91 protein-coding genes and 3 pseudogenes (2 of these 94 only partly in view) are annotated in these 115,343 nt (G+C 42.4%); 54 read left to right on the forward strand and 40 right to left on the reverse strand.

The window, feature by feature from the left end:
- Positions 1-743: the 3' portion of an FG-GAP repeat domain-containing protein gene (locus tag AHMF7605_RS09665; RefSeq protein ID WP_106928729.1), read on the forward strand. It extends 421 nt beyond the left edge of the window; only the last 743 of its 1,164 coding nucleotides appear in the window; the start codon falls outside the window, past its left edge; it ends in the stop codon at positions 741-743.
- A 551-nt stretch (positions 744-1,294) separates the two neighbouring features.
- On the opposite strand, the gene AHMF7605_RS09670 is transcribed toward AHMF7605_RS09665, so the two are convergent.
- The 4 genes and pseudogenes from AHMF7605_RS09670 to AHMF7605_RS29460 form a co-directional block, all read right to left on the reverse strand.
- The gene (locus AHMF7605_RS09670; RefSeq protein ID WP_106928731.1) at positions 1,295-1,654 is read right to left on the reverse strand and encodes a putative quinol monooxygenase; all 360 of its coding nucleotides are present in this window, start codon (positions 1,652-1,654) and stop codon (positions 1,295-1,297) included.
- 942 nt (positions 1,655-2,596) lie between these two features.
- A pseudogene (locus AHMF7605_RS09675) lies at positions 2,597-3,421 on the reverse strand (Rpn family recombination-promoting nuclease/putative transposase).
- 276 nt (positions 3,422-3,697) lie between these two features.
- Positions 3,698-3,934 carry a type II toxin-antitoxin system death-on-curing family toxin gene (locus tag AHMF7605_RS30480; RefSeq protein WP_262512383.1) on the reverse strand — a complete coding sequence of 79 codons (237 nt, stop codon included), beginning with the start codon at positions 3,932-3,934 and terminating at the stop codon, positions 3,698-3,700.
- 22 nt (positions 3,935-3,956) lie between these two features.
- On the reverse strand, positions 3,957-4,145 hold the full coding sequence (locus tag AHMF7605_RS29460) for a hypothetical protein (RefSeq protein ID WP_146153557.1): 189 nt from the start codon (positions 4,143-4,145) through the stop codon (positions 3,957-3,959).
- A gap of 357 nt (positions 4,146-4,502) precedes the next feature.
- Here AHMF7605_RS29460 and AHMF7605_RS09690 point away from each other — a divergent pair, with 357 nt between their 5' ends.
- Complete coding sequence (locus AHMF7605_RS09690) at positions 4,503-5,798, forward strand: DNA methyltransferase (RefSeq protein WP_106928734.1); 1,296 nt, start codon at positions 4,503-4,505, stop codon at positions 5,796-5,798.
- Between the two features lie 6 nt (positions 5,799-5,804).
- On the opposite strand, the gene AHMF7605_RS09695 is transcribed toward AHMF7605_RS09690, so the two are convergent.
- From AHMF7605_RS09695 to AHMF7605_RS29675, 8 genes are all read right to left on the reverse strand, one after another.
- Positions 5,805-6,731 carry a hypothetical protein gene (locus AHMF7605_RS09695; RefSeq protein WP_106928736.1) on the reverse strand — a complete coding sequence of 309 codons (927 nt, stop codon included), beginning with the start codon at positions 6,729-6,731 and terminating at the stop codon, positions 5,805-5,807.
- A gap of 29 nt (positions 6,732-6,760) precedes the next feature.
- Positions 6,761-7,573: a hypothetical protein gene (locus AHMF7605_RS09700; RefSeq protein WP_106925413.1), complete on the reverse strand. Its 813-nt coding sequence runs from the start codon at positions 7,571-7,573 to the stop codon at positions 6,761-6,763.
- A gap of 68 nt (positions 7,574-7,641) precedes the next feature.
- Positions 7,642-8,160: an NADAR family protein gene (locus AHMF7605_RS09705; protein WP_233218997.1), complete on the reverse strand. Its 519-nt coding sequence runs from the start codon at positions 8,158-8,160 to the stop codon at positions 7,642-7,644.
- On the reverse strand, positions 8,132-9,664 hold the full coding sequence (locus AHMF7605_RS09710) for an IS1182 family transposase (RefSeq protein ID WP_106925799.1): 1,533 nt from the start codon (positions 9,662-9,664) through the stop codon (positions 8,132-8,134). Before AHMF7605_RS09710 ends, AHMF7605_RS09705 begins: the two co-directional genes overlap by 29 nt.
- Before the next feature lie 40 nt (positions 9,665-9,704).
- Entirely contained in the window at positions 9,705-9,899 is a 195-nt protein-coding gene (locus tag AHMF7605_RS09715; RefSeq protein ID WP_199200216.1) for an NADAR family protein, read from the reverse strand.
- 239 nt (positions 9,900-10,138) lie between these two features.
- Positions 10,139-11,029, reverse strand: coding sequence for a diacylglycerol/lipid kinase family protein (locus AHMF7605_RS09720; RefSeq protein ID WP_106928739.1), 891 nt, complete (start codon positions 11,027-11,029; stop codon positions 10,139-10,141).
- Between the two features lie 99 nt (positions 11,030-11,128).
- On the reverse strand, positions 11,129-12,025 hold the full coding sequence (locus AHMF7605_RS09725; RefSeq protein ID WP_106928741.1) for a universal stress protein: 897 nt from the start codon (positions 12,023-12,025) through the stop codon (positions 11,129-11,131).
- Between the two features lie 207 nt (positions 12,026-12,232).
- The gene (locus tag AHMF7605_RS29675; protein WP_158267483.1) at positions 12,233-12,388 is read right to left on the reverse strand and encodes a hypothetical protein; all 156 of its coding nucleotides are present in this window, start codon (positions 12,386-12,388) and stop codon (positions 12,233-12,235) included.
- A 561-nt stretch (positions 12,389-12,949) separates the two neighbouring features.
- Between AHMF7605_RS29675 and AHMF7605_RS09730 the strand changes: the two genes are divergently transcribed.
- From AHMF7605_RS09730 to AHMF7605_RS09750, 5 genes are all read left to right on the forward strand, one after another.
- On the forward strand, positions 12,950-13,633 hold the full coding sequence (locus AHMF7605_RS09730) for a hypothetical protein (protein ID WP_106928744.1): 684 nt from the start codon (positions 12,950-12,952) through the stop codon (positions 13,631-13,633).
- A 743-nt stretch (positions 13,634-14,376) separates the two neighbouring features.
- The gene (locus AHMF7605_RS09735; protein ID WP_106928746.1) at positions 14,377-16,122 is read left to right on the forward strand and encodes a M14 family metallopeptidase; all 1,746 of its coding nucleotides are present in this window, start codon (positions 14,377-14,379) and stop codon (positions 16,120-16,122) included.
- Between the two features lie 68 nt (positions 16,123-16,190).
- Positions 16,191-16,505 (forward strand): DUF1330 domain-containing protein, encoded by a 315-nt coding sequence (locus tag AHMF7605_RS09740; RefSeq protein WP_106928748.1) that lies wholly within the window; start codon positions 16,191-16,193, stop codon positions 16,503-16,505.
- Between the two features lie 38 nt (positions 16,506-16,543).
- On the forward strand, positions 16,544-17,443 hold the full coding sequence (locus tag AHMF7605_RS09745; protein WP_106928750.1) for an ABC transporter ATP-binding protein: 900 nt from the start codon (positions 16,544-16,546) through the stop codon (positions 17,441-17,443).
- A complete protein-coding gene (locus tag AHMF7605_RS09750; RefSeq protein WP_106928752.1) occupies positions 17,440-18,213 on the forward strand; it encodes an ABC transporter permease subunit in 774 nt (257 codons plus the stop codon). The genes AHMF7605_RS09745 and AHMF7605_RS09750 overlap by 4 nt, the downstream gene beginning before the upstream one ends.
- A gap of 256 nt (positions 18,214-18,469) precedes the next feature.
- On the opposite strand, the pseudogene AHMF7605_RS09755 reads toward AHMF7605_RS09750, so the two are convergent.
- The 5 genes and pseudogenes from AHMF7605_RS09755 to AHMF7605_RS30935 form a co-directional block, all read right to left on the reverse strand.
- Positions 18,470-18,628: pseudogene (locus tag AHMF7605_RS09755) on the reverse strand (Hsp20 family protein); the annotation flags it as partial.
- 566 nt (positions 18,629-19,194) lie between these two features.
- A complete protein-coding gene (locus tag AHMF7605_RS09760) occupies positions 19,195-19,440 on the reverse strand; it encodes a hypothetical protein (protein ID WP_106928756.1) in 246 nt (81 codons plus the stop codon).
- Between the two features lie 744 nt (positions 19,441-20,184).
- A complete protein-coding gene (locus tag AHMF7605_RS30925) occupies positions 20,185-20,754 on the reverse strand; it encodes a cytochrome d ubiquinol oxidase subunit II (RefSeq protein ID WP_317046514.1) in 570 nt (189 codons plus the stop codon).
- Positions 20,755-21,063, reverse strand: a pseudogene (locus tag AHMF7605_RS30930) (cytochrome ubiquinol oxidase subunit I).
- Between the two features lie 18 nt (positions 21,064-21,081).
- Positions 21,082-21,198: a cytochrome ubiquinol oxidase subunit I gene (locus AHMF7605_RS30935; protein ID WP_233218998.1), complete on the reverse strand. Its 117-nt coding sequence runs from the start codon at positions 21,196-21,198 to the stop codon at positions 21,082-21,084.
- Positions 21,199-21,595: 397 nt separating this feature from the next.
- On the opposite strand from AHMF7605_RS30935, the gene AHMF7605_RS09770 reads away from it, so the two are divergent.
- The 5 genes from AHMF7605_RS09770 to AHMF7605_RS09790 all read left to right on the forward strand — a co-directional run bounded on the left by AHMF7605_RS09770 (position 21,596) and on the right by AHMF7605_RS09790 (position 29,208).
- Entirely contained in the window at positions 21,596-22,282 is a 687-nt protein-coding gene (locus tag AHMF7605_RS09770) for a TetR/AcrR family transcriptional regulator (RefSeq protein WP_106928757.1), read from the forward strand.
- 11 nt (positions 22,283-22,293) lie between these two features.
- A complete protein-coding gene (locus tag AHMF7605_RS09775) occupies positions 22,294-24,480 on the forward strand; it encodes a peptidase domain-containing ABC transporter (protein WP_106928759.1) in 2,187 nt (728 codons plus the stop codon).
- A gap of 2 nt (positions 24,481-24,482) precedes the next feature.
- Complete coding sequence (locus tag AHMF7605_RS09780) at positions 24,483-25,874, forward strand: HlyD family secretion protein (RefSeq protein ID WP_106928761.1); 1,392 nt, start codon at positions 24,483-24,485, stop codon at positions 25,872-25,874.
- Entirely contained in the window at positions 25,864-27,372 is a 1,509-nt protein-coding gene (locus AHMF7605_RS09785; RefSeq protein ID WP_106928762.1) for a TolC family protein, read from the forward strand. The genes AHMF7605_RS09780 and AHMF7605_RS09785 overlap by 11 nt, the downstream gene beginning before the upstream one ends.
- 456 nt (positions 27,373-27,828) lie before the next feature.
- Positions 27,829-29,208 (forward strand): sigma-54-dependent transcriptional regulator, encoded by a 1,380-nt coding sequence (locus tag AHMF7605_RS09790; protein WP_233218999.1) that lies wholly within the window; start codon positions 27,829-27,831, stop codon positions 29,206-29,208.
- An 85-nt stretch (positions 29,209-29,293) separates the two neighbouring features.
- On the opposite strand, the gene AHMF7605_RS09795 is transcribed toward AHMF7605_RS09790, so the two are convergent.
- Positions 29,294-29,482 (reverse strand): hypothetical protein, encoded by a 189-nt coding sequence (locus tag AHMF7605_RS09795; RefSeq protein WP_106928766.1) that lies wholly within the window; start codon positions 29,480-29,482, stop codon positions 29,294-29,296.
- Between the two features lie 249 nt (positions 29,483-29,731).
- Between AHMF7605_RS09795 and AHMF7605_RS09800 the strand changes: the two genes are divergently transcribed.
- From AHMF7605_RS09800 to AHMF7605_RS09875, 15 genes are all read left to right on the forward strand, one after another.
- Positions 29,732-33,478 carry an nSTAND3 domain-containing NTPase gene (locus AHMF7605_RS09800; protein ID WP_106928768.1) on the forward strand — a complete coding sequence of 1,249 codons (3,747 nt, stop codon included), beginning with the start codon at positions 29,732-29,734 and terminating at the stop codon, positions 33,476-33,478.
- Positions 33,479-33,780: 302 nt separating this feature from the next.
- Positions 33,781-33,858, forward strand: coding sequence for a K(+)-transporting ATPase subunit F (gene kdpF / locus AHMF7605_RS31095; RefSeq protein ID WP_106933414.1), 78 nt, complete (start codon positions 33,781-33,783; stop codon positions 33,856-33,858).
- A gap of 18 nt (positions 33,859-33,876) precedes the next feature.
- Complete coding sequence (gene kdpA / locus AHMF7605_RS09810) at positions 33,877-35,592, forward strand: potassium-transporting ATPase subunit KdpA (RefSeq protein WP_106928771.1); 1,716 nt, start codon at positions 33,877-33,879, stop codon at positions 35,590-35,592.
- 237 nt (positions 35,593-35,829) lie between these two features.
- Entirely contained in the window at positions 35,830-37,872 is a 2,043-nt protein-coding gene (gene kdpB / locus AHMF7605_RS09815) for a potassium-transporting ATPase subunit KdpB (RefSeq protein WP_106928773.1), read from the forward strand.
- Positions 37,873-38,158: 286 nt separating this feature from the next.
- Positions 38,159-38,731 carry a K(+)-transporting ATPase subunit C gene (locus tag AHMF7605_RS09820; RefSeq protein ID WP_106928775.1) on the forward strand — a complete coding sequence of 191 codons (573 nt, stop codon included), beginning with the start codon at positions 38,159-38,161 and terminating at the stop codon, positions 38,729-38,731.
- Positions 38,732-39,574: 843 nt separating this feature from the next.
- Positions 39,575-40,669: a porin gene (locus AHMF7605_RS09830; RefSeq protein ID WP_106928780.1), complete on the forward strand. Its 1,095-nt coding sequence runs from the start codon at positions 39,575-39,577 to the stop codon at positions 40,667-40,669.
- Positions 40,670-40,822: 153 nt separating this feature from the next.
- Positions 40,823-41,944, forward strand: coding sequence for a sensor protein KdpD (locus tag AHMF7605_RS09835; protein WP_106928782.1), 1,122 nt, complete (start codon positions 40,823-40,825; stop codon positions 41,942-41,944).
- Complete coding sequence (locus AHMF7605_RS09840; protein WP_106928784.1) at positions 41,944-43,701, forward strand: HAMP domain-containing sensor histidine kinase; 1,758 nt, start codon at positions 41,944-41,946, stop codon at positions 43,699-43,701. Before AHMF7605_RS09835 ends, AHMF7605_RS09840 begins: the two co-directional genes overlap by 1 nt.
- Positions 43,702-43,832: 131 nt before the next feature.
- Positions 43,833-44,387, forward strand: a complete 555-nt coding sequence (locus AHMF7605_RS09845) for an MCP four helix bundle domain-containing protein (RefSeq protein WP_106928786.1) — start codon at positions 43,833-43,835, stop codon at positions 44,385-44,387.
- 413 nt (positions 44,388-44,800) lie between these two features.
- Positions 44,801-46,573 carry an APC family permease gene (locus AHMF7605_RS09850; RefSeq protein ID WP_106928789.1) on the forward strand — a complete coding sequence of 591 codons (1,773 nt, stop codon included), beginning with the start codon at positions 44,801-44,803 and terminating at the stop codon, positions 46,571-46,573.
- Between the two features lie 269 nt (positions 46,574-46,842).
- Positions 46,843-48,795 (forward strand): KUP/HAK/KT family potassium transporter, encoded by a 1,953-nt coding sequence (locus AHMF7605_RS09855; protein ID WP_106928791.1) that lies wholly within the window; start codon positions 46,843-46,845, stop codon positions 48,793-48,795.
- A gap of 560 nt (positions 48,796-49,355) precedes the next feature.
- A complete protein-coding gene (locus tag AHMF7605_RS09860; protein ID WP_106928793.1) occupies positions 49,356-50,021 on the forward strand; it encodes a hypothetical protein in 666 nt (221 codons plus the stop codon).
- A gap of 351 nt (positions 50,022-50,372) precedes the next feature.
- Positions 50,373-52,439: a tetratricopeptide repeat protein gene (locus AHMF7605_RS09865; RefSeq protein WP_106928795.1), complete on the forward strand. Its 2,067-nt coding sequence runs from the start codon at positions 50,373-50,375 to the stop codon at positions 52,437-52,439.
- Between the two features lie 6 nt (positions 52,440-52,445).
- A complete protein-coding gene (locus tag AHMF7605_RS09870; protein WP_106928797.1) occupies positions 52,446-53,195 on the forward strand; it encodes a LytR/AlgR family response regulator transcription factor in 750 nt (249 codons plus the stop codon).
- A 445-nt stretch (positions 53,196-53,640) separates the two neighbouring features.
- Positions 53,641-54,150, forward strand: coding sequence for a VOC family protein (locus AHMF7605_RS09875; RefSeq protein ID WP_106928799.1), 510 nt, complete (start codon positions 53,641-53,643; stop codon positions 54,148-54,150).
- Between the two features lie 66 nt (positions 54,151-54,216).
- Here the strand turns inward: AHMF7605_RS09875 and AHMF7605_RS09880 are convergent, their stop codons facing one another.
- From AHMF7605_RS09880 to AHMF7605_RS09925, 10 genes are all read right to left on the reverse strand, one after another.
- Complete coding sequence (locus tag AHMF7605_RS09880) at positions 54,217-55,386, reverse strand: glycoside hydrolase family 5 protein (RefSeq protein ID WP_199200217.1); 1,170 nt, start codon at positions 55,384-55,386, stop codon at positions 54,217-54,219.
- Positions 55,387-55,673: 287 nt separating this feature from the next.
- Complete coding sequence (locus AHMF7605_RS09885; protein ID WP_106928801.1) at positions 55,674-57,311, reverse strand: alpha-amylase; 1,638 nt, start codon at positions 57,309-57,311, stop codon at positions 55,674-55,676.
- A gap of 268 nt (positions 57,312-57,579) precedes the next feature.
- Positions 57,580-58,092 carry a hypothetical protein gene (locus tag AHMF7605_RS09890; protein WP_106928803.1) on the reverse strand — a complete coding sequence of 171 codons (513 nt, stop codon included), beginning with the start codon at positions 58,090-58,092 and terminating at the stop codon, positions 57,580-57,582.
- A gap of 12 nt (positions 58,093-58,104) precedes the next feature.
- Complete coding sequence (locus AHMF7605_RS09895) at positions 58,105-59,259, reverse strand: zinc-dependent alcohol dehydrogenase (RefSeq protein WP_106928805.1); 1,155 nt, start codon at positions 59,257-59,259, stop codon at positions 58,105-58,107.
- Between the two features lie 991 nt (positions 59,260-60,250).
- Positions 60,251-61,732 carry a glutamate synthase subunit beta gene (locus AHMF7605_RS09900; RefSeq protein ID WP_106928807.1) on the reverse strand — a complete coding sequence of 494 codons (1,482 nt, stop codon included), beginning with the start codon at positions 61,730-61,732 and terminating at the stop codon, positions 60,251-60,253.
- Complete coding sequence (gene gltB, locus AHMF7605_RS09905; RefSeq protein ID WP_106928809.1) at positions 61,725-66,278, reverse strand: glutamate synthase large subunit; 4,554 nt, start codon at positions 66,276-66,278, stop codon at positions 61,725-61,727. The genes AHMF7605_RS09900 and gltB overlap by 8 nt, the downstream gene beginning before the upstream one ends.
- Positions 66,279-66,883: 605 nt before the next feature.
- Positions 66,884-67,711, reverse strand: coding sequence for a purine-nucleoside phosphorylase (locus AHMF7605_RS09910; protein WP_106928811.1), 828 nt, complete (start codon positions 67,709-67,711; stop codon positions 66,884-66,886).
- An 82-nt stretch (positions 67,712-67,793) separates the two neighbouring features.
- Complete coding sequence (locus AHMF7605_RS09915) at positions 67,794-68,672, reverse strand: restriction endonuclease (RefSeq protein ID WP_106928813.1); 879 nt, start codon at positions 68,670-68,672, stop codon at positions 67,794-67,796.
- 48 nt (positions 68,673-68,720) lie between these two features.
- Complete coding sequence (sppA, locus tag AHMF7605_RS09920; RefSeq protein WP_106928816.1) at positions 68,721-70,484, reverse strand: signal peptide peptidase SppA; 1,764 nt, start codon at positions 70,482-70,484, stop codon at positions 68,721-68,723.
- A 146-nt stretch (positions 70,485-70,630) separates the two neighbouring features.
- The gene (locus tag AHMF7605_RS09925) at positions 70,631-71,902 is read right to left on the reverse strand and encodes a replication-associated recombination protein A (protein WP_199200218.1); all 1,272 of its coding nucleotides are present in this window, start codon (positions 71,900-71,902) and stop codon (positions 70,631-70,633) included.
- 344 nt (positions 71,903-72,246) lie between these two features.
- On the opposite strand from AHMF7605_RS09925, the gene AHMF7605_RS09930 reads away from it, so the two are divergent.
- From AHMF7605_RS09930 to AHMF7605_RS09950, 5 genes are all read left to right on the forward strand, one after another.
- The gene (locus tag AHMF7605_RS09930) at positions 72,247-73,494 is read left to right on the forward strand and encodes an exo-beta-N-acetylmuramidase NamZ family protein (protein ID WP_106928819.1); all 1,248 of its coding nucleotides are present in this window, start codon (positions 72,247-72,249) and stop codon (positions 73,492-73,494) included.
- Between the two features lie 47 nt (positions 73,495-73,541).
- The gene (locus tag AHMF7605_RS09935; protein ID WP_106933417.1) at positions 73,542-75,590 is read left to right on the forward strand and encodes a M13 family metallopeptidase; all 2,049 of its coding nucleotides are present in this window, start codon (positions 73,542-73,544) and stop codon (positions 75,588-75,590) included.
- Positions 75,591-75,645: 55 nt separating this feature from the next.
- Positions 75,646-76,035, forward strand: coding sequence for a hypothetical protein (locus AHMF7605_RS09940; protein WP_106928822.1), 390 nt, complete (start codon positions 75,646-75,648; stop codon positions 76,033-76,035).
- 29 nt (positions 76,036-76,064) lie between these two features.
- A complete protein-coding gene (locus tag AHMF7605_RS09945) occupies positions 76,065-76,718 on the forward strand; it encodes a YdcF family protein (protein ID WP_106928824.1) in 654 nt (217 codons plus the stop codon).
- Between the two features lie 397 nt (positions 76,719-77,115).
- Complete coding sequence (locus tag AHMF7605_RS09950; RefSeq protein WP_233219000.1) at positions 77,116-77,556, forward strand: DUF2147 domain-containing protein; 441 nt, start codon at positions 77,116-77,118, stop codon at positions 77,554-77,556.
- Positions 77,557-77,859: 303 nt separating this feature from the next.
- Here AHMF7605_RS09950 and AHMF7605_RS09955 read toward each other — a convergent pair whose 3' ends face one another.
- Positions 77,860-78,330: a hypothetical protein gene (locus tag AHMF7605_RS09955; RefSeq protein WP_106928827.1), complete on the reverse strand. Its 471-nt coding sequence runs from the start codon at positions 78,328-78,330 to the stop codon at positions 77,860-77,862.
- 340 nt (positions 78,331-78,670) lie between these two features.
- Here AHMF7605_RS09955 and AHMF7605_RS09960 point away from each other — a divergent pair, with 340 nt between their 5' ends.
- A complete protein-coding gene (locus AHMF7605_RS09960) occupies positions 78,671-79,270 on the forward strand; it encodes a hypothetical protein (RefSeq protein WP_106928829.1) in 600 nt (199 codons plus the stop codon).
- Positions 79,271-79,386: 116 nt separating this feature from the next.
- The gene (locus tag AHMF7605_RS09965; protein ID WP_106928831.1) at positions 79,387-81,570 is read left to right on the forward strand and encodes a gliding motility-associated C-terminal domain-containing protein; all 2,184 of its coding nucleotides are present in this window, start codon (positions 79,387-79,389) and stop codon (positions 81,568-81,570) included.
- A 125-nt stretch (positions 81,571-81,695) separates the two neighbouring features.
- On the opposite strand, the gene AHMF7605_RS09970 is transcribed toward AHMF7605_RS09965, so the two are convergent.
- A complete protein-coding gene (locus AHMF7605_RS09970; RefSeq protein ID WP_106928834.1) occupies positions 81,696-82,325 on the reverse strand; it encodes a cytochrome c oxidase subunit 3 in 630 nt (209 codons plus the stop codon).
- Positions 82,326-82,896: 571 nt separating this feature from the next.
- On the opposite strand from AHMF7605_RS09970, the gene AHMF7605_RS29680 reads away from it, so the two are divergent.
- From AHMF7605_RS29680 to AHMF7605_RS09990, 5 genes are all read left to right on the forward strand, one after another.
- On the forward strand, positions 82,897-83,073 hold the full coding sequence (locus AHMF7605_RS29680; protein WP_158267484.1) for a hypothetical protein: 177 nt from the start codon (positions 82,897-82,899) through the stop codon (positions 83,071-83,073).
- Between the two features lie 373 nt (positions 83,074-83,446).
- Entirely contained in the window at positions 83,447-83,938 is a 492-nt protein-coding gene (locus tag AHMF7605_RS09975) for a DUF4920 domain-containing protein (protein WP_146153558.1), read from the forward strand.
- 128 nt (positions 83,939-84,066) lie between these two features.
- A complete protein-coding gene (ligA, locus tag AHMF7605_RS09980) occupies positions 84,067-86,076 on the forward strand; it encodes an NAD-dependent DNA ligase LigA (RefSeq protein WP_106928839.1) in 2,010 nt (669 codons plus the stop codon).
- 197 nt (positions 86,077-86,273) lie between these two features.
- Positions 86,274-87,137 carry a 4-hydroxy-tetrahydrodipicolinate synthase gene (dapA, locus tag AHMF7605_RS09985; protein WP_106928842.1) on the forward strand — a complete coding sequence of 288 codons (864 nt, stop codon included), beginning with the start codon at positions 86,274-86,276 and terminating at the stop codon, positions 87,135-87,137.
- A 346-nt stretch (positions 87,138-87,483) separates the two neighbouring features.
- Positions 87,484-88,539 (forward strand): IS110 family transposase, encoded by a 1,056-nt coding sequence (locus AHMF7605_RS09990; RefSeq protein WP_106925418.1) that lies wholly within the window; start codon positions 87,484-87,486, stop codon positions 88,537-88,539.
- Positions 88,540-88,630: 91 nt separating this feature from the next.
- On the opposite strand, the gene AHMF7605_RS09995 is transcribed toward AHMF7605_RS09990, so the two are convergent.
- From AHMF7605_RS09995 to AHMF7605_RS10005, 3 genes are all read right to left on the reverse strand, one after another.
- Positions 88,631-88,846, reverse strand: a complete 216-nt coding sequence (locus tag AHMF7605_RS09995) for a hypothetical protein (protein WP_106928844.1) — start codon at positions 88,844-88,846, stop codon at positions 88,631-88,633.
- Between the two features lie 160 nt (positions 88,847-89,006).
- The gene (locus AHMF7605_RS10000) at positions 89,007-89,744 is read right to left on the reverse strand and encodes a (Fe-S)-binding protein (protein WP_106928847.1); all 738 of its coding nucleotides are present in this window, start codon (positions 89,742-89,744) and stop codon (positions 89,007-89,009) included.
- Positions 89,745-89,747: 3 nt separating this feature from the next.
- Positions 89,748-90,596: a hydroxymethylglutaryl-CoA lyase gene (locus AHMF7605_RS10005; protein WP_106928850.1), complete on the reverse strand. Its 849-nt coding sequence runs from the start codon at positions 90,594-90,596 to the stop codon at positions 89,748-89,750.
- A gap of 272 nt (positions 90,597-90,868) precedes the next feature.
- Between AHMF7605_RS10005 and AHMF7605_RS10010 the strand changes: the two genes are divergently transcribed.
- A complete protein-coding gene (locus tag AHMF7605_RS10010) occupies positions 90,869-91,756 on the forward strand; it encodes a Ppx/GppA phosphatase family protein (RefSeq protein WP_106928852.1) in 888 nt (295 codons plus the stop codon).
- Between the two features lie 112 nt (positions 91,757-91,868).
- Positions 91,869-92,585 (forward strand): IS1 family transposase, encoded by a 717-nt coding sequence (locus AHMF7605_RS10015; RefSeq protein WP_106925291.1) that lies wholly within the window; start codon positions 91,869-91,871, stop codon positions 92,583-92,585.
- Positions 92,586-92,688: 103 nt separating this feature from the next.
- Here the strand turns inward: AHMF7605_RS10015 and ppk1 are convergent, their stop codons facing one another.
- Both ppk1 and gyrB read right to left on the reverse strand, forming a co-directional pair.
- Entirely contained in the window at positions 92,689-94,983 is a 2,295-nt protein-coding gene (ppk1, locus tag AHMF7605_RS10020; protein ID WP_106928855.1) for a polyphosphate kinase 1, read from the reverse strand.
- Positions 94,984-95,242: 259 nt separating this feature from the next.
- Complete coding sequence (gyrB, locus tag AHMF7605_RS10025; protein WP_106928857.1) at positions 95,243-97,198, reverse strand: DNA topoisomerase (ATP-hydrolyzing) subunit B; 1,956 nt, start codon at positions 97,196-97,198, stop codon at positions 95,243-95,245.
- 790 nt (positions 97,199-97,988) lie between these two features.
- Here gyrB and AHMF7605_RS10030 point away from each other — a divergent pair.
- From AHMF7605_RS10030 to AHMF7605_RS10045, 4 genes are all read left to right on the forward strand, one after another.
- Positions 97,989-99,233: an ammonium transporter gene (locus AHMF7605_RS10030; RefSeq protein WP_106933419.1), complete on the forward strand. Its 1,245-nt coding sequence runs from the start codon at positions 97,989-97,991 to the stop codon at positions 99,231-99,233.
- Positions 99,234-99,653: 420 nt separating this feature from the next.
- Positions 99,654-100,868, forward strand: a complete 1,215-nt coding sequence (locus AHMF7605_RS10035; protein ID WP_106928860.1) for an alpha/beta hydrolase family protein — start codon at positions 99,654-99,656, stop codon at positions 100,866-100,868.
- 147 nt (positions 100,869-101,015) lie between these two features.
- Positions 101,016-101,303 (forward strand): hypothetical protein, encoded by a 288-nt coding sequence (locus tag AHMF7605_RS10040; RefSeq protein WP_146153559.1) that lies wholly within the window; start codon positions 101,016-101,018, stop codon positions 101,301-101,303.
- 47 nt (positions 101,304-101,350) lie between these two features.
- The gene (locus AHMF7605_RS10045; RefSeq protein ID WP_106928865.1) at positions 101,351-102,493 is read left to right on the forward strand and encodes a glycoside hydrolase family 26 protein; all 1,143 of its coding nucleotides are present in this window, start codon (positions 101,351-101,353) and stop codon (positions 102,491-102,493) included.
- Between the two features lie 435 nt (positions 102,494-102,928).
- Here AHMF7605_RS10045 and AHMF7605_RS10050 read toward each other — a convergent pair whose 3' ends face one another.
- The gene (locus AHMF7605_RS10050) at positions 102,929-103,321 is read right to left on the reverse strand and encodes a winged helix-turn-helix transcriptional regulator (RefSeq protein ID WP_106928867.1); all 393 of its coding nucleotides are present in this window, start codon (positions 103,319-103,321) and stop codon (positions 102,929-102,931) included.
- Positions 103,322-103,491: 170 nt separating this feature from the next.
- Here AHMF7605_RS10050 and AHMF7605_RS10055 point away from each other — a divergent pair, with 170 nt between their 5' ends.
- The 8 genes from AHMF7605_RS10055 (at position 103,492) to msrA (ending at position 110,180) form a co-directional block, all read left to right on the forward strand.
- Positions 103,492-104,151, forward strand: a complete 660-nt coding sequence (locus tag AHMF7605_RS10055; RefSeq protein WP_106928869.1) for an NADPH-dependent F420 reductase — start codon at positions 103,492-103,494, stop codon at positions 104,149-104,151.
- A gap of 137 nt (positions 104,152-104,288) precedes the next feature.
- Positions 104,289-104,615, forward strand: a complete 327-nt coding sequence (locus AHMF7605_RS10060; protein WP_106928871.1) for an antibiotic biosynthesis monooxygenase family protein — start codon at positions 104,289-104,291, stop codon at positions 104,613-104,615.
- Positions 104,616-104,746: 131 nt separating this feature from the next.
- Positions 104,747-106,051, forward strand: coding sequence for a flavin monoamine oxidase family protein (locus AHMF7605_RS10065; RefSeq protein ID WP_106928873.1), 1,305 nt, complete (start codon positions 104,747-104,749; stop codon positions 106,049-106,051).
- Positions 106,052-106,265: 214 nt separating this feature from the next.
- Complete coding sequence (locus tag AHMF7605_RS10070; RefSeq protein ID WP_146153560.1) at positions 106,266-106,508, forward strand: hypothetical protein; 243 nt, start codon at positions 106,266-106,268, stop codon at positions 106,506-106,508.
- A gap of 59 nt (positions 106,509-106,567) precedes the next feature.
- Entirely contained in the window at positions 106,568-107,212 is a 645-nt protein-coding gene (locus AHMF7605_RS10075) for a response regulator transcription factor (protein ID WP_106928877.1), read from the forward strand.
- 355 nt (positions 107,213-107,567) lie between these two features.
- A complete protein-coding gene (locus tag AHMF7605_RS10080) occupies positions 107,568-107,978 on the forward strand; it encodes an acyl-CoA thioesterase (protein WP_106928879.1) in 411 nt (136 codons plus the stop codon).
- A gap of 131 nt (positions 107,979-108,109) precedes the next feature.
- Positions 108,110-109,243, forward strand: coding sequence for a glycoside hydrolase family 43 protein (locus AHMF7605_RS10085; protein WP_233219001.1), 1,134 nt, complete (start codon positions 108,110-108,112; stop codon positions 109,241-109,243).
- A gap of 373 nt (positions 109,244-109,616) precedes the next feature.
- Positions 109,617-110,180: a peptide-methionine (S)-S-oxide reductase MsrA gene (msrA, locus tag AHMF7605_RS10090; RefSeq protein ID WP_233219002.1), complete on the forward strand. Its 564-nt coding sequence runs from the start codon at positions 109,617-109,619 to the stop codon at positions 110,178-110,180.
- Between the two features lie 85 nt (positions 110,181-110,265).
- On the opposite strand, the gene AHMF7605_RS10095 is transcribed toward msrA, so the two are convergent.
- The 3 genes from AHMF7605_RS10095 to AHMF7605_RS10105 form a co-directional block, all read right to left on the reverse strand.
- Positions 110,266-111,102, reverse strand: coding sequence for a universal stress protein (locus tag AHMF7605_RS10095; RefSeq protein WP_106928882.1), 837 nt, complete (start codon positions 111,100-111,102; stop codon positions 110,266-110,268).
- A 208-nt stretch (positions 111,103-111,310) separates the two neighbouring features.
- A complete protein-coding gene (locus tag AHMF7605_RS10100; RefSeq protein WP_106928884.1) occupies positions 111,311-112,363 on the reverse strand; it encodes a DUF6687 family protein in 1,053 nt (350 codons plus the stop codon).
- Positions 112,364-112,542: 179 nt separating this feature from the next.
- Positions 112,543-112,836: an HNH endonuclease gene (locus AHMF7605_RS10105; RefSeq protein WP_106933422.1), complete on the reverse strand. Its 294-nt coding sequence runs from the start codon at positions 112,834-112,836 to the stop codon at positions 112,543-112,545.
- 115 nt (positions 112,837-112,951) lie between these two features.
- Between AHMF7605_RS10105 and AHMF7605_RS10110 the strand changes: the two genes are divergently transcribed.
- Positions 112,952-114,274, forward strand: coding sequence for an MFS transporter (locus AHMF7605_RS10110; protein WP_106928886.1), 1,323 nt, complete (start codon positions 112,952-112,954; stop codon positions 114,272-114,274).
- Between the two features lie 194 nt (positions 114,275-114,468).
- On the opposite strand, the gene AHMF7605_RS10115 is transcribed toward AHMF7605_RS10110, so the two are convergent.
- A protein-coding gene (locus tag AHMF7605_RS10115; protein WP_146153561.1) for an alpha/beta hydrolase family protein crosses the window boundary here: on the reverse strand, positions 114,469-115,343 show its 3' portion. Its footprint extends 343 nt past the window's final position; only the last 875 of its 1,218 coding nucleotides appear in the window; its start codon lies off the right edge, out of view; it ends in the stop codon at positions 114,469-114,471.

The raw sequence follows: 115,343 nt of genomic DNA on the forward strand, positions 1-115,343 counted from the left end.
CCGTACACCGGATGCGCTGGGTAAAAGCTGCTAATGGGGCTGCGTACTTGGTGGTAGTTCCGTTGCATGGCCGTGGTAATAAAAACGGCGAGGGCAAAGGCGTAAAAATTCAGGCCTACCAGCTGCCAACCAATCCGCGCCAAACCTGGCCAATTTTTATAGTTGATGATAATTTGCACTTAACTCATAACCTGGAGGTGGCCGAAACGAAAAACGCTTCCCGTACCGACCTGTATGTGGCCAGTAAAGAAGGAATTCGCTTACTTACCGGCCTCAATCCCCAACAAGCTACAAGCCAAACTGTAAAAATAACGGGGGTAGAGCAAGCCGCGGGGGAAGTGCGCTTAGGCAAAGGCAAGGGCAATCAAAAATTTCTGGCTACTATAGAACCCATGCACGGCACCACGCTCGCGGTACATTTACTGGGTAACACTCCTACCCGGCAGGTGTTAGATGAAAATTTAAAAGAAGGTCATGCCTTGGCTACCGCCGATGTATTAGGTTTAGGCTACGACCAGGTAGTAGCCGGCTGGCGAATTCCGAACGCAGAAAACAACGTAGGCGTTAAACTTTACGTGCCCGGTAATCAACCAAGTAAACCCTGGCAGTCCTTTTGGATTGATGAAAACGGCATGGCCACGGAAGACCTCCAGGTACATGATTTAAATGCCGATGGCAAACCGGATATCATTGCGGCGGGTCGGGCAACTAAAAATTTAAAAATTTACTGGAACAAGTCTTAAACGGAAACTAACCATTCTTATGCTTTTAAAAGGCTATCCGGCTAAATCTTATTTTATCCGTGAATATTCCGCTTATGAAGAAAACCGTTCAACCTTCCCAAATTTCTTCGGGTTAGGCAATTTGCCAGTTGGGATTTCACTTAATTACCTTTAAAAGCAACTTTCGGATTGTCCGGCCAAAGAAAGGCCTGCCAAATGGTTAGACGTAAGCGAAACGTGCTCGCCCCAACTTTCGCCTTTGAAGTTATGACTTCCGGCCCATGTTTCTTAAATACCTGGTTAGGGTCAGTATTATTGCTTTTCGTACCAACTCAGAATATCCCCGGCGACTAATTCCCAACTTGGTTCTCCGTGAATGAGCAGGATGGATTTGGATAGGGCCATACTATTTTAGATTAAGTAAAATCGGAGTCTTATTACCCCGTAAAGATTAGAGGAAAGAAACGCGCCTAAGACGGAAGGAAGAGATACCTGGCGGGGAATTTACGTGAGCCCCAATCCTATATTTGCTCCGCATTATTCCTTCACTTGCCTTTTGTTTTCGCGGAAAGCTATTCCCGGATAAAGCCGGCATGGTAGGGTAAAATAGTAGCCCCTAAAGCTTTTACCGCCTCTTCGGCCTCTTTGGATAGGTTGCCGAATACTTCGAAACGGGTAATGGGAGCAATGGCCAGGAGTTCGGGTAGCATCGGCCCGACATTGGCAAAATGGGCGAGAACCGCCTCTGAATGTTGAAACCATTCCACTAAGTACGCCTTACTTTCCGCCTCATTCAAGTAAATTTGAAAAGCATTGGTATCGGGTTCCTGGCTTTGAATAGCTTCCAGGAAGGATTGCATCATTTTTCTGAACTCCTCTATTTTGCCCGGAGCAATAGTAAGCTCGACGGTGTATTGCACTTGCTTGGTCATACCGGATTTTTGTGGGTGAACAATAAATTTGTCTTTTTGGGGGAATGCTACTATTTCATTACTTGCCAGGATGGAATTAAAGGTGGCTGCACCTGGAGGGAAGGAGCCGCCCCATTCTTCTAGGGATACTCACATGTATTAAGGTTTGGCCGTCATTCCTTCTACTCCTCTCCCAATGCGGGCGCATGTTACTACTTACGGCTTAAATCTGCAATACTGATTTTTCAGTATTTTTAGCCTTAGATAATAGCAGCAGAATCCCTTTATTTCCGGTAATAGAAGCTAAACGTATTCTTAAAGAGCCTCCTTCAGGGGTATTTGGGCCTTCTTATCTGTTTACACGTATAAAAATGATGAGCGTTTTAAAGATGCGTTTAGATTCCTTTTCCATACGTTTACTTCTAAAACTATTTTAAGGGTTAACCGGTCAAAAAAAAGGAGAGTAGTTACACCTTCGGGTACAGTTTTAAAGAAAGGAGAAGTTCTGTCGGCAGGTTTTAAAGCCAATCTACACCTTTCCTTATCCTGTTCTATTAATCTTACGCTTAACCGGACTTTTCCACGATGGTATCTTAACTTTTAGTCTGGAGCTAGGTTTTGCTGAAATATTTCGGGAAGGTACTGGGAATAAGCTCATCCACCGCGCCGGTCTGAGTCCTCCAGGTGAATGTTGCCCTAAATAAAATTAAGGAAGCCCGGCATCAGACCACGAATAAATCAGATGCTTCCCCATTATATGCCGGATGAACCGAAAAGGTTCGAGAGAGAATAAAGTCTTCTACTGATAAGGTAAAAAATGGGTTGTAAAAAACTAACTCTACAGACTAATTGAAGCATTTTCTCGGATAACAATTGCTACGTTAGAAACTATTTCAGGCTTTTGTCCGATAAATAAATTTTATAACGTACTGGCTTTGCGGCGTAGCTGCCGTATAGGTGTGGTTATCCTTCGTTTGTTTTCATCTGTTCAATAGATTGTCTACTTAAACCAGTTAGTTCAATAATGTCATCAACTGATAAGCCCATTTTTAAGGCTCTTTTAGCTATTTCTATTGCTTTTTCTTCCTTGGCTGTATCTAATGAATTCTTTAAGTCTCGGTAATACTTTAAGCTATCCTCATAGGAGCGGACCTGGTCGGGCGTGAATTTGGCTATCTCGGCTGTTTCAAACAATTTTTCAAATACCCGCTCTCTCAACTTATCTGGTACTTTGTCCAGCCGATTTAGATTTCTTATCACGTACAGCCATTTGTCAAACCTAGTCTCCAATTCTTCCCCCGTTTTGTTGAACTTGGGCATTTTTAGGTATATAAAAGTGGGTTTATCGTAGAATACCTCTTTAGTTTCGGTATCTGTTAATTTAATGTCGTAGCGGAACTTACTAGGTGCATTCTTATCTTCCGCAAATACAAAGTCCAGTAGGGCTATGGTATAAACCGCCTTTAGCTTATAGTTCCAGTCGGCTCGTTTGGCTTGTTCCCTGATTGGGAAAGTGGAATAATAAACGGTTCTATCCTTGAAGAAGTTTTGTTTAGTTTTTTGTAATTCTACAATAAACTTCTCGCCTCTTTCATTCTCACAGTATAGGTCGAAGATAGCCTTTCTGTCCAGTTCACTAGTACCTAAATGTTCACTTTAAAGGTAAGTTAAATCTTTTATCTCGCCTTGTTCTTCTTTTAACAAAACACTTAAAAAGTCAAGTAGCAGGTCTTTATTAGGCTCTTCCCCGAATAGCTTTTTGAAGCCGTAATCGGTAAAAGGGTTTATCTATTTTTCTGTAAATTCAGCCATTATCAAGAATATACTTTATCCAAAGATAGATATTTTCAGCCAGACTGCTTTTGTATTTTAAAATGACGAGTAATGTACTTGGCTATGCAAGGGCCTCCGTGTAGCAAGGCTTTTGTATATACTAGCCGTTAGGGCACGTTTTTATTTTTGTAATTTTCTCTCAATCCACTCCTTTATTCCGTCAAAAGCTAATTTTCCAGTAGCTATTAAGATAACAAATTCGTACTTTTATTCTTGTTCTGCCTGAATGCCTTACGCTGATTGTAAAAGTAAAAGACGCATTAATACATAACCAGTTCGTTTATTACCGTCCAGGAACGGGTGGTTAATCAAGATGCTTTCAATAATGGCGGCTGCTTTGTCGACTGGATTGGGATAAAGTTCTTGTTGGTCGAATGTGGCAAATGGTCGATTTATAGCGGCATCTAACGCTCCTAAATCTCTTATCCCTTTTGCTCCTCCAAATTCTTCTATTAACAGATTATGTATTTGCTCAACTTTTTTTTACTAATCATTGAGCAAGTTTCTTAAGAAGTTCTCTGTCTTCCGTTAATATTTTTTTCAGATGTTGAGAGTTACTAAATTCAGATGCACTTCTTTTCTGTACTTCTTGTAAGTAGGAAAGAACCTCCTCTAGATGATTCTCGGGAACTTTGTCCAGAACTTTCTGAATTTCTATTTTAAGCTCTTTAGCTGTCATCTTGATTGTTCTTTCTGATAAATTTACGAATTTATTCCCACTTTCGTTTTTTCTTAAATGCGCCCTAACGGTCGAGTATTTGCGAAGGCAGGGAATTCGTTGTTCGTCCAGCCAGGCACAAATGCTCATTTGAAAATATGTTGTTGAAGTTATGAACTGAAGCTGAAAATTGAACATCGAGCCCGAACCGCTGATGATGCCTGCATATAGCTGATGTTACAATGTCCAGCCTTGCTTTTGCAAATACTTTTGTTGCACGCCGTTTTTCTCGGTCAGCTAAAAATGTGCATAAAAACTTGATGTCACATTTGATTACTTGTTAAAATAAGTTAATTTGCGTCATAAATACAGATAGCTATGAGTAATTTTTTAACTGTTGATGAGGTAGCCCAAACCTTAAAAGTTACAAGGCAAACAGTTGCAAAGTATATTCAAAGAAAGGAATTAAACGCTGTTAAGATAAATAAGAGTTATCGTGTTTCTTATTCAGAGTTTGAAAACTTTCTTTCTTCCAATTCAGTTGTGTCGGAACCAGAAGCTATATATTTTAAAAAATCAAGAAATTGTTTTTTAGACTATCAAGGTAAAAGTGAAGAAAAAGAGATTCTAACTTCAAGGCATTTAGGGACAATTAAGCCTATTGAACTTAATCACAAAGACGATTTTAATAAGTTCATTTTTGGCGATAATTTCTTTGTATTAAAAAATCTTCTTTCAGACCTAAGGGGGAAAATTGATCTTATTTATATTGACCCTCCCTACGGGACAGGTCAAGATTTTTCTAACCTTGACAATGACCATGCTTATTCTGATAAGTTATTGCATGGCGACTTTTTGGAGTTCCTAAGAAGGAGACTTTTTTTGCTTAGGGAGCTGCTTTCTGAAAATGGAAGCATCTATTTGCATATTGATAAAAAGATTGGGCATTATGTAAAAATTATTATGGATGAAGTGTTTGGCTATAATAATTTTATAAATGATATAACACGGATTAAATGCAACCCTAAAAATTTTGCAAGAAATGCATATGGCAATTACTCAGATATTATTTTGTTTTATGCAAAGGAAAGAGACAAAAATATTTGGAATGAGGTAAAAGAAGAACTAACAAAAGAAGAAGAGAATATTTTTTTTCCTAAAATCCATCCCAAATATGGTCGATATACTACTAATCCATTACATGCTCCAGGTGAGACAATTGATGGCGATACCGGAAAGGAATGGAATGGATTAATGCCTCCTAAAGGAAGGCATTGGCGATATAGTAGGGAAGAACTTACACGACTTGATATGCAAGGATTAATTGAATGGTCTGAAACCGGAAATCCAAGAAAAATGATTTTTGCTAAGGAACACAAAGGGAAAAAGGTTCAAGATGTTTGGGAATTCAAGGATAAAGGATTGTCTTACGTTGATTACCCAACACAAAAAAATCATGAAATGCTCCGTAGAATTATTTCAAATTCCTCTAATGAAGATTCTGTTGTACTTGATTGCTTTGCTGGAAGTGGCTCAACTTTATTCGTTGCCAATGAGCTAAAAAGAAAGTGGATTGGAATTGATAATTCTACCCAATCCTTATCTGTTGTGAAAAGCAATTTCAAAAAGGAAAAAATTAAGTGTAACTTCTTTGAATATATATCACTTGATTAATTCAAATTATAGAAAACCTTGTAAATACGTTTGTAAAAGCAGAGCACTTACTATGTCATATTCCGATTCTTGAATATTAACTGCCTCTTTATTATTTACAAGCCTATGATTTACCGTAAAAATAGACCAAGGGAATCCATCAACAATGCCAATTCGAATTACATTTCCTCGCTGGTGTCTGCAAAAGTTTAAAACTTCTTGTACTTGTTTTTCCTGATTTCCGCCCGGTTGCCCGACCCATTTAGCTTCACCAATAATAATCTGTCTGTTAACTTTTACAATTAAATCAGGACGTTTTGCAAGATTTTGATGTAATGTGTCATTAATGAATTCTTTTCCAACTTCTTCGCTGGTGTCTAGTATGCAAATTCCTGCAGTTGATCTTTGAAAGGCATCTAATCCTAATGGATTAAAATTCCGTCTTAACCAACCATTGAACATTGGACCCATTTGCGTATTAAGTTTCGGTGCTGCTTCTAGCCTTACAACGGTTTCCTCCGCTGTCATAGAATACAAAGAATCAGCAATCCTTTGTATTTGCCTTGGATTGTTGTCAATACAACCTTCTATATTTTTAAGCAAATACCAAATAGGGTCTTCGTAAGGGAATTTGGTTAACCGCCTTAAAAGCGCAATTAATTCTTCTGTTCTTCTTGCCTGATGAGCAGCGATAATTCTGCGTCTAATTCCTGCCTCTAATCTTTCCGGTACTGCAATTTGAAATGGATACACTTCCAAAATTTGATCAAGGTAATTTGAATTTCTAAAGAGATCTAAACTTTGTCTGACCCAAGGATTAAGGGCTTCAGGATTATTATCGATGTTTATTGTCCTTTCCATTGTTAGTTTTGATGTCGCAATATATGGTAAAATGCTAGGTATTAAAACTTGCCCATAACGGGCCTCGTGCATGCCTAGATCATAGCGAAGCATGGTTTTGGTATACACGGTGTTGGCAGAAGTTATTTTATTTTTTTGAGTTCATAAATTATATCTTCTGCTACACCTCTATCAAAGTCTCCATCCTTATCATAAATCTGTCTTACATTTCTAAGTTTTAGAATCTCACCATCATATTCCCAGTTTAATTGTTTTAATAATTCCCCTTTCTTGTCAAATAAGTTTATAAGGTCCATTTGTGGAACCATTTCCCAAAAATCAATTACTAATTCATAGGTTGCTGCATTATCAATACCAACTACTTCAAACTTATCAGTAAATCTCACTTTACTTTGTTCATTTTTATAAGCACCTGCCAAAATGAACTTGTTAAAGTAAATGGCTAAATTTTGAATCTCCTTAACAGATTTAGCGAACTGAAAAAGCCTTGGGTCTGCTTTGTGAGCATAAGATTTATCCATATACTCTTGAAATTGAAGAGACGAAAAGTCATTATTAAAAGTAATTTCCCAATGCTGTATGGTGTCTCCTGCCCAAAAAATAGTATCGCTTCTTTTTATAAGTGGCATCATTGTCTCTTCATGATAACCTTTAAAAAAGATACTGTCAGGATTGCTGCTATCATATGAAATCATGTAGGCAAAGCTTGCACAGGATTGAGAATATTTGAAGATGGATTTATTTATGATTGTTGAATCTGTATAAGGCAGAAAATACCATTTCCCTGTGGATATTTTATTACTATAGCTAATATTAGGCCTTTGTACCTTATTTCTTTTTTCTGCTTCCTTTTTGTTTATTTTCTTATTTTTTACTTCTTGGTTACAAGAGACTAGTAAACTGAATAAAAGAAATAAGGTTAAAAATTGTTTCATTGTTTTTAAATAATTGCTGCCAACGGTCTTGTGTAAACGTCGGCGAGGCCGTCGGCCGAAGCTGAGGTTTACACGTGGTTAGGGGGCAGTTGTTTTAAGTTATTGTTCAGAATATCCCTTGTCTCCATCAGAGCGAATCCTAATAGATTAAGACCTTCCCAATGTTCGGGATTTTCGGCTTTTTTGTCGTCGACTGATAACCCAATTCCCCAGATATTATCAACAGGACTTGCCTCTACAAGTATTCTATCTTTAGTATTTATTAAGAATTCTTGCAAGTCTTGATGCTGTCCGAATTTTTGGAGGCTTCCATTGACCACAATTTCAAAGCGTTGTTCTTCCCAAACAGAATCATCGAAGTTTTTGACCTCACGTCCGATGGCTTTGGCTTCACCAGGTGTTCTTGCTTTTACTATTTTATCAAAAGCATCACTGTCACCAAACAGGTGTGCTTTCTGAGCCATCATCCAATGCTCTGCGGTGGCTGTTGCACAACTCCCTTTTGAGCCGCGTCCTATTTCCCTATCTGAACTCAATGCTGCTCCTAATAGTGCTCTCTTAGTGGAAAAACAGCTTAGTAAAAGCAAAAGAATAGCTGCTAAAAGCAGATTCTTGATTCTTTTGAAGTGCCAAAGCTTGGCTGACCGCTTTCACCGGTTTAAACTTCAGATATTTCTTCAAGTTAAAAGCAGTGGTGGCCAGCAGCATCACCTTGTGAGCCCCGGCTTTACCCCGCACTCCTATTTTCCGGAGACCATAGTAATGAATTAAGCTGCCGAAGACCGGCTCTACCGTGCTTTGTCGAACTCGCTTCATCCGTTTACCTTTTCTACTTTGCTGTCTTTCTAATGCTCGTCGATATTCCGAATCGTATGCAGTACGGGTGATTTGGCGGCATTGGCTTTTGGGAACGCAAGAAGATTTGAGCGGGCAATGTTTACAGTCCTGGTAGGTAGCCCGGTAGATTTTTAGCAAACCTCCCTCCGCATTGGTGTCATAGGTCTTAAAGGCGAGTATCTTCCCGGTCGGACAGGTGAAATAGTCAGCTTGTTGGTCATAAGGAAAACCTTCTATCTCGGACTTGTACTGGCCAAATACGGGTATCCAGCCCGTTATCTTTCTTTGCTCTAAAAAGGCGTAGTTGCTACCGTTAGAATAGCCACCATCCGCTAGCAGTTCCTTTAGACGTAGTTCATTATCTAGTAGCCGTCGCTGCAATCTCAGCGTGATAGCCGGCAAATATTGGCTGTCCCGCCCATCAGCCAAATCCGCTTGAACATGGCTGATAACGCCTTTGGCTGTATCCACCGCCAGGCTGCAATAATAGTTAAGTTGTCTGGCTTTGCCCGGTTTGACCGATATGCGGGCATCCGGATCGGTGGAACTGTAGTGCGTTTTATTGCTGACCAGGCGGGCCTTCTCGTGCTTACCGCCTAAGCCTTTGGGAGATGCTTTCAGCTGATCTTGGTGCTTTTCCAGTTTTCTTAACTGGTACTCCGGAGCCGAGAGGAACTGTTCTGGCTTTCCCTCTTTATTCTGGTTGGACTTCTTTACTACCGCTTCATTCTCGAGGATAACCTTCGTTAAGTGCTTTTTCACCGACTCGGGTGATTGTTTTAAAAGCAGGCTATCCATCGAAGCATTGGCCTTAATGGGGGCGGAGTCAATCGCCTGCCGATGACCGGCTACCATGCCTTTCTCGACACATAAGCGAAAGACTCTATCAAACAGTAGCTCAAACAACTTCTCCGGGTAAAGCTGCCGAGTACGAGAAACCGTGGAGTGCCAGGGCAAGGGCTCATCTATTTGGTAGTCTAAAAAGTAAAGCAGATCTAGTCGGAGGCTACAGTGCTCGATCAGTTGGCGGTCGGAAACAATATTCTCCAGGTAACCCACCAAGCAGAGCTTAAAGAAGACTACCGGATCGATCGACTGCTGACCACATCGTCCGTAGTAAGGTTGGGTAAGCTCGTAGAGAAAATCCAAATTCAACTGCTGTTTCAAGCGGCGATAGAAGTTGTGTTCTGGTACATGTGCCGAGAGCGAAAAAAGCAACGCCTTTTCATCTTCCAAAACCTTTCTGCCTTGCATAACCTTAAAAAATAGTCCTATCCTTCTTCAACGATTAACTTCAATCAAGGGGTTGTGCAACAGCCACTGCGGTTTTATAAACTACATTATCAACCGTAAAAGGGGCAACCCACCACTGGCTAAAACAAGAGGCTGTAATTTCTTTTTTATTTGACTGGTGACCCCAGAAGTAGAGATATTTAAATCTTTTTCCTTCTTCCAAGTTTCTTTTAAGCCATTCAATACTGTAATTCATTTTTCTTTCAATTGCCCCTAACTACCGGATATACGGAGTTATTCCATATATCCGCCCAAAAATAACCGATAACCGGAACTGCAAGCTCAAATATACCACATATAATATATAATCTTATAAATATTTATCCTACTCCTTTGACTAAACTATTTCGTATAACAGGGGGATAAAGCTAACCGCCGAATAAGCTGCTACTCATAAAAAACTTTACCGCCTTTTGCATTAAACCAGCTACTTAACTACTTGCCTTTCGGGTGAATAACTTTTAAGGATAAAGGATTAATACTCACCTTAAATTCAGTTGCTTCGCCTACGTATTCCCCATCCGCGTGAAATTTGAAAGGCTGTTCGCTGGTTACGTCGACAGCAGTAGTGGTAAAATATTCAGCGGAGCTGCCGGCGGCAATACGTTTGGTGAGCATTCCTAAGCTTAAATGAATAGCTTTCCGGAAATCCAGTTCCCGGATCAGGCAAACATCCAGCAAACCGTCGCGAATATCGGCTTTAGGGGCAATGTGGGCATTATTACCGTATTGGGTGGCATTAGCAAAGGCCACCACAAAAACCTGGGTAGTCAGGGGCTGCCCGTTTAAGTGTAAAACGGCTTCCTGAGGTTTAAACTGGATAAACTCCTGCAGTACCAACCGGATATACGTCTGCAAACCGCGTTTCCTGCTGGTAGCAAAAACCGAACTGATATAGGCATCGAACCCGATACCGGCGGTACAAAAAAAGGGATGGTCGTTAATAGTGCCGGTATCAATGGCAGAGTAATGGTATTCGTTTATAATCCGGATAGCGTGGCGTAAATTTAAGGGAATACCTAGATGGCGCGCCAAGCCGTTGCCGGAACCCTTCGGTAGAATAGCTAAAATAGCACCCGAATCTAATAATCCGGAAGCTACCTCGTTAACGGTACCGTCGCCCCCAATGGCTCCCACTATTTTAAAACCTTCCCGGGCAGCCTGCCGGGCCAGTTCCGTAGCGTGCCCCGCGTACTCGGTAAATACTAGTTTAGGGGTAAATTGAGAAGCATCCAGGTAGCGGCTGAGCAAGTCGGGAACGTTTACCTGGCTGGCACGTCCGGATTTGGGATTAAGAATAAAAAGAATATTTGTTTTTGCCGCCATGAAACAAATTACCAACGGCCTTACTGGCCGCCTTAAATCAAATAAAAAATAAAATTACGCTTTAATCAACTATAAAATAACGCGTTGTAAATAACAAAATTAGGAAGAAGTGGTTGGCCAATGAAACGTAAGCACCGGAATAGATGCATGGTTCACCACGCTTTCGGCCACGCTCTTATGAAACAAATGCGCCAGGCCCGTGCGGCCGTGGGTAGGCATTAAAATTAAATCGGGCGTTACGGTATTTACTACTTCCAAAATACCCTCGCTGGCCGAAGAATTAGGTTGAATAAGAAAATGTACTTCGGTTAAGTGATGAGCCTGTACAAAAGCTTGCATTCGATCATGTAATTCCTGCTCGCTGCTGGAATCGTTCTTCGTCCGGACGTACAATAAATTTAACCTTGCCCCAAAAAATTGCTGGAAAAAAGTAAGAATAGGTACAATGGCAGTTGTTTCAGGAGCAAAATCCGACGGAAATAAAATTTGTTGCACCTCAAAGTTACCGGAAGTAGGCTGTTTAATCGTAAGCACGGGGCACGGACAATGACGGACAACTTCTTCGGCATCCGAACCAATTAAAAATTCTTCCAGACCTTCTGCCCCAGCGGAGCCAATTACTACCAGATCTACCTGCTCTTCGGTAACTACATTTACAATCTTATTTACCGCCAGGTCAGTTACTACTTCCGACTCAATAATTACACCTTGCGCGGCACCCATTTCCACTAACTTATTCATTTGCTGTTTCGATTGCTCAAGTAGTTCCGGCAGCATAAAATCATAACTTTGGTACGCCCCTACCGGATTCATTTCGATACCGGCGTAAGAAGTTCCGTAGCCAGATGTTAAAGGCAATTCGATAATGTGCAGCAACTTTATCATGGCTCCGCTTTTCCGGGCTAGTTGCAACGCTACCTGATAGGCTTGTTGCGATAGATCCGAAAAATCAATGGGTACTACAATCTTCCGGATACCAGGTTGTGGATTATTCATAGCTTTAGATTTACGTGAGGTGCCGGCAATATACTCAGGATTTCAACTTAAAAAATGCTTTATAAATAGAAATAACCGCTGGAAAATTAAGTTCTTCTAAATATTACCAGCCGATTCCGTAATCTTCGCCGTAGTTGCTGGAACCACCCCAAAAACTAGTGTGCTTCCAATCAAAGTATATGGGGTTAATGGGTCCACTGGTTCTCGCTAAAAAGCCATCGTTCCGACCGTAGCGGCTAATGATTTACCGGTAATCGCCATCCAGTTCTTGCCGTCCAATACCGGTTTTTGAACAGATGGAATACTAGTTGGAACAATGGAAAGGAGCAGGAAAAATAAAAGAAATAGTACCCGGTTTCTCATATTAACAGATTTAAGCGCCCAGAAAATCTAATTTGTTTTCAGCCATACTAACTGCTTCTTTAACAGTACTTCCTTAATGGTAGAAAATAACTTTAGAATATTTTAGGTAGAATTAATCAACAAGAATTAATTAGTAATAATAATCTTTTATGAAAATAAGCCTTTAAAAAATGGCATCTATTCAAAAAAATAACATTAATTTTAAATTTACCCTTTAAATTTGATACGTATCTATATGAATAATATACAATTTAAATAAATTGTATATTATTTTTAATATATTACGCTTTACTATTCTTAAACGAAACACTTCATTGAAATTTTAAAATATTTTTAGTTAAAAAAGGATAATTATACCCTACTTAGCTTCTATTTTATTAAAATTCTATTATTAGAACTGGCTTATCCTTAATATTTTTTTAGTTAAGTCCCTCTGTCTTACCGTCTCCAAAATAAATAAATAGAAAAAGTACTACTTTTACGTATACAGATCAGCATCTTAGCATCGTTTAGCATGCCCTTATAATTAAATGTATTTTCCTAATCTTTTATCATAGAGCCATGTTGCGGAAACTGCTTTATTTTTGGCGCATTTTAATTTTTCTGGCACTTGCCGGATTCTCCCCTACTACCTTAGCCCAAAATTTAAACAAACACGAATGGGCGAAGGGGAAGATAGTGCTAACTACCGGAGAAACTTTATTTGGACCTTTAAGCTATTACTACAATAAAGAAATTATTCAGGTAAAAGGAACTGACGGTTTTATCCGGACTTTTTCACCGGTGAATGTGGCTTATTTCCAAGGTTTTAACGAGCAGAAACAGATTTTCCAAACATTTAAGCCGTTCTTGTATTCGCCTAACCCAGATGTACCGGCCTTTCAAACCCCAACCTTTTTTGAAGTTGTAACCGAAGGAAAATACACCCTGGTGAAGCGAACGGCTTTTGTAATCCGGAATTTAGATCCGATACCTAGGTATACCTCCCTGGGCCGGTATTACGAACCTTATTCCTCTACAGAAACGGCTCGCGCGGGCAATAACTACCAAATTGCGCAATTACATTCCTATTACCTGCTTACTCCCCAAAACCAGATTATTAGCTTGCGCCATCCTAAAAAAGACTTAGAAGATCTTTACGAGGATAAAGCTGCGCCGATGAAGGCCTATATTCGCGGGAAAAAATTATCGTACAAAAATCCGGTAGCCTTAACCCACGTGGTGCAATACTTCAACCATTTGTAGCCTGATTAAGCCTCACATCAATCTTTATGCACCCTTAACTACCTTTTAGCCCGAGCAACTCTGCTGCCGTCATAATGGGCTTTCATCCGGTATGGCTTAGTTCATACGTTCTAATAAACTCTGCTTATAGGAATTCCAATCGCTAACTTTATACCTGGTTTATTTAGGATTGCAAAGGCGCATCTTTCAAGTTGGTAGTAAGTTGGCCAAGAATAAACGACACCAGTTTGGCTCTTTCGGACCTTTAAGGATTCGGTGCCGAGGAACGAGGCATTTCGACGCAGGAGAAAAGAAGACTTACCCGTCCGAAAGAGCCAAACGAGGCCCGCCGGCCACGAGGCAAACTGGTTACCGTGCCACAGCAATAGCACCTTAGAATGGAGACGGGAACCGGCTCCAAAGATAAACAGCCCTTAGTATGTCTTTAAAACTTCAATCTTGCAAGTAAAAGGACAAAATAAACTATATAAGGGGTGTTTAAAAATCAACTACCCCTGCCTCTCCTAAGCTTAAGAGGGAAGTTTTTAACTTAGTACTTGTTACAAATAAGCATATTTCATTTTGGCCAGGTACTTATTACCTCTAAACTATTTTTTCACAAGATTCTTTTTCATTTAAAAAGGTAAAGCCCTTGATAAACTACCTGCCAACGTATTGCTACGACAACTCCAGCCATTCCGCTTTTCTTTCCCCAGCATTTATCCGTAACATTACGCTTGTAACCGTAAGATAAACGTTTGAGCATGCTAGTAACTTTACTTTCTTTAATTCTTCAAATAAATCCGATTACACCACCACCGGGCAACTGGCTTACTCCTTACGAAAAAAGCTACGGTAAAAAAACCGCTACGTATAAAGAATGTATCTCCTACTACCAAGCGTTAGATAACGCTTTCGAGGAATTAAAATTAATAGAATACGGCGCAACAGACTCGGGCAAACCCTTGCACGTGGCAGTAGTATCGATGGATAAAGATTTTAATCCTACTTCCGTCCGCAGAAAAAATAAACGGGTAATATTAATTCAAAACGGGATTCATCCCGGGGAGCCCGAGGGCATTGATGCCAGCATGATGCTGGCCCGCGACTACCTGCAAAAGAAAGAAGGACGGGCGCTTTTAAAAGAGGTGGTACTAGTATTTATTCCCATTTATAACGTAGATGGAGCTTTAAACCGCAATAGCTACAGCCGGGCCAACCAGGATGGACCGGAAAGCTTCGGTTTCCGGGGAAATGCCCGTAACCTGGATTTAAACCGCGATTACATTAAAAACGATTCGCGCAATGCGCAAACGTTTACGGTGCTTTTTCAAGAATGGCAACCTGATATTTTTGTGGATACCCATACTTCTAACGGAGCCGATTACCAACACACCATGACTTTAATTGCCACCCAGAAAGATAAGTTACAGGCGCCGCTCAGGGAGTATTTAACTAGCCAACTTTTGCCCCAGCTTTACGGGAACATGCAAAAACAACAATTGCCTATGTGCCCCTACGTAGATTCGAAAGGTGAAACGCCCGATTCCGGTTTAATTGGTTTTTTAGAAACGCCCCGCTACTCCACGGGTTACACCACATTATTTAATACAATTGGCTTTGTCACCGAAACGCACATGCTTAAGCCTTTCGCTAACCGCGTACAGGCGCAATACCATTTTCTGGATGTCCTTATCCGGATAGTACAAAAAGATGCGGCAAAAATTGCTGCCGCCCGCCAGCAGTCCGTTAAGGAAATGCTTTCCCAAAAACAATTTCCTTTAACCTGGCAATTAGATACAACGGTGGTGGACACCCTTACTTTTTTAGGTTACGAAGCCAAGCACAAACCCAGCGAAGTAAGCGGCTTAAGCCGTTTGTACTACGACCGCCAAGCCCCTTTTTCTAAAAAAATTAATTATTACAATACGTATCGGGCTACCCTAAGTGTCGCTAAACCGGTTGCCTACGTGGTGCCGCAGGCCTGGGAAGAAGTAATTGACCGTTTACGCTTAAATCGCGTGAAAATGCGTCAACTACGCCGGGATACCAGCCTTACCGCCGAAGTGTATTATATTACCGATTATAAAACCAGCACCCGATCTTACGAAGGCCATTACCTGCACTCCGGCGGGCAAGTGCGCTCCGAAAAACAACGTTTAAATTATTTTGCCGGCGATTATATTGTTCCTACTAATCAACCGGCGGCTCGTTTTCTAGTGGAAACCCTGGAACCGCAAGCCACTGACTCTTACTTTAACTGGGGCTTTTTCGATGAAATTCTGCAGCAGAAAGAGTATTTTTCCAATTACGTTTTTGAGGATATTGCGGCGCAACTTTTACAACAAGACGCAAACCTGAAAAAGCAATTACAGGAATTTATCACCAAAAATCCGGAAGCCGCTAAAAACGCTCAGGCCCAACTTGATTTTGTTTACCGCCACTCGCCGTATTACGAAAAATCACACTTGCGCTACCCGGTTACCCGGATTGTAAACAAAACTTTTTGATTTCTTTAACCATGGGTAAACCTCAGCTTTTTTAAAGATGAAAGTCTTAATTTAAATTTTTCCACGAAATGGCAGATTCTAAATTATACCTTACTTTGTTCTTGTATCTTCACGAAGGTGAGGAAGCAACTTTTCTGGAGTACGAAGACCAGGTATTACCCATGCTGGCCAAGTATAAGGGCGAGTTGATTTACCGTATCCGGCCGGAAATTACTAATTTTGTGCAGCCTTCAGCCGAGTATCCTTACGAAATTCATCTAATTTCTTTTTCTTCTGCGCAGGATTTCGAAAATTTCCGCCAGGATAAAGAACGGCTCGCTCTTTTTCCTTTGTTTCAAAAGTCTGTCCGGAAAGTTTTGCTGTTGCCCAGCCCGGAAGTATAATATGAAAGCTAAAAAATTTATTCCTTAATCCTTATTCCTTGGTTCCCATTCTGCAAATAAATAATTTATCTAAAAGGTACGGTTCGGTGCAAGCCTTGAACCAGGTCAGCTTTAACGTAGAAGCAGGCAGTGTGTACGGTTTACTGGGTCCAAATGGCAGCGGCAAAACTACCACGTTGGGTATTGTATTGGATGTATTGCACGCTAGTTCCGGCACTTTCCAGTGGTTTGGTGAGCCGCTTAGCCACCAAACCAAACGCCGCATTGGCGCTATCCTAGAAACACCTAATTTTTACCCGTACTTATCGGCTTACCAGAATTTGCAGGTGGCAGCCGACGTAAAAGGAGTCCCGCACCAAGCTATTGAGCCGATTTTAGAAATGGTAGGACTGCTTAACCGGAAAAATTCCGCTTTTAAAGGATTTTCGCTCGGCATGAAACAACGTTTAGCGCTGGCTTCTGCCCTATTAAACAATCCCGAAGTATTAGTGCTCGATGAACCTACCAACGGCCTGGACCCGCAGGGTATCGCCGAAGTACGGGAATTAATTTTAAGCATTGCCCGACAGGGTAAAACCATACTTATTGCCAGCCATTTGCTCGACGAAGTGGAAAAAGTATGCACCCACGTAGCCGTATTACAAACCGGGGAACTAAGAGCGGCGGGGCCGGTAGCGAGTATTCTGGCAAAAGATGACCAGGTAATTATTCAGGTGGCCGGCGACGAACAAAAAGTACAAGCCTTATTGCAAAAACTACCGGTTACCCTTATTAAAACCGACCGGGAACAGCTTATTTTAGCTCTGCAACCGGGTTTTACCAGCGCGGATTTAAATAAAGCCTTTTTCGAGAACGGATTAGTTTTGAGCCAATTAACCATAAAAAAGAAAAGCTTGGAAACGCAGTTTTTACAACTTACTAATAATCGTAACGGATGAGTCGTCTGCTAATAACTGAATTACGCAAATTATTTCCTTATCGTACTTTCTGGACCATCTTGCTCTTATTTACCGGGTTGTTATTCCTGTTTGTGTATCTGGGCAGTAAAATTGAGCTGAATGGTCAGGCGGCGGGACCTAAATTGTATAGTTTCCCCGATATTTGGTTAAAACTCGCTTATATTGCCAGCTATTTTAATCTCTTATTAGGCATTCTTATTATCATCATCATTACCGACGAATACAGTTTCCGGACGCTGCGGCAACAGGTTATTGATGGCTGGTTTAAGCGCGATATTGTTTTGGCCAAGCTGCTGGTTATTTTAGTAATGGCGGCTTTCGGCACTTGCGTATTATTGGGTTTAGGATTATTCTTTGGTCTTTCTTATTCGCCAGTTACGCCGGGCAGCCAAGTTGTTCAGGATCTCCGGCATTTAATTTTTTACTTTGTGCAAGCCGTAGGTTATATGAGCTTGGCCATGTTGTTTGCTTTCCTGATTCGTAAAAACGGATTAGCCATTATTGCTTTTTTGGTGTACGCTAAAATTATAGAACCTATTATTCATTCCCGTTTCCCCGACGAAGTAGACCAGTATTTTCCCATGAAAGTGCTTTCGAGCCTGACCCCGATGCCCGGCCGCGATATACTGGAGTCCCTCACCGGACCCGCACTGGCGCTTACTCCTACCGCTGCTTTGCTTCCGGCTATTGGCTACATAGGGGTATTTTCTATTCTAGCTTATCTTATTTTAAAATACCGCGATTTATAAAATAAATCCTGAGAAATTTAAGCTCCTTTTTACCTCCAGTAAATGGCTGGTATAAAAAAACTAGTGCTTGGCTAAATTAAAAATTAGAAATTACGCATTATAAATAAGGCCAGAATACCTTTACGGCTTACTTTATCACTAAGATTTATTCTATAAATTAAAAGAGCGAAGCACTAGATGTACTTTATCTTGCAGCAGAAAGTTAAAAACCCACGCGAACAGTGGCTTTCCGTTACTTTATTTTTAAATTTTTTGATTAAGAAATATTGCTGGAACGTTGCGTATTTACCGGCGTTTGTTGCCGCTTAGATACTGTTATCAAATGAACACCATCCTGGTAATTGGCCGATATTTGTTCGGGTTCGGTACCTTCGGGCAAAGCGAAAGAACATTGAAAAGAAGTATAACTAAATTCCTGTCGGGTGTACCGCTACGGTTGATTTTGCGCCGCACTTTGCACCGCCGTAAACTGCCTCTAAGAGGGCGGAGATAGCCCGGCAATTTGGTTAGATTCTGCCTCGCTGGTATTTGTTTGTCCGGTAGTTTGATTTTCTGATGAAGCAGCAGCAGTGGAACCCTTGCGCAACAACCTGATTTTGTTGATTGAATTCAAAAGTGTTCCGGCTTTCTGTTTGTGCTGAAACAGTTAAAATATTTTTTTCCAGGACTAATTAAAAATCTTCTTTCCGCAAAACTGGAGCGGCTACTTCCACCTGAAAACTATCTGGCGATTCCTTCCTGTTTGCGGCAACCCGGATAAAAAACATCAAACGGAATAAAAGCTGGGAAAAGAATGCCTGTAATCCTTAGAAAAATTAGTAGTCTAACGCTTATCTACCACCGGATCTTTAGCAAACGAGTACTTCCGGAAAAGCTAAAACGAATTAAATCTATTTTCTTCAAAGAAGGAAATAGAAGATTAATTAATAAAAAAAGTACACCCAATTAGGTGTACTTCTACAACAAACCTAACTACATATTTTATTGACCTTCGCTGCCAGAACCAGAATTATCTTTCTTTTTTCTACCCCGGTATCCACCCCGTTTTTTAACGGTAAGTTTTCCTTCTTTGGCTTTGGTAACTAAGGTTTCTAATTCTTCTAAACCTTTCTTTTGCTGTTCTACATAGCGTTCCAGGCTGGTAGTTAAAGCGCCTAAGAGCTCCTTGTTTTGCTGTGCATCTTGGAGCGTCTGCATAATTTCGGTAATATTTGGTTCTTTTGCCATTAGGTAATTTTAATAAATAAGTTTATAATAAATTGAGCGGGCTAAGTTATTTATTTTTAATCAAATAATAATAATCATTTCAAAAAGTTGATAACATACCATCACCTTAATGTAGCGTTAGCAATGGCATAAAGGTCTTAAAATAAAACTAGATTTTGATGATTAGAAGAGGAGTAATCCGACTGGTGAGTAGCTCATATTAAGGCAAAAAGAAATAAAAGTTGAAATTTTTTGTTTTTAGTTTAACGCCGCCACAAATAAGGCAAAATTCAAAAATCCGCGTTATTATAAGGCAAAACCGTCATTTTTTGATTCGTTTCCGCTTCTTTTAAGCGCATTCACAATCGGCTTAGAATTTATTTAGCCTGCTTCGCGAATGTGCTCAACATAAAACAAAAAGTAAACGCACAAATTCAGGAATTAAGCGGTGGCTGATTGCTCTGCTTCAATACTTTAAACAAAAAATAAAAAGCGGGCAGTACCAATAATAAACCAACAAACAAAGCATTTAGTAGCTGAAAGAGCGTAGCGGAAGGTGCTTGAGTGTTATAAAATGTAAGATGGTGGTTGTTTTTTTCGTAAACTAAAACCGGAAATTGAATAGCAAACCAACCCAGTATAATTAAAGCAACTTGTACGCTGATAGCGGTCCGTAATTAAAAAATATTGGGGTGATTAAACAAGTAAAGAATGGCGGGTATTAACAAAATTACTCCGCTGAACACTGCAATACTTACCGGGAAATTAAAAATTTTGATGGAATAAAGGATGATTAGACCATTCAGCCGCTACGAAAACCAATATTCCTAAGGCAAAAGTCAGAAACAATAATATTTTTGATAAGCGGCTATACCGTTGTTGTTCAATGGGATAATTTGCCTCGCCAATTAAAAATACGGCCGCTATATAGCCAAAAAGAGCAGTAGAAAATAAACCCACTGCTAAACAAAAAACGTTGCACCAAGGCCGGATAAATTGCTGATAAAAACTGCCGGTAGTAGTTACCCTAATTTCTCCCAAAATCATGGCGCCCAAGGTAATTCCTAAAAAAAAAGGGGTTACAAAACTCGAAATTTTGAAAAATAAAGTGTAATAGGCATGGGTTCGGTCGTGGGTAATACCATAATGCCGGAAAGGAAAAGAAGAACCGCGTAAAACAATGCCCACCAGCACAATTAGGAGCGGAATGGGCAAAGCTAAACTAATCGTAGCATACACCCGCGGAAACCCGGTAAACAGAATAACAATTGCCGCTACCGGATCAATATTCCAAGCTTGGCCGTTCTCCCAGGTAAAACCGGCCGGACTGTTCATTCAGGCATTGGCCGATACCACAAAAATGCCGGATAAAACCCCGGCAATACCTACTACCACCCCGTACCACCAATGCGTCCAAGGATGCAACTTGCCCCAGCCGTACAAAAAAATACCCAAGGCAATGGCTTCCACAAAATAAGCCGTTTCTTACCAAAAAAAAGGCATCCCGATAATTGGTCCGGCATGTCGCATAAACTCCGGGAAAAGTAAACCCAACTCAAACGGCAAAACAGTACCGGAAACAGCTCCCACCGCGAAAAAGATGGCTACTCCTTTTGACCAGACTTTGGCGACATCCAGGTACACCTGTTTTTTGGTTTTTAATTATTTCCATTCGCTGTAAGCCATTAAAACCGGCATGGTCATGCCAATACAAGCGAACACAATATGCCAGCCTAACGAAACGGCCATTTGCAAACGGGCAGCTACTAAATTGTCCATGCGAATAATAGCAAGGGTGAATAAAAGATAAAGGCTTAACAATTAAGCTAATGCTTGGCCAATTAAAAATTAGAAATGATGAAGTAGAAAGGAGAGCTAAATACTTTCCCAATTTCTTTATCCCCGAGTCTTCATCTACCAGCTAATAGGTAAGAGCGCTTGAAATAAAGTTAACGCCTCGACTTGCCGGAAAAAAGGTATCCACTTCAGCAAACAGCCAGGTAAAAGAAATCAATTATTTCTTCTCCCATAAAACTACCGGTAAATTTTTTGAGAAAAATAAAACAATTTTTTATTTATGATAGTTTTACTATCATAAATAATATAAAAGCTATAAATTTGCAAAGTAATTATACTATACATAAAAGTAGAATTAAAAACATAAGAAAAAAGAGGAATGAATGCTACCGTTAAAATTAATTTAAATCATAAATCCTATCTCCGGAACCCCGAAGAAACCATCTTGGGCCAAAAGATTGTAAGCGAGAGCATTCGGCTCATTGACCAATTGGGCTTTGAAGAATTTACGTTTAAGAAACTAGCCCACGAAATTAGTTCTACAGAAGCCTCGGTGTACCGGTATTTTGAAAATAAGCACAAGTTGCTGGTTTACCTGGTTTCGTGGTATTGGGTCTGGCTCGATTACCAAATTACTTTTCAAACGAATAACATTAGCGATGCCGCGCAGCGCCTGCGCATCATCATCCGGATTTTGGCGGAAGCTTCCTTAAATAATTTACAAACTTCTTACATGGATGAGGCCGCCCTGCACCGGATTGTAATTGCCGATGCCGCCAAAGCTTACCTAACCAAGGGAGTCGACGCAGATAACAAAGACCAACTGTTCCGGGAATACAAAACCTTGTGCAAAAAAATTGCCGCTATTCTTTTAGAATTAGCCCCGGGGTATCCGTATCCGCATGCGCTTATTAGTACGGTAATGGAGGCTACGCACCAACAAACCTATTTTGTCCAGCATTTGCCTTCGCTCACCGATATTAAGTCAGGGGAAAATGTTACCGGCAAAGTAGCTGATTTTCTGGAGCAATTAGTTTTTGCCGCCATTACCAATTATAAAATTTAAATTTTTAAAAGATGAATCTGAATCTTTTACCGGCTATAAACCAATTAATCCGCCAATTACATGGCCTAACGGCGGCTCCCCATCTGGCAGAAGAGCCTTTACTTTCTGCGGCAGATAAGGGCATTACTGTACCTTCGTTTTTAGCTTATTTACAAGAAGCGGGTAGTAAACAAAAATTATTTTATGTCCTCTCGGAGCCTACCTTCACTGAACTGCCGGTCATTCTGGCCCGCAGTAAAACGCCGGTAGTGGTTTGCCAGTTTATAGAAGATCAGGTGGTACCCGTTGTTATTCAGCGGCGGGAGAAACAATACGAGGTTTACCGTTTTACCGGGCCTAAACCCCAAAAATTAGTACTGGCATCGGTAGAAGAAATAATGAATAGCTGTTACCAGATACCTGATCAAACCGAAAATCAAACGTACCTGTTAACCAGCCTGGTGCACCAGCCGACCGAATCTATCGCGTCGAAAGAAGGTAAAAAGCCCTCCCATTTAGGTCGGCTATTCGACTTTTTGGCCGTGGAAAAAACGCAGATCGGGTATATTTATGTCTACGCCGCTATTGCCGGTATTATAAGTTTATCGCTACCGCTGGGCATCCAAAGTATTATTGGTTTTGTTTCGGGCGGCCAGATGTCTACCTCCATTGTCGTGCTGATTGGCTTTATTGTAGTCGGGATTTTGGCCGTAGGGGGCTTACAATTAATGCAGGTGTGGCTGGTGGAGCATTTACAACAACGCCTCTTTAGTCGCTTATCCTTTGATTTTGCTTACCGGATACCCCGGCTGCAGCTCGAAAGTTTACAAGACCAGCAGCCCGTCGAATTGATGAACCGCTTTTTCGAAACCCTTACTTTACAAAAAGGAATCGCCAAAATTTTACTCGAATTTAATGCGGCCATTCTGCAAATAGTATTTGGGTTATTGCTGCTATCCTTATACCATTCCTCGTTTATCTTCTTTGGCATTTTCCTGGCGGCTACCCTTACCCTTATTATTTATGCGACTGGTAGCAAGGGCATTCAAACCAGTTTAGTCGAATCAAAATACAAATACCAGTTGGTTAGCTGGCTCGAAAGTATGGCCCGGGCGCTCTATACCTTTAAACTGGCGGGTTACTCGAACCTGGGCATGCAAAAAACCGATTACGTTACCAGTCAATACATTTTAGCCCGCCGGCAGCACTTTAGCGTCCTCATGACGCAGTATTGGAGCTTTATTTTCTTCAAATCTCTAATTACGGCGGGTTTACTCATTTTAGGTTGTTACCTGGTATTGCAGCAGCAAATAAATATCGGGCAGTTTGTCGCGTCCGAAATTATCATTATTCTGATTATGAACTCGGTGGAAAAAATAATTTTAAAACTGGATGTGGTGTACGATGTATTAACCGGTCTGAAGAAAATAACCGCCGTAACCGAATTACCTTTAGAAGAAGCGCAAGGTTTGAAAATAACGGATACCGGAACCGGCCCCGGTTTAAGCATCCAAGCCGCTCAATTGGCTTACCATAGTCCTTCCGAAGCGCAAATTCAACTGCACGACATTCATTTTAAAATTAAGGCCTCCGAAAAAATTGCCTTAACGGGTATTAGCGATGCCGGAAAGTTTACTTTAGCGCAAATTTTATTAGGGCTGGCCCCTGGCTACGAAGGACGGCTGGCGTATAACAACTTATCTTTCCGCGATTTAGACGCAGTAAATTTACGGAGCCAGCTGGCGACTGTAATTGCCTCCGACCAGATTTTTGAAGGCACCTTGCTCCAGAATATTACTTGCGGAGAAAGCGGCATTAGCGCCCAAGAAGTACTCGATGCTTTGGAAATTTGTCAGCTTACAGCTTACGTCCAAAATCTATCCAAAGGCTTACACACCGTTTTAACCGGCACCGAATGGCAATTGCCGCGCAGCATTGTTTCTAAAATTATGCTGGCTCGTTGCCTGGTACGCAAACCAAAACTTGTTATCCTGGACAACAATTTATTAGCCATTAACCGGTCCGAGAAATTACCCATGTTACAGGCTCTACACCAACGCTTAAACTGCACCTTCATTATTATTTCGCACGATAAGAAAATAATGCAGTTCTGCGACCGGGTGCTGCTGATGCAGGAAGGAACCATTACCCACCAGGGCACCTACGCCGCTATTCAGGCTCATTTACCCTTACCCGTTTTAACTGAAACAACTGTATAACTATGGCACCTGCTGTTAAAAATAAAAAATACGCGCCCGTAACCCAACCGCATTACACTACCGCCGATTTATTGAAAACAGCCCCAACCGGTCGTACTTTGGCGTATTGGTGCGGTGGTATATTTTTGCTACTCTGCCTGGCGCTTTTTCTTCCCTGGACCCAAAATATCCGGTCGAACGGTACTCTTACCGCCTTAAATCCGGCCGGGCGGCCTCAAACCTTGCAGAGCGTTATATCGGGCCGGATTGAAAAATGGCACGTGCAAGAAGGGCAACTGGTACAAAAAGGCGATACATTGATCAGCATTTCGGAAGTAAAAGATAAATATTTCGATCCGCAGCTTTTACAACGTCTCCGCGAACAAACAGAAGCTAAAAGACTGAGCTTACAGGCCACGCAGCAAAAAGCAAGAGCCCTGGAAAATCAGATTGTTAATCTTAAAAGCGGCTTAACCTTTAGTTTGAACAAAGCCCGCAACAAAGTAAACCAGGTAAAATTTAAACTGCAAAGCGACAGCGCCGAATTCGTAGCGGCCCAAACCGATTATAAGATTGCCCAGGTACAATTAGAACGCCAGGAAGCCTTGTATAAACAAGGCCTTAAATCGCTGACGGAATTAGAAAGCCGTCGTTTAAAATTTCAGGAAGTGCGGGCAAAACTACAAGGCTACGAGAATAAAGTGGCCAGCACCCGCAACGAGCTGCAAAATGCCCGCCTTGAATTAAACTCTTTAACGGCGGAATACGGCGAAAAAATAGCGAAGGCTGCATCCGAATTAAGCGCTACCCGCAGTTACGCTTATACTACCGACGGAGAACTGGCCAAAATAAAAAACGAATACGCCAATACTAAAATCCGCTCGGCTTTTTACCACTTAACGGCCCCGCAAAATGGTTTCGTGGTAAAAGCCATGAAAGAAGGTATTGGCGAAACCATTAAAGAAGGAGAAGCCATTGCTACTATCTTACCGCGCCAAGCGCAGCTCGCCGTGGAGTTATTTGTTAAGCCTATGGACTTTCCGCTGCTCCGCAAAGGTCAACCCATTCGTTTGCAATTTGACGGCTGGCCGGCTTTGGTTTTTTCGGGTTGGCCTAATACCAGTTTTGGCACTTTCGGCGGAAAAATCGCCGTAATTGATAACGTCGCGACTAATGGTAATTACCGCATCCTGGTAGTACCGGATCCTTCATCCCAACCGTGGCCCGAAGCGTTGCGCATTGGCTCCGGGGTGTATGGTTGGGCCTTACTAAAAGATGTGCCCATTTGGTATGAATTATGGCGCCAATTAAATGGTTTTCCGGCGGATTATCCGGCGAAAGAAAAGGATGCTGCCATTTCCCTCAAAGATAAGAAAAAAGCAACTACTATAACCGATAACAGCCATGATGAATAACTATTTTATCCAGCGCGCTCAATTGGTTTTTTCACTGGTAAACTTTTTGAAACCCCGGCGAGCCTTTATGAATAAAATGGATCGACGTTCCTTATTGACGGGGCTGGTGTTTATTTTTATTTGTATAACTGCTACGGGCAAAGCTGATTCGCTGAAAGTAGTAACCTTAGCGGCCTTTTACGACCAGATAAAAGCGCACCACCCGGTAGCTCGCCAGGCCGCTTTGCTGCCCGCGCAGGCGCAACAGGAGCTACGCATGGCCCGGGGCAACTTCGATCCGCAAGCTAGTAGTTATTACGACCGCAAAACTTTTAAAAACCAGTTGTATTACGAAAATTGGAATAGCCTCGTTAAAATACCCCTGTGGTTTGGCGCCGATTTAAAAGCCGGCTTTGAACAAAACCAGGGAATAAACGTGAACCCCGAAGAAAAAACCCCGGCGGCGGGCTTAACTTACGCCGGTATTTCGCTGCCCCTTGGCCAGGGTTGGCTCATCGATCAACGGCGGGCTACGCTGCGGCAAGCGCAACTCCTCACCCACGCCGCCGAAGCCGATAAAATTAAAAACATAAACAAGTTGCTTTTAGAGGCAGCGAAAGATTACTGGGACTGGGTATTGGCTTACCAACGCTGGCAATTATACCAAACCGCCTTCGACTTATCGCAGGTGCGCTACCGCGGCGTAACCGAGCGGGCCCGGTACGGCGATTTAGCCGCCATTGATACCGTGGAAGCCCGGCTCGACTTAATTAACCGCCAGCAACTCTTGGAGCAATCTTTCACGGAATTCCAGAACAGCCGCCTACTCGTTTCCAACTACCTCTGGACCCCGGACCAAACACCGATAGAGTTAGTTTCTGGCGCGGTTCCCACATTCAACGAAGCCGACCTAAATCTGATTCCGGCGGATACCTTGCAGCAACTTTTACGGGTGGCCCAGGAAAGCCACCCCGAACTAAGAAAACTAGAGGCAAAGTATAAACAGTTGCAAATAGACCGAAAATTAGCGGCCGATAAATTTAAGCCGAAACTCAACCTGGAATATAATTTCTTGCGGCAAAACTTTGGTTTACCCTTCGAAAATTTGGGGGCTAGCTATCTGTTAAATAACTACAAATTGGGCCTGAGTTTCCATTATCCTTTGCTGCTCCGCGCCGAACGCGGCAAATGGCAGCTCACCCGGTTCAAACTTACCGAAACCAACTTGGCTCTCATTCAAACCCAACGCGACATATCTACTGCCCTGCAAACCACCTACAACGAACTACAGATGCTATCCTCTCAAATAAAAACCCAAGAAATGCTAATTGCGCAGGCCGAGATTTTACGCCACGGCGAACAAACCCGGTTTGAAAACGGGGAAAGTTCTTTATTTTTAGTAAATACCCGGGAAATGAACCTGATCAACCAACGTTTAAAATTGTGGGAGCTAAAAACGAAATACACCAAAAGCCAGGCGATGCTCTACTGGTCGGCGGGTAATCTAAGTAATTTATAAAATTCTGTACTCTAGGGAAGCAAATTAGTAAGTGTTAAAAACAGGATTATCCAAAACTCCAGGCTTAAAATAACAACCTCTTTCTCGCTCCCCCCTCCTTTAGTCATCCTGAAAGGATCTAATCGGTTTGGTGTAACAACCGGAGCTATCCCCAGCCCATCATTGCTGGGTTTTAGTAGGTAATAACCAGTTTAACGGCTCACGGGTACTTCTTTTCTACTGATTAGATCCTTTCAGGAGGACGGGAGAAAGAGATGGAATTAACTATTTAACCGCCACAAAAGCACGTCTTGGACAATCCTGTTCTCCAAACCTATTAAGTTTAATCCGCAGCCATTATAACAACGTATTTAAGCGATTTGGCATAGTAAGTAGAAGTACAAAACTTAGTATAAGGCTTATTTAAGTAAACAGTTGAAAGTTAGCTTTTTGATGACGCATGACCTATAAAGTAAAATGTACCACCTTCTTAATAAAGCAGAGGAAACAATTATGACCAACGGGAATATTTTAATCATTGATGACGAAGAGAAGCTGCGCGGTTTGCTGGCCCGCATTATTAGCCTGGAAGGTTATCAGGTTTTTGAAGCGCCTACGGGCAAAGCCGGCTTGCGTTTACTCGAAAAAGAAGCTATTCAATTAGTACTCAGCGATGTAAAACTACCCGACAGCAATGGCATTGAACTCACTGCCAAAATAAAAGCCCTCTATCCTACCGTAGAAATCATCGTCCTTACGGCTTATGGCACCATTACCGACGGCGTAACCGCCATGAAAAACGGTGCCTTTGATTACCTGACGAAAGGCGACGACAACGATAAAATTATTCCGCTCGTGAGCCGGGCCATGGAAAAAGCGGTTTTGCAGCAACGCGTGCAGGAACTGGAAAAGCAGGTAAGCCGTCAATATAGTTTTGATACTATTTTGGGCACCTCTGCTGCCATAAAACAAGCCAAGGATTTAGCCGCCCGGGTGGCTCCTACCGATTCTACGGTATTGCTGGAAGGCGAAACCGGGTCGGGCAAAGAGTTATTTGCCCAAGCCATTCACGGGGGTAGTAGCCGCCGCCACAAGCCGTTTGTCGCCGTTAATTGCAGCGCTTTCCCGAAAGATTTACTCGAATCCGAAATATTTGGCTACCGCAAAGGCGCTTTCTCGGGAGCCGTGAGCGATAAAAAAGGCTTGTTCGAAGAAGCGACCGGCGGCACCTTGTTTCTGGACGAAATTGGAGAACTACCCGTAGAGTTGCAAGCCAAGTTCTTGCGGGTGCTGGAAACGCAAAATTTTATTAAACTCGGCGACACCAAACCGGTGCAGGTAAACGTGCGCCTGCTAGCCGCTACTAACCGGAATTTGCAACAAGAAGCCGAAGCCGGCCATTTTCGCCTGGATTTATATTACCGCTTGTCAACTTTTAAAATTTTGGTCCCCCCGCTGCGCGCCCGCAAAACCGATATCCCGGTGATTGCCGATTTTTTTATGCGCCGGTACGCGGCAAAAATTACCCGCCGGATAACCCAAATGGATGCGGCCTTTCTGCAAAAACTACAGGAATATCCCTGGCAGGGGAACATCCGGGAATTAAAAAATATCATCGAACGCGCCGTTATTCTGGCCGACACTGATACTTTAACCGCGGATTTGTTGCCCTCCGAGTTTCAGCAATTGGTCCTCCTTCCTGCCGCCGAGGCAAGTGAAACCGCTTTGAGCACCATCGAGCGAAGCCATATTGCTAAAATACTCCAGCAAACCAAGGGCAATAAAACCGAAACCGCCCGCCTCCTACACATTGGCCTGACCACGCTTTACCGGAAAATTCAGGAATATAACTTATAACTCAGGAGCGGTTGCTTGAGAGATAAATAGATCTTTTGAGGCTTAGCGGGGTTCTATTAGCTAAGGTATCAGCTTCTTAATGCAATTATTTTAATTTTCTTCTCGAAACAGCTGTTTTATCTAAGCGTTGGCCTGGGGTTAGTGATTGGCTCACAATTAAAGTCACCGCTTGTAAACGTTCTACTACTGGTCGCGAAAGCCAATAATAAAAATCCTCATCTTCCGGTATTTCCTTCATTAATCGCGTGGTAGAAACTAGTTCGATATCCCGCATAGGTAATTTTTGATTAGTTGCTGAATGAAATCTACACAAATCAGGCGTAAAGCTGCTCTATTCCCGTGAAAGTTGTTGTGCGTAGAGTTAACGAAGTGCTCTACGCATAATGACAGGATATTTAAATGAAGACTTAAGCTTTGAAGTATTCTTATTAAATACTTTTTGTTTAATGGTCTTTTTAAGAGGTCAATAAATATTTTAATTTAAGTTATAATTATTAAATTGAATTACAAATTATTTAAATAAATGGCAAGGCTTCAGCAAATTGAAAACAGACTTAAAGATATTAATGAAGTAGTTTTCCAAGAGCTTTGTGATTGCTACCTAGCCTTAAGGAATTCATCATACAAAGCTTTTATTCGTTCAGGTAGCCAAACCGGTAAACAAAAGACAGTAAAAGGTACGCCAGATTCTTTCTTTGTACTACCTAATGGTAGATATTTATTTGTAGAAGTTACAACGGTTGGAAATACTAGAAAAGGACAACTTTTAAAAAAGCTTATTGATGATATAAAGAAGTGCTTAAATGAAGAAAAAACAGGAATCCTAAATAAGTATATTCAAGAGATTGTATTATGCTTTAATTCAAAACTAAAGACCAATGAAGTAGAAATTTTAAATAAGTTAGTCAAGGATGCAGGTGTTTATAAACTGACTTTAGTTACCTTAAATGAATTAGCTACCCAAATTCATTTAAGGTACAGACATTTAGCTAAGGAATATTTAAATCTTTCTTTAGATACAGGTCAGTTAGTGTCTCTAGAAAAATTTATTCATAATTATAATAATAAAGGACAAAGCTTAGCTACACCTCTTGATAACAAATTTGTTCATCGTGAAACTGAACTTAAGGCAGTAATTGATTCATTTGAAAGAAATGATTTAGTAATTTTAACGGGATCTCCTGGAGTTGGTAAATCTAAGCTCGCCTTAGAAGGAATTAATAGTTTTTTAAAAACAAATTTAGATTATAATGCTTATGCCGTCTTAGATAAAAATTATGATATTTTTGAGGATTTAACTCAATATTTCGAGCCTAATAGTAAAAATATTGTTTTTATAGACGATGCTAACCGTTATGATAGACTTGCTCAAATTGTAGGATTCACTAAAGGATTAGAAAATGGTAAATTAAAGGTTGTTTTAACTGTAAGAGATTATGCTTTAAACCAGCTTAAAGATTTTCCATTTGATAACTTTCCACATGTAATTTCGATTAGTGGATTTACTGATGAACAACTTACTGATATAATAAAAAACAAACCTTTTGATATCACAAACTCTAGGTATCAAAAGGAAATATTAAGAATAGCTGATGGAAATCCTCGATTAGCTATAATGACCGCGAAACTAGCTCTTGAAAAGAATAATATTTATGCACTTCAAGATGTTTCAGACTTATTTGATCAATACTTTTCTTCTTTTATAAAAGATAATAAGTATTTCGCTAAATCTGAAGTTTTGAAGGTGTTAGGTTTAATTGCTTTTTTCAATACCTTGCCCTATGATGATGATAAAGTATTAGATAGTTTGCTCCGGAAATTTAAACTTGATAAAAACTCGTTTATTGATTCTATTGATAAATTAGAGCAATTAGAATTAATTGAAATTCAATTTGAGCATGTTAAAATTTCTGAGCAGAACTTAGCTACTTATTTCTTTTATAAGGTTTTTATTAAAGATGCTTTATTATCCTTCCAGGATTTATTAATCAGCTATTTTGAAACAAATATAGGAAGATTTCGAGATACTGTAATTCCTGCAAATAATACATTTGGTTACCGCAATGTAATTGACAAAATACGTTCTCCATTAAAAATCTATTGGAATACTATTCAATCAGACGAAGACAAAGCTTTTAAGTTTTTGCATATCTTTTGGGCTTATTTACTTAACGAATCTTTGGAGTTTGTTCTTGTGGCAATAAACCCATTAGATGTTCTGCCAATAATAGAGTATAACACTCAATATAAAACCAATGATTTTACAAGTAATAAAAATAGTTATTTAGAATTATTGAGTCGGTTTTACTCAGTTCCAAACCACTTGCAGGAGGCTGTAGAATTAAGCTTTGAATATGTAAGAAGAAAACCAAAACATTTGCCTGAACTTATAAAAAATATAGATGGATATTTTGCATTTGATATTGAGGATGAAGACTTTAGTTTTATTAGGCAGCAAAACTTATTCGATTTTATTATTGGGAAAATTAATCAGGAAGATGAATTATATGTTCACGCTTTTATAGCTATTTCTCAAAATTTTTTAAGATACCAATTTAATTACACAAGGAACGGTAGGGGAAACACAATTTATATTGGCCGTTATCCCCTGCCATTAACTTCTTCTATACAAGCAATACGCACTAAGATTTGGCAAACACTAGACTATCTATTTCCTTATTATCCAAATGAGTGTTTTAAAGTTGTTTATAACTACTCACAAAGAAGCCCAGATGTAATAGAATCTATAATGGTTTATGATTTAGAATATTTTCTGATCATTATTTCCAAACATTTTTCTTCAGAATCATTTAAGCATTGTTTTCTTGTACAAGAGTATGCAAGATGGCTTAAGAGAAATGGAATAAATAATAGTCATTACATTAATTTATTGCATCAGTTTAACAATCCTGCATATCAAATGTTTACAAAGATTGATAGAAATAGATTCAGAGATAAAGATGATTATGAGCTTAATGATTATGAAGAATATGAACGCTTAAAAGAAGAAGAAATTCGGAATTACTTCTTGTTCAGTACAAGAGAACAATTTGATTCATTCGTTCAATCATTCTTACAAATTGAAGATTGGGAAGAACTTCGACACTCAGATTTTAATCAATCATTAGATTTAATTATAGATGAAAATATCAAACAAAATACAAGTATAGGACAATACATTTTGTACTATATTCTTACGCATGATAGATTAAGAAATTATCAACTATCTCAAACTATTTTATCAATTGCAACCTCAAGCATTTTAAAGGAAAAATTTTGGCATTTTATTAAAGCTATTCCTGTAAACGAGGCTATAAATTCTTGTATAATCAATTTCTTGTCCTGTTTACCAGAAGAGGAAGTTAATGAAGAATATATTTCCGATTTAGAGGATGCAATCAATAACATTGGTCCTAATCAATATATACGTATAGCAGCTTTTGATAAGTTTTTTAAATTAAGAAATAATCTTTTTGACAATATTTTAAATATTATTTTAAATAAAAATGAAAATGAAAATTTCAAAATTAAGTTAGGACGCAACTTCTTTGAATTTGCTGTAAATTATACTCAAAATATTAATCTTTTGAAAAAAGCTTATCTCCAGCAAGATTTAATTAATAACCTTTTTGATTATAAAGGTGAAGAATTATTACTAATTTTAAACAAAGACAATACTTTTCTTAAAGATTATTTAGAATTTATTTTTAAAGACCAAGTTCATGTTAAAACATCAGAATATAAATCGTTGCATATAATTTGGCAATTATCTGACTATTCAAATTTGCTTGATGAAGCAATAGGCATTATTTGTAAGAAAGACCCATATGTTGGATTTGGAGAAAATTTTGCTAATGCATTTTTTCAAAACTTATCGGAAGAAGATAAGTCCAAAGCAGATTTTTATATTCTCCATTTTATAGAAAAATATAATAATTACAGACGTAAAATGAAGATTATATTTGACGTGTTAAGACATTCAAGGAAAGAACTTTTCGATACCGCTTTTCAAAAATATATTTCTACAAATCAGAATTTAGAGAATTTTAAAAAAATATCATGGATTGGTAATGGAGGAGTGTATAATGGTGATATAATTATTGCAGATATTCATGCTGCTGAATGGATTAGAATTTTAAATCTTATCGAAAAGTCTTCTTTAGGTATAAAAGCTATTCCTTTAAAAAGATATGTACAAGAATTGATTGATGCAGAAAAGAAAAGCGCCAATTGGGAACGTAAAAACAAATTCTTAGATGATAGGGATTAAGTATTTACACCCTCTCAAAACGACAAAACCCTTCCAAAACGGAAGGGTTTTCTTTTTCTCCCCATCTAACCAAATAGTATAAAAATGCTTACTAATAATTGATTTACAGTTAGTTAAATCAATATTCTAAGTCAATTTCATTCACTGGCATACCAATTGGCAAAGAGGACGCATACCATACCAAATAAAAACAATGGATTTTCTCTTAACGCCTCTTTTACTGCTCACCGGTTTAATCTTCTTCTGGTTGTTTTTTAAAACGGTGGATTACTTCGAAACTATTTAAACACCTCACCCACATGATGATCCTCCTCTTCTTTCTGGCTTTGGCCGTGTTCGGGTACCTGGTTTACGTTTTACTCCGGCCCGAAAAATTTTAATCCGCAACGCATATTCCCATGACAACTGAATTACTCAGCGTAATAATCACCTACGGCCTCACTTTGTTACTGGCCATACCTTTCGGCAAATACATCGCCCGCGTTTTTAAAGGCGAAAAAACTTTCCTGGACTTTTTAGCCCCGCTCGAACGGGGTATTCTGCGCTTTTCCGGCGTGGATGCCCGCCGCGAAATGAATTGGAAACAACACCTGGTAGCTTTGCTCACTATCAACATGCTCTGGTTCGGGTACGCGATGGTCGTCCTGGTAACGCAAGGCAACTTGCCCCTCAACCCCGACGGTAATCCTTCGCAAACCGCCGATTTAGCTTTTAACACCGCCATTAGCTTTTTGGTGAATTGTAATTTGCAGCACTATTCCGGCGAAAGCGGGCTCACGTATTTCTCGCAGTTAGGCGTGATTACGTTTCTGCAATTTACGTCGGCGGCTACCGGTATTGCGGCCTTAATCGTGGTGTTTAATGCCTTACGCGAGAAAACCACCCAAAACCTGGGCAACTTTTTCGATATTCTGCTGAAATCTACCACCCGTATTCTGCTGCCGCTTTGCTTCATAATGGCGGTAATTTTGGTTTTCAACGGAACACCCGCCAGCTTTGCCGGCAAAGATAGCTTAACTACTCTGCAAGGCGACAGCGTACAAGTTTCCCGCGGTCCGGCCGCCGGCATGATTGCCATTAAGCACCTGGGTACCAACGGCGGCGGTTGGTTTGGCGCCAACTCCGCGCACCCGTTAGAAAACCCCAACTACCTCACCAACATGGTCGAAATGGTGGCGCAGGTACTTATTCCCTTGGCTTTAATCTTTGCCCTGGGTTTTTACCTGAACCGCAAAAAACTGGCCTGGGTCATTTACGGCGTCATGACGGCTGGCTTCCTGCTGTTATTAATCCCGACCATTATTGCGGAAACCAGCGGTAATCCGGCTATTCGCCAGCTGGGCATCGCGCAGCAACTGGGCAGCATGGAAGGCAAAGAGATTCGATTTGGCGCTACCGCTTCGGCGTATTGGAGCATTGTTACCACGGTTATTTCTACGGGCTCGGTCAACAGCATGCACGACAGCTTTATGCCCTTGTCCGGACTCATGCAACTTTTGGCCATGATGACCAACGCCTTTTACGGCGGCTGCGGGGCCGGAATTTTAAATTTTTACATCTACATCATTATTGCGGTGTTTATTTCGGGTTTAATGGTGGGCCGCACGCCGGAGTTTCTGGGTCATAAAGTAGAAGCCCGCGAAATGAAAATTGCCGTGCTGGTAGCCTTGCTGCATCCCTTCCTGATTCTGGTCGGCACCGCTTTATCGTCCTGGACCTTTGTAAACTACCCGGAAGTAGCCTGGGCCGTGAAACCGGCTAACTGGTTAAACAACCCCGGTTTTCACGGTTTCTCCGAAATGCTGTACGAGAACACTTCGTCGGCCGCCAACAACGGTTCGGGTTTCGAAGGTTTGGGCGATAACAACATTTTCTGGAACGTAACCACCGGTTTTCTTTTAATCCTGGGCCGTTACTTACCCATTATTGGCCCCGTGGCCATCGCGGGTTTGCTGGCGAATAAAAAATACATTCCGGAAAGCGCCGGTACGCTCCGCACCGATACGAGTACCTTCGGCATCATGACCTTCGCGGTTATTATGATTATTGCCGCCCTGGCGTTTTTCCCCGCTTTGGTAATCGGGCCTATCGCGGAATATTTTACGCTTTATTAATCTATAATCTAAATCATGGCGCGAGCGTCTTCGCTCGTGTCTAAAATTTGGGAGGCCTCTGGCCGGGCGAACCGATCAACCTTAGCCAGGAGGATGTAAGTTAATTTTCCACCGGCCAGAGGCCGGACGATAGTCAGTCACGAGGCTGGAGCCTCGCGCCATTGTCGAGGTAAATTACCCAGAATGGAGCAGTGCTACTCTCAACAAGATCAATACGAATAAATAATATCAATAAAAATGACTTCTAAAAATACCTCCTTATTTCAGAAAGACCTGGTGGGCGAAGCGCTCCAGCAAGCTTTCGTGAAACTGAATCCCAAGAGCATGTTCCGCAACCCGGTCATGTTTACCGTCGAAATCGGCACCTTTATCATGTTGTTGGTCAGTGGAAGTACGCTTATCTTGCCGGATAAAACCCAAGGCAGTTTTGGGTATAATTGTACCATCTTCCTGGTTTTATTTTTAACCTTGCTGTTCGCCAATTTCGCCGAAGCCATTGCCGAAGCCCGCGGCAAAGCCCAGGCCAACAGCCTACGCAAAACCCGCGAAGAAACGCCTGCCCTGGTAGTACTACCGGATGGTTCGCAAAAAACCATTTCTTCGTCGCAGTTAAAAAAAGGCGACGTGTTTCTGGTAAAAGCCGGCGAACTCATTCCCACGGACGGGGAAATTGTGGAGGGTTTAGCGACCATCGACGAAAGCGCCATTACCGGCGAAAGTGCCCCGGTTATCCGGGAAGCGGTCGGCGATAAATCCAGCGTAACGGGTGGTACTAAAGTATTGTCGGATAAAATAAAAGTTATTGTCACTACCGAACCCGGGGAAAGCTTTCTGGATAAAATGATTGCCTTGGTAGAAGGCGCCAGCCGCCAGAAAACGCCCAACGAAATTGCCTTGACCATTCTGCTGGCCGGTTTTACCTTGGTGTTCGTGATTGTGTGCGTTACCTTAAAACCCTTTGCCGATTACGCCAACACGCCCATTACCATTGCCGCGCTGATTTCTTTGTTTGTGTGTTTAATTCCCACTACCATCGGGGGCTTGTTATCGGCAATTGGTATTGCGGGCATGGACCGCGCTTTGCGGGCGAACGTGATTACCAAATCCGGGAAAGCCGTAGAAACGGCCGGCGATATTGATGTATTGCTGCTGGATAAAACCGGAACGATTACCATTGGTAACCGCAAAGCCACCAGCTTTTACGCCCGCCATTTAATCGACGAAACACATTTTATCCGGACCAGTTATTTAAGTTCGTTATCGGACAATACCCCGGAAGGTAAATCCATTGTGGAACTGGCTAACTCACGGAACGGGAGCCCGATAAACGGGATAAAATTACCGGATTCGGCTTTTGTAAAGTTCACCGCCGAAACCCGTAGCAGCGGCGTAGACCTCCCGGACGGTACCCGCATCCGCAAAGGCGCCTACGATGCCATTCGAACCCTCACCGAAAAAGCTGGTAACCCGTTTCCGGAAGATATCGCGGTGAAGGTAAAAGACATCTCCAGTAATGGCGGCACGCCGCTGGTCGTAAGTGAAAATGAAAACGTGTTGGGTGTTATTGAGTTGCAGGATATTATAAAAACGGGTATTTCGGAACGGTTCGAGCGTTTGCGCAAGATGGGCGTTAAAACCGTAATGGTAACTGGCGACAACCCTTTAACCGCCAAATTTATCGCCGAAAAAGCCGGCGTCGACGATTTTATTGCCGAAGCCAAGCCGGAAGATAAAATGAACTACATTAAAGCCGAACAAGCCCAGGGCAAACTGGTCGCCATGATGGGCGACGGCACCAACGATGCGCCCGCCTTAGCCCAGGCCGACGTAGGCGTAGCCATGAACTCCGGTACCCAGGCCGCCAAAGAAGCCGGCAACATGGTAGATTTAGACAACGACCCCACCAAACTTATCGAAATCGTAGAAATCGGCAAGCAATTACTCATGACCCGCGGTACCCTCACTACTTTTTCCATTGCCAACGACGTCGCCAAGTATTTCGCCATTGTCCCGGCTTTGTTTATCGCGGCCATTCCGGCTTTGCAAGGTTTAAACATCATGCGCCTCAGCAGCCCCGAGAGTGCTATCTTATCGGCGGTTATTTTCAACGCGATTATTATCCCGTTTCTAATTCCGCTGGCCTTAAAAGGCGTAGAATACAAACCCATTGGGGCCAGTGCCTTGCTGCGCCGAAACTTGCTTTATTACGGTTTCGGCGGCGTTATCATCCCGTTCATCGGTATTAAAGTAATTGATATGGTAGTGTCCTTGTTTATTTAAAAATTTTAAATTTTCAGGATTATAGCTGGTTAAAACTGGCGCGAGCGTCCACGCTCGTGTCTACTATCCGGTAGGCCTCTGGCCGGGCGAACCGATAAACCTTCATTCAGAAATATACCAGTTAGTTTCCCACCGGCCAGAGGCCGGACGATAATCCTCACGAGCGTGGACGCTCGCGATAGAGTAAAGTAAAATTAATTAAAAAAGTCCCCCTTCGGAGGGGGTGGGGGGAGGATGCCCAAACTACATCCTGGCTTCTGCTAAAAAAATTTAAAAATATAGTAAAATGAAAACTTATTTAATGCCTTCTTTAAAATTAACCTTCGTGCTGCTGCTTATTTGCAGTGTGATTTATCCCCTGGTGGTAGCCGGTATTGGCAAGCTGGCCCCCGGGCAAGGCGATGGGGTTAAGTTAAGCCATAATAGCCGGGTAGTGGGATACGAAAACATTGGCCAGGCTTTTACTCAACCGCAGTATTTCCAAGGCCGCCCGAGCGCGGTCGATTATAATGCCGCGGGTTCGGCCGGTTCGAATAAAGGCCCTTCCAACCCCGATTATTTAGCAGTGGTAAAAGCCCGCGTGGACACCTTTTTGCTGCAAAACCCCACCGTAAAACGCGCCGAAGTACCCAGTGAATTGGTAACCGCTTCGGGCAGCGGCTTAGACCCGGATTTATCCGTAGCAGCCGCTACCGTGCAAATTAACCGCGTGGCCACTGCCCGTAACTTGCCCAAGGAAAAAGTAGCGGCATTAGTAAAACAACACACGCAAGCACCGCTGTTGGGTTTTCTGGGTCCGGAAAAAATCAATGTTTTAAAGTTGAATATTGCCCTGGATGAGTTGAGTGCCGGTAAGTAAGAAGGTAGATGCGGGTTGCCTATTATAAACAGTACTTTCGCGGAAGTATCAAAATGTCCCCCTTTGAAGGGGGTAGGGGGATGATATATAAGTAAGAACGTTTATTTGGCGAAAATTAGATAAATGTCAATTGCCTCTTCTAAGTTCTTACTAGGATGAAATATAAGACGACGGTTTATCTTTGGAGCCGGTACCCGTCTCCAGGTGGCGGTGCTATCTGGCTTGAACCGTAACCAGTTTGCCTCCTGGCCGGCAGACCTCGTTTGGCTCACCCCTCCGCCTACGGCACCTCCCCTTGAAAAAAGGGGAGGAGTCCTGGTCTAAGCTTCCTTTCCTCGTGCCTCGGAATTCTGCTGCGCAGAACCAGAACCTTAGAAGGCCCTCCACCGCCAAACTGGTGTCGTTTATTCTTGGCTACCGGATTCTAATACTAACTGGTAAATATGTCTTATTTGCTTCAACTTGATACAAAATTGCATATTGGATTCTCTAAATAAATGCCTAAAAACCCATAAAAGCAGTAATTAGAAGAAAAGACGCTAATCGGGGCAACAAGGGCCTGCTGGTTTTCCGGTACCGTTAGGCATTCCGCCGCGGAGCGAGGAAAGGAAAAGCAGCCCGCCCGAGTGTCCCGACGGGGCCCGCCGGCCGGAGGCAAACTCAGCCAGTAGAAACCAGCTAGCACCGCCACCTGGCAAAGGGTATCGGCGTCAAAAACCTGCTGGTAAGAGTAATAAAAGCTAACTTGCTTTTAGTTAAAAGCGCCTGTTCCAAGAAGTGCAGTTAAATAAAAATTTAAAACTTCCGGTGCTAAATCCACCTGATTATATATAAGATTACCACATGAAATCTATTTATATCTTTCTATTTATAATTACTTCCCAACTTACCTACGCGCAAACAGATACCGTAAGTACTGCTCCTGATAAAGTAACCTTCAGCGGATTTGCCGATGTGTATTACGCGTATGATTTTAATAAACCGCAATCGCACGAACGGCCGGGCTTTTTGTACAACCACAACCGCCACAACGAATTTAACGTGAACCTGGCTTTTCTAAAAGCCGCATATACTTCCGATCGAGTACGCGGTAACCTGGCGATAATGGCCGGTACGTACGCCCAGTATAACTTAGCCGCCGAGCAGGATGTATTAAAAAATATTTTCGAGGCGAATGCGGGGATGCGGTTAGCGCCCAAGCTGTGGCTCGATGCCGGTATTTTTGCCTCGCACATTGGTCTGGAAAGCGCTATCTCCAAAGATAATTATACCTTAACCCGCAGCCTGGCTGCCGAAAATACGCCTTACTACGAAAGCGGGGCCAAGTTAACCTACGAGGCTGGCCGCCAATGGGTATTTACCGGATTGGTACTAAACGGTTGGCAGAATATCCGGGAACCGGAAGGGAACTCCAGCAAAGCCATTGGTACCCAAATTCAGTTTAAACCTACCGACAAAATTCTGCTTAATTCGAGTACTTTCATTGGGAACGAGAAACCGGACAGCGTGAAACAACAGCGCTATTTTCACGATTTTTACGCTACTTTTCAGATAAGCAACCAATTGAAACTAGCGGCTATTTTTGACATCGGGGCCGAGCAGCGAGCAAATACCGGAAGTGATAATACCAACCGCGATAAATATAATACCTGGTTTAACCCCACTTTATTAGTGCATTACAATTTCACGGACCAAGTAGGTTTAGGCGCGCGCGCCGAGTATTACCACGACCCCAACGGCGTTATTATCAGCAGCGGTACCCCCAACGGATTTAAAACAATGGGTTATTCCCTGAACCTGGATTACGCGCCAACCAGTAACGTATTAATGCGGGTAGAAGGCCGCGTGCTCGACAGCCAAGACGCCATTTTTACGCGCAACAGCCAAGCCGAAGATAAATCCAGCGCAATTACTACTTCTATCGCCATTTCGTTTTAAGTAAAAAACAAATAGCTATGAACTATTTCAACTTAAATTACTGCGATAACCTTTTTCTATTCAATGGTTTAACTAAATATAAGTCTAGCGTCTAGTAGCTAATAGCTAATAGCTAACATCTAACATCCAGATACTTGTGTCTATTTAACTAATATGCCGGAAAAAGAGCAATCGGTGCAACATTTCCTCGACCTCATACAGAAGTCGAAACGGGGAAAATTTAAAATTTACATTGGCATGAGCGCCGGCGTGGGTAAAACGTACCGCATGCTGCAAGAAGCCCACGCGTTGCTTAAAAATAACATCGACGTGCAAATTGGCTACATTGAAACGCATAACCGCCCGGAAACGCACCAGTTATTAGCGGGTTTACCCATTATCTCGCGGCGTAAGTTGTTTTACAAAGGCAAAGAACTGGAAGAAATGGACGTAGCCGCCATTTTAACTATTCACCCGGAAGTAGTGCTGGTAGATGAGCTGGCCCACACCAATGTTGAAGGCTCCAAAAACGAAAAACGGTGGCAGGACGTGGTTGAACTGATTAATGCCGGAGTCAATGTAATTAGCGCGGTAAACATCCAGCACCTGGAAAGTTTAAACGCCGAAATTGAAGAAATTACCGGCATCCAGATAAAAGAACGGGTGCCCGACCGGGTGCTGCGCCTGGCCGACGAAGTGGTAAACATTGATTTAACCGCCGAAGAATTAATAACCCGTTTAAAAGAAGGGAAAATCTACGACAAATCGAAGATTGAAATTGCGCTGAGTAATTTTTTTAAAACCGAGAAAATACTGCAGCTCCGCGAAATGGCTCTACGCGAAGTGGCGCACCAGGTAGAACGTAAAATAGAAGCGGAAATTCCGGCCATTAACCAGTTAAAGCCCGAACGGTTTATGGCTTGCATTAGTACCAACGATGCGTCGGCTAAAAAAATGATTCGCAAAACGGCTCGGCTGGCCTCGTATTACAGTTCGCCCTGGCTGGTGTTATACGTGCAAACGGCCCGCGAAGCCGGCGATAAAATAGGCTTAGCGGCGCAGCGGCATTTAATCAATAACATGAAATTAGCCACCCAACTGGGCGCCGAAGTAGTAAAAGTTAAAAGCGACGACGTAGCCCAGGCCATTGTAGATACAGCCGCGCAAAAGCAAATTACTACGGTTTGCATGGGTAAACCGCATTTAAGTTTAATCCAGTACGTGTTTAAGCAAAGCATTTTCAGCAAATTACTGCAGCAATTACCCCCCGAAACCGACCTTGTAATTTTAGCCTGATGAATATTAAAACCAAACTCTCACTCGGCTTAAGCTTTTTATTCGCGGTAATTTTATTGCTGGCCGGGCTAGGAGCCTACTATGCCAACCGGCTCGCCGCCGAATCGAAAGAAGTTTTAAAAGATAATTACGAATCGCTGGAGTATGGTAAAAATATGCTGCAAGCCTCCGAGGTGTTTTTATTAGCCGATACCAGTGCATATCCACTAGCTATCAAAACTTTTGAAACCAATCTGCAGCGGCAATTAAATAATCTCACGGAAGTAGGCGAGCAGGAAATTACCTTGTCGGTTAATGAAAATTTCGATGCTCTGAAAAAGGAACTAGTTCCCAAAAAAGACCAAGGTACGGTCAACTCTTTAATAGCTGCCATCCGGCAAGATGTATTTCAATTAACGGATATTAACATGCAGGCTATTGTTCGTAAAAATAATGTGGCCCAAAAAACGGCCGACCGGGTAATTATGTACCTGGTTATTATTGGTACGTTCAGCATTCTGGTTACGCTCACGTTTATTATTAATTTTCCGGGGTATATTGCCAATCCTATCCGGGAATTATCCGAAAGTATTAAGCAGATTGCTAACCGCAACTACGAGCAACGGCTGCACTTTGCGGCCAACGACGAATTTGGCGAATTAGCCGATGCTTTTAACCAAATGGCCCGCAAACTCGACGAATACGAACACAGCAACCTGGCCCGGATCATGTTCGAAAAGCGCCGCATCGAAACCATTATCAACAACATGTCGGACGCGATTATTGGACTGGATGAGAAAAACACCATTCTATTCTCGAACAACGAAGCTACTTTACTGCTGGGCTTAACCGATGCGGACCTGGTAGGAAAATACGCTCCCGACGTAGCCCTGCATAACGATTTATTACGCCATTTGCTCTCGGAAAACGGGCAAGAGCCGCTGAAGATTTTTGATGATGGCAAGGAAAGTTACTTTGCGAAAGATGTAATTGGCATTAAGTCACCCACTACGGCCACCGAAACCGAAAAAGTAATCGGTCAGGTAATTATTTTAAAAAATATTACTCAGTTCCGGGAGCTCGACCTGGCAAAAACGAATTTTATTGCCACCATTTCGCACGAATTGAAAACGCCCATTTCGTCGATTAAAATGAGCTTAAAATTGCTGCGCGACGAACGGGTCGGGTCGGTTAATCCGGAGCAGCAAAAATTATTAGAACACATTACCGAGGACAGCGACCGGCTTCTGCGCATTACCGGCGAGTTACTCAATTTAGCGCAAGTTGAAACCGGGAATATTCAGCTGCATTGCCGCCAAACGCTGCCCAAAGAAATTATTCAGTATGCCGTTCAAGCCATCCGGTTCCAAGCGGAGCAAAAGCAAGTAAAATTAGAAACGAATATTCCAAATGAATTGCCCCCGGTAAACAGCGATTTAGAGAAAACGGCCTGGGTGCTGGTAAACTTTTTATCTAATGCCATCCGGTATAGCCCGGAACAAGCCAGCATTATTATTAGTGCGGGGTACGTTACCTCTGCCAGCAACCGGTTTGTGCGCTTTTCGGTGCAGGATTTTGGCCGGGGCATCGATGCCCGCTACAAAGACCGGATTTTCGATAAATTTTTTCAGGTGCCGGACGCTGATTCGATTAAAGGGGGAACGGGCTTGGGCTTAGCTATTTCCAAAGAATTTATTACGGCCCAGGGCGGCGCTATTTGGGTGGAAAGCGAATTAGGCGAAGGTTCTGTTTTTAGTTTTAGTTTGCCGGTAGGTTAATAGTATACATTAGCATGTTTCCCGCCCGTAAATTGCTCGCAGCCTACTTTGGGTCTGTGCTTCTAATTCCTTTTTTCGGATGATGTACCTACGTTAAAAATAAAGCATAAACTTATTATTACTATCCTAAAATGAAAACACGAAATAAACTTAAATTTAGTTTTTGGCTGCTCTTCGGTTTAGTAGTTCTGGGAGGAGCGCTGTCCTTGTATTACCTGCGCCAAATCGCCCGGAGCTCAGAGATTATCCTGAAAGACAATTATAATACTTTAACCATGACTCGAGAGATGCGAAAAGTTTTGGACAATAATGACGTACCTCTATCTGAATCAGCCACCCGGAAGTTTACGGAGGAACTAGTAAAAGAAGAAAACAACATTACGGAAAAAGGTGAAGCGGAAGCGGTTGCCCGGTTACGGCAAAGTTTTACGGTAATGAGCAATAATGCCATCACCTTAGCTGCCAGGCAACAAGCCGCCCGCTCGGCCCAATCGGCGATCCACGAAATTGAGGAACTGAATATGCAAGCGGTACTTGTAAAAACTAATACCGCTCAAAAAACAATTAAGCACGCTACCATTTATTTAAGTTTGATTGGCGGCATTACGTTTCTAATTATGTTCAGTTTTATATTCAACCTGCCCGACCTGATTAATGCCAGTATTAAAGAGCAAGTAGCGCATTAAAAAATTAATCTGGCTTAATCGTAGTTATTATTAAAAATGTAAAATTTTGCTTTATTCTATCGTAATTTCCCGGCCTTACTCAAGCAGGAAAGTATTGGCTGATAGTAAATAGAAATTAAGTTTTCCCATAACACGTTATAAGCACCAGCTGTTTGTTGGAGCCTTGTAAAGGCTCCAACAAACAGCTGGGGAGAGTAGTATACACTTACTATCCAATCTTTGGAAGCTACTATTTGGTAGCTAAAAACAAGAATTATAGAGAAGCGCTCAAAAGTTTATTTTCCTGTAGATCCGCTACGCCTGCGTCAGTAAGCCAAACAGGTAGAACATCCAGCCTAAGCCCTACGTAACAGGTTTTATATTTAATTCCGCCTGGCTACAAACGAAAAGCTTGCTATTTTGAAAATATTTACATGGATAAAGGAGATTTAACGCATGCCATTGCTCCCGCGCACGCGCCTAAATTAAAAGAGCTTCCGGCAACTGCTATTTGCGGTAACGACATTACTTCTTCTTGTTTATACGTATCAGCGCTGGCTATTATTTACGCCGGGCAATATGCCTGGATCGCATTATTAATGGTAGGGGCCGTGTTGTTTTTATTCCGGAAAATTTACGGCGAAGTAGTAGGGGCTTTACCCTTAAACGGCGGCGCTTACAATGCCTTGTTAAATACTACCAGTAAACGAACCGCTTCGCTGGCCGCTTGCCTTACCTTATTGTCTTACATGGCTACCGCCGTTATTTCGGCGAGTGAAGCCATGCATTACGTGCATCACCTGTGGGAAGGCTTGCCCGTTATGTACGCCACTATTGGTTTATTGGCCATTTTTATGGGTTTAACTATTATGGGTATTGGCGAATCTTCCTTTGTGGCGGTCATTATTTTTATCACCCACATTAGTACGCTTATCTTACTCATTCTAGTGGGCGTTATTTTTCTATTTCATCACGGCTTCGATACGTTTGCGGCTAATTTCGCGCAGCCTTTGCCGGGAGGCAGCATTTGGCGGGCTTTATTTTTTGGTTTTGCCGCGGCCATGCTGGGCATTTCGGGCTTCGAGAGTTCGGCTAATTTTGTGGAGGAACAAGAGCGGGGCGTTTTCCCGAAAACCTTACGCAACATGTGGCTGGCCGTTACTATATTTAATCCGCTTACGGCTTTTCTGGTGCTGGCCATAATTCCGATGCGCGCGGTACCCGAGCATCAGGCCGCTTTACTGGCGTATATTGGCGAAGTGGCCGGCGGACAATGGTTGGCGATCTTGGTATCGGTAAATGCGGCTATGGTCCTGAGTGGAGCGGTTTTAACGTCGTACGTGGGCGTAACCGGTTTAGTGCACCGCATGACGCTGGACCGCTGTTTGCCCCAGTTTTTACTCATTACCAACCGGCGCGGCACGGCTTACTTGATTATGGTGGCCTTTTTTCTGTTGTGCGTATCTATACTTTTAATTACCAAAGGTGATTTAGGGGCTTTAGCCGGGGTTTATACCATTTCATTCTTGTCGGTAATGGCTTTGTTTGGGGTGGGCAATATACTGCTCAAACTGCGGCGCGACCAGTTGCCGCGCCCGGTACGCGCTTCGGGGTGGGCTTTGTTTGTGGCGATTGGCGCCGTAGTAGCCGCCTTGGTGGGTAATGCCATTCTAAACCCGCCGTACTTATTTGTATTTTTAAAATATTTCATTCCCACGGTGGCTCTCGTTTATTTTATGCTGTACCGCACTACTTTGCTGCGGATGTTTACTTACCTGGTAAAGCAGTTCGAAGGACCATTTTCGAAAATATTGCCTTTTACCTCGTACCGGCTGAAAAGAAAGATTACGGAAATAAACTCGCAGCAATTTGTATTTTTTACGCGGGGCGATAATATTGCCAACATTAACCAGGTAATGCGTTACATTGAAGATAACGAACACACCAACCGCATTAAAATTGTAAATGTGCTGGGCGACAACGAACAGCCGCCGAAAAAACTAATGCACGAAGTAGACGTGCTGGACCGGGCTTACCCGGATATGGACGTAGATTTTATTGTTCTCAAAGGGCATTTTGGTCCCCAATTAATTGATGAGTTATCTAAAAAGTGGAATATACCCAAAAACTTTATGTTCATTGGTTCGCCTGGTCAACGGTTTCATTATGGTTTACAAGAACTGGGTGGGGTACGATTGGTAATTTAACCGGGGATAGAAGTAGTTATGCAAACAGGCTTTTCTTATGCGCCCGTACCAGTAAAAGAAGGCTATATAAATAAATTAGTAATTACCTTTGTGCGGTATTCATGACCAAAATTATTACCTGGTTATTCATTCACCTGAACAAAGTCAGATGCTGGTTTTTCCTTCTCACCATCTTACTTTATTATTACCCTATAAATAATTACAACCTTCCATTCGCAACAAAGTTATAAAGGGAGGCAGTTAGTACGATATGTTGATTTATTGTAAAAATGTCAAAAAACCATAATCACTCGCATAACCGGCTTTCTACGGCCGGTTTACTAATTGCTCTGGGTATTATCTACGGCGATATAGGTACTTCGCCGTTGTACGTTATGAAAGCCATCATCTTGAGTGGGGGCAGTATTGTGAATCTGGAGTTAGTTTACGGCGGCGTTTCCTGCGTTTTCTGGACGATAACCTTGCAAACCACCCTGAAATACGTGGTACTTACTTTACGGGCCGATAATAACGGGGAAGGGGGTATTTTTTCGTTGTATACTCTGGTGCGGCGCAAAGCCAAATGGCTCATTATTCCGGCTATTATCGGGGGAAGCGCTTTGCTGGCCGATGGTATTATTACGCCTCCTATTTCGGTGTCGTCGGCGATAGAAGGATTACGCATTATTAATCCCGATCTGCCCACGGTACCTATTGTACTGGCTATTTTAACGGTATTATTTATTGCGCAAAGCTTCGGTACACAAATAGTAGGTAAAGCTTTCGGACCCATCATGTTTATTTGGTTTACCATGCTGGCGGTACTGGGAATCACGAATATTCTGGATCATCCGGAAGTACTAAAAGCCATTAATCCGTATCACGCCTACCGCTTGCTGGTGCTTTACCCGGGAGGCTTTTGGCTGTTAGGCGCGGTTTTTTTGTGTACCACCGGAGCCGAAGCTTTGTACTCCGACCTAGGGCATTGCGGCCGCGAAAATATCCGGATTAGCTGGATTTTTGTAAAAACTTGTTTGCTGTTAAATTACTTTGGCCAGGCCGCCTGGTTATCGCAGCACCTGAATCAAAAACTGGGGGAGAACGACAATCCCTTTTATGGTGTCATGCCCGATTGGTTTTTAATCATCGGGATTGTTATTGCTACTATTGCCGCTATTATCGCCAGTCAGGCCTTAATTACGGGTTCTTTTACTTTAATCGGCGAAGCCATCCGGCTTAATTTGTGGCCCAAAGTACGCTTAATTTACCCTACTAATGTAAAAGGACAGTTATTTGTACCCAGCGTTAATAAATTATTGTGGGCGGGTTGCGTGGCCGTGGTACTGTACTTTCAGGAATCTACTAACATGGAAGCTGCTTACGGCTTATCCATTACGGTAACCATGCTGGCTACTACTATTTTAATGAGTTATTATTTATATCTGAAGAAATTTTCTAAGCTGATCATTTATTTATTTTTAGGTATTTATTTAACGATTGAGGTGTCTTTTCTGATAGCTAATTTACTAAAATTCCCGCACGGGGGCTGGGTATCGGTAGCTATTGGTTTGCTCCTGATTACCGTGATGTATACCTGGATTCGCTCTTTTTACATTAAGCGCCGCTTAACGGAAGAGGTAAGATTAGATCGTTATATAGAACCCTTAAAAGAATTAAGCGAAGATGAATCTATTCCCAAATACTCGACGCATTTAATATACATGACCAGTGCCGAACGTAAAAGCGATATTGAATCTAAAATTATTTATTCTATTTTTCAGAAACGCCCCAAAAGGGCCGATATCTACTGGTTTCTGCACGTAAATACCACCGACGATCCGTACACGATGGAATATAAAGTGCATCATATTGCAAAAAACGATATTATCCGGGTAGATTTTAATCTAGGCTTCCGGGTAGAGCAACGCATTAACTTATACTACCGGAAAGTGGTGGAGAACCTGGTGAAAAATAAAGAAGTGGATATTACCAGTCGGTACGAATCTTTAAGTAAACAGAATGTAATCGGCGACTTCCGGTTTGTGGTACTCGAAAAGTACTTATCCGTCGAAAATGACCTGCCTTTGGATGAAAAGCTAATTATGCAAGCCTATTATTATATTAAAGATTTTACCGCTTCCGAAGACAAGTGGTTTGGCCTGGATACCAGTTCGGTTAAAATTGAAAAAGTACCCTTAGTCATTAATCCCATCCACAATGTAGATTTAAAACGCGTAGAGTAAAGCAAGCGAATAAGGGTTTCTATAAATTAATAGCAGACTAAAATAAAAAACGTATTAGAGTTTTGGTCTCTGAGGCTGGTCCCCGTCTCCAAGTTATGGTGCTGATGCGTTTCCTCAACTTAGTTTGCTTCCCGGCTGGCCGCGTTAATTGGCTCTGCTAACCTGTTACGCGGAAGAATTAATAAAATTGTTGCTTTCCTGTTTACTGATTTTGTACTTTTATAAAATACTACCTACTTCGCGGAAGAGCCCAACGGCTATTAGTGAAATAAAGCGAAGATTTAAGTTCTACCGGCTCAACTTGTTTCTCCTATCCAATGCACGAGTAACTATTGGCTAGGAGTATTGCCCCCGATTATTTTTAAACTGTTCTTTTTTTAAGGCGACGCGCTCTAAAATGAACAGTCTGCTTCTACGACCTGACGAAAACTAAAAGCCAGTTAAAAAACAAATTCCGCCGCCTGTGGAGTAAAAGCTACCAACTACGCATTACTCTTTGCTTGTTTTTACTCGTTTCCGCACCTTTCCTTTACCTTTTATCAATCCTTAATTATAAACTTATGAACCGTACAACATTTTATCTGCTACTCTTCCTGTTACTAGTAGCCTGGAGCTGCGAAAAAGAAGGGGACGATTTCCGTTCCTCCGCTCAACCCCCACCCTCTCCCGCCTTAGAAGCCGCGTCCGCTACTAGTCAGTCCGCCACTTCAACCCACATGCACGAATTGGCGCTCCAGGTAATAAATTATAACTATGATGACGCGATTTATCCTATTAACCTGGCGCAGGTAACCGGAGTAAACAAACAACAGTTTGTCAATTGGTTGAAAACCACCCGGTCGGCAACTGCCCAAGCGCAACTGTTACCGCTACTTAACCACCCGGCTACGGAATATGTCTTGCTTGAAAACGTTCAACTACGCTCTACCGGCAAGCTGGCAACAGTTGGATTAATTGGAGTACCCTCTCCGCTTGCCGGGCAATTTGCGAGGGCCGTTACAATAGTAGAACAATCCGGTAGTTATGGTAGCGTTCCCGTAAAGTTATGCATTGGTAAAAAGTGTTCCCCCTTTTACCAGTGCATTACCTGGGTAAGAGTAATCAAGGCAGGTACGGAATGTCCTGCCAATCAGTGCGAAAATAATCAGTCTTGCGTGCTCAGCGCGGCTCCTCCCGGCACGACCATTGGATTTGTAGCGTTAAAAGATGCTATCGCGCAGTTTTAAGGCCAGTACGTAGTTTTAAATTTAAGTTATACTGCGAACCAGGCAAAAAAAATAGCCGCCCAATCCCGAAATTAAATATTCGTCTCTGACTGTGGCTCTACCAAGGCTAGAGCTGAAGCTTTAGGAAGAGGTACAATAAGCAAATATTAAATCCTTATTAAAGCCGAAAAATCGCCGGTAAATTATGGCAAAAAAGCCCATGTGGCTAAAGCTTTTTTAAAGCGGTATTAGCCTAATCTCTTATCCTAATTACCTGATAATCTTTTAGTATTTTCTTCCATTAATGCTTACCTTGATGTAAGGTTACTTTGTTACGTACTTAACCGAGTGGTTACCTGTCACGGTACAGTTATGGAACCTCGTCGTTTTTTATTTTCTCTTATTTTGGTACTATGGCTACTTAACCTGCCTTTTTGTTGCTGGGTAGTAAAAGCAGTTCCAGTAAAGAAAGCTCAATCTTTGCAACAAGTATCGCCCTTGGCCCAAGCCGAGGTAGACAGCTTAAAAGCACTTTTATCTATTACAAATAAAGAAGCCGCTAAAATAGATATGTACGGGCAGCTATGCTTTACCTATGCCAGCACCATTGGTAACTTAGATTTAGCTTACCAGTATGCTGATAGTATTCAAATAGTTGCCAGCCACTTAAAAAGCAAAGCGGGTGTGGCTGCCGCGCATTATTATTACGGCATGCTGGCCCGCTTTAATGGAAAATTCACCGAAGCTATTCAGCACTTAAATCAGTACCTGAACTTTTGCCAGACAAGCCAGGATTCGGTTGGACAAGCTAATGGCTTATTTCAATTGGCAGTGGTACATCATGAATTAGGCAATTATGACAAAAGCCTGGAAATTAGCTACCGGGCTAAAAAGTTATACGAAAAGCGGGGGAATTTCTTCGGGGTGGCGCGGGTATGCATGAATATTGGCAACTTATTTACGTCCGTGAAAAAGTGGGAAGATGCCATTCTCATGTACAATCAGTCCTTAACTAACTTTAACCGCCTAAAGCCTGACCTAAACGCCAAGATGGGTAAATTAAGGGTTTTGGTAAACTTAGGAAATGCCTACACCGAAACCAAACAATATAATAGAGCCCGGAATTTTTACAAACAGTCGCTCCGAATCAGCTATGCTATTGGCTCGAAGCGCACCGCCGCCACCACACTAAGTAATATTGGCGAAGTATTTAGTGCTTTAAAACAATACGATAGCGCTTTGGTGTATCATCGCCGGGCCTTAACCATCCGGGAACAGGCCTCGCAGAAAGATAAGTTGGGGGCTAATTTAATTCTGGTGGGAGAAACGTATTTATTTTTGAAAGATTATTCACAAGCAACGCATTACCTGCAAAGGGCCTTGCAATTGGGGAACGAGTTTGGCGCTAAACCCATCTTACGAGATGCTTATTTAAAACTATCGGGACTGTATTCCGGGCAGCAAAATTTTGAGAAAGCTCTTGCCTACCACCAGCTATACGCGGCTTTAAAAGATAGCGTGTTGAACGAAGAAACCACTAAGCAACTCAGCGAATTGCAAACGAAATACGAAACCGAGGAAAAAGACAAACAAATAGCTATTCTGGCGAAAGAGAAACTGGTACAGCAAAAAGAAGCCCAACGGCAAGCGCTGCAACAAAAAGCCTTGGTAGGCGGAATAGTACTAGTTAGCGTTATTGGTTTATTACTGATTTTTCTGCTGCGGCAACGGCTGAAAAATCAAAAAATATTAATGGCCAAGAACCAGGAGATTAAAGAATCCAATTTAAAGCGCCAGATGAGTGAGCTGGAAATGAAAGCTTTGCGGGCGCAAATGAATCCGCATTTTATCTTTAATTGCATGAACTCGATTAACCGACTGATTCTGGATGGCGATGCCGATTGTGCTTCGCGCTACCTCGTGAAACTTTCAAAATTAATCCGGTTGATTCTGGAAAATTCCGAAAAAACGTCGGTATCCCTGGAAAATGAGTTAACCATGCTCGACGCTTATTTGCAATTAGAAAGCCTGCGTTTTAAAGGCCGGATTGGGTATGAGTTCCGGGTAGAAGATGCCATTGACCAGGAAAATACGTTTCTACCCCCTATGGTGCTGCAACCCTTTGTTGAAAACGCCATTTGGCACGGATTAATGCACAAAGAAAAAAACGAACCCGGTTTTATTCGCATCAGCATCGAGGAAAAAGCCGATAGGCTAACCTGCGTAATCGAAGACAATGGGGTGGGCCGGGAAATGGCCACCATTCTGGAGAAAAAATCAATTATTGGTCGTAAGTCCATGGGCTTGCAAATAACCGAAGAACGGCTAAGATTATTGAATAAAGATAAATCGGGTGAGTTAATTCACATAACGGATTTAAAAAATTCGCTTAATCAGGCTGTAGGCACCCGGGTGGACATTGACGTTCCGTTAGGCTAAAAAGGAATGATACGAGCTATTATAATTGATGATGAAGTAGACGCCCGGGAAGCTCTGAGAATGACTTTGGCAAAATATTGCCCGGACGTAACTATTCTCCGCTGCTGCGAAACTCCCCCACTAGGCTTGGAAGCTATTGAAATACTAGAACCCGATTTAGTTTTTCTGGATGTACAAATGCCCGGCATGTCGGGCTTTGACCTGCTGCAACAAATTAAGAAAATTAACTTTGCCGTTATCTTTGTTACCGCCTTCGACCGCTACGCCATTAAAGCTATCAAATTCAGCGCTTTGGATTACTTACTTAAGCCCGTGGATGTGGATGATCTTATGCAGGCGGTACAAAAAGTAAAAGCCCAAGCCTTATTATCCCGCCCTCCTTATCATTACCAATCGGCCCTGAATAATAGCCAACACACCTCCGGAAAAATTGAAAAACTGGCGGTTCCTACCCACGATGGCATTGATTTTTACCTGACAGATGATATTATTTATTGCCAGGCCGACGGAAGTTACACTACTTTGTTTTTAAAAGGCAAACCCAAGCAACTCGTCTGTAAGAAACTTATTGATTTTGAAAATTTACTCACCGAATCCGGCTTTTGCCGGGTCCACCATTCTTCTCTCATCAACTTAAAGCATATCCTCAAATACGTAAAAGGCGAAGGTGGCTACGTCATCCTGACCGATAACCACCACGTAGACATTTCCCGCCGGAAAAAAGAAGAATTCCTGCAATTACTAGATCGCCTTTAACAAGATACTAGATGTTAGATATTAGATGTTAAACCCGCTTCTATTTTATTATTGTAGGCCGGCATAGTATAGCCCTAACTTTAACCATAAATTTTTTACTAAACTTTTTACTGATACTCAATAGAAATAAGGAAGAGGTATCTTTATTATTACTTCTATTCATTACAAATCAGTTAGCCAAGAAAAATTAACATCTATTTGGGGGTGGAGGGCCCTCTAAGGTTCCGATCCCGACAGGTGTCGGAATTCCGACGTGTAGGAGCGTGCTGCGCACGTTCCATCCCGGAAAAGCCAACCGAGGTCTGCCAACCAGTAAGCAAACTAGTTAACAGAAGCTTTAGGCAAATCTCTAATTTGGCGCAAACACCCCGCTAATTGTCGTTTTTGTACTCCTGGATTATGAGCTAGTTTCTTCATCTTTGTTTAAACAAAACGCTGAAATATTATGGAAATCAACCAAAGTAACCGCCAAAAAATCACCCCTTTTTTATGGTTCGATAATCAAGCTGAAGAAGCCATGCTTTTTTACACTTCTATTTTTAAAGATTCTAAAATTAACAGTGTTGTTCGTTACGGCGACGCCGGACCGGGTCCGAAAGGTACCGTCATGACGGCTTCTTTTACCCTGGCCGGACAAGAATTTACGGCTTTAAACGGGGGACCAAGTTTTAAATTTACCGAAGCCATTTCGTTTGTAGTAAACTGCGAAACGCAGGAAAAAATCGACGATATGTGGGAAAAACTAACCGCTGGCGGCGAAGAAAGCCGTTGCGGCTGGCTGAAAGACAAATACGGGTTATCGTGGCAAATTGTACCTCCTGTTTTACTCCAGTTGCTGCAAGACGAGGACCCTCAAAAAGCAAAACGGGTAATGGAAGCCATGATGCAAATGAAAAAAATTAATATACCCGCGTTAAAACAAGCAGCAGAACAAGCTTATTCCGTAGCCGAATAAATCTAAAATGTAAATTTTTTAGAAAAGCTACCGCTCGGGCATCCCCGCCAGGCGGTAGCTTTTCCGTTATTTTTGGGCGCTTACGTCTTTACCCGTTAAAATCTGAATCATCTCGGTTTGGTAATTTTCGCCCTGGTTGTTCGTGAAGCCAAAGCCGCCCCCTTTATAATCCCAATTAGCCCAGGCAATGTTGTTTTTCTCTAAGGTCGTAACCATATCCTGGTACCAGCGCAAGCGGTCGGCTTGGGGCGTGGTATTTAGAGCGCCCCACTCTCCACAGTATAATTGTAAGCCGTGCTTACGGGCAAAATCTAAGGGTTTTTGAAAATCCTGCTGCAATTTTTCGGCGTTATATACCGTTTTCACGTGGCTCTTCTCGTAATTAGAAACTAGGCTGGCTATGTCGGCGGGTAAGGCCGCCAATTCTTCGTCGGTCACGGTGCGTCCCGGGTAATGTACTGGTCCGTTGTATTTTGCGGTTTTGGTCCAACTGGCTTGGTAGTGCGTGAGCAGAAAAGGCAGATAATAATGAAAGCTTAACAGAATATTTTTATCCTTGGCGGGTATCCGAAGCTTATCAAATTCCTCGTGCGATTGCCACCGGTTAGAGCCTACTACAATTATCCGGTTAGGCTCATTCTTCCGGATGACCTTTATTGCTTTTTCGACAATTTTATTCCAGTCTTCCGGATTATCCGCTACGGGTTCGTTCATTAATTCGTAAGCTACCTGCGTAACCGGGTATTTTTTCATTTCGGCCGAAAGGTCGCGCCAGCACTGGTAAAAACGTTCTTGCGCTGCCGCTTGGGTAAAGAGTGGCTTTTCGGTGGCATCGAAATAATGAGAACGCAAAATATGCAGGTCCACAACGGTTTTTAATTTATACTTCTGACACCATTGTAAAGCATTGTGCAAAAGAACAAATGCTTCGGGTTCTTTCTGACCCGCTTCCTTCCACATTTGCATTTCATCAATCGGCAACCGGATATGATCAAAACCCAGGGCAGCAATATTGGCTACATCTTTCTCCGTAAAAAAAGCTTTCCGCTCGGCTCCTACCCTGGTACTCTGCGACAACCAATGGCTGATATTGGTACCGCGTTTTATAGGAAATGATGTCGGGCTAGGAGTTTTCGTTTGCGCTCCCACTTCTATCGTACTAAAAATAAAAAAGCACAGCCAGGATAATAACAGGAAACTTGACTCAATATTTCGGTTATAAAGAAATTTTCTCATAAATCAGGTTTATACAATTTGAGGCATATAAGAAACTAATTTTAGGAAAGGAAAACAAGGAAATAACCAGAATCCGACAGCTCCGGAACATAAAATTAAAGTTTAAAGAGTGCATTAACTAATACCAAATAGTGTTTATTAGCAATCCTAGCAGCATCCTAAAAGGGCAGCAAACCCGGCAGGTTTTGAAAATTTGCCGGGTTTTATCCGTAGCCATTATGGCAGTTAATTAATGCGATTGGCTATATCATTAGCTTTAGCTGCCTTAACCAAAATTCCTGAAAAAATTAATCGAGTTGAGTACCTTCTTCCAGCCAAATACTCACTGAACCGCCATCGGCCGGAAAATTGCCCCAGCCTTCTGCATCCGTCCATAATTCTTGGGCTTTGTCGCCGTATTGTTCATAGCGATTATTTACCACCAGAAAGCCGCCGGGTGTCCATTTTATGGTAGCTAAGTGATAAAATTGTTTATTTGTCCGGCCAGTATTTACGTTTATGGCCTTCACTTTATTAAAACTGTTGTTGATTACCGTAACCATGGCGCCTTTTGCTCTGGGTACAAAACCCACCCGCACCCAACCCGCTACGTTGGCCTCGGCAGAATAGCGCTCCTCTCCTAAGGCAAATTGTTGCCGGAGTTTAAGTAATAATTCCAGGTAGTTTTTTCCGGAAGGTTGCCCCTGGTGATCGCCGGTGGTTACGGAGCCATAAAGATCCGGAAAAAATACGCACGGATAGCCGGCCTGCCGGAGCAAAATAAAAGCATAGCCTAGCGGTTTAAACCATTCTTTTACGTGCGAATCTACTTGGCGGCCATATTCATAATCATGGTTTTCGACAAAAGTTACCGCCATCGTGGGTTGTTCGACCATTAAGATACCGTAATTCAATTCCCGAAGATCAAAAAGTTCTCCTTTCCAACTAGCCTCCCTAAATTTAAACCGCAAGGGAAAATCGAATAAAGTAATGGTTTGCGGAAAACTATCCGGTGCTGACATGATAGAGATATATTCATGCAAGTATTTGGTTTCGCTGGCAATATATTCTGCCACGGCAAATAATTTTTTCTGCGTTTTTGCCCGTACGTGTCCGAGCCACTCCCGCACGTAATTGCCGCTAATATGTTTTACTGCGTCCAGTCTTACCCCATCCAGGTTAAGCTCTTTCACCAGCCACTCGCCCCAATACTTCATTTCTTCCCGCACATCGTAGCGGCCAAAATCTATGTCACTACTCGTCAGGTAATCGTAATTTCCTTTTTCTAAAGAAACCCATCGTTCAAAATTCTTGCAGGGAGGATCGTAGCCGGGTTCGTTACACAAATACCGGTAAATATATCCGCGGCTATCTTTTGGGAAAGAATTACCGTTCTGGCGGATTTCTACTACCGTATCTACGCTATCAAAATGTTTTACCCGCCATTTAAAAGCAGAATACTTATCGCCGCGGGTGCTGTTCTGAAATATGGTATAGGCCCGGATATCTATTTTGCCTTCTTCAAAACCATTGCCCCAGCGTTCATAAGCACGATTTTCCGGTTCTACCCGGATGGCTTCCCAGAATTCGCCATCAGCTTCGCCCCCGCTTTTATGATTTAATACCACATCGGCGTAAACCTGAATACCCGCATTATGCAGGGCGGTAATGGCTTCGAGTAGTTGCGTTTTGTCGCCGTATTTTGTAGCTATTTGGGGTCTGCCTTTTATATTAAATTCACCCAGATCAAAATGGTCGTACACATCATACCCCACGCTGTTTTTGCCTTCGGCTTTGTAAGGCGGCGGAATCCAAACAGCATAAATGCCGCTGCGACTTAAATAAGCCGCTTCATCTTTCAAAAACTCCCATAGATTCCGGCCATTGCTTTCCGGGAAAGTTTTGTCTAAAAAATAATGAAAGCCCTGAAACATCACTCCGTTCATGCTAATTGATATGGGGTAAGGAAAAGGTTAAAAGGAAAAGGTTTGCGCTGGACAAAATACTTCTACTTAAGGCAAAGTTTCTAAATACATTAAAAATACTTTTTGGGAATTTATTTTTGGCTTTCAGGCTTCAACCTTAAAAGTAGCAAATTGGCAGAGATTCTGATTTCTTTTTCTATTAAGTAGTGCCGTGATTTTTCGATTAAAATAAAAAAGTCATGGATAACGTCCATGACTTTTTTATTTCTATTTAAAAACAAGAACAAGATTAATCATCGTCCTCGTCATAATCATCTTCGTTCTTTTTGCTTAGCAACACTACTACCCCAGCTACTAAAGCCGCGGCCACGGCAAATTTGGTCAGTAAGCCTACTTTATCGTGTTTCCACTCGGCTTTATAGCCTTTTTCCTCAAAAATATTGGGTACGTGGCCGTGTTTCATGTCATCAATAATACCTTCTACTACGTTAACGCGGTCGGCCAGAATGAGAGGAAGCCAATGCAGGTAACTGTTCTCGCTGTATTTAAAAGCAAACCGGCGAATCACCCCGCTTAATCCGGAAGGCGGAGAAGCGGTACCAAAAACCGCCGATATATTAGGACGTTCTATGGAGTGGAGAATTTCTACATCCACGGGTTGTTGCGTCGGTCGCTCCCAACTGTAACCCGATTGTTCCGCATCGGTACGGTGCGGCTTCATGGGGTAAGTAGGATCGTTTTGCGGATCGGCATCTATGCCCCATCCTTTTATATGCGAATAATCTTTTTTTAAATGTTCCATAGTTATTATACTTTACATTCTGGCTGATGGTGGGATTAAAACCGGTTTAATGCAATTATCTAATTTGGCGGAGAACAAGCGGTAGCCATCGGCTACTTCTTCTAACGGAATCCGGTGGGTAATTAAGGCTTTCGGGTTTAAAATTCCGTTTTGAACGTGTTCGATCAAGCGGGGTAATAAACGTTTTACCGATGCTTGGTTCGCCCGGATAGTTAAGCCTTTATTCAGCACGTTACCAATAGGCACCAGATTATCCGTTGGGCCATAAACGCCTACAATCGAAACAATTCCGCCTTTTTTAACCGAGTTAATGGCCCAGTGCAAAGCAGTAGCCGAACCCGCCTGCATTAAAGTTTTACGCCCGGTAATGGTTTGCATGGTATTACCGGCCGCTTCGGCACCTACGGCATCAATTACGACGTCGGCGCCCATCCAATCGGTGGTCTTTTTTATAAATACTACCGGGTCTTCCATTTCTCTGAAGTTGTAGGCCTCGCATTGCGCGTAATTCCGGACAAACTCCAAACGATAATCCACATGGTCAATTACGATCACCCGGCCGGCGCCAAACAACCAGGAACATTTGGCGGCCATAATACCCACCGGACCGGCCCCAAATACCACTACCGTATCACCGGGCTGAATACCGCCCATTTCGGCGGCCTGGTAACCCGTAGGTACCACGTCGGTTAACAGAACAGCATCATCCGGGTCCATACCTTCCGGAATTACGGTGGGGCCCACGTTGGCGTAAGGCACCCGCACGTACTCTGCCTGCCCGCCATGGAATCCACCTGCCGTATGCGAATAGCCAAAAATACCGCCTACTGCCGTCGCCATTGGGTTAGATTCGTGACAGTTACCAAACAAACCTTGTTTACAAAAATGGCATCTGCCGCAGGCGATATTAAAGGGTACGAGTACATGATCGCCCACTTTCAGTTTCGTTACTTCCGAACCTATTTCTTCTACTACCCCAATAAACTCGTGACCAAAAGTAGTACCCACACGGGTGTCGGGTACGTTGCCATTGTATAAATGTAAATCTGACCCGCAAATACAAGAACGGGTAACCCGAACAATTGCATCCTCGGGGTGCTTAATTTCGGGCATTGGTTTCTGACTGACACGGACCCGCTTAGGTCCCCGGTAATCCATTGCTAGCATAAAAGTCGTTTTAATTAAATTAAATAAGACATAGTTTTTGTTCTAAAGCACTTTTTAGTAGCACTTTAGTTGTTTCCAAATCCGGAACAGCCTTCTTGATTACTTATTTAATCGTTTAAAGGTTTAGCTGGCAATAGAATAAAATATGTTGACTTGTAGAGATAACCTCCCATTTAGGTTAGTTAAAGCATACTTCTTTCTATATTATCAGACTCTAAAAAATTCAGAATTCGAGTTCGCATCCGTTGTACCCTTTAACGGTAGTTTTGTCATTATTCGGTATATATTCAGGCAACCAACCCGTTTCTCCCCAGTAAAAATTAAGAGGATTATAAGATTATAAATTGAGTAGGCAGGAAGAAAAGAAAACGAAATACTGAATTTTGGCTTATTTGTATGGGACGCAGCGAAACCAAGTCGGCAAGAAAATTAAGATCTAAAAAAGCGATTACCTTAAAAATAACTAATTACCCCTGCGCCCCGAAAAAGACCTGGATATTCTTTTGCGAAATATAGGCGATGCCCGAGTATTATTCAGGGGAAATAATTTTAATATATGGCCGTAGAAAGCAAGTGGGTAGATTCTTATAGAGTAAACCAGTTTGTAAAAGGTAGTTCCAAAGACACAGGCCGCAACAATAGCCTTACTGGAAAATTACAACACTAGCAGTACCGTGCTTACCGATGGCAGAACTGTAACGACTTTTTAGATAAGCTCTTCCTAACTTCAACACCACCGAAATGGGCATCTGGTCAGGCCTTAATCATCGAACAGAAAAAAAATTTTAACTTACACCAAATCGCCCGAATCAACTGCCATAACGTCGGCGGATAAAACCCGACAGGTTTCCAAAACAGGATTGTCTGTGGTGCATTTCGCCGGCAGTAAATACTTTTGGGTACTACTTAAAATTTGGTATAATTAGCTTAGCCCATAAAACAAAAAGGCTTTCGGTTAATCCGAAAGCCTTTTAAACAATTTTAAAATATTTTATACTAAAGTGGCCGTATTCAGCATAGAGATATCACGCGCTTCTAACTTTGTAGAACCAGTCAGGAAAATATCAATGTTACGGGCAGCTTCCCGACCTTCCGAAATTGCCCAAACTACTAAGGATTGTCCGCGGCGCATATCGCCGGCAGTAAATACTTTTGGTACGGATGTCTGAAAATTATCGGCGGCTTTTACATTTCCGCGGTCGTCGAGTTCAACGCCTAACTCCTGAATCATACCATTGTGCTGCGGATGCACGAAGCCAATCGCCAACAAAGCCAGTTCACAAGGAATAATGCGTTCTGACCCGGTTACTTCCTGGAATTTTGGTTTTTCTCCGGGAGCCGAAGTTACCCAATCCATCTGCGCCATTTTCAGGCTTACTAAGTTACCATTTTCATCCCCAATAAATTCTTTGGTGGTTAATGCCCAGTTCCGGTCACAACCTTCTTCGTGGGAAGTGGAAGTACGCAATTGCATGGGCCAGTTTGGCCACGGCGTAGAAGTATCCCGATCTTGCGGTGGCTTAGCCAACACTTCAATTTGCGTAATAGATTTAGCCCGGTGGCGATTAGAAGTTCCTACACAGTCGGAACCCGTATCACCCCCACCAATTACTACCACGTTCTTACCCGTCGCCCAAATTTCTTCTTCCGGCGCAAATTCTTTTCCGCTTATCCGGCCGTTCTGCTGAGTTAAGAACTCCATGGCAAAATGCACTCCTTTTAAGTTACGGCCCGGAATAGATAAGTCGCGGGGAACAGTGGAACCTCCGGTTAAAAGTATAGCATCGAACGAGCGCATTACATCGGCTACTTTAATGTTTTCACCTACGTTGGCGTTCGTTTTAAATACTACCCCTTCGTCTTCCATTACTTTCAAGCGGCGCTCTACTACCCATTTTTCCAGTTTAAAATCCGGAATACCATAACGCAGTAAACCACCTACTTTATCGGCTCGTTCAAAAACTGTTACCGAATGGCCGGCAGCATTCAGTTGAGCTGCGGCCGCTAATCCAGCGGGACCAGAACCAATTACAGCTACTTTTTTTCCGGTACGGACGGGCGGTTCTTTGGCACGGACGTATCCTCTTTCAAAAGCTACCTCGGCAATGTTCTTCTCAATTTCCTCAATGGCTACCGGCGGTTTATTGATGCCTAATACACAAGCGGCTTCGCAAGGGGCCGGGCAAATCCGGCCGGTGAACTCCGGAAAATTGTTCGTAGAAAATAATATTTCGGCGGCTAGTTCCCAGTTTTGCTCGTACACCGCATCGTTGAAATCCGGAATAATATTACCCAGCGGGCAACCGCTGTGGCAAAAAGGTACGCCACAATCCATGCAGCGAGCGGCCTGGGTTTGTACTTTATCTTCGCCGAAAGGCTCGTATAGCTCGTTATAATCGTTGACCCGAAGTTTAGGGTCTCTTTTTTTCGGCAGCTCTCTGCCAAATTCCATAAATCCAGTTGGCTTACCCATTTACTGCTACCTCCATATTTCCTACTTCTACTTCTTGTACTAGCTTGCGATTTTGCAGTACCAGTTTGTAGTCGGTTGGCATAACTTTAACAAATTGTTTTACAGTATTTTCCCAGTTACCCAGCAAAGCGGCGGCTACATCGCTGCCGGTAAATTGCTGGTGGTTTGAAATTAAGCGGTGTAATTCGTTTAAATCTTCTTCTTCTAAAGGTTCAAATTCCACCATTTCCATGTTGCAACGGCCGGCAAATTGTTGGTTAGGGTCGAATACATACGCCACACCGCCGCTCATACCCGCGGCAAAGTTGCGACCAGTATCGCCTAAAATAACTGCCACCCCGCCTGTCATGTATTCGCAACCGTGATCGCCTACGCCTTCCACTACGGCTTTTACCCCGGAATTACGGACGCAGAAACGCTCACCCGCTTGTCCGCGAATGTACGCTTCGCCGGCAGTAGCACCGTAGAAGGCTACGTTACCCGCAATAATATTTTCGTTGGCATTAAAACGAGCAGCTTTCGGTGGGTATAAAATTAACTGTCCCCCGGATAAACCTTTGCCGAAGTAATCGTTCGCTTCCCCTTCGAGTTCAAAGCGAATACCTGGCGCCCCAAAAGCGCCAAAACTTTGACCGGCCGAACCAATAAATTTAAAGTGAATAGTATCGGCTGGCAGACCTACGCCTTTAAACTTCTTCGAAATTTCATGCGACAGCATAGTTCCTGTGGCCCGATCCGTATTGGTAATTCTAAACTCACCGGTTACTTTATCGGCATTTTCCAAAGCTGGTTTAGCGGCTTCAATCAAGTCTACATCCAATACCGCATCCAGCATGTGTTCTTGTTCTTCTTGTTTGTAGATACCTACCTCCGGACCAACTTTCTCTTTATACAATACCCGGCTCAGGTCAATAGATTGGTGCTTCCAGTTAGTGATGTTATCGCGCATTTCCAGCACATCTACCTGACCTATCATTTCATTTACTGTCCGGAAACCTAACTCTGCCATAATTTCGCGGATCTCCTCAGCCAGGAAGTGAAATAAATTAACCACGTGTTCCGGCTTGCCGGTAAATAAAGCCCGCAATTCTTTGTTCTGAGTAGCCACTCCTACCGGACAGGTATTTAAATGGCATTTTCGCATCATAATACAGCCGGAAGTAATTAAGGCCGCTGTGGCTACCCCCCATTCTTCGGCTCCTAATAAAGCGGCAATTACTAAATCCCGACCGGTTTTCATCTGACCATCGGCTTGCAGCACAATACGACTACGTAGCTTATTCCGGACTAAAGTTTGATGCGCTTCGGCAACTCCTAATTCCCAAGGCAAACCAGCATGCTTGATAGAGGAAATAGGAGAAGCACCCGTACCACCATCAAAACCGGAAATCAATACGACGTCCGAGAAAGCTTTGGCCACTCCGGCTGCTACCGTTCCTACCCCCGCTTCCGAAACCAGTTTCACGTTAATCCGGGCTTTTGGATTCGAATTTTTCAGGTCGAAAATCAGCTGGGCTAAATCTTCGATGGAGTAAATATCGTGGTGCGGTGGCGGCGAAATTAAACCTACGCCCGGCGTAGAATGACGAACCCGACCAATCCAATCGTCCACTTTATGCCCGGGTAATTGACCCCCTTCCCCTGGTTTTGCTCCTTGGGCCATTTTAATCTGTAACTCGTCGGCGTTAGTTAAATAGTAACTGGTTACGCCAAAACGGCCGGAAGCTACTTGTTTTATAGCCGAACGTTCCCAATCGCCGTTAGGCTTCCGTTCAAAGCGGATTTCGTCTTCGCCTCCTTCGCCGCAATTGCTCTTACCGCCAATGCGGTTCATGGCAATGGCTAAAGTAGTGTGCGCCTCGTGCGAGATGGAACCAAAGGACATTGCCCCGGTAGCAAACCGTTTAAATATACTTTCAACCGGCTCTACTTCGCTTAACGGAACAGATTTACCGGTATTTTTAAATTTAATTAAACTCCGCAGCGTAGCAGCCTTTATACTTTGCTCATTTACCAGACTCGAGTACTTCTTAAATACCTGATAATCGTTGGTTTTAGTAGCGTGCTGCAGTAAATGAATGGTTTGCGGATTAAACAAATGGAACTCACCCCGGCGCTTCCATTGGTAAATACCCCCTACTTCCAGCTTTGGATTAGGAATAAATTTCTCCGGGTAAGCTAAGCGGTGTTTCACTAAAGCTTCTTTGGCAATTCCCTCCAAAGTTAAACCACCAATCCGCGAAACCGTACGCGGAAAATATTTATCAATCACTTCCTGGCTGATACCTAAAGCCTCAAATATTTGGGCGCCCTGGTACGATTGCAGCGTCGAAATACCCATTTTAGAGAAAACTTTCAACAACCCATCGCTGATAGCTTTGATGTAGTTGTAAAACATTTTATCCTGGGTTAAATCCGATTTTATTACACCATTTGCCCGCATTTGCACAATGGTTTCGAAAGCCAAATACGGGTTAACCGCCGAAGCACCGTAACTGATAAGAGTAGCAAAATGATGTACTTCCCAGGCATCGCCGGCTTCTACCACTATCCCTACCTTACCCCGTAAACCTTTTCGCATTAAATGGTGGTGTACGGCTGCAGTAGCCAGTAAAGTGGGAATGGGCGCATGGCTACTATCTAAGCTGCGGTCGGACAAAAGAATAATAGAGAAACCATCTTCCACGGCATCGGCCGCGTACTGGCAAATTCGCTTTAAAGCGCGTTCCAGCGAATCCGCTTGGCCATCGGCTTTGAAATAAGTATAAATTGTTTTCGTCTGGAAATAAGACTGATCCAGAAAACGTAATTTTTCGAGTTCGTTATTTGTTAGTACCGGCGTATGCAGTTCTACCTGACGGCAATGCAGCGGACTTTCATCCAGCAAGTTTAATCCGCCGCCCACGTACGATACCAAAGACATAACCATCCGCTCCCGGATCGGGTCGATGGGTGGGTTGGTTACCTGGGCAAATAATTGCTTGAAATAGCTCGATAAATGCTGGCTTTGATCGGATAAAATCGCTAATGGCGTATCGGTACCCATAGAGCCGAGCGGCTCTTTGCCCGTTTCGGCCATTTCGGCAATAATCGTTTGTAAATCTTCGGAAGTATATCCAAATGCCTGCTGACGCTTTAACAAGGCCTGCTGGCCCGGCTGATGAAAAGCACCGAGCGGCTCCGGCAAATCCTTGATTTTCATTTTATTTTTCAGCCATTCTTTGTATGGCTTACGCGTGCAGATATCGCGTTTTAATTCTTCATCGGAAATAATACGGCCTTGCTCTAAATCGGCGATGAACATTTTACCGGGCTGCAAACGACCTTTTTTTACTATTTTAGCCGGGTCTACTTCTAATACCCCGGCTTCCGAGGCCATAATAATTTTGTCGTCGCTGGTAACTAAATAACGCGACGGGCGCAAACCGTTACGGTCTAAGGTGGCGCCAACAATTTTACCATCCGTGAAGGAGATAGAAGCCGGACCATCCCACGGCTCCATTAAAGCCGCGTGGTATTCGTAAAAGGCCCGCTTATCTTCGTCCATGTCTTTGTTGCCGTCCCAAGCTTCCGGAATAAGCATCATCATAACGTGGGGCAGCGAACGACCCGCCAGAACAAGCAATTCCACCACGTTATCTAAATTGGCGGAGTCGGACTGGGTTGGATCACAAATAGGCAGGATCATATCCAGTTCTTCGCGGGTGAAATACTTCGACGAAAGAACTGCCTCATTCGCTCCCATCCAGTTAATATTTCCTTTTACGGTATTAATCTCGCCGTTGTGGGCGATATACCGGAACGGCTGAGCTAAACGGAAAGCCGGGAAAGTATTGGTTGAAAAACGGGAATGCACTACTGCCAGAGCAGTACACACGTTTTTATGGTGTAAATCCGGGAAATACGATCGAACCTGAGAAGTGGTAAACTGGCCTTTGTAGGCTATTGTTTTATAAGATAAGCACGCAATATGGAAGGCATTATTTACATCGGGCATTTGCACTGATTCGCGCACCAGCCGAGTGGTATAGTTTCGCAGAATAAATAATTTGCGCTCAAAGTCTTCGGGAGTGGTTACATGATCCGGGCGTTTTATGAAAACGTGCTCCATCTCTGGTTCTACCGCTAAGGCACTAGGACCAATTTCGCCGTTATACGTAGGTACTTGGCGGTAACCTAATAGCTGCATACCGAGTTTTTCGATATTGCGGTTAAAAATAGCCCGGCATTCTTCGCGTAAGCGTTCATCTTGCGGGAAAAATACCAGACCCACGCCATATTGGCCAAAAGGCGGCAATTTTATACCTAATTTCACGCATTCATCCACGAAAAACTCATGCGGGATCTGAATTAAAATACCGGCCCCATCGCCCGTATTTTTTTCGCAACCGCAAGCGCCGCGGTGTTCCATGCGGGCTAGCATGTGCAGCGCTTCTTCTACAATTTCGTGCGATTTTCTTCCTTTTAAATGAGCCACAAAGCCGATACCGCACGAGTCGTGCTCGAACTGGGGATCGTACAAACCGGTGTTATTTTGGTCAGACATGTAATACCTAATTTAAATATAGTGCAATAACTAATCTGTTTCTTGTATATTTTTTTCATTAACCCTTGGTTCCCTTGTAGTTACATACAAGATGAATTTTTCGATAATATATAGCAACTTTACTATCCGAGTGGAGTTATCTGAACAGTACATTTATGTTATTGGAACCTTAAACTAACTATAAAAATACTGAAACAAAAATTTTAAAATAATTTACTTTAAATGAAATGGGTAAATAATCGAATAATTTTCAGGAATTTTCTAAACGATTTGCAAAATTAGCTATTAAAACCGCCTTAAATTAAACAAATCGATTTTTAAGAGGATGCTTTTTGAATTTTTTTAAAATTTTCAACAATCTTGTACTTTCCCGCAGAATCCGTGGTATATTTTTACTTAATGTGAATATAATTTGCTTTAAGTAGCTGGTATGTGTTATTATTTAATACAATAGAAGTGAGTAAACAGTTTAACAATTAACCTGCATTCCAGGATTTATTATTTTCTACTGGTAGCCCTTGTAATAAGTTTTAGGTTATAGGAATTTTGACATAAAAACAGCGGAAGAGTTCCGCCTTTTTACGTCAGAAAATGTATCATCCTACTTATTCAACGGGTGGATCTTGCAATTTTATTAATTCTTTTATCAGAAGTGTCAGATTAGGTTCTGCCTGAGCGGCAGCTTCCAGAATATCTAATAGAATAACTTTTTTAATTCTGCCGGGCACGCACATATCCGTAATCACGGAAACAGCAAAACAAGGTAATCCCATGTGGCGGGCCGCAATTATTTCCGGAACCGTAGACATGCCTACCGCATCTGCCCCAATAAGTGTTAAATACCGGTATTCGGCTTTGGTCTCGAGCATCGGGCCCGGTACGCTCACGTAAACTCCGGTTTTAACGGGCAGGTTATGTACGACAGCAATTTGCCGGGCTTGTTGAACCATTACGGGATCATACACCTCACTCATATCCGGAAACCGCGGCCCTAGCGCTTCTTTATTCGGACCGATAAGTGGATTGGTGGGTTGCAGATTGATATGATCGGTAATTACCATTAAGTCGCTGGTGTTAAAATCCAGATTCAAGCCTCCGGCCGCATTCGAAACAAATAATTTTTGAATGCCCAGCATTTTCATCACCCGCACGGGAAATACCACTTGCTCCATGGTATAACCTTCGTAATAATGAAACCGGCCTTGCATGACTATTACCGGTCGATCGGCCAGTTGTCCAAAAATCAACTTACCCGAATGACTCTCCACGGTAGAAACCGGAAAATGCGGAATTTCATCGTAGGAAATGCTGTACTGGATATCAATATCGTTTACCAAGGCGCCCAATCCCGTACCTAAAATAATACCGTAAGCCGGCACAAAACTATTGGTTTGCTGAATCAGGTAATCGGTGGCATCCTGAAGTCGTTGCATGGGTTTTAGTTGGAAGGTTAAAAAGTTTTAAGGTTGGGAAGTTACAATCTTAAAGTTCATTGATACGATAAGCAAAATTTTTTTACAAATGCAAGAACCAATCATGTTGTACGTCGACATTTTCAATAAATTTTGTTTCGACTCCGAGTCTAAATTCTTTAAGTTTTTCACAAAGTAATTCGCCATCAATTAAGTCTATTGGTGGTGCTCCGTCCCGTGTAGCTTCCTTTGTTGCATCTCGGGTAAATGTTCCAGTTGTAATGAAAAGCCCTTTATCTGCTCGACCTTGCATAGCTCCTCTAAAGTCTCTAATTTGACTAGGAGTAATAGTGCCACGATAACGCTTACATTGAAAAATAACATGGAAGCTTAAAAAGCCGCTAAGCTTTACAATTCCTTTTCCATCAATCCCACCATCTCCAGATTTTCCGGTTACTTCAACCTGTACAAATCCACTTTCACGAAGAAGCCTTTGTGCCAATCTTTCAAAAGCATCTGGAGAAATGCTAAAAAGGGTATTTAATAATTCTTCCTTCCAGTTAGTTGTTTCTTCAACTTGTTCAAGTATATCGGCTTCTGTTTCAGTTTCAGGTTTTATCTTTTTTGGTTCGGCTGATTTATGTTGGTCTCTTACATTCTTTACAATCTCATTGGCATCTAATTTAGAAATATCTAACTCGCTTTTAGTTAATGCCCAAACACCTCTAGCTGAGTTTTCGATAAGTCCATATTTTTTGAGATATGTCCTTGACCAAGCCAAACGATAATCTACTTCGTTTAATAGCCCATTTTCGTTATGAAGTATTTGTAGAGCATCCTCAGAAATATTTGCTATTTGATACACGTTTTCGCTGATTTCTTCAATTGTTCCAGAACCGCCAAGTTTTTTAAGTGCTTTCAATGTTGGAATAATTAATTCATCAAATGTTGGCAAATTTTTATTCTGTCTTTTTCTTGCCATTTGTAGTTTCTATATATCAAAGGTTACAGCTTGGTATATCCTTAACATCTATTGCACTTTTAATTCGAATGGCAACCGGGCTTGAATGCCTTGCAGGCGGGATACTTTTTGCAGTTGTTCGAAATAAGGATACATCTCGCCGAGCTCCGCACGTAAGCTACGGGTTCTTACTTCTTTGTTTACGTCACCCATCCATTCATCGAGGAAGGAGCGTTGCGCCGGCAGTTTTTTAAGCCGGTAATTAGTACCCAATTTCGCGCGGGCGGCCGCAATTTTTACCGCTTCTTCTAAACCGCCCAATACATCCACCAATCCTCGTTCTTTGGCTTCTATCCCTGACCAAACCCGGCCGGAGGCAATTTTCCTTAATTCGTCTAGCGGCATATCGCGGCCTTTGGCCGCTTTGGTAGTAAAGTCGGTGTAAATTTTTTCTACTTCCCGCTGAATAATTCGTTTTTCAAAATTGGTCATTTGGCGGGTAACGGTGGGTAAATCCGAAAATTTACCGGTTTTAACGCGGTCCAGGGTAATGCCCAGTTTATCGTTCAAGAAACCCTGGAAATTAGGAATAACCCCAAAAACCCCGATGCTGCCGGTAATGGTATTAGGCTGCGCCACAATGGTATCGCAAGCCATGGCAATATAATAACCACCCGAAGCCGCATAATCCGACATAGAAGCAATGACTGGTTTTTCTTTGCGAGCCAGCATTACTTCGCGCCAGATTACATCCGAAGCCATCGCACTACCGCCCGGTGAGTTAACCCGAATAACAATCGCCTTAATTGCTTTGTCTTTCCTAGCTTTCCTGATTTCGCTGGCAAACTTGGTTCCCCCAATTGATTCGTCGTCCCCTTCACCGTTCACAATGTCGCCGGAAGCGTAGATTACCGCAATGCGGTTTTTAGAACTTCCCGATTCAGATGTTCCGGCAACTTTGCGGTATTTCTTTAAAGTTACCAAGGTCATTTTAGCATCTTCCTTTAAACCGGAACGCTTTTTCATGTAGTCCAGAGCTTCGTCGTAATAACCTACGTTGGTAATTAAACCGTACTTAAGCGCATCTTCCGGACTATGCACCAACATCGAATCCGAAATAAGTTTTAAATCCGCCACCGTTTTTTGGCGCGATTTTGCCACGTTCTGCAAATAATAGTCGTTCAGGGAATTTAAAAAAGAAGTTACCTGCAACCGGTTGGGCTCACTCATTTTATCCAGAAATAAGGGCTCTACCGCACTTTTATACTCGCCTACTTTAAAAATATTTACGTCGATATTTAGCTTTTCGAGCATGCCTTTAAAGAACATCGTTTCGGCGTTTAACCCGTTTAACTCAAAAGCACCCTGCGGATTTAAATACATTTTATCGGCTACCGAAACCAGGTAGTAAGCTTTTTCGGAGCAGATATCGTTGTAGGCCACAATAAATTTTTTAGATTGTTTAAAATCAACTAACTCTTTGCGGATTTCTTCGAGAGTAGCCATACCGGCATCTACCATCTCTACGTTCAGGAAAATTCCTCGGACTTTCTCGTCGTTTTTTGCTTTCCGGATAGCCGCCTTTATTTCATCCAGACCGTAGCTACCGGCTCCTACCCCAAACGGAATACCTAAATCATCAAAAGGATCTTTGGGTTGACGCTCGGTTATTGGTTGATCTAACTTAAGTTCCAGAACAGAATTTTTATTAATAACAACTTCTTCGGAAGAAGCGGTAGAAGCAGCAATACCAATAATAATCAGAAAAGAAATGAGGAAGAATAAAAATAAGCCAACAATAGTGGCAAGAGTAAATTTAAAAAATTGTGCCATACTTTTAACATTTAAAAACGGCGTTTTGCCGACATCAATACCGGCTCAAGCTACTAATAGTTTAAGTAAAAAGATAGTTTTGCCTAAAATATTCGTGGTTCTGTTAAACCGGCCAGGTTTCGAAAACCTGGCGCATATAGAGTAAGCTAATACCCGTACTTATCGCCCCACATGTTGTGCAGGATTTTGCGGGTTTCGTTTTCGCGGGGATTATTGCCGGGTTCGTAAAAAACTTTGCCTTTGATTTCGTCGGGTAAAAACTCCTGCGCCACAAAATTGTGGGCGTAATCGTGGGCATATTTATAGCTTTCGCCGCAGCCAATTTCTTTCATCAGTTTAGTGGGCGCATTCCGTAGATGCAGCGGCACCGGCAAAGCGCCGTTCTTCCGGACGTGCTCCTGAGCCGCCCAAATAGCCAGGTAAGTAGAATTACTTTTAGGCGAAGTAGCCAGAAAAACGGCCGTTTGCGACAAAATAAGGCTGCTCTCGGGATAACCGATAACATTAACCGCTTGAAAACAAGCGTTCGCCATTAATAAGGCATTAGGATTAGCATTACCAATATCTTCGGAAGCTAGAATAAGCATGCGCCGGGCAATAAACTTAGGGTCTTCGCCTCCTTCAATCATGCGCGCCAGCCAGTACAGCGCCGCATTCGGGTCAGAACCCCGCATGGATTTAATAAAAGCCGAAATAATATCGTAATGGTTCTCCCCGGATTTATCGTAGAGCACAATATTCTGCTGCGCAATTTCTTTAACTTTTTCGTCGGTTATAACTACCTCTTGGTTTGGAGTAGCTTCTACCACAATATCCAGCAAGTTTAGCAGTTTGCGGGCATCACCGCCCGAAATAGTTAATAAAGCCTCGTATTGCTCCACTACTATGTTTTTCTTCCGTAAGTATTCGTCTTCGTGGATGGCTTTATTCACTAAATCTACTAATTCATCTTTGCCTAGCGGTTGTAAAATATACACCTGTGTCCGCGACAATAAAGCAGAAATAACTTCAAAAGACGGATTTTCGGTAGTAGCGCCAATCAGGGTGATAATTCCTTTTTCTACGGCTCCTAATAAAGCATCCTGCTGCGATTTATTAAACCGGTGAATTTCATCGATGAACAATACCGTGCCCGCTCTTTTTTTTGCCTGATCAATTACTTCCCGAATATCTTTTACCCCCGAGTTAATCGCACTTAGCGCCACAAAAGGCTGCTTTAACTGGGCGGCAATAATATTGGCCAGGGTAGTTTTACCCACGCCGGGTGGTCCCCACAAAATCATCGACGGAATCATACCCGATTCCAGGTAGCGGCGCAATACTCCATTCGGTCCCACCAAATGCTGCTGGCCGGCAAACTGATCCAGAGAATGCGGGCGCATTCTTTCGGCTAAGGGTATTTTAGCTGTATTTATCATTTTTTAGGTAATACGTTTTAAGTGGTACGTTTTACGACTTTTAAGTAGCAGAACAGCATCCGTTATTAAAAAACGGTTTTGTTCTTCCTCCTTAAATAAAAGAAGTTACTATTTGCGTTTAAAAAATCATTATTCTGGTGACGCGAAAAACAAGATGGTTTCCCCTAATTTTAACTTTATACAAGTTAGTCCTGGATTTTCTGAAATATTTTATCCGCAACCGTAAATCTTTTTTAACCGAAAGTAAGGAACAAATTAAATCGGAAAAGCTAATAAAATATATACCTTCGTTTAATTACCGTAACTAATCTAATTGCTCCAACAACCCCCAAGTATAAGCTAAAATGAACCTTAAAAACTTATTAATTGCCAGTTTGTTTTTGTTTGTTTTTTTAATTTCTACCTATATAATCGCCTGCCGTTCGGATTCTTCTGCAAAAAGTACTACCTCTGACCCAACCGCTGCAAAACCTATTACCGGAGCCGACCAAACGGAAAAATATATTGCGTATTTACGGGGCAAGCGCATTGGATTGGTGGCAAATCCTACTTCCATTATCGGAAAACAGGCTATCGCGGATAGTTTATTAGCTTTAGGAATAAAAATTCAGAAAGTTTTTGGGCCGGAACATGGCTTTCGGGGCAATGCTAGTAATGGGGCCAAAGTGCAGGACGAGGTGGACGCGAAAACGGGTCTGCCGATTATTTCTTTATACGGCAAAACTGCCAAACCTACTAAAGAACACCTGGCCGATATTGATTTAATGATTTTTGATATCCAGGACGTGGGCTGTCGTTTTTATACTAATATCAACACCCTAGAATACGTAATGGAAGCTTGCGCCGAAAATAATAAAGAACTGCTCATCCTGGATCGGCCCAACCCCAACGGCTATTTTATTGACGGCCCCATTCTGGAAGATTCGCTCCGCTCGGGCATTGGTCGCCATCGGATTCCCATTACTCACGGATTGACCATCGGCGAATTTGCCCAGTTCTTAAACGGTGAGGGTTATTTGGCTAACAAAATTAAATGCCAATTAAAAATTATTAAAGTAGCGAATTATACCCACGATACGCCCTACGAATTACCGGTTAAACCCTCCCCCAATTTAAATACCCCCCAATCCATACTGCTTTATCCTAGTTTATGCTTGTTCGAGGGCACTATTATTAGCCAAGGCCGAGGTACGCAAATGCCATTTACGGTTTTGGGCGCTCCCGCTTTAAAAGGCAAGTATTCGTTTTCGTTTCGGCCGGTTAGTATTCCGGGTATGTCTGAAACGCCTCTGCACCAAAATAATGATTGTTACGGCCTTGATCTGCGGCAGTACGACACTAACCAGTTGCGGCAAACCAAGCAAATCAATTTAAAATGGTTAATGGAGTTATATAAAGCCTATCCGGAAAAGGAAAAGTTCTTTGATTTTAGCCAGAGTAAGCAAATGGGGAATTTTGACAAACTAGCGGGCACTACTAAATTAAAGAAACAAATTATTGCCGGCTGGTCCGAAGCAGATATTCGGAAAAGTTGGGAACCGGGCCTAAGTCAGTATAAGCAAACCCGAAAAAAATACTTATTGTATCCTTGAATAAATTAACCATCTACTTTTCGCTTTACGCCATACCGTTAACCTGTATGAAAAACTTAAATAACCTTTGCTACCTTTTCATTTTAGCAGGTTTGCTAGTAAGCGCTTGTCAGAGGAAGGACAAAGAGAAAGCCCAAACTCCGGATTTGATAAGCAGTTACCGGGATACCACCGTTGCTCCTGGCAATGATTTTTTTCAGTATGCGAACGGCGCCTGGCTGAAAAAACACCCGATTCCGGCATCGGAAAGTAATTGGAGTATTGGCAAAGAAGTACAAAATGAAATTTACGCCCGCCTGCGGAAAATAAGCGAAACCGCCTCTTTTACCGAAGGAAATGCTGGAAGCAACGAACAAAAAATCGGTGATTTTTACCATACTGGCATGGATACGGTAAGTATTGAGAAGCAAGGAATAGAGCCCTTAAAACCCGAGTTAAACCGCATTACGGCCATAAAATCGAATGCTGAAATACCAACGGTGGTGGCTCGCTTACAAATACTAGGGGTAAATGCCCTCATTGGTCCGAATGTCGAGCAAGACGCGAAGAACAGCGAGCAAATGGCCCTTTACCTCTGGCAATCGGGCTTAGGATTACCCAACCGTGATTATTATTTTAATAACGATAGCCGCACGCAAAATATCCGGAAAGAATACGGAAAGCACCTGGCCAAAATGTTTACGCTTCTGGGGCAAGACGTAGCTACCGCCAAACAAAACAGCGAACGGGTAATGCGCCTGGAAACAAGCCTGGCCAAAGCATCCCGCAAACTCGAAGACTTGCGCGACCCATACGCCAATTACCATAAAATGGCCATAAGTGAAGTAAATAAGCTCACTCTGGGTATTGATTGGCAAAAATGGCTCGGCCAAATGCAGGCTCAAAATCTGGATAGTGTCATTGTCGGTCAGCCCGAATTTTACCGGACCGTAGGCCAGTTACTTAAAACTACTCCTCTCCCCGATTGGCAGGCTTACCTGCAGTGGCACTTGGTGCACGCTTTTGCCGAACAATTGCCCAAAGCATTTGACAACGAAAATTTCCGGTTTTACGGTACCGTAATGCAGGGCCGAACGCAACAACGCGCCCGCTGGAAACGGGTACTCGACGAAGAAGAAAGCGCCATGGGCGAAGTACTGGGTAAATTATTTGTAGCCGATTATTTCTCGCCCGCTACCAAAAAACGCTACGAAACCATGGTAGATAATGTAGTAGCTGCTTTCCGGGACCATATTCAACAATTAGATTGGATGACCCCACCCACCAAAGAAAAAGCGCTGACTAAGCTAAACAAAATCAAGAAGAAAGTAGGTTACCCAGACAAATGGAAAGATTTCTCGGCTTTAAAAATTGACCGGTCTGCGTACGTGCAAAACGTAATGCGGGCCAACGAATGGTGGTACCGTTACCATTTAAATAAGTTGGGCAAACCCGTAAACCGGGACGAGTGGAGCATGACGCCCCAAACCTATAATGCTTACTATAACCCGAGTAACAACGAAATTGTACTGCCAGCCGCTATTTTTGCCATTCCCGGTTTGCGCGACGAAGATGCCGACGATGCCATTATTTACGGTTATGCCGGTGCTTCTACCATTGGGCACGAGCTTACCCACGGCTTCGACGACCAAGGCAGCCAGTTTGATGCGCAGGGAAATTTAAAAAACTGGTGGGCTCCTCAAGACCAAACTTTGTTTAAGAAAAAAGTAAACGAAATAGTTAAGCAATTTAACGGTTACGTGGTGCTCGACAGCTTGCGGGTAAATGGCAAAGCCACGGCCGGCGAAAACATTGCCGATTTAGGCGGAATTGTTATTGCGTTAGATGCTTTTAAGAAAACGGAACAATACCAAAAAGGTGAAAAAATGGGCGGACTTACTCCCACGCAGCGCTATTTCTTAGGCTACGCGTTGGGCTGGCAAGGGCACCAGCGCGCCGAACGGCTGGCGCAGCAAATTCTTACCGACGTGCATTCGCCGGCCAACCTGCGGGTAAATGGACCCTTAGCCGATGTTCCGGAATTTTACCAAGCCTTTAACGTACAACCTAACCAGCAACTTTACCGTCCTGATTCGCTACGGGTGAAAATTTGGTAATTTAGTCGATAGTCCCTGGGCGCTAGTCGATGGATATTAGTTTAGCGAATTACGAATGTTTTTTGAACTTCTTTTACTATTATGCGCCGCTATCTTTATAGGCACCGGAATGAATGGTCTTATTGAAGCCCGGGAAAGAGCAAAATCCGGATTTCATACGAACGCGGTAGTAGTTAAGCTAGTGGGGGAATGGTCGCGCAGCAATAGCAAGATCACGTACCTTTATTATCCTATTATCAAGTTTAAAGATAAGGCCGGCACAGATGTAGAGGGAAAACTTGAAGTAGGCACTTTCCCACCGTTTTACTACACGGGCCAAAAGATTACTATTATTTATTTTGAAAACCAGATTTTTCCATCCAGCCGCTTTTCCAATGCGGTTGGATGGCTGATTATTCTATTGGGATTAGGAATTTTAGCTTACGGAATAACGCAACTATATTAACATCTTTTATTCATTAAGATACTTACATTATGTCGCCGGAAACAATGGCTTTAGCGCAGCGCATTTGGGATTACCACCACGTTAACCACTCCTTACAACCCGCCGATTGCATTATGGTACTGGGCAGTCATGATTTACGGGTAGCCGAAAGAGGGGCTGAATTGTGGCTGCAAGGGTATGCGCCCTGGTTACTCTTTGCGGGCGGTTTAGGCCGATTAACTTTAGGTTTGTGGCAGGAAACGGAAGCCGAAAAATTTGCGAAAGTAGCCAGGCAAATGGGCGTACCCGAGGAAAAAATTCTGGTGGAAAGCCGTTCTACCAACACCGGCGAAAATGTAGCCTTATCTTATCAATTACTGCAACAACGCCAAATAAAAGTAGACCGGTTTATTTTAGTGCAAAAACCTTACATGGAGCGCCGTACCCTGGCCACTTTCGAGAAACAATGGCCCGGCCCTAAAACGGAAATCTTAGTTACTTCACCGCAAATAAACTTTACAGATTATCCCAACCAAGATGTTTCTATGGAAGAAGTTATTTCTATTATGCTCGGCGATTTGCAGCGCATTAAAATATACCCCGAAAAAGGATTTCAAACCTACCAACCTATCCCGGCTGATGTTCGGGAAGCGTTTGAACAGTTAGTGGCGCAAGGGTATACCGGTCATTTAATGCCAGAGTAAAGCAAGGGAAGTAATAAAACTTAAAGTTTCATTTTAGATCTTGTATTTGTCTATTTTTCTGACCAGTTAGTTTCTCCGAAAAGATTGAATTAAGCGCAATACTTATTGCGGGAGAGTTTTTAAGTTATAGCAAACCATTGGAGAAATTCACTTAATCTTTATATATCTAAACGCTTATTCTGAATTTTACTATCTCCAGGTAAAGTTGTTCTTTACTTGGTTAATTCTAAAAAGCAGTTCAAGTTATATTTAGTGCGTTCAAGTAATAACCCAATCGGCTCGCTCGTTTACATTAATAATACAGGCAAATAGAATAACCAGAAAGACCTAAAGCCTTTAGCTTGCAAGTTGATTAGCAGTTATCTATATTTCCTGCTTAATTTGGAAAACTATACGTATGAAAAACGGATTATTAGTGTTGGTTCTTTTTTTAATGATGGTTGGTAATTTGGCGCTGGCCCAAGCCACCGACAATACTCCTATTGGAACCTGGACCAACGAAGATAAAGAAGCAAAATTCGAAATATACAAGTGCGGCAATAAGCTGTGCGGCAAAATTGTCTGGCTAAAAGAACCTCTTCGCGAAGGCAAACCCAAGCTAGATAAATCTAATCCGGATAAAAATCTGCAGAACCGTCCTATTTTAGGCTTGGTTTTTATGCAAAACTTTAGTTTTGACGGCAATAATAAATGGGATGATGGCACCATTTACGATCCGAAAAGCGGTAAAACGTATTCTTGCTACATGAAAGTTTTAGGTAAAGATAAAATGGAAGTGAAAGGGTACATTGGCATTTCTTTAATCGGCCGAACGCAAAACTGGACCCGGGTAAATTAAGCAAGTAGTAGGTTTTACGTAATACGTTTTACGTTTACAAAATTTTGAATATCATTCACATAAACCGAATGCAATACTAAACCAATTTGTTTTTCTACTTAAAATTATCTGCCCGCCCGTAAACAAAAAAGGTGCGCCTGCTAACAGGCGCACCTTTTTTGTTTACGGGAAAAATAAAAGAACGAATGTATAGGTCAGGCTAATTACCTATTAGTAGTATCCGGGCAAAATTAATTTTACTACTGGTTAAATAAGGGTTAACAGTATAAGATGTATTTAGTCTGGATACTTTTATCCTTTTAATTAAAACACTTCTTCAATCCGGTATTGCTTATCCCGGAAAGTAAACGTATCACCGGCCGTTTTATCGGCCATGGCTTTAAAAATGGGCGACATAGTAGAAATGGCGTAGTATTTTTCGTTGTTTACCTGTACTTCGCCCACACTCGCCGAAACAAAATACTTTTGCAGGTTGGTGTGAACGACCGAGCCCAAGGTGATTACTTTATTTTCTTTGGTGGCTACAATTCTTTTTAAAATGGCTAAAACCGTAATAGCTTCATCCATTTGTTTGGCAAACATATCGCGCTGAATCTGGCATGCTTCCCGAAAAGACTCAAACTTATCTTCAATCCCGGCTCCCTGGTGCTCATTGGCGCTTTCCTGCGCTTCGTCCATCGCACTTTTGGCGGTTTGAATTTGAACATTCTGAATCCGAAGGCATTCGCTGAGTAAACGCTGTTTTATTTCTAAATTTTTCGACGTTACTAACATACTTTAAAATTAATTGCTCTTATATCAAATAAATCTCGTGGCCGGAAAGAAAAAAATATAGTACTAATATTAAAGATAAACGTTTCGCTGAAGCAAAAAAAGTAAACAATTTTTTCGGGCAAATTTATTATATCTGGTTCATTTTTAGTTCAACCGGTAAAATGCAATTTCTCATTGCTTTCCTTAACCGTTTTACTCTTTATGTTTAAACATTTACCTTTTTTATTAGGGTTTCTGCGGCGAAGTTTTAGACTAATGTTAAGTAAGTGTTAAACTATTTAAATCCGGAAATGTTATTTAAATTGTAAAACACCATGTTCCGTTTTTATTTACTAAATCTTTGTTACAAAATTTTAAATATCTTTTTTCTAAAAATAAAAGTTCACAACCAAGTTGTCAACGGCAGGCCGGCTTTTGCCGGGCCGACCAGGAAGCCTATGCCCATTGGCTGCAACAAAAAACGTATTTAAACTGGACGCCGGAGTTTTTTAAGGCTTACCATTACGATAAAGCCGGCATTCGGCCTTCGTACCAACTCGAACGATTAGTGCAATTAGGGAAACAAGGCGTTATTTTTTTCTTTGATGATCGGATTGGCGAGCAAAACTTTAAATTTCTGAATGAGTTTTTAAAAGATCAGGTTTTGCGGCTCGGGTATCGCCTGCATTCGGCCGATATCCGGACGAATCTGAAGAACAATTACACCGAAACCATTTATAAGTATTATTTTACCCCGCCGCCTTCTTGCGTCGACGGCAGTATTCTTTGTAACCAACTTTACGGCAATATTAGTCTGGATTTAATTCAACTTAACGCGCAGCCGGCCTTTATCCGGATAGTGGCCAATTCTTACCTAAGCTGTGCTTTCTCCCAAGCGCTTTCCTTCGACGACCTGCTTAGCCATATTTTGGCCCGACCCACCGAAACCGAAAAGCCATAACCCCAGCATTTACCCATAAATGTAAATTTTGCCCTTCTTTTTATTTACGATTTAACCGGTAGTATTGTATTGTAAATTTTAGTAGCTTAAGCCTGCATTAGCATTTTTGGGTTTACATGAAATTCCGGTTACTACTCTTATTTATCCTAGTTTGTTTTGCCCTATCGGCCAGGGCTACGCATATTGTGGGCGGCGAATTTGAATTAGAACATCGCTCCGGCTCCAATTACCGCCTTACCCTGAACATGTACTTTGATAATTTAAACGGCAATCCGGAAGCCCTAGACCGCGACTTGGTAGCCAGTATTTATGATAAGCAAACCGACGAGTTGGTGCAGCAAGTTTACATGCCCCTTACTGCCTCTACGCCGGTTGCCTATACTTCTGTTGCTTGTACGAACGCATCTTTAAGTACCAGTAAACTGGTGTATACCAGCACGCTGCAACTAAGCCCCAGTGTATATACCAGCCCATTAGGTTATTACGTTGTTTGGGAAAGATGCTGCCGTAATAATGTTATTTCTAATATACGATCCCCCGAAAGCGCCGGCCAGACTTTTTATTTAGAGTTTCCGGCCGTAGTTAAAGCTAATAAGCCATTCATTAATTCCTCGCCTAAACTTTTCCCCCCGCTCAGCGATTACGCCTGCGTAAACGAATTATTTTATTACGATTTTTCCGGTACGGATAATGACGGCGATTCTCTGGTGTATGAAATGATTACTCCGCTGAATGGCTACAGCTCTCCCGGCGATCCCTTACCTGAATTTCCTTCCAGTGGCCCTTATCCAACTGTCCGCTGGACCGCCGGTTTGGGCGTAGATAACCAGATTCCGGGCAACCCTAGTATTTCCATCGATCCATTTACCGGGCGCTTAGTCGTTCGGCCGAACCGCTTGGGTTTGTTTGTTTTTGGGGTTCGTTGCAATGAATACCGCGATAATGTAAAAATTGGCGAAACCCGTCGCGATTTCCAATTATTGGTTTTAAACTGCCCGACCAACGACAAGCCCCAGATTACCGCGCAGATGCAAGGACAAAAAACCTTTTACAAGGAAGGAGACACCTTGCGCCTGACGCCGGACGGAAACCATTGCCTCGATATTTTTATGACCGACCCGGACACCGATGAACCCCTCACGATTTCTTACCGGCCCGTTAATTTTTCCTTGACCGGCAATATTTTAAGTACCACCCAAGGCATAGTAAACCGGGGAGGAGCCAGAGATTCCTTAAAGGCCACCGTATGTTTTCCGGGCTGTCTGGACTCGAAAGGTAAAACGTATTTGTTAGACGTAATGGTAAAAGACGATGGCTGCAGTTTGCCCAAAGCAGATACCGTTCGCCTGACCATTATTGCCGAACCAGTGCCTAACGAACCGCCCGCTATCCGTACTACCGCTCCCGACACCATTTTAACGGCTAAACTGGGCGATGTTATTTCTTTCGACGCCATAGGTACCGACCCCGACAACGAAGTAGTTACGGTAAAACTGGAACCGCGTAATTTTAATTTAGCCGGCCAAAAAATTTCTTTCCCTACTACGTCCGGCACAGGGTCCGTTACGGTACCTTTCCGGTGGGAAATAGACTGTCCGGCAGCTGGTCAAAGTAGCTACCTACTCGATTTTTTGGCAACTTCAGTGGTATGTGGTCAGCCGGTTACTAAAACTACTACCGTGGAAGTACGCCTAGATAACCCGAACGCGCCCCCGCAATTAAGCACTTTACTCGAAGGAAAAACCATCACTATTCCGTATGGGGGTTCGGTAAACGACTCTATTTTTGGTTTGGACCCGGATGTAAATCCGATTGTACTCAGCGCTGCCGGCGAAGATTTTAACCTGGCGGATTACGGCATGCAGTTTACTCCTGCTTCCGGTAATGGCTCAGCCCGTACTGCCTTCTCCTGGACTCCGGATTGCCGGACATTGGATAGAGAATCCTTTAAAGTAAATTTTTCGGTGCAGGAGCAAGCCTGTAATCCCAACCCCGCTACCATTAAAAGCGTGGTTTTTCTGGTGCAGCCTCCTAAATCAGCCAGCTTTATTCCGGCTAATATTTTTACTCCTAACGGCGATGGCCGGAACGATTATTTTCAGATGCCCAATTTACCCCCTGACTATTGCGAAAGCATTTTTGCCAGCATTATTATTTTTAACCGTTGGGGCAATAAGGTTTACAGCAGTACTAACCGCGAGTTTAAGTGGGATGGCCGGAATGCTACCGATGGCGTATATTATTACCTGATTAAGTTTTCGGATAAGGAATTTAAAGGCCATGTAACCTTAGTTCATTAAAACCTAATCCTTTAACTGAAGCTAGTAGCCGTTTGCTCTTTATTTCTAGGCTACTGTACCGCTGGATTATTTACTAAATTGCCTTCAGCTTTAACCGGAGGATTATTATGGCGTTAGGTAATCTTTTAATTTAAAAACAGAAAAACCAGGTAAATAAATACCCACAAAATATCCATAAAATGCCAGTAGGTGCACAACAAATTTATTTGTTGCCGGCGATAAGGATTACGAATAAAAACTAAGGCGCGGATTGGGTTAAGGGAAGCATGCAACGTTTTAAGCAACACAAACGAAAGATAACCAAAGCCTCCCAGTAAATGAATGCTGTGCAAAGCCGAAATAAAGTAAACGTACATACCCGAGCCACTGCGAAAAGGAATACCGTGCATCGCCATATCGCGCCACCCCGCCACCTGCGACCATACAAAAGACATTCCGAAGAGTAAAGTTGCCCAAAGCATAATTTTCACTTTCAGGAGGTCGTCTTGCCGGTAAAAAGAAGGAGCCCGGCTTATGGTAAAACTACTGCATATCAGCAGGATAGTACTAATACTAAAGAATTTTGAAAAATGCCGGTTTATAGGACCTTCTTCCCACAAACGAGTCCGGATATAGGCTACGATTAAGATCAGAAACAAAACGGATATGCCTACAATAACCAGATAGAGCATCATTAAAAAAGGATGCACTTTTTCTATGCGGGAAAAAGTAGAATTATTGGATGTACCAATCGTATTTTTCTTATCAGGCTCCATAAGCACCTCGCTTCTTCCGGTAATGATAAATACACTAAGAACAGGCTTAAATTTACCTTACTCGACTTTTACCGGATAAATTATTCTATTTGCTAAAATTTTATAAAAAAGGCTAAGATATTACCAACTTATTTTACCAGTAATGCTAGTGACTGCTTCTTTTAAACGAACTGGTTACAACCGATTACGTAAACTTCGGGGTCTTATTACCTTAACGTAGGTATAACAAAAAACCGCTGGTATTGGCTCCGTTTTTTCTATCATTTTTCGTGCGTTTCCTAATTATTAAAATTAATAGAAGTTGCTTAAAAAGTAAAACAGGCTTTTTATCGACGGCGGGTAAAGTTTACCTTTATTTAAACTTAAAATTTACTTTCTCCAGAAATGAAAAAGAAGTCTCTAAGAGTAACACCTGCGATGGAAGCTGGATTAACTAAAAAGCTAATGCGTATTAAGGATATTGTACGATTAACGGATTAAATAAAAAAGAGAACTAAAACTCCCTTTTTTGTGGCTATATCTTTTTATCTTGTAATTAATTCCTATTGTCTAAATATTAAATTCAAATGCCATGAAAAAGAAAGCACTACTATTAGTTTTCTGTGTTTGTGCATTTTTCGTACTTATGGGATTGGGCACAATTTTAAAGGGAGATATTGAAAACAGAAAAGAAGCATTAATTATGGCTACCTACTTGCTATTTTTCTTATCAATTATGTTACTCATTACGCGACCAAAATTTGGCTAAAATCTCACCTAAATTCAAACTGAGACACTACCAAAAGAATATTGACTAAGGCTTCACCCATTTAATAATTTATAAAATAAATCTTCAGGATAAAGTAATCCGGGAAGATATTTGGGCCTCTTTTTAAGTTATAACTGGGCGAAGCACTAGCGTATTCTTTCTTCCTTTCTTTATCTTTTTATATTAAATTAGTAGGCCTGTAAAATAAAGTTGATACCGTAAAATTTACGCTTACAGCTACAGGACACCTAACGGTCTGTTTAAATTATTTTTACAATAAGACATTGATATTGCCTGCATTAACCTTATTAGAATACTTAATTTTAAATTTTGAAAAAGCAGCAAGTATTTATCCTCTAATCTTTGAACTCCCGTGAAACTATTCTTTTATTATTTAATGACCAGCTTTTGTATTTGGCAAGGCCAATCAAAAGCATACGCCCAAACTACTGCACCTGCTGCGGGTAAGTCTACCCAAGAAACTCATTATGGCCGACCGGTTTCAGCGGGTAAAAGTATGGAGGCTAAGGTACTGCCCCGTTTTATAGCGGGTAAAGATTCGGTACAGGTTAGAGTTTCGGGGGTGGTGCAGCAGGTATGCCAGGTAAAAGGTTGTTGGATGGATGTAAAGCTAACGGATGATACTCGGATGAAGGTCCGTTTCCGGAATTACGGTTTTTTTGTACCGAAAAATTTAAACGGTAAAAAGGTAATTCTGGAAGGAACTGCTTACCAGGAAGTAATATCCGTCGCTGATCAGCAACACTATTTAAAAGATGCTGGCAAATCAGCTGCCGAAATCCAGGCCATTCGTAAACCTAAAAAAGAAATCACCTTTGTGGCCGACGGTGTTCAGCTTTTATAAGAAATAGCTGGTCATTCTATTGAAAGTATTAAAAGCTGCTTTAAGGCAGCTTTTTTAATTTTTGGAGAATGCAGCTACCATAATAAGCGCAGTATTTGTAGTTTTACGAGCTAAACCGCACCGGCATTATGGACGAACTTCAGGCGCAGGCCCGTATTCAGGAACTTACTCAACGCATTCATTATTTAAATTACCAGTATTACCAAAACAGCATTTCGGAAGTAAGCGATTACGAATTCGACATGCTGCTCGGGGAGCTTATTCAATTAGAGAAGCAATATCCCGCGTATCGTTTACCTAACTCGCCTACTCAACGGGTGGGTGGTACCATCACCAAAACATTTAAAAGCGTTCTGCACAAATATCCCATGCTCTCCTTGAGCAATACTTACTCCGAAGAAGATTTACGGGAATTTGATAAACGAGTCCGGAAGGTATTAGAAGGTGATTTTGAATATATTTGCGAGCAAAAATTTGATGGCGTGGCCATTAGTGCCACCTACCAAAACGGCGAACTAACGCTGGGTGCGACCCGTGGCGATGGAACCCGCGGCGATGATATTACGCAGAATATCCGCACCATCCATTCGCTGCCATTGCATTTGCAGACCGGCGATTACCCGACTGAGTTTGAAGTACGCGGCGAAGCTTTTATGCCTTTTTCGGTTTTCAAGAAATTAAACGCAGAACGCGAAGAACTAGGCGAAATACGGTTGGCTAATCCGCGTAATGCTACGTCGGGCACCTTAAAGCTGCAGGATTCATCGGTAGTGGCCAAACGGAAATTAAGCTGTTTTATGTACAGTATGTTGGCCCAGCCTCTACCCTTCGATACGCATTCTGAATCGTTGGAAGCTTTGCAACGCTGGGGTTTTCCGGTATCGGATACGTACCGGAAATGTTCCACTCTGGATGAAGTGCTGGCTTACATTAACGAGTGGGAAACCAAACGTTTTACTTTACCCATTGCCACTGATGGCATTGTAATTAAAGTAAATAATTTTAATCAGCAAGAAGAACTAGGCTATACAGCCAAGAGTCCGCGTTGGGCCATTGCGTATAAATACAAAGCCCTGAGCGCTTCCTCGCGGTTACAAAGCATCCGGTACCAGGTGGGTCGTACGGGAGCGGTTACTCCCGTAGCTCTGCTCGAACCCGTGCTACTAGCCGGCACAACCGTAAAACGTGCTTCCTTGCATAACGCTAACGAAATTCTGCGTCTAGATATTCACGAGGGCGATGTATTGTTTGTAGAAAAAGGCGGCGAAATTATACCTAAAATAACGGGCGTAGATAAAAGTCAGCGCTTACCCGATAGCCAACCGGTAAAATACCGCGATACGTGCCCGGCCTGCGGCACCCCGCTGGTACGTACCGAAGGCGAAGCGCATTTTTATTGCCCCAATGATTCCGGCTGTCCGCCCCAAATTAAAGCTAAAATTGAGCATTTTATTACGCGCCGGGCCATGAACATTGAAAACCTGGGTCCGGAAACCATTGAACAACTCTACGCAGAAGGCTTGGTGCGCAACGTAGCCGACTTGTACGATCTCCAATTGGAGCAATTAATTCATTTGGAGCGGTTAGGGGAAAAATCGGTTACTAACTTATTAAACGGTATCCAAAAATCGAAGGAAGTTCCGTACGACCGGGTATTATTTGCGCTAGGCATCCGGTTTGTGGGTAGTACCGTGGCCCGCAAAATTGCCGACCGGTTTGCCAGCCTTGAAACGCTACAAGCGGCTAGTTACGAAGACCTCATTAGCGTACCGGAAATTGGCGACCGGATTGCTCTGTCTATTCTAAGTTATTTTAAAACAGAAGAACATTTACAGTTGCTCGAGCGATTAAAAGCCGCCGGTTTACAGTTTAGCCGCGAAGAAAAAATTAGTAAGATCGCCGCTACTACCCGGTTAACCGGGCTTACTTTTGTCATTTCCGGCGTGTTTGAAACGCATAGCCGCGAAGAAATTCAAGAATTAATTACTCAAAATGGCGGCAAAGTGGTTAGTTCGATTTCAAAAAAGCTATCTTACCTGGTAGCCGGCGACAAGATGGGACCGGCGAAACTGGAAAAAGCGAATGAATTAGGCATTAAAATTATTTCGGAAGCAGAATTTCTCCAAATGATCGCTTAAGTTAAAACTTAGGTTTGGTTAGTTGATTTTGAACAAGTTATCCTAATAATTTAATCGTAACTTTTCGTAAAAGATTGTACCGACTACTTTATTAAATGTTAGCAACCCGGAATTTCTACTTTGAAATATTTCAGGCTCTCTGTACTTTTGAAAGAAGAAGCTTTCAAAAAGTAGCTTTTTCTTTCAAATTTTAGCGCATGAAAAGTTTACGCGGCACCGGAGTAGCCCTTATTACCCCTTTCACCCAAGATTTAGCTGTTGATTACGATAGCTTCAAAAAGCTGCTTCATTTTACCGTACAAGGTGGAGTAGATTACTTGGTGGTGAACGGCACTACCGCCGAATCGCCAACTACTACCGACGCGGAGAAAGAACAAATTCTAGCCTTTGTGAAAGATTTTACGGGCGGTAAATTACCTATTGTTTACGGTATTGGCGGTAATTACACCCAAGGCCTCTTAGAAACCATTAAGAATACCGATTTTACCGGGGTAGCCGCTATCCTTTCGGTTAGCCCGTATTACAATAAACCTTCGCAGCAAGGCCTTTACCAGCACTATGTTCAGCTTGCAGATGCTAGCCCGGTTCCCGTAATTTTGTATAACGTACCCGGCCGGACAGCCAGCAATTTAACCGCGGAAACAACCCTTAAATTAGCAAAGCATCCTAATATAATCGGCATTAAAGAAGCCTCGGGTAATTTAGAACAGTGTCTGCAACTGGCCAAGTATAAACCCGCTGATTTCATGCTCATTAGCGGCGACGATTTACTAACCGTACCCATGATTTCGTTTGGCGCCGAAGGAGTAATATCAGTTTTAGCCAATGCGTTTCCGGAAAAGTTTAGCCAAATGGTACAACTTGCCTTGAAAAATAATTTTACGGAAGCCACTAAACTTCTACTTGATTTTATTGATATAAATCCGTTAATGTACGAGGAAAGTAATCCCGTTGGCATAAAGGCTATTTTAGAAATGCTGGGCATTGCTCAGCCGCACGTCCGTCTTCCTTTAGTGGATGCAAGTTTAGCTTTGAAATCCAGACTGCAAAAGCTGCTTTAACAGTATTTTTTAAATTTTTGTCTTTCTTTACATAAAAAATCTCGGTAAGTAAATTAACCGGGCTTTTTTATGTAAGCTCAATTCTACCTAAAGTACTTAGCTCGTATGTTAGCATTTGCTATCGAACGTAGGTTAAAAATAAATAAATTACTGACAAAACAAACCAGATAGAAGGGATAGGGTGTACTTGGCCAGACACATATAGATGATGTCGCCGCATAGAATTTCCGCCCTTCTATCCACTTTCTTAGAGCTTGAACAGTACCTAGGTCCATTTGGAGGAGACCGAATCAAAAGCGAGCAAAAGCGAAGAAGAGAGTTAGCTGGTTTGAAGAAAAATTAGCCTATGGAACCACCCGTACTAAAGCAGGCCCTCGGAATAGATGTGGCCAAAGATTCTCTTTCCCTTTGTTTGGGCACCCTGACCCAGGATTTGGAAAAGCAGTTTATAGCAGGCTCCGACGTGAGCAATGATGACAAAGGCTTCCAAAGAATGGAAAAATGGCTAGTCAAGCTCTCTGTTCACCCGCAGAAGCTAGTGGTGGTAATGGAAGCAACCGGTGTATACCATGAGGCACTAGCAGTGTACCTGCATGAGAAAGGATATACCGTCAGTGTGATGCAATCCGGCAGAGTAAAGCGCTACGCTCAAAGCCTGAGCCAGCGTTCTAAGACCGATGCTTTAGACTGTAGAATGTTGGCAATGTTGGGTTGTGAGCGGAAATTAACACCATGGTCTCCGCCGGATAAGACGTTGCGGCACCTGAAAGCCCTGAGCCGAGAGCGCTCCTTTTTACTGAAGGAAAAGAACGTAGAGAAAAACCGGCTACACGCCATAGAAACTTCTGCTTACAGCAACCCAAAGGAAGTGAAGCGCCAGGCCAAGCGGCTGAAGTTGGTGGAGGTACAATTGCAGGAGATTGAAGCGGAGATGAAGGATTTGGTAGACGGGGATGCAGCTCTGGGTAAAAAAATCCAGTACCTGGAAAGCATACCGGGAATATCTTTCCTCTCAGCGGCAACAGTGGTTGGAGAGACTTGCGGCTTTAAGGAGATCACCAGTGCTAAACAACTGGCAAGCTATGCCGGCTATGATGTAGTGCTTAAGGAATCCGGCACCTTCCGAGGCAGCACCAAAATAAGCAAGAAAGGAAATAGCCATCTCCGGAGCATACTCCATATGCCTTCCATGACGGCAGTGCGAGTCAATCCTACCTTGAAGCAGTTTTACAACCGACTCAAGCCCAACAAAGCAAAGCCTATAATAGCTCTAGTAGCCGTACAGCGAAAACTACTGCTGCTCATGTACAGTTTGTACAAGAAAAATGAGTACTATAATCCGCAGTTTGAAAAAAAACAGCAAGAGCCCAAGCCCTTGCTGCACAGGATAGAGGCAATTTAAAAATTGACATCTTCCTAAATTTGTTAAAATAAACTTGACTTTTAACACAGTACCTATGTCGCACTTTAATGTGCTTCAGGTGTAATTATAGCTAGTTATTATTTACCTGTCTGTTAAATATTCCAAGTGTCAAAAGTCCTGTTCCAAAAAGTATTGAACCTCCTACAAACGGGAAACCGGCACCAACTAAATCTTCTAAGCTTGCTGACCAAAGAAACGGAAAGCAAAATAACATTCCAAAAAGTCCTGTCAGCATTGTAATAATGGCTATAGCATTAATAATCGTTTTAATTGATTTATCAGTCATTTTTTATTTTCTAGACTATTCACAAGTGTCTAGTCCTTCATTCTATAATTAGCTATAACTACTGAATTAGATGATTAGTGTTAGTGTAAAAGAATGATGCATTACTTACCAGAATTTTGTTAGTCCAATAACAAATAACCAGCAACCAACAACTACTAAACTACCAGCCACTTGCCAGCACATCCGCAATGTGCATGGTTTTAATGGGTTTGTTGTTGCGTTGAATATAGCCATCCAGGTGCATCAGGCAACTGGTATCGGTAGATACGATGTAATTCACTCCCGTACTTAACGCATTTTCTACTTTCTGCTCGGCCATGGCCGTGGATATAGACTCAAATTTTACCGCAAAAGTGCCCCCAAAGCCGCAACAGGTATCGGTTTCGGGCATTTCCATTAGTTGCAATCCGGTAACATTCTGTAACAGCCGCCGGGGAGCCTCTTTAATGCCGCACTCCCGCAGGGCGCTGCACGAATCGTGGTAGGTAACAGAACTATCCAGGCGGGCGCCCGGCACCGTATCAATTAGTAATACATCTACCAGAAATTCAGTAAACTCAAATACCTTGCGTTCCATGTTCCGGTAATTAATGAACTTAGAGGTAGTTACGAACATGTCAGTGTATGCATTACGAATCATTCCCACGCAGGAAGCCGAAGGACTTACAATATAATCGGTTTGTTCGGCGGAGAAATCATCCAGAAATTTATGCGCTACCTGGCAGCTTTCATCTAAAAAACCGGCATTAAAAGCGGGTTGCCCGCAGCAGGTCTGGTTAGGATTATACCGCACCTCGCAACCTACTCTTTCCAATACTTTTACCATATTTAACCCGGTTTCGGGATACAACTGGTCAACAAAACAAGGAATAAAAATATCAACTACAGGTTTCGCCATTTCTCAGGAAGTAAAAACAGTTCCGGCCAGGGTCAGCGCCGTTTCAAATGCTTTTTTATTAAGTTTCAAAGGTACGCCATAATTTTCAAAATAGGTTACCAAATTTTCTGTCGCCACGTTACCCGTCAGGTTATCGCCGGCCAGGGGGCAACCGCCGAATCCTTTTAAAGCCCCATCAAACCGGGAACATCCGGCCGCTAAAGCAGCTTCTATTTTTTGCTGCCAATTTAATGGTTGCACGTGCAAATGAGCACCAAACTCCATCTGCGGAAAAGCCGGAATTAAGTGGCGAAAAAGGTATTGAATATCGGCTGGCTGCGCCACTCCAACAGTATCGGAAAGTGAAATAATTTGCACCCCTAAATTTGCTAGTTTTTGCACCAAATTAATTACTATTTCTGCGTTCCAGGGCTCTTGGTACGGATTGCCAAATCCCATGGATAAGTAAGTAATTAAAGTTTTACTTTGCCGCGTACAAATTTCCTGAATCCGGGCTAATTCAGAAAAAGCTTCGGTTATGGATTTACGGGTGTTACGCTGCTGAAAAGTTTCGGATAACGATAAGGGAAAACCTAAGTACGAAATTTTTTCCTGGGCGGCAGCTTGTTCGGCTCCGCGGATGTTCGCCACAATAGCCAGTAGTTTGGTAAAAGTATCCGCTAAATCTAAGGCTTCGAGCACCTGCGGCGTATCGGCCATTTGGGGAATAGCTTTAGCCGATACGTAACTACCAAAATCCAGGGTATGAAAGCCCACTGTAAGCAGTTGCTGCAGATACCTTATTTTTAACTCCGTCGGAATTATATTTTTTATCCCCTGCATGGCATCGCGGGGGCATTCAATTATCTTCATAAGGGGGCAGCATTCCAGTAATCAATATACTAAATTGTACTCACAAAAAGTACCGGTAAAACTTCATTCAGGCGTTTTAGTGAGAATAAGTTAACCAGATTTTTAAATATAATTATTATACAAACAACCCAAGCAGCAGGTAATGCAGCTACTCAACAGGCTTCATTTCTTCAAATTCAGGAAAAACTCCGTTTACGAAGACTTATTCTAATCAAATCAGGTGTCATTTATTATCTTTGAAGCATCTTTTACCCTCAAAATAATAGTGAAGATTGAAAATTGCCGCGATAGATATTGGTTCCAATGCCATTCGGTGCCAGATTTCCAATGTTTTTATTTATGAAGGAGGTCCTGTTTTTAAACGGCTGGAATACATTCGTTATCCTATGAAACTAGGCGAAGATGTATTTGCCACCGGTTATATTTCGGAAGCCCGCGAAACAAAATTTATTAAACTTCTTCATGCCCTTAAATTACTCATGGAAGTGCACGAAGTAGAACATTACCTAATTTGCGCTACCTCCGCCATGCGAATGGCCCAAAACGCACAGGAAATAATTAAACGGGTGTATGAGTTACTCGACATGCGGATTGAGGTAATTGACGGTTTTAGCGAGGCGGAGTACATTAACAAAGTAATTCATAATTTACTGGACGATAAAAATTACCTGCACATTGATGTGGGTGGGGGCAGCACCGAGTTTAACGTCTACGTCGATCACCAGAAAGTAGCCTCCCAGTCTTTTGAGTTAGGCTCCATCCGGCAATTACAGCGCGATGGCCGGAGTGAAATGTGGGAAGTTATGAAAGAATGGGTAAAAAATAATACGCACAAAAACCACGTTACCCGCGCCATTGGTACGGGAGGTAATATTAATAAAATTTACGAGCTAGCTGGTAAAAAAACGGGTAAACCTATCTTTAAAAAGCAGATTGAAGATATCGTGGACCAATTAGAAAATATGACCATGGAAGAACGGCAGAGCGTTTTATTGCTCAACCCCGACCGGGCGGACGTAATTGTGCCAGCGGCCCGCATCTATCTTTCAGCCATGAACTGGGCGCGGGTAGAAAGTATGCTGGTACCTACTGTAGGATTAAAAGATGGTATGCTGCAAGCTCTTTATGAAAGGCATCGAGCAGAAGTAACTCCAGTTTAAAAATCACCTAAATAATTATGATAGGAATTACCTAAGTTTTAACAAATAAAAGGTAGTGGTAAAGAAAGTATGATGGGATAAAAAGAGGCAGTGAAGTGTTTAAGATGATGGAATGTTCGAAGTTCAGATCAAAATAAACTGTCCCCACTGCCAGAGCAGCAAGGTAGTAAAAAATGGCAAGAAAAAGAATGGTTCTCAGAACCTTCTATGTCGTAATTGCCAGAAGCAATTTCAGCCAATATATCGCTATAGAGGAGCGGATCCGACTACCAAGCGGTTGATACGGCGTCTTCTGGAAAGAAATAATGGTGTTCGTGACATTGAAAAGTTGCTGGAAGTGAGTAGAAAGTGTGTGCTAAGCAACTTGTGCCGACAGGGGAATGCCCTTAAGATTCAACCAACCCAAAAGCATTATAGATCCGTACAGATCGATGAAGTCTGGAGCTTTGTCGGAAAGCGCAAGAAAGGAAAATACTGGTTGTTGTATGCTTACTGTCCCCAAACAGATGAAGTACTGGCTTATAGTTGTGGCGGCCGAAGCGCTAAAACAGTACGCCAGCTACTCAAAAAGCTAAAAGGAGTGGAAATAGAACAATATTGTACTGATCATTGGAAAGCGTTTGCTCAGGTAATCCCCCCGACAAAGCACACGATAGGAAAAGCTTACACTAAAAACATAGAAGGCGTGAATACTTGCATCAGAGCCAGAAACAGACGGTTCGTCAGAAAAACAACCTGCTTCTCCAAAAAGAAGGAAAACCATTTAGCAAGTCTAAACCTGATGTTTGACTATCGCAATAGACATAAAGCCAAACATCATACTTTGTAGTCCACAACTAAATAAAAAATCTTTAGTACTAAATACAAAGGCCCGAGTGAGATGCTCGGGCCTTGTTAATTTTAGAATTTGCCAATAATAAAAATCACATTCGTTAATTTAAATCTGCCTCGGGTTCCGGACTAGAGGCAGCTTCTATTTCTTCAATCGAAAACGAAGAATCATCCATAGAAAGCGATGCATCATCGTCCATACTTAATTCATCATCCGTTGTCAACTGCGTTTGGAGAACACTCTTCGCATCGGTAGGCTTGAACGCAGGAATAATAACGGCTTGCTGCAAATACTTTTGCAAAGAAAAGCTATCGACCAGTTTTTCGGGGGTTAACTTATAAAATTCCTGGTGCAGATTAAATACTTCGCCGACCTCCTGTTTTTTAATGTAGGCTCCATCTTCGCGCATCACGTAGGTATTCTGGTTATCTTTTAAATTATATTTCAGAATCGTGATGGCTTCTTTTTTCAGTTGATCATCTGCAATCAGAAACAAAGCTTCGATGCGGCGATCAAAACTACGCACCATGATATCGGCGCTGCCGCCCAGTACTTTCGGATCGTTGTTATTATGAAAATAGAATAAACGGGTATGCTCCAGGTACTCGCCCACAATAGACGAAACCGAAATATTTTCGCTCAACGATTTCCGGCCGGGCCGCAAACAGCAAATACCCCGGACAATTAATTTTATGGGTACCCCGGCTTTAGAGGCTTTGTACAATTCGTCAATTATTTCTTTGTCTTCCAGCGAGTTCATTTTCATCACAATGCCGCTGGGTAATCCCCGCCGGGCATTACGCGCCTCGGTGCGAATAAGTTCGGCAATCTGGTGCCGCATGTCTTTCGGAGCCGTAATTAAATACTCATAATCGTTGGGCAGCGAGTGGCCGGTAATTACGTTAAAAAACTCCGAAACGTCGTGGGCATACACCTCATTGGTGGTGAGTAAGCTAATATCGGTGTATAATTTACTCGTTTGTTCGTTGTAATTACCGCTGCCAATGTGTACGTACCGGGTTACCTTTTCTTCTTCCTTGCGGATTATCATCATCATTTTGGTGTGCGTTTTATACTTACTCACCCCATAAATAACAAAGCAGCCGGCTTTTTCCAGACGTTCACCTTCTTTAATGTTTCGTTCTTCGTCGAAACGGGCTTTTACCTCAAACAACACCGATACACTTTTGCCATTTTCGGCGGCTTTCAGTAAAGCGGCCGTTACCCGCGATTGATCGGCTAAACGGTAGATAGTTTGCTTAATTCCCAGTACGTACGGATCTTCGGCCGCTTTTTCGAGTAAATGCACTACCGGCTCAATCGAGTTGTACGGGTGATGCAGCAGCACATCGCGTTCTTTCAAATAATCAAATAAATCTTCGTTCGCATCCGGTGGCAACGAAAAAGGCGGTACCGGCGAAGGCTGCCGGAAAAGTTTATCTTTAAATTGGTTATGCTTAATTATTTGCCATAGTCCTTTCAGGTCAATGAGATTACCCGAGGTGAAAATATTGGCGTTATCTATGTCCCAGCGCTCTTTTAAAGCTTTCATTAGAAAAGGCGAAGAGTTTTTTTCTACTTCCAAGCGTACTACGCGGCCTTTCTTGCGGGTTTTTAATTTTATCTTAATTTCCTGAATAAAATCAGCATCAATATCATCGCTTTCTTCCAGGGTAAAATCACCGTTTCGGGTAATCCGGAATAAATCGACGGATACGATTTCGACGTTGCGGAAAAGTTTCTTGATGCGCCAGCGAATAATTTCCTCAATGGGCACGAATATGATTCTTTCTTTCCGCTGAATTTCGTAAAACCGCGATAAATTAGGTGGAATCTGCACGAAGGTAAGCCGTTGCTGCGATTTATTTTCGTCGTCGGTTTTGGTAATTACCCCAAAAATCAGAATCTGGTTCATGAGCAACGGAAAGCCATGATAATTATCGTACATCATGGGGGTTAAAAGCGGATAAATCGTATTTTTAAAATACTTATCCACTTTCTTTTGTTCCACTTCCGTCAGGCTTTCAATATTACAGATATCAAAGCCATTTTTTTCAAAAAGAGGTTTTAGCTCCTCGTTAAAGGTTAAGTAAGCGTCGTTTACAAACCGGTGCGCCAATTCCAGTAATTTCTTTCGGAACGGTAACTCCCGCAAACCCGAGTAATCTACCCGCTCTTTGCCGTAGTCGATGTAATTGTATAAACTACCTACCCGAATCATGAAAAATTCATCGAGGTTAGAAGAGGTAATTGCCAGAAACTTGAGCCGGTCGAAGATACTTTTAGAGGCATCTTTTACCTGGTCGAGCACCCGGTAATTAAAACGCAGCCAGCTTAAGTCGCGGCTGATGTATTTACTCTTACGGATTTGGTCGGAAATTTTATTCGGATTCATCGTGTGTTTCAACAAGTATGTGTCTGCCCTAGCGGCGTACCCTAGTATTTTATGATACGCGTTTAAAAGCCGGCGGGTTAATGGTGGTACAAAGGTGCTAATTACGAATTTATTCAAAAATTCAGGTAAATAAAAAACAAAAAAGCTTGCCGGAGCAAGCTTTTTCGCAGAACCAGTATAAATAACTAAATACCGCTAAACCCTGGTTTTAAATCAAGTTTACCGTTATAATAACGGTTGTTTTAGCATTTACCATCCATCAGGCATCGATATTGGCATACTTGGCGTTACGTTCAATAAAATCGCGGCGGGGAGCTACTTCGTCGCCCATCAGCATCGAAAATAAATGATCCGCTTCGGCCGCCGACTCAATGGTTACTTGTTTTAAACTCCGGGTCTCGGGGCGCATAGTAGTGGTCCAAAGTTGTTCCGGATTCATTTCTCCCAAACCTTTATAACGTTGTACGCCCACGCTGTCTTCTTTCCCTTTACCTAGTTCCTGAATGGCTTCTATGCGGTCTTGTTCCGTCCAGCAATAACGCTCTTCTTTTCCTTTTTTTACCAAATAAAGCGGCGGCAAGGCAATATAGATATATCCATTGTCGATTAACTCGCGCATATACCGGAAAAAGAACGTTAAAATTAAGGTCCGGATGTGGGAACCGTCAATATCCGCATCCGTCATAATAATAACGCGGTGATAACGCAGTTTCTCCATGTTCAGAGCCTTATGATCTTCGGGGGTGCCAAAAGAAACGCCTAAGGCCGTAATCATGTTCTTAATTTCTTCGTTTTCGTAAATGCGGTGTTCCTGCGCTTTTTCTACGTTTAGAATTTTACCGCGCAAGGGCAGAATAGCCTGAAATTTACGATCACGGCCTTGTTTTGCCGAGCCACCCGCTGAATCACCCTCTACCAGGTAAATTTCGCAGTTAGCGGGTTCCGAGTCGGCGCAGTCGGCCAGTTTACCAGGTAAACCAGTACCCGATAAAACGCTTTTACGCTGCACCATTTCCCGGGCTTTGCGGGCTGCGTACCGAGCTTGGGCCGCTAATACTACTTTTTGAATTATTATACGGGCCTCGCGAGGGTTTTCTTCCAGGAACTGGTTCAGCATTTCGCCTACGGCCGTATCCACAGCGCCCATTACATCGGAGTTACCCAGTTTGGTTTTCGTCTGCCCTTCAAACTGAGGTTCTTGTACTTTTACCGAAATAACGGCCGTTAAACCTTCCCGGAAGTCATCGCCCTGAATATCTACTTTTGCTTTTTCCAGCATTCCGGAACGGTCGGCATATGCTTTTAAAGTACGGGTAAGCGCCCGCCGGAAACCGGCTACGTGGGTACCCCCTTCAATGGTGTTAATGTTGTTTACGTACGAAAAAATATTCTCGGTATAAGAGGAATTATACTGTAAGGCAATCTCGATCGGAATATTATTTTTTTCGCTTTCAACGTAAATCGGTTCCGGAATCAGATTCTCGCGGGTTTCTTCTAAATAAGCCACAAACTCCCGCAGCCCACCTTCGGAGTAAAACGATTCGGCTAAGGGTTTGCCATCCGCGTCTAGCTCCCGTAAATCTTTCAGGTTAATGCGAATGCCTTTATTTAAAAAAGAAAGCTCGCGTAAGCGGCTGGCAATGGTATCGTATTTATATTCGGTAGTAGTGAAAATGCTATCGTCCGGCTTAAATTGTACGGTGGTACCATGGTCTTCGGTTTCGCCAATTTCCCGCACCTCGTACTGCGGAATACCTATTTTATAGGCTTGTTCGTATTTTTTACCGTTGCGGCAAACGGTTACTTTTAAATCCGTGGAAAGCGCATTTACGCAGGATACCCCCACCCCGTGTAAACCACCCGATACCTTGTAACTGTCTTTATCAAATTTACCACCAGCGTGCAGCACGGTCATAACCACTTCTAAAGCCGAGCGGCCTTCTTTCTGGTGAAAGTCCGTGGGAATACCCCGGCCATTGTCTGAAACAGTGATGGAATTATCGGTATTAATGGCTACATCAATGGTATCGCAGTAACCGGCCAAAGCCTCATCAATACTATTATCCACTACCTCCCAAACTAAATGATGAAGACCTTTTATACCAATATCGCCAATATACATGGCCGGCCGTTTGCGGACAGCTTCTAAACCTTCTAAAACTTGTATACTATCTGCCGAGTATTCGGAAACTTTTCTTTCTTGAACTTCACTCATATGTATGTTTTATTCAGTCTGTCTTTAATCGGTAAAGATACCTTTTTTATTTGGGTTTTACCAGAGTTAAAGCGGACGGATTTCTATAACTTTCATAATATAACAAATATTTCTTTAAAAAAATTTATATAAATCAAGGTATTACTTTATAAACCCTTCATTCTTTTTTAAATTTTTATAAATGCGTTTAAAATGGCCCCTGCTAGTTTTTTGAATCCATAATTTCTGATTCATCGGGGTAGCCAAACAGTAAAAATTTACAGCCTTGCTTATCTAATATATTTGCTTTCTTTTAAAAGCTTATTCAAATCACTACTTAATAAACGCTCCTCTTACTTCATCCGAAAAGATAATACCTGTTTTGTAGTTTTAATAAAACCATTTACTCTTCTTAATTTTTAGTTAAGCACCCGGTATAACAAAAAATTTAGCGAGCAGCTTTTTTTTTATACTACCAGATGAATATATCCTCGATTAAACACTTTTCCATTTTATTTTGATATAAAGTCTACGCCACAAACAAGCTCTTACAACAAAATTATTAAGCATACAAGCTATTTAGCTTCAAAATTTAAGCTCATATTAAAATTTATTTATAAATTCTTCTTAAAAGGCTTTCATTTTACAGATATTTCTAAAATATTTGCGTAAATACTTTCATAAACACCCAAAATTTATCATCCATTTAAATGTAATTTCCGTGAAAGAACGTTTATCTAAATTACCCTTCTTAATTTTAATAGCTATTAGCATTTTAGGACTAATTTTTTCTGAAATACCTACAAAACCGATGTCTACGGACGGAATTATTGCCGGAGATGTAGCTTGGATGTTGGGAGCAGCTGGTTTGGTTTTACTCATGACGCCCGGATTGGCTTTGTTTTACGGTGGTATGGTAAGCGCCAAAAACATGATCTCTACCATGCTGCAAAGCTTTATTTGCATGGGTATCATTAGTGTATTGTGGGTAGTGGTAGGTTTTAGTTTAGCGTTCGGCGATTCTATCGGCGGGCTTATTGGTGATCCCCGGACCTACTTTATGTTCCGCGGTATTTTGGAAAGTAAACCCTGGACTTTAGCCAGTACTATTCCGCTGGTATTATTCGCTTTTTTTCAATTGAAATTTGCGGTTATTGCGCCGGCTCTTATTACCGGCTCTTTCTCGGAACGAATTCGTTTTACTTCGTACATTCTGTTTGTTTGCTTATTCAGCATGTTTATTTACGCTCCCATTGCCCATTGGACCTGGCACCCGGATGGCATTTTGTTTAAAATGGGCGTATTAGATTTTGCGGGTGGCACGGTAGTTCATATTTCCGCGGGTTGTGCCGCATTGGCTGCGGCTCTTTACTTAGGTCAGCGTAAAACCGGGGAATTGCATACCACGCCAGCTAACATTCCTTACGTATTACTTGGTACCGGTTTGCTTTGGTTCGGTTGGTTTGGCTTTAACGCGGGTTCAGCGGTGGGAGCTAATATTCTGGCGGCCATTGCTCTGGCAACCACCAACACGGCCGCCGCTTCCGCAGGTTTTGCCTGGATATTATTTGATGCCGTAAAAGGTAAAAAACCTTCGGCTTTGGGTTTTTGCATTGGTTCGGTGGTAGGTTTAGTAGCTATTACCCCGGCGGCTGGATTTGTTACCATTCCAAACAGCATTTTTATTGGTACTGCCGCCAGTCTTATTAGCAATATGGTAGTAGCCTGGCGGGCAAAATCTTCCATCGATGATACTTTGGATGTGTTTCCTTGTCATGGCGTGGGCGCTATTGTGGGTACGCTCTTAACTGGTGTTTTTGCGCATCAAGCCATTAATCCGGCCAACACTACCGGCAACGGTTTGCTGTACGGCGAAACTAAATTATTCCTGATGCACTTAGCCGCACTAGGCATTGTGATTGGGTTCTCTTTCTTTGGCTCATTAATTCTTTTAAAAATCACTGATTTGATATCGCCACTGGGAGTAACCCGCGAAGAAGAAATGGCGGGATTAGATTTAACCCAACACGGTGAACAAGTGCTGGTGACAGTTTAATTGCAGCGGCAGTTTCTGGGCAGGCATTTGCTTATGTGCTTTCCTGTTTCACAAAATTTTAAACTACAATGGCCGGTAATCTAAATTACCGGCCATTGTAGTTTTAGCGAATTCTCTTATTCCAATTTCAAAGAAAAGATTACGTAGTTGTCGTCGGGTAATTAATTCTAGTTCCGGTTCAAAATGCCTTAATTATTTATGAAATATAAACGGGTAAAAAATTCATCGGAATACCTCCTGTAAAACCTTGCTAGTATTTGTTTTAGAAAAATTAAGAATTTAGATAATTGCTTTTTACCGCTTCTAAAACAGATTACTCGTAAGAGTAGCCGATTTTATTTTGTTTCTTATAAAAATATGTTTGCTAATGTGCGGGTGAATAAGCAATTTGAAACGTAACTGATTTCCTCTCCCAAAAACATGAAAAAGTATACAAAACTAGTAAGCTGGTGGTTCCTCATTTGCGTGTTGCTTTTGGGAAGTTGCCAGCAAGATGATTCAGACAATAACGTAACGCCCGAACCCGACGGCAGTGAGCTTTTTGTATCCGCCGATGTAAAGAGCACTATTTCTAAAACCATTTTGCAAGGCTATGCCCTTACCGCCGGATACGGTCGGTTCTTGCCGGCTATTAAGTACGACGTTACTTTTTACAAATTTACCTACAAAACTACTTACAAAGATAATCCGATAGAAGTATCGGGTTTATTGGCCATCCCGCAAAATACGCCCAATCCGCCGGCTATCGTTAGCGCCCAGCACGGCACCATGTTCGCCGATGCCGATGCGCCTTCTAATTTTCCGGCCAGTTTTACGGGCTTCGAGTTATTTGCGGCAGCGGGATACATTACGCTTATTCCGGATTTTATCGGCTACGGGGTTTCTCAAAACACGTTCCATCCTTACTACGATCAGAAGTACTCGGCCTTAACGGTGGTAGATATGTTGAAAGCGGCAAAATGGTATTTAAAAGACGCCAATATAGCGGCTAACAATAACTTATTTTTAGTGGGTTATTCCGAAGGCGGCTACGTAACTATGGCGGCCCAGAAGGAAATTGAAACGAATCCCGCGCATAAATTAACCTTAACGGCCGTAGCTGCCGGAGCCGGCGGCTACGATTTAACCGGCATGTTGTCGGGTATTGCCACCACTACCACTTACGTTAATCCGTCATTCCTGGCTTTTATTATTCAGGCTTACAATACTACTTACGACTGGAAACGACCTTTAACTGATTTTTTTCAGGAACCTTATGCTACTAATATTCCAACTTTATTCGATGGCACCAAGGAAATTGACGCCATTAACCAAGGTCTTACTACCAGTCCGGCCGCCTTATTTAATCCCACTTTTTACGCCAACTTGCAGAATCCTACCGGCGAACAAGCCTTAAAAAAAGCTTTAACCGATAACAGCTTCCTGGATTGGGTACCGAAAAGCCCGACCCGCTTGTATCACGGCACCGCCGACGAATCCGTTTTTTACTCCACTTCTGAAAGTACCTATAACCGGTTTAAAGCGGCCGGAGCCACCAATGTAGAGTTTTTCCCGATTGAAGGCGGCATGCACCGCACCAGCATCGAACCCATGATGACCAATGCGCTACCCTGGATAGAGTCGTTAAATAAGTAATTTTTTAGAATTTAATTTACCTGAGTAAAGATTTTGGAGAGTAAGCGTTTGATAACTCTGGTAAAAATCAGTTCGGTATTTTTCAGAACAGGGTTATTGTTTATTCTACTATTTTTACTGGCTTTACAAGGTGCCAACGGTCACGAAATGCGGCTAAAGGAAAGAGAGATTACCTTGATAAGTGGATTATTGTTAACGTTGTTACTTATTCAGTTTTATCCCGCCATAAAGAATGCTACTCGCAAAAAACAATTAAAAATTGTCTTAATTTGTCTGCTTTTGCTTGCTATTACCTTTTTAATTAAAATTTTAAGGGAGTTCGCAAGGGTAGATTACGAAGTTATTATTGTTGAAGGATTAGTTTTAGGTATACTAATTCTGCTTATTCTTGCCGGATTAATTTTAATTTACGGTTTGATTAAGCTTTATACTTAGATCAAAGAACCCTAGTATCTTACCCGTTCATAAATTTGTGAAAGAGAATGTTGAAGAATTTTTTGTTAGCTATCATTTTAGTTTTATCCACTTTTCAGTTAGTTCAGGCACAAAAGAATAAACCTATTGATAAGGCAGCAACCCGGCAAACCAAAGCTTTATACAAAAATCTGCAGAAACTTTCGAAAAAACATACTTTATTTGGTCACCAGCACGCCACCGAATACGGGCATGGGTGGATGGGCGAGCCTGATCGTTCGGACGTAAAATCAGTTTCGGGTTCGCATCCGGCGGTAGTTGGGGTAGACTTTAGCGGTTTTTCCGGACGACCGCCGGCGGTTATTCAAACGGCCAAAGAGCGGGTTAGAAAAACCGTTGTAGATACCTATAACCGGGGAGGCGTTATTACAGCGGCCTGGCATTTTTCCAATCCAGTGTCGCCGGGAGGTTTTAACTGGGTCGATACCGTATCGAAACCAGCCGTGCGGTATATTATTCCCGGCGGGGAAGCGCACGCGCAGTACAAAGAAATTCTGCGGGGGATTGGCGAGTGGGCGCACACAATAAAAGGTGCCGATGGTAAACTAGTACCCATAATTTTCCGGCCTTACCACGAGTTTGATGGCGGTTGGTTTTGGTGGGGAAAACCCCATGCTTCGCGCGAAGAATTTATTTCTTTATGGCGGTTTACCGTTTCGTATTTACGCGACAGCTTACAGGTGCATAACTTTATTTACGCTTTTTCGCCGGATAATAAATTCCGGACCGAAACCCAATACCTCGAACGCTACCCCGGGGATGAATGGGTAGATATGGTAGGCGTAGACAATTACGGCGACATGGGGCGCAACCGCTTTGCGCCGGATACGGCCGCTTTAAAGTTAAAAGTAGTATCGGATTACGCGCAGAAAGCCGGCAAATTAGCGGCCTTCACCGAAACCGGCCTGGAATCTATTCCGGATTCTACCTGGTGGACCAACATGCTCTTGAAAACCATGAAAACCTACCCCCTGCAACTCACCTACGTATTGGTTTGGCGCAACGATATGCGCAGCCCGACGCATTTTTATGCCCCGTTTCCCGGCCAGGTAAGTGTACCTAATTTTCTTAAATTTTACCGCGACCCGTATACTTTATTCGAAAAAGACTTAAAAAATATCTACCGCCGGAAGTTTTTAGGTATCTTCTAAATTGCAGTTATTAAGATAAAGGAGGTTGTGCTGCTTTGAATTTGCTTTTCGCAATTAATAAGCCGAATAGTTTTCCATAACTAAATGCGTTAAGAATCTCAACTAGTAATACTATTATCCAAAACCCAAGTTCAAACTAATCCTCTAACATTCCTTTGCCAGTCATCCTGAAAGGATCTAACCGGATCGAAGCGACAACCGCATCCATCCTTATCCAGACATTTAATTGTTTAAAGAGGTAATCACCAAATTTACTTCTCGTGGGCTTTTCTTTTCTGCCGGTTAGATCCTTTCAGGATGACGTCAGGGAATATAAAGAAAGGTAAAATAAGAGCTTAGAGGAACCGGACAATTGTAATTACTAATCCAATAGTCTGAATAATTTTATGGCTATAATCACCGGCCTAATATTTATTTTTTGGCGAGGTCTGTTTTTCATTTAGACTTTGCTTTTCGGCTTACTTGCTCCACTAATTCCCCTCTTTTTTTACCGGTTTGGCGCCCCCATTTTGCCATTGCTTCAATTACCGGGGTTAGCTCCCGGCCAAAATCAGTTAACGCGTATTCTACTTTGGGCGGCACTTGCGGGTAAACCGTACGTTCCACAATTCCATCTTTTTCTAATTCTTTTAACTGCAGGCTCAACATCTTTTCGGTGATAGATGGAATGAGTTTCTTGAGTTCAGAGAAGCGGCGGGTTTGGCGTAAAAGATACCACAGCACCACCGATTTCCATTTACCACCTATATAATTCATGGTTACATCCAAAGCACAATGATAGGTGCGATCTTCAATTTTAAAGACCATTTCTTTATTATTGATCAACATAAAAAATATATAAAAATTAAGTAGCTGATTATCAATAATTACGTCAAAAAGGATAGTTATGCACTAACTTGACAGTTCTTGTTTTAACTTTTCGAATGCTCTACCTTTCAATACTATCTTTTTGATAGCTTAAATGTAAGTAAAAAACTCATCATTAAAATTTTAGCTTTATGAAAATAGCAGTTTTAGGTACGGGGGTGGTTGGCCAAACCATTGCCGGCAAATTAATTCAATTAGGCCACCTTGTTATAATGGGCTCCCGGTCGGCTACCAACGAAAAAGCAGTAAGTTGGGCGACCCAAAACGGAGAAAGAGCTTCGGTGGGTACTTTTGCCGAGGCAGCAACTTTTGGCGAAATTATTTTTCTAGCTACTAAAGGCGACGTTACCCTGGAGATTATTCAACAGGCAAAGCCCGAAAATTTTAGCAACAAAACCGTCATCGACATTTCTAATCCGCTCGATTTTTCTAATGGTTTTCCGCCTGCCTTATCTATCAGTAATACTAATTCGCTCGCCGAAAAAGTGCAAAAAGCAATTCCCGAGGCCTACGTGGTAAAAACTTTAAATACTTTAACCGCTCAATTAATGGTGGAACCCAGCCGTTTACCCGAAGAAACGCATATATTTTTAAGCGGAAACCATGCCGCCGGCAAAGAACAGGCACGAGCGCTGCTGCAAGAGTTTGGCTGGCAAAATCAAACTATTATTGATTTAGGCGACATCACCACGGCCCGCGGTACCGAACAATTTCTACCGCTTTGGGTACGGCTGTATGGGGCGTTGGGAACACCCAACTTTAATTTTAAGCTGGTACGCGAATCAAAATAAGTTAAGTAAAGAAACACCCATATCAAGATAGTAAGTATTCGAGTTTCTTTAAACTAAAAAATAGTACTATTCTATAATAAGAATTCTAACAACTTATATTTCAAACTAATTTTTGATCCCTTTCTTATAAAAATTTCATGATATCGAGTAAAAATCCTTCCGTCGAGATTATCCGGTACGCTATTCCGGAAACGCAGCACTCTGACTTTGTGAATGCCTACACGGCGGCTGGTAAACTGCTGCAAAGTTCGCCTTATTGTTTAGGCTTCGAACTCATAAAAGGAGTAGATGAACCAAACAATTATATTCTCACTATTTGCTGGACCTCCATCGAAGAACACTTAAACGGTTTTAGAAAAAGCAAAGCGTTCGGAGAATTCTTTAATTTAGTAAGACCTTTTTACAATAACATTCAGGAAATGAAGCACTACGAGCCGACCAACCTAGTCTGGCGGAAAGAATAATTTACCTGGTAGCCAAGGGGTTGTACTTGCCCAATATTTCAGATCTAAAAAAAGGCTGTCCCACCTGAACCTGAACCCGGAAACTTCTCTCCCGGATATTAGTACACAGGGATTCAAGTAAAACAGCCTGCATGACAGATATTATAATTATTGGTGCCGGTGCTGCCGGATTAATAGCCGCCCGGGAGCTAACAAAAGCCGGTAAAAAAGTAACTCTCCTGGAAGCTCGCTCTCGGTTGGGTGGGCGGATTTTTACACAATACAATACAGATTTTTCCGTACCCGTAGAAGCAGGCGCCGAATTTATTCACGGCGATTTACCGTTTACCCAGGCTTTATTGCAGGAAGTGGGGGTGTCTTTGCACTTGCTCGAAGGAAGGAATTACCAGGTTTTAAACGGCGTTTTGCAGGAATCGGAGAGTTTTATTCCCGATTTTAATATTCTGCTCACGCGCCTGAACCAATTAGAACAGGATATTCCGTTCGCGGAATTTTTAGAACGGTACCTGCCGGAAGAACAATTCGAGAATCTACGCCTGGGTGTAATCCGTTTTGCTGAGGGCTACGATGCCGCCGATATTCGCCGGGCCAGTTCTTTTGCTTTACGCGAAGAATGGCAAACCGACGCCGCCGCTAATTCTTACCATCCGGCCGGAGGGTATCACCAAATAATCGACCTGCTTGCCCGCGAAATATCACGCAAGGGCGGTACCATCGTAACATCATCGGCGGTAAAAGAAATAAAATGGCAACCCGGCCAGGTTCAGGTTACCTGTGCTGGCGGCAGTACCTACACGGCTCCAAAAATTTTAATAACGGTACCCTTAGGAGTGCTGCAAGCCGAACCAAATTCAGAAGGTTATATTAATTTTTCACCAGAATTACCTACCCGAAGAGAAGCTTTAAATGCTTTAGGCTTTGGCCCTGTTATAAAAATACTCTTGGAGTTTAAGACCGCTTTTTGGGAAGAAGCAGTTAATGGCCCATCGGAGCGGCACCAAATGCCGGAACTAGCCTTTCTGTTTACCGATGCTTCGGCTATTTCGGCCTGGTGGACGCAATTACCAAATAAAACGCCTCTGCTTACCGGTTGGATAGCGGGCACCGAGGCCGAAAAACGGCGAAACACCAGCAATGAAGCAATAATGATTGAAGCCTTGAAAGTTTTAGCTTTTTTGTTTCATACCAACGTTGAATTTCTGAAAAGCCAGTTAATTGCCCAGCAAGTTTACAATTGGCTCGCCGATCCTTTTGCCCGGGGCGCTTACGCCTACGCCACCGTAAACGGAACAGGCGCCCGCCAATTGCTTACCACTCCCGAAGCCGACACGCTGTACTTCGCCGGCGAAGCCCTGTACGAAGGCCCCGCTATAGGTACCGTAGAAGCGGCTTTGGCAAGCGGTCTGGCAGCGGCTCATAACATAATAAATTCTTAAATTTTATGGTTGATACCACCAGAATTTAAATAATTTTTAGTAACATAACCAATTAACCTTTAACCAAAACAAGTAAAAAAGTAGATTATGGTTGTGTTTATAGCTATAAAAACGGACTACGTATTAAAACATTTAGGCGCCACGCTTAAAATGCGGGTTATACGGAAAAGGTAGAAGAAAATACCGCTATTACTCTACTACCTGAACTGTAAAAATGCTGCCAATGTATGGGGTACATAATAGAAAGGGTTTAGTGATGCTACTGGATAAGACCATGGTTCTTACTATCAACTTTTATCACTTTAATAAAGAAAATTTAAAACGCCTTTATGCGGGACGTTATTTACTTATTAAAGACGAAAAACTTATTGGTGACTTTAATGCCTGGGTGGATGCTTTGCGGCACGGACTTAACTTATTTAATAACGACGATTTCTTTATTAAATACTGCGTATAACTTCTTGATTATAAATTAGAAGTAAATCAATCTACTTTTCAGAAACTCTTAAGCTGACCATGATAAAAATAATTATAACGGACGATCATAAAATTGTGCGGGATGGCATTAAATCGTTATTACAAAAAGACAATGAATTTGAAATAGTAGCTGAAGCAGCCAACGGGCAGGATTTGGTAAACCTTCTGGAAACCCAAACCGCCGACGTAGTGGTGATGGATATAAATATGCCGGTAATGGATGGGTTTAAAGCTACTGCCTACCTGAAAGAAAATTTTCCGCAAACCCGGGTTCTGGCTTTGTCGATGTTAGACCAGGAGAGCTACGTGAAGCAAATTTTAACGGCGGGAGCTTTAGGTTGTGTGGTTAAAAATTGCAGCCGCGAAGAATTAATTTTTGCTATAAAAAGTGTAGCCGCCGGCAATAAATTTATTTGTTCAGAATTAGCCTGTAAGTTTTTGGAATCAGATCACCTCAACACGGTACCCGATAGCTCCGCTAAACAAATAGAATCGTTGAGTAAGTGCGAGATGAACGTTTTACGCCTGATTGCCGAAGGTTATACCAATGCCGAAATTGCCGATAAATTGTTTAACAGCAAACGCACCATTGAATCGCATCGGCAAAACTTACTTTTAAAAACTCAGTGCAAAAATACCGCTGCCTTAATAAAATACGCCTTAGTTCATAACTTAATAGATTAGTATTTTGTCGATAGTCCATAGACGATAGACGGCCGTCCATAGCTATCAGGTATTGCTTTAGGTTAAACAACTCAACATTTGCTACTTTAAGGAATACTAGTTTTTTAAATTCCGGAGTAGATTTACTAACTTTTTCTTATCCATTATCTGCAACAAGCGGTTCTGGTTAGCTCCAATCTATAACCAGGACCGTTTGCATTTTATATCCTCTACAATTCGTAACCTCCCTAAGTTAAATTTTTTAGTTTTCTGGTGAATGCTGCTTCTATTCTAATCGCCTGAATTTACGGCTAAAAAATTCACTTTTGTCATTCAAAATAAACCCGGCGGCGAGCCAACGCGTAACTGGTTGATTATGGAAGAGAACCACAAGCAGAACCAGAATAAGTTTAGCCATTTAGTTAAAGTACGGGACGAGGATATAGATATTTTGGGGCACGTGAACAATGTGGTTTACCTGCGTTGGGTCCAGGAAGTAGCCACTGCGCACTGGGAACACGCGGCTCCAAACAATATAAAATCCCTTTACCTCTGGGTTGTACTTCGGCACGAAATAGATTATCACCGACCGGCTTTTTTAAACGACGAAATTCAAGGCTTTACCTGGGTAGGAACGCACCAGGGAGCTAAGTTCGAGCGGTTTGTAAGTTTGTACCGCGCGGGCACCGACCAACTATTGGCCTCCGCTAAAACTACCTGGTGTTTGCTCGATGCGGTAACCATGCGCCCTAAACGGATTGAGCAGGATATCTTAGATATTTTGTAAAAATCTCTTCTTTATTTTTAAATTTTACTTTTCATGACCGGGTAAATAGTAGCTTTTTGTTCTTTTACCAGCTTTCCCATACATTTAGGTTTTTCTAAATTTTAGCTTCACTGTTATTTATCTATACCGATATGTTTACAAAATTTTTTAGACAAAAGTCATGGTCCATTCTGTTTGCCGCCTTTGTTTTTTTAATGAGCTGTCAAAATAAAAAGACCGGCACCCAAGAACAGGCTTATACGGGTGGCGAAGCTACGAAGGAAGACTCGACGAAAACAAACCGTAATTTTTTAAATAAGCCGCTGATTTCCGAAATCTATACCGCCGACCCTTCCGCTCACGTATTTAATAACCGCATTTACATTTATCCTTCCCACGACATTGAGTCGAATATTCCTCAAAACGATAACGGCGATCATTTTGCCATGCGCGATTACCACATTTTGTCGCTGGATAGTATTGGTGGTAAAGTTACCGATCATGGGGTGGCTTTAGATATGAAAGATGTTCCGTGGGCAGGACGGCAGCTTTGGGCGCCCGATGCGGCTTTTACCAATGGTAAATATTATTTATACTTCCCGGCCAAAGATAAAAGCGATGTATTCCGGATTGGAGTGGCTACTTCTAGTTCGCCCACCGGGCCGTTTAAAGCCGAACCCAAACCTATTGAAGGAAGCTTTAGCATTGACCCAGCTGTTTTTAAAGATTCGGATGGTAATTTTTACATGTACTTCGGCGGCATCTGGGGCGGGCAGTTACAGCGCTGGCAAAATGGCAAATACGACGCTAATGGTTCTAAAACCGATTTAGGAAAAGACAATGAACCCGCTCTTACCGCCAAAGTGGTTCGTTTAAGCAAAGATATGCTGCATTTTGCCGAACCGGTAAAAGATGTCGTAATTCTGGATAAAGCAGGCAAGCCCTTGTTAACCAAAGATCACGACCGTCGATTTTTCGAAGCTTCCTGGATGCATAAATACAAGGGCAAGTATTATTTTTCGTACTCCACCGGCGACACGCATTATATTGCTTACGCCACCGGCGATAATCCTTACGGACCATTTACGTACCAGGGCGTTATTCTAAACCCCGTACTCGGCTGGACCAATCACCAATCTATTGTGGAAGTGAAGAACAAATGGTATTTATTCTACCACGATACCGAGTTATCCAACGGCCAGACGCATTTGCGCAATGTGAAAGTAACCGAGCTTAAACACAATCCGGACGGTACCATCCAAACAATTACGGCCTACCAAGAATAAAATTTAAAAATTTATTAACCCTGTACCTGAGCCTCAGAAACAAGGTTGAAAAAGTCCAGAGGTTCCGAAAGGTTAAAGAATATACCATCTAGTAAATTTGAAAACCCCATAATGGCGCGGATTTACTTGCGTGCCTTTTGCACTTTCACTAATCTATAAATAGTTTCGCTCAGCAACTTTTTCACCTAAATAATTAGCGGTCGAATGGGCCTCTACCTAAAGGCACGGAAGTAAATCCGCGCCATAGAAGGGCGACTAGAATGAAAAATACTCTTATTAGTTAAATTTAGAACCATTAAGATTAAACCTCTACTTTTTGCACAGTTTAATACTGAAACAAAAACGGCAGATACGGGTTAAAAAGTAATAATGAATGAACAACATGGAAAACGAAACCCAAGAAAATAAATCGTACGAATTAGCCACTTTTGCCGGCGGATGTTTCTGGTGCATGGTAAAGCCGTTCGATCAATGGCCGGGAGTAATAAAAGTAGTGTCGGGTTATACCGGCGGAACCATTCCTAATCCGACGTACGAGCAGGTTTGTTCTGACCGTACCGGACATTACGAAGCCGTGCAGATAACTTTCAACCCTAGCCTAATTTCCTACGATGAAATTTTAACCACCTTCTGGCAATCCATCGACCCAACAGATCCGGGCGGGCAATTTGGGGACCGGGGCAGTTCGTACAAAACCGCTATCTTTTACCATACCGAAGAACAAAAAGCGGCCGCCGAAAAATCGAAAGCGGAATTAGAAGTAAATGGCCCTTTTAAAGGTACGCCCATTGTTACGCCTATTTTACCCGCCAAACCTTTTTACCCCGCCGAAAACTACCACCAGGATTATTATAAAAAGAACCCAATGCATTACCAACGCTACAGCGTAGGCTCCGGCCGGGCCGGATTTCTGGAAAGGCACTGGAACAAGGCGTAATCTTTAATCTTTACTTTTTCAGGATATAACTAACTACGAACAAAAAAGTACAACCATACTAGTGGGTTGTACTTTTCTTTTTTAATCAGGCGTGGTAAACCAGTAAAGGAAGTTTCGTTTGGTAAGCCATTTGCTCCGACAAACTCTGGCTGAACAAATTGCTTAAAAATCCTTTATGCTTCTTCAGAATAACCAATAAATCGGCTTGAGTGGTAGTCAGAAATTTCTTCAGACCATCTACTTCATCGGGGTGAATAATTTCCTGGAACCGGAGAGTAGTGTCAGGCAGCTGCGTTTGCAGATTTTCCCGGAACTTATTGGCTTTGGATTGGCCGTCGGTACTTTCTTTATGGCTCACGTGCACAATTTCCACTTCGGCTTTAAAGATATTCGCTAACTGTAACAATTGCCGGATAGCATCCGCATCTTCGGGCTGATAGTTGGAGGCGAATACCATGTGGCTAAACGGTTGAATTGGAGTTTTGGCCGGCACTGCTAAAACAGGGCATTTCACTCCTTCTATTACCGCCTGGGTATTGCTACCAATTAAAATTTCTTCTAAAGAATTACCGCCGCCTGTTGTTCCTATCACTACCAGGTCGAAACTGTCGTGGCGGCACATATTTTTAACGGCATCGGCGAGCAAAGCTTCTTTTACAATAAAGTCGTAGGCGCAAAAGCCATGTCCATATTTTTGAGTGAGGTGCTGGCAAATATGCGTTAACTTTTCAATGGCGTGTTGTTTCTGGGTTTCTAAAACTTCGGTGGCTTCCATCGCCGTTTCGGTAGTACCAATCAACGGCAAATGAATTACGTGCAACAACGTTAAGGAAGCCTGTAAATGATGGGCAACCAGCGCAGCTACTTCTACGGCATTAGTCGCCGTTTTAGAAAAATCAGTGGGGCAAATAATTTTCTTCATACGGAAAGGGACAACTAAGAAATACCTTTTTCAATATATAAACTTTACGCATCATAAACGGGGTAAGCGGCATTATTTTTATGTTACCGTTAATCTAGTGTTTTGTCCATAGTCGACAAACGATAGTCTATGGATACAATTTAGGGAATAGCCGCCCGCTTTACAGGAAGCAACCCGCCATTTTACCAGTAACGGAACACTAGATAAGTTAATTATTAAAAGCTTTTATCTCCGGCCAGGTCCAGCGTTGTTTTGGCATAACGCCCGTGTATTTTTCGCGAAAATACGCTACTACTTGTTCCGTTACTATTGCGGGTGGTATGCTGGATGAATAAATGGGTCGCTCGGTAGGATTAGCGTAACGTTCTTTTTTATGCAATTGCTTTCCTTCTAATCGCAAAATTGGGCCGGTATCGGTAACATTTTCAGCCGTCCATTGGCGACCCGAAGTCTCCCGTTTTTGCAGTATGTGCGCTAATGGTTTTAAAGGAATGCGCGGCAAAGTTGGCCGGGAGCAAATATCTACCCAGGTAGTATACTTATACTCTAGTTCATAGCGATTTTCGGTATACTGAGCCAGCACCATGTCGTAACCAATGGTTCGGCTGAATAAAGCGTAATAATGTACCGGCCGCGGTGTTTGAAGCTGCACCAAACCAATTTCGGGGAAAATACTAACCTGGGTTGCCAGGCTGTGCAAAATCTGATAATCCGCTAAGACTTGTTCGTATTCCGCTTTCCAATCTTGTTTGTAATTCTCCGGGTGAGTTAATACCTCTTTAAAAGCGGCCAAAAAATACTCAAACTTTGGCACCGAGGCTTCTACTTCGTTTTCTTCCCATTCATCGGCTCCAAAAGGCGGATAAAATTTATCTTTTTCTACTTTATTTAGCCAGCAAACTAATTTTAGCGCCTGGTCCACCGCCGGGTGGGTTAAATCTAATTCCCGAAAATCCCCAATAAGCGCCATTTGCCGCAGTACCGCTTCGTTTTGCAAAGCTTCTGCGGGATTCAGAATGCTCCAAACCCCCACAAAGCCATCTACATCAAAATGATTTGCCGTAACGTACGGAACATCTAAACCCTGAATATTTTGCTTCAGCGCATTTAATACAATACCGGCGCTGGTATCGTCGGCGGTACCATTAGGGTTTATGGCTCCTCGCCAATGGGCCAATACCAAGCCTTTGGGGTACAAACTATCTACAATAATGGCGGGCCGGTGTTTGGCTTCGGGAAAAGGAATAAATTGCTTAGGCATGAAGAAAGGTTAAAAAGAATTTAATAAAATGTAAGTATAGTAATTGACCTGGTTAGCAAATAAAGAAAATTTTAGTTTTTGTCAGAATAGTTTTGGGTTGATTTACCGAGGTAGTTTTTCGGAGCAGAGTTTCTTTATTGTTCCTATAACTATTTAATCTTAACCGAAAAAAGCAATAATCATCGGCGTTTTCCCCGCCGGTTCGATATACGCGTGATGTTTTTCTTGTTTTTTATCCAATCTAAGTATTTTTGTAACGCTTCGGCTTGTTGCAGCGCTTGTACGTTTGAAAACCCGCGCGCTAATTCGCGGTTTGTAAAAGTGCGATGAATGGTACTGTGGCAGGGTTGGCATAAATCTACGGTTTCGGAATAGCGGCCTCCCTCCTGCTTGGGTAATAGATGGTGGCGCGTTACGGTATCTACCTCCCGGTTACAAAGCTGACAAATTAAGTTTTCTTTTGCACTAGCCATATACATATCCTAAACAAAACCAATACCTTCGTGTTTTCTTTAGCGTTGCTGCTTTAGCCGCATTTACACTACAAACCGGATACTTCTATTTTATTCTTTACGTAGTTTTCAAGCAATTTTATTTTACTTCTTTTATTATCTTTTTGCTTTATGCCTGAATCTAATATTATCTTTTTGCTTTATGCCTGAATCTAACTCTTCCAAAACCTATATTCTTCCTCCCGATACTCCGGACAGTATTGTTCCGAAAGCTGTAATCCGGGAAGGCTGGCTTTTGTTTATATTAGCCATTGTCCAGTTTACTCATATTATTGATTTTGTTATTATGATGCCGCTGGGTCCGCAACTTATGCGAGTATTTTCCATCAGCCCGAAGCAGTTTGGCTTACTCGTATCCGCCTACACCTTTGCCGCGGCAATTTCCGGTTTTATCAGTACTTTTTTTATTGATAAGTTCGACCGTAAAAATGCTTTACTGGCTTTATACTTCGGTTTTATTGTGGGTACCTTTTGTTGCGCCATTGCTCCTAATTATCAAATTTTGATGCTGGCCCGGGTATTGGCGGGAGCTTTTGGCGGGGTAATTGGCGCTTTGGTATTTTCGATTATCGGCGACGTAGTACCCGAGCACCGCCGCGGAAGCGCTACCGGTAAAGTTATGGCGGCTTTTTCGGCGGCTTCTATTATTGGTATTCCGGTTGGTCTTTACCTGGCCAGCCTCAGTAGCTGGCACGCTCCTTTTTACGCTTTGGCGGGTTTAAGTTTGCTGGTATTGTTTATCGCGCTTAAATTTTTACCAACCATGCGGGGGCACTTAACCAATGCCGTTCAACAAAATCCGGTAAAATTAGTGCTGGAAATCATCACTAACCGGAATCTAGTATGGGCATTATTATTAATGATCATGCTTACCCTAGCGGGCTTTACCGTTGTGCCGTTTATTAGTCCGTACATGGTGGGTAACATAGGATTTGCCGAAACGGAGCTGGCTTTTATTTACCTCTGTGGCGGTCTGGCTTCGGTTATTACTTCGCAATTGGCTGGTAAGCTCGCCGATAAGTACGGGAAGCAACGGGTTTTCATTTACTCGGCTATTTTTTCCATTATTCCGATTTTGTTGGTTACCAATATGCCCCGAGTACCGCATTACTTGGCTTTAATTATTACTACTTCCTTTTTTATTGGCTTTGGCGCCCGGTTTGTGCCGGCCGTTTCCCTATTAACGTCCAGCGTAGAGAAGCGACTTCGGGGAAGTTTTATGAGTTTTCAATCGTCGGTGCAGCAATTGGCATCCGGTTTATCGGCGTTTATTTCCGGCCTGATAATTCAAAAAACTGCCGCCGGTGAAATTCTTCATTTTAATATTGTAGGTATTATTGCTTGCATAGCCACCGTAATTTGTATGTTTATTATTACCCGTTTAAAAGTGGTAAGTTGAGTTAGTTTAAAAGTTGAAAGGTTAAAAAGTTTAAAGGTTGGAAAGTTAGAAGATTATGGAAGTTAGCTCTGTGACAAACTGGCTTCATGAATAAAATAGAGCCGTATAAATCTTACCATATAAAAAGACGCGTTGCTATTAGTGCAACGCGTCTTTTTTAAATTTTCTGTGGTCTATGGACTGTCGACCGTGGACTAATACCCAGTATTTAAACTTTGTATCCAGGGTATTACGGATAAAAGCATGGGTTCCATACTGCTGCTGTGGGTACCACCGAGGATAGAAATTAACGCTACATCCGGAGCGCCAGCCGCTTTAAACCGGTCGTAAACAGTTTGAGAAGTTTGAAAAAACACCGATTGATCGGCGGTGCCGTGGTACAACCGAGTAGGACTTTGCGGTACCCAGTTCAGGAAACTGTTATCTACTAAGGCCTGCTTTAATACCTTTTCCCCTTCGGGCTTTTTCAATTCAGCGTAAAAAGCTGGATTAAACAACTCTGTCGGATTTTTGGCCAGGCTATTATTTATTTTACTAGCTCCATTAGTTCCATTAAATAATTCCGGAATACGACTGGCATATGGCTCCTGGAAGAAATCGGTTAAGGGCCGGTTCCAGTTATAAGTAGTATTATACGATTGCAGAATAAACGCCAAATACGAAGGGTTGCCGTAAGGTTGCCCGGTAGTAACGGCTGCCAACATAGCAGTTAAATCGTAACCGCCCGCTCCTTCGGCGGCGGCAGTAACCTTTAATCCGTGCTCGGGATGCATTTCTATTTCTTTTTGAGCGGCCATGGTTACATAACCACCTTCGGAATAACCTACTAAAAATAAATTATTATTCAGCTTAATTTTTTGTTTTTCCGCGCACGATTTAGCCGCTTTAATCATATCCACCACTACCAATCCGGAATGTTTCTGATCGTAATAAGGATGAAAAACATCTTTGGAAATTCCATAACCTAAGTAATCCGGAATTAGAGTAACATACCCAGTAGAGGCAAATAATTCAAAACCAGAAAAGGTATCCGGGAAATTTGTCGGGGCATCGGCGTCCAGGAACATGG

It is taken from the genome of Adhaeribacter arboris, assembly GCF_003023845.1.
GTDB lineage: Bacteria > Bacteroidota > Bacteroidia > Cytophagales > Hymenobacteraceae > Adhaeribacter > Adhaeribacter arboris.

Bases quoted from the DNA above. Each gene is read 5' to 3' on its own strand.
- AHMF7605_RS09670 (WP_106928731.1), bottom strand. From the start codon at position 1,654: ATGACCAAGCAAGTGCAATACACCGTCGAGCTTACTATTGCTCCGGGC.
- AHMF7605_RS29460 (WP_146153557.1), bottom strand. From the start codon at position 4,145: ATGACAGCTAAAGAGCTTAAAATAGAAATTCAGAAAGTTCTGGACAAA.
- AHMF7605_RS09690 (WP_106928734.1), top strand. From the start codon at position 4,503: ATGAGTAATTTTTTAACTGTTGATGAGGTAGCCCAAACCTTAAAAGTT.
- AHMF7605_RS09695 (WP_106928736.1), bottom strand. From the start codon at position 6,731: ATGCTTCGCTATGATCTAGGCATGCACGAGGCCCGTTATGGGCAAGTT.
- AHMF7605_RS09700 (WP_106925413.1), bottom strand. From the start codon at position 7,573: ATGAAACAATTTTTAACCTTATTTCTTTTATTCAGTTTACTAGTCTCT.
- AHMF7605_RS09710 (WP_106925799.1), bottom strand. From the start codon at position 9,664: ATGCAAGGCAGAAAGGTTTTGGAAGATGAAAAGGCGTTGCTTTTTTCG.
- AHMF7605_RS09715 (WP_199200216.1), bottom strand. From the start codon at position 9,899: ATGAATTACAGTATTGAATGGCTTAAAAGAAACTTGGAAGAAGGAAAA.
- AHMF7605_RS09720 (WP_106928739.1), bottom strand. From the start codon at position 11,029: ATGGCGGCAAAAACAAATATTCTTTTTATTCTTAATCCCAAATCCGGA.
- AHMF7605_RS09725 (WP_106928741.1), bottom strand. From the start codon at position 12,025: ATGAATAATCCACAACCTGGTATCCGGAAGATTGTAGTACCCATTGAT.
- AHMF7605_RS29675 (WP_158267483.1), bottom strand. From the start codon at position 12,388: ATGAGAAACCGGGTACTATTTCTTTTATTTTTCCTGCTCCTTTCCATT.
- AHMF7605_RS09730 (WP_106928744.1), top strand. From the start codon at position 12,950: ATGTTGCGGAAACTGCTTTATTTTTGGCGCATTTTAATTTTTCTGGCA.
- AHMF7605_RS09735 (WP_106928746.1), top strand. From the start codon at position 14,377: ATGCTAGTAACTTTACTTTCTTTAATTCTTCAAATAAATCCGATTACA.
- AHMF7605_RS09740 (WP_106928748.1), top strand. From the start codon at position 16,191: ATGGCAGATTCTAAATTATACCTTACTTTGTTCTTGTATCTTCACGAA.
- AHMF7605_RS09750 (WP_106928752.1), top strand. From the start codon at position 17,440: ATGAGTCGTCTGCTAATAACTGAATTACGCAAATTATTTCCTTATCGT.
- AHMF7605_RS09760 (WP_106928756.1), bottom strand. From the start codon at position 19,440: ATGGCAAAAGAACCAAATATTACCGAAATTATGCAGACGCTCCAAGAT.
- AHMF7605_RS30925 (WP_317046514.1), bottom strand. From the start codon at position 20,754: ATGAACAGTCCGGCCGGTTTTACCTGGGAGAACGGCCAAGCTTGGAAT.
- AHMF7605_RS30935 (WP_233218998.1), bottom strand. From the start codon at position 21,198: ATGGACAATTTAGTAGCTGCCCGTTTGCAAATGGCCGTTTCGTTAGGC.
- AHMF7605_RS09770 (WP_106928757.1), top strand. From the start codon at position 21,596: ATGAATGCTACCGTTAAAATTAATTTAAATCATAAATCCTATCTCCGG.
- AHMF7605_RS09775 (WP_106928759.1), top strand. From the start codon at position 22,294: ATGAATCTGAATCTTTTACCGGCTATAAACCAATTAATCCGCCAATTA.
- AHMF7605_RS09780 (WP_106928761.1), top strand. From the start codon at position 24,483: ATGGCACCTGCTGTTAAAAATAAAAAATACGCGCCCGTAACCCAACCG.
- AHMF7605_RS09785 (WP_106928762.1), top strand. From the start codon at position 25,864: ATGATGAATAACTATTTTATCCAGCGCGCTCAATTGGTTTTTTCACTG.
- AHMF7605_RS09790 (WP_233218999.1), top strand. From the start codon at position 27,829: ATGTACCACCTTCTTAATAAAGCAGAGGAAACAATTATGACCAACGGG.
- AHMF7605_RS09795 (WP_106928766.1), bottom strand. From the start codon at position 29,482: ATGCGGGATATCGAACTAGTTTCTACCACGCGATTAATGAAGGAAATA.
- AHMF7605_RS09800 (WP_106928768.1), top strand. From the start codon at position 29,732: ATGGCAAGGCTTCAGCAAATTGAAAACAGACTTAAAGATATTAATGAA.
- kdpF (WP_106933414.1), top strand. From the start codon at position 33,781: ATGATCCTCCTCTTCTTTCTGGCTTTGGCCGTGTTCGGGTACCTGGTT.
- kdpA (WP_106928771.1), top strand. From the start codon at position 33,877: ATGACAACTGAATTACTCAGCGTAATAATCACCTACGGCCTCACTTTG.
- kdpB (WP_106928773.1), top strand. From the start codon at position 35,830: ATGACTTCTAAAAATACCTCCTTATTTCAGAAAGACCTGGTGGGCGAA.
- AHMF7605_RS09820 (WP_106928775.1), top strand. From the start codon at position 38,159: ATGAAAACTTATTTAATGCCTTCTTTAAAATTAACCTTCGTGCTGCTG.
- AHMF7605_RS09830 (WP_106928780.1), top strand. From the start codon at position 39,575: ATGAAATCTATTTATATCTTTCTATTTATAATTACTTCCCAACTTACC.
- AHMF7605_RS09835 (WP_106928782.1), top strand. From the start codon at position 40,823: ATGCCGGAAAAAGAGCAATCGGTGCAACATTTCCTCGACCTCATACAG.
- AHMF7605_RS09840 (WP_106928784.1), top strand. From the start codon at position 41,944: ATGAATATTAAAACCAAACTCTCACTCGGCTTAAGCTTTTTATTCGCG.
- AHMF7605_RS09845 (WP_106928786.1), top strand. From the start codon at position 43,833: ATGAAAACACGAAATAAACTTAAATTTAGTTTTTGGCTGCTCTTCGGT.
- AHMF7605_RS09850 (WP_106928789.1), top strand. From the start codon at position 44,801: ATGGATAAAGGAGATTTAACGCATGCCATTGCTCCCGCGCACGCGCCT.
- AHMF7605_RS09855 (WP_106928791.1), top strand. From the start codon at position 46,843: ATGTCAAAAAACCATAATCACTCGCATAACCGGCTTTCTACGGCCGGT.
- AHMF7605_RS09860 (WP_106928793.1), top strand. From the start codon at position 49,356: ATGAACCGTACAACATTTTATCTGCTACTCTTCCTGTTACTAGTAGCC.
- AHMF7605_RS09865 (WP_106928795.1), top strand. From the start codon at position 50,373: ATGGAACCTCGTCGTTTTTTATTTTCTCTTATTTTGGTACTATGGCTA.
- AHMF7605_RS09870 (WP_106928797.1), top strand. From the start codon at position 52,446: ATGATACGAGCTATTATAATTGATGATGAAGTAGACGCCCGGGAAGCT.
- AHMF7605_RS09875 (WP_106928799.1), top strand. From the start codon at position 53,641: ATGGAAATCAACCAAAGTAACCGCCAAAAAATCACCCCTTTTTTATGG.
- AHMF7605_RS09880 (WP_199200217.1), bottom strand. From the start codon at position 55,386: ATGAGAAAATTTCTTTATAACCGAAATATTGAGTCAAGTTTCCTGTTA.
- AHMF7605_RS09885 (WP_106928801.1), bottom strand. From the start codon at position 57,311: ATGAACGGAGTGATGTTTCAGGGCTTTCATTATTTTTTAGACAAAACT.
- AHMF7605_RS09890 (WP_106928803.1), bottom strand. From the start codon at position 58,092: ATGGAACATTTAAAAAAAGATTATTCGCATATAAAAGGATGGGGCATA.
- AHMF7605_RS09895 (WP_106928805.1), bottom strand. From the start codon at position 59,259: ATGCTAGCAATGGATTACCGGGGACCTAAGCGGGTCCGTGTCAGTCAG.
- AHMF7605_RS09900 (WP_106928807.1), bottom strand. From the start codon at position 61,732: ATGGGTAAGCCAACTGGATTTATGGAATTTGGCAGAGAGCTGCCGAAA.
- gltB (WP_106928809.1), bottom strand. From the start codon at position 66,278: ATGTCTGACCAAAATAACACCGGTTTGTACGATCCCCAGTTCGAGCAC.
- AHMF7605_RS09910 (WP_106928811.1), bottom strand. From the start codon at position 67,711: ATGCAACGACTTCAGGATGCCACCGATTACCTGATTCAGCAAACCAAT.
- AHMF7605_RS09915 (WP_106928813.1), bottom strand. From the start codon at position 68,672: ATGGCAAGAAAAAGACAGAATAAAAATTTGCCAACATTTGATGAATTA.
- sppA (WP_106928816.1), bottom strand. From the start codon at position 70,484: ATGGCACAATTTTTTAAATTTACTCTTGCCACTATTGTTGGCTTATTT.
- AHMF7605_RS09925 (WP_199200218.1), bottom strand. From the start codon at position 71,902: ATGATAAATACAGCTAAAATACCCTTAGCCGAAAGAATGCGCCCGCAT.
- AHMF7605_RS09930 (WP_106928819.1), top strand. From the start codon at position 72,247: ATGAACCTTAAAAACTTATTAATTGCCAGTTTGTTTTTGTTTGTTTTT.
- AHMF7605_RS09935 (WP_106933417.1), top strand. From the start codon at position 73,542: ATGAAAAACTTAAATAACCTTTGCTACCTTTTCATTTTAGCAGGTTTG.
- AHMF7605_RS09940 (WP_106928822.1), top strand. From the start codon at position 75,646: ATGTTTTTTGAACTTCTTTTACTATTATGCGCCGCTATCTTTATAGGC.
- AHMF7605_RS09945 (WP_106928824.1), top strand. From the start codon at position 76,065: ATGTCGCCGGAAACAATGGCTTTAGCGCAGCGCATTTGGGATTACCAC.
- AHMF7605_RS09950 (WP_233219000.1), top strand. From the start codon at position 77,116: ATGAAAAACGGATTATTAGTGTTGGTTCTTTTTTTAATGATGGTTGGT.
- AHMF7605_RS09955 (WP_106928827.1), bottom strand. From the start codon at position 78,330: ATGTTAGTAACGTCGAAAAATTTAGAAATAAAACAGCGTTTACTCAGC.
- AHMF7605_RS09965 (WP_106928831.1), top strand. From the start codon at position 79,387: ATGAAATTCCGGTTACTACTCTTATTTATCCTAGTTTGTTTTGCCCTA.
- AHMF7605_RS09970 (WP_106928834.1), bottom strand. From the start codon at position 82,325: ATGGAGCCTGATAAGAAAAATACGATTGGTACATCCAATAATTCTACT.
- AHMF7605_RS29680 (WP_158267484.1), top strand. From the start codon at position 82,897: ATGAAAAAGAAAGCACTACTATTAGTTTTCTGTGTTTGTGCATTTTTC.
- ligA (WP_106928839.1), top strand. From the start codon at position 84,067: ATGGACGAACTTCAGGCGCAGGCCCGTATTCAGGAACTTACTCAACGC.
- dapA (WP_106928842.1), top strand. From the start codon at position 86,274: ATGAAAAGTTTACGCGGCACCGGAGTAGCCCTTATTACCCCTTTCACC.
- AHMF7605_RS09990 (WP_106925418.1), top strand. From the start codon at position 87,484: ATGGAACCACCCGTACTAAAGCAGGCCCTCGGAATAGATGTGGCCAAA.
- AHMF7605_RS09995 (WP_106928844.1), bottom strand. From the start codon at position 88,846: ATGACTGATAAATCAATTAAAACGATTATTAATGCTATAGCCATTATT.
- AHMF7605_RS10000 (WP_106928847.1), bottom strand. From the start codon at position 89,744: ATGGCGAAACCTGTAGTTGATATTTTTATTCCTTGTTTTGTTGACCAG.
- AHMF7605_RS10005 (WP_106928850.1), bottom strand. From the start codon at position 90,596: ATGAAGATAATTGAATGCCCCCGCGATGCCATGCAGGGGATAAAAAAT.
- AHMF7605_RS10015 (WP_106925291.1), top strand. From the start codon at position 91,869: ATGTTCGAAGTTCAGATCAAAATAAACTGTCCCCACTGCCAGAGCAGC.
- ppk1 (WP_106928855.1), bottom strand. From the start codon at position 94,983: ATGAATCCGAATAAAATTTCCGACCAAATCCGTAAGAGTAAATACATC.
- gyrB (WP_106928857.1), bottom strand. From the start codon at position 97,198: ATGAGTGAAGTTCAAGAAAGAAAAGTTTCCGAATACTCGGCAGATAGT.
- AHMF7605_RS10030 (WP_106933419.1), top strand. From the start codon at position 97,989: ATGTCTACGGACGGAATTATTGCCGGAGATGTAGCTTGGATGTTGGGA.
- AHMF7605_RS10035 (WP_106928860.1), top strand. From the start codon at position 99,654: ATGAAAAAGTATACAAAACTAGTAAGCTGGTGGTTCCTCATTTGCGTG.
- AHMF7605_RS10040 (WP_146153559.1), top strand. From the start codon at position 101,016: ATGCGGCTAAAGGAAAGAGAGATTACCTTGATAAGTGGATTATTGTTA.
- AHMF7605_RS10045 (WP_106928865.1), top strand. From the start codon at position 101,351: ATGTTGAAGAATTTTTTGTTAGCTATCATTTTAGTTTTATCCACTTTT.
- AHMF7605_RS10050 (WP_106928867.1), bottom strand. From the start codon at position 103,321: ATGTTGATCAATAATAAAGAAATGGTCTTTAAAATTGAAGATCGCACC.
- AHMF7605_RS10055 (WP_106928869.1), top strand. From the start codon at position 103,492: ATGAAAATAGCAGTTTTAGGTACGGGGGTGGTTGGCCAAACCATTGCC.
- AHMF7605_RS10060 (WP_106928871.1), top strand. From the start codon at position 104,289: ATGATATCGAGTAAAAATCCTTCCGTCGAGATTATCCGGTACGCTATT.
- AHMF7605_RS10065 (WP_106928873.1), top strand. From the start codon at position 104,747: ATGACAGATATTATAATTATTGGTGCCGGTGCTGCCGGATTAATAGCC.
- AHMF7605_RS10070 (WP_146153560.1), top strand. From the start codon at position 106,266: ATGCTGCCAATGTATGGGGTACATAATAGAAAGGGTTTAGTGATGCTA.
- AHMF7605_RS10075 (WP_106928877.1), top strand. From the start codon at position 106,568: ATGATAAAAATAATTATAACGGACGATCATAAAATTGTGCGGGATGGC.
- AHMF7605_RS10080 (WP_106928879.1), top strand. From the start codon at position 107,568: ATGGAAGAGAACCACAAGCAGAACCAGAATAAGTTTAGCCATTTAGTT.
- AHMF7605_RS10085 (WP_233219001.1), top strand. From the start codon at position 108,110: ATGTTTACAAAATTTTTTAGACAAAAGTCATGGTCCATTCTGTTTGCC.
- msrA (WP_233219002.1), top strand. From the start codon at position 109,617: ATGAACAACATGGAAAACGAAACCCAAGAAAATAAATCGTACGAATTA.
- AHMF7605_RS10095 (WP_106928882.1), bottom strand. From the start codon at position 111,102: ATGAAGAAAATTATTTGCCCCACTGATTTTTCTAAAACGGCGACTAAT.
- AHMF7605_RS10100 (WP_106928884.1), bottom strand. From the start codon at position 112,363: ATGCCTAAGCAATTTATTCCTTTTCCCGAAGCCAAACACCGGCCCGCC.
- AHMF7605_RS10105 (WP_106933422.1), bottom strand. From the start codon at position 112,836: ATGGCTAGTGCAAAAGAAAACTTAATTTGTCAGCTTTGTAACCGGGAG.